The following is a 115,343-nucleotide window of genomic DNA, read 5'->3' on the forward strand; positions in this document are numbered from 1 at the left end:
TTGCCACATGGCTGGTTCAATCATAATTGTAGATCAAAGAATATTGTTGAAGTGACAGTGCAATGGAATAAAGATCTATTTAGCGATCAATTTTTAAATAAAAATCAACTGAATTTTATTAAAAGAATGTTGCAAATAAGCAGCTTTGGTATAAAATTCTCGAAAAGCACTATTCAATCAATCGCACCCGAGATATTGAATTTGCATAAAACGGTGGGGTTTGATTCAGTGATAAAATTAATGCTAATTTTGAGGGATTTATCGGTAAGCAAAGACACTGAACTACTGGTTGAGGGAGATATGCTTTTGGACAAATCACTGAATTTTCGAAGCCGTCGTTTAGATGTCGCATTTGATTATATGAATAAAAACTTCAGCAAATTGATCTCCCTTAATGACATCGCCGAACTGGTCAATATGTCCGAAGTTTCTTTCTCCCGGTTTATAAAAAAACGTACAGGAAAAACATTTATTGACAATCTCAATGAAATAAGACTTGGCCACGCTACCAGAATGTTAATAGAGACGAGCAATACAGTCGCTGAGATTTGTTACCTATGTGGTTTTAATAATATTTCCAACTTTAACCGGGCATTCAAACGTAAAAAAAACTGTACCCCATCTGCCTATAGACTCAACTTCAGTGGCAGCCGTGTTTTCATTTAAGAGTTAAAATAATATATATAGTATTTTGTGGTTTTGATTGTAAGATGGGGTATATTCTAATTTGAGTATAACATTTGGTTAAAATAGTATTGATCTTTAAGTGGGGTATTAGAATATATTTGTCTAATACTTGAGGCTAACCAATTAAGAAAGGGATATACAGTACGTATGCTTAATAGAAGTTACCCATAGTAAGCAATTTATAAATCTAAATGTTATATATTATGAGAAGAAGTTTATTGACGACTTATACTCTTTTTTGCAGTGCGCTATTTGCCGTTCAATTAAGTGTTGCTCAGAGTCGATTAGTTTCCGGAACCGTTCGGGACAATCAGGGTCAGCCTTTAGCTGGAGTAACAGTAAAGTTTGGAAATCAGGTAGTCACCACAAATGAAAAAGGGAATTATCAGATTTCTGTGCCAGGCGGAACAGGAGTTTTGACCTTCACTTCGCTCGGACTCAAGACCGAGAACGTCCAATTAAATAATCAAACAGTTGTAAATGCAGTTTTGGCAACCGCCACAGTCGATCTCGAGGATGTGGTTGTTATCGGTTACGGCGGAGTCAAAAAGAGTGATCTTACAGGCGCTGTGGCCACACTCAAAGGTGGGGACCTTAACAAGACTCCGGCTTCATCAGTGGATCAATTATTGCAAGGAAAGATCCCTGGAGTCCAAGTAGCAATTTCAAGCGGTAAGCCTGGAGCTGGTGCTACAGTACGTATCCGTGGTAATAGCTCTCTCAATGGATCCAATGCGCCACTTGTTGTTGTTGATGGATTTCCCTGGGGGGATGCAGGAGATCTAAAACAGATAAATCCTGAAGATATTGAATCCATCGAAGTACTTAAGGACGCCTCATCAGCAGCAATATATGGTTCGCGTGGAGCCAATGGGGTTATTATGGTTACCACCAAAAAAGCAAGAGCCGGTAAACCAAGAATATCTTTAAACACTTTAAATTCTATTTCGACACTAGCTGTCAAACCTGATCTTTGGCGTGATGGCATCGAAGAAGCTGTTTATGCAAATGAGGCGGCATTAAATGGGGGGACTCCTTTAAGTCAGTTACCTTATTTAGGCGAAGTTAGGAGTGGGGTTTACTTTCCGTCTATAGCTGAATTGCGCGGATTGGACCCCAATAAACCACAGTGGACCACCAATACCGACTGGGCAGATTTAGTCTATCGAAACCCTTTTTCCCAAAACTATACGCTTGGTGTAGATGGAGGTTCAGATAATACAAAATACTCCATGTCGGGTAATTATTATAAGGAAGAGGGACTCGCGATAAAAAATGCGTATGACAAATATACCGGCAGATTAAATTTAGACCAGAAATTAACTGAGGCTATCTCCGCTGGTACAAATGTGATATTGACACATACGAACAATCAAGGGCAAAATTTGAGTGCCGGCCGTACGCGTATATTCCCTGTTTATGACAAAAATGGAAACTATTTTCGTACATCGGCTACGGATTTTGGTAATCCGATAGCGATCGCTAATGAAGTGCTCAACAAGTCAAAGACTATAGACGTCTTGGCTACAGTATTTGCTAATATAAAATTTACTGATTGGCTTCAGTTTAGGACACAGTTAAGTACTAAGTTTGGTAATTCTGTTGGTGATATCTACGAGCCAGCCACGGTGACATTTCGAGGTTATGAAAATACAGGTTATGGCTCTATTAGCAACTATAACAATAATGAGCTAGTCAATGAAAACTATCTCACCATCAACAAGACATTTAACGATATACATCGCTTCAATATTGTAGGAGGTTTCTCTTTACAGACATCAACAACCAGAACGAGTAATTTGATAGGGATGAATTTTGTCAACGATAACCTTCAAAATGAAAATCTCAACAGTGCAAAGACAAAGACACTCAGTAATGGACTCTCTTCATCTACATTGAATTCTTGGTTTGGACGGGTAAATTATGCTTTAGCAGATAAGTATCTTTTTACCCTGACCGGTCGCGCAGATGGCTCTACTAAATTTGGGGACAATAATAAGTGGGCCTTTTTCCCGTCAGCAGCATTCGCCTGGAAATTAAGTGAAGAAGAATTCATTAAACACCTGGGCGCATTTTCCGAGCTGAAATTTAGAGCAAGTTATGGATTGACAGGTAATCAGGGGATATCTCCTTATCAAACCATGGACCGCTATGGCGCTGAGCGCTATTTTGTAGGATCACAAGGTGGTTTTATGACGGGCTTTGGTCCGGGTTTAGCCGGAGCCAATAATGAGCAGGGGCTTACCGTCGTTGGTGGCTTAGGAAACAAAAGCCTAAAGTGGGAGACGACAACATCTTTCGATATTGGTTTGGATATCGGGTTTATGAATCAGCGCTTTACCCTGACGGTAGATTATTACGACAAGCAGACAAAAGATTTACTTCGTACGCGTACGATTTCACCATCCTCAGGCTTTGATCAACAATGGGTAAACGATGGTGAAATAAGTAACCGTGGTTTCGAATTGGGACTCAATGCTAAAGTAATTCAAACCGACGGTTTACAGTGGTCTGTTGGTGGCAATTTCGCTCTCAACCGTAACAAAGTGGTTAGAATGGGCGAGAGTGACCGTGTTGTCACAGGATCATTGATTGAAATGGTACGTCAGAATGTCAACCATTTTATCGTTGGCCAACCAATGTATACGTTCTATGGTTATCGTGCAAATGGAATAATTCAAACATTGGAGGAAGGGATAGGTGCCGGACTTACCGGGCGGGAGGCATTACCAGGTGAGATTAAATACGTCGATATCAGCGGCCCTAAGGGCGAGTCTGATGGAACCATAGATCCTACATATGACCGTACAGTAATTGGCGACCCTACACCTAAATTCATTTATAGCTTTAATACCAGCGCATCGTACAAGCGTTTCGACCTGAGCGCACAGTTTTACGGCGTATATGGCAATGATATTTTCGACCTTCAAAAGATGACACCGAGCAGGCAAGTGCAGCGCTGGACGCCTGATAACCCAAGTCAGTTATACCCTAGAGCCAATAATACGCGTGGTTATAAAGCTTCGGATTTTTTCGTTGAAGACGGTTCCTTTCTTAGACTGCAGAATGTTACTATTGGCTACAATTTTAAGCCGGGCCTGATTGCTGGCATCAGCACATTAAGGTTGTTTGCCTCCGGCAATAACTTACTGACTTTTACCAAATTTAACAGGGGCTTTGATCCCGAGATGGGATTGGATGGAATCAACTGGGGTAATTACCCACGACCTCGAACTTATTCCCTTGGATTATCCGTTGGATTTTAAATTAAACAGACATGAAAATCAATAAACTTTTTATACCTATTTGTCTTTCAGGACTAATCAGTAGCACTTTTATTTCCTGTTCTAAATTAACAGAAGAGCCTTATGGAATAGTCAACTCAAAGTCTTTTTACAAGACGGGACAAGATGCGCTTTCAGGCTTGATCTATGCCTACGCTATTTTACCCGAAGTCGGATACTATACTAGGGGGTTTTATATTATCACTGAATTGCCGACCGAAAACCTGACTGCAAAAGCAGATGCAGGGCAGTCAAATTTTGAACTGGATCAATTACGGACTACCTCGACAAATTCAGATCTCGATAATTTATGGACATATCTTTATCGTGGTATTTCACGGGCCAATGCTGTTATCGCCAATGTTCCTAACGTACCGAATATGGACGAAGCTGACCGCAATCAAATTATCGGCGAGGCCTATTTTTTGCGTGCGCTCCACAATTTTAACTTGGTACGTCTATTTGGTGAAGTTCCACTGCGCTTAGAACCTCTTGTTGAGGCTGAGCAGATCCCCGTAGCCAAGTCAAGTATCCAGCAGGTATATGATGTTATCATCGCTGATCTAAAAAAAGGCGAACAATTAATGTCAATTTCTAAAAATTTTGAGGGAAGGGCAAATCGGTGTGCTGCCCAGTCATTACTAGCAAAGGTATACCTCCATATGGCATCTTCAAAAGCTTCAGCCTCGCCAGGGTACGAATTCGTGGCAGATGCCACAAAGCTTTACCTCGAAGCGAGTACATATGCCGCAAAAGTGATCAACGATCAGCAAATTTTTAATTTTACAAGTGTTTTACCTGATATCTGGAATACCGAGATTTATAAAAAAGCGGCCGTCTCAGAGCATATCTTTGATGCCGCTGTAGACCGCTCGGGTGAACGCGAGGGTAATTATTCCAAATTACCGAACATGTTTTTGCCTGATCCCGGGTTTGCTATGCGTATTCCATATAATCCAAGCGATCCGGGGACTGCCATGATCAATATTGGTAAAGGATGGAACCACTTTCAGATGGAGGCTGCGCACTACAACAGCTACAATTCCAGTGATAAGAGAAAAACAGATCTTATTGTTTCAGAAGTTGTCAATCCCGACGGCAAAACCATTAAACTTGGTATCGCCGATTTCTCGAGGCCTTTTACCCGAAAGTATATTGATCCACTCCGGGATGCGGATAAAATGAGTACCAATTCGCCAGTGATACGTTATTCAGATATCCTCCTGGTTTATGCGGAGTCTGCAGGGCCTACAGCTGAGGGATATGCTGCGGTGAATAAAATCCGTAGCCGGGCAGGCCTAGGTCCGCTTACAGCCAATCTTTCGGTCGCTGCATTTCGTGAGGCGGTTGTTGAAGAACGTGCGCTTGAGCTTGCATTTGAGGGGAATAGGCTATTTGATTTACGGCGTAATCATCTGATGGAAAAAGTTTTGGTGGAAAAATATGGTAAATCCATCACTTCGGGAGCATATTTTTTTCCAATTCCACAGCGTGAAATTGATACAAACCCATTATTGAAACCATAACTATTTTATTATGAATCTGAAAACATATAAAGCTGGTTTTGCAGCATATTTAATATTGGTTTTTACAATCTTTGGTTGTAAAAAGGATCCCTATAAGGGAGTGGAGAGCAATGAGAAATCCATTGAAAACTTTTCCATGGGGACAGGCTTTACGCAGATAGGAGCAGCAGTTGTAGACAGGGCCGCTGGGACAGTGAAAGTAAAAGTATTGGTGGAGGACAATACTGACTTTTCCAAAGTGAAACCTGTGATCCAACAATCTTATCGCGCTACTGTTTCACCTGCCTCTGGTTCTGAAGTCAATTTTCTTGCCGGCAACTATAAGTATAATTATACCGTGACAGCAGAGACAGGTGAATCTCGTGAATGGGAGGTCATCGTCGAGCCCTTTACCGAAACGATCCTCGGTACCTACGATATTACCGGACTTGTACTTTATGGAGGTACGGGGCCTGAATATGGTGGTGGGGCGGTTTTATCCTTAACGAGTAAACCATGGATATGGCCTGTATCTGATGGTCCTCAAGTGGAATTAGATAATAGCATAACCTTTAAACTGACAGGAGTAACACCGACGGGTAAAACTACGGGTACATTTGTAAATGATGCCGGCGCTGACGGAAAATATGCCAATTTCATTTATACACCAGACCCCAAAACAGATGTCAATAAATTTTATCGTAAAATACCGAAGGGTGAAGGGAAATGGGAGCGAGACTACACAAACGATATCTTGACTCTAATTGCTGCAGATGGAAGCAGCGTAAATTGTAGTTTTCTTGGTCCTGGTACCGAGGATCTTGGCAATAAACAGACTAAAACAATTGTTAACAATGCTTTTGCTTTTTCATTGAACGGTAACGACGACTGGTCTGCAATCTATACAGACTATGATAAGTTTGTGAAAAAGCCCAGAAGATATTGGGTAGAAGTGAAAAAGCGTAATTGATCCAAATCATGAAGAAGTTATTTATGTATGCCGTGTCCATCTTAATAGGTGGAACGGCATGTACCAAGGCTGATCCGGCCACAGATCAAAAGCCCGGAGAGAAACCCTCACAAATCGAACTCCGATTATTTGACAAGCAGGCGACGGCAGAAACTAAAGCGCTCTACTCCCAATTATGGAAGATAAAAGACAAAGGCTTTATGTTTGGCCATCATGATGATCTGATCTACGGCAGAGAATGGAAGGAAGTTGCTGGTAGATCTGACGTTTACGAAATTGTAGGCGACTACCCCGCAGTTTTTAGTGTTGATTTTGCTGAATTGATGGATGACCGCCGTACTAGAGCGACTTTAAACGAGGCCCGTAAAAAGGCTATCCTTGAAGCGCGTTCCCGGGGTGAAGTTATTACCGCTATGTGCCACCTAAACAATCCCTTGACGGGCGGGGATTCATGGGACAATTCATCGAAAACAGTTGTTAAAGAAATTTTGACCGATGGAAGTGCAACAAATTTAAAATTTAAAAGTTGGTTGGATAATCTCGCCACGTTTGCACTTTCATTGAAGGATGGCAATGGCAAATTGATTCCTATTATCTTTAGACCTTTTCATGAACATACCCAAAGCTGGTCCTGGTGGGGAAGTTCTTGTACGACTAGTGAAGAGTTTATAGCGCTTTGGAAGTTTACGTTATCTTATTTGACAGGACCGAAAGGAGTACATAATTTTATTTTTGCGATATCGCCCCAACGGGACAATAATGGACGGAAAGAAGATCTGCTATTCCGCTGGCCGGGGGATGAATTCGTCGATTTTATAGGTATGGACTGTTATCATGGTACAAATACCCAAGCGTTTCTTTCCAATTTAAACGCGTTGCAAGAGCTTTCTTTAGAAAAGAAAAAGCCTGCTGGTGTTACCGAAACAGGAATTGAAGGGATCAGAAATGGTAATGTACCCTATGTCAGTTATTGGACCGAGCAGATCCTCACTCCACTCGTTGGTAAAAAAATCAGTATGGTCGTTATGTGGCGAAATGAATATGATCCATTAAAGCAAGGGATACATTTCTATGGACCATGGAAAGGGCATCCCTCAGCCGATGATTTCAAAACGCTATTTAGGAGCAGTATAAGTTTATTTTCAAAGGACCTCCCCAATATGTATGTATTGGCCGATGGTGTAACAGTTAATTAATCAGGTATGCGCTTTTTAATTGGAATAATCTTTTTTTTCATATTTCCAGTAACTACATTTTCCCAGATTATTTCTGTCGATTTTAAGGAGTCTGCAGCACTTCAAGGAAGACGGATGGATTTCGTTATAAAACTTAAATCGACCTGGACAAACCCTTATTTGCAGGAAGACATTAAGCTTGACATGGAGATATATACTGCATCAGCTGAGGTACTGCTTCAGCCGTGCTTTTATGTAAAGGGGCAATCTGGGGATATTTCAGAATGGAATGCCCGGTTCTCACCCAGACAGCATGGCGATTATCATTTTAAGTTCGTATTGCGCAAAAATGGAAAAATAGTCGCCACATCTAGGAAATTCGATGCGCGGGTGCGGGAAACGGCAGAAAAAGGATTTCTAAGTGTTAAAAATAACTGGTCCTTACAATTTGATAACGGTACATCCTTTCGTGGGATAGCCGAAAACATCTGTTGGGAATCAAGGCGTAAAGACGATTCAAAATATTATGCAGCACTGCACCAAAATGCTTCCGTTTATAATTATGACCGTATGCTTGCCGAATTTGCTGAAAATGGCGGCAATTTCTTTAGGACCTGGATCTGTTCGTGGAATTTGCCCATAGATTTTCATGACGGATTCAACAATGACCGCTACCAGTCGGATCCAGCTCATTTTAACCCCAGCGCAGTACGCCGGCTCGATCATCTCGTCGATCTTGCCGATTCACTCGATTTATATGTTATGCTTACCTTGGGAATGGGTAATTTCAGATCCGATAATATCGGAGGGGTAAAGACGACGGACGAGTTTTTTGCAGCCGAAGAGGCTAAAACGCTTTATAAAAATCGTTTGCGCTACATTGTGGCTCGCTGGGGGTATTCACCGCATATTGCTATGTGGGAGTTTCTGAATGAAGTAGATAATATTCAGTTTAATGGTCGGGAAAAGCCGATTTCTTCTAAAGCTATTGTAGAATGGCATACTGAAATGGCTACTTATTTAAAAGAGATAGATCCATATAAACACATTGTTACTACCAGCATATCCCATAGAGATATCCCGGGGCTCAATGATATCGAGGCAATAGATATCAATCAAAAACACATTTACAAACATACTGATTTGATACCCTCAGAAATCAATGCATACTCCACAAAACATAAAAAGCCTTATGTCATCGGCGAGTTTGGCTATGAATGGGATTGGCAGCAAAATTTTGATGATTTTGCATATGCGATGGAATTAGATTTCAAACGGGGTCTCTGGTATGGGCTTTTCTCATCAACACCGATCCTACCGATGAGCTGGTGGTGGGAATACTTTCAGAATAGGGATATGTTACCTTATTATCGTGGAGTACGGCAATTGAGCGACCGTATGTTGCTGAATGGAAAAGGAGAATTCAAGCCATTGGCATTAAAAGCCGGTAGGCTTGAAGCCTATGGCGTAAAATGTGGCGAGGAACTCTATATCTATCTTTACAATCCCACGAATGAGGTTTTTAGTAGTAGCGTGGAGATTTTGGACATCATCGGAAACAAAAAGGAGATCCAATCATTTGACCCGCTTACATTAAAATATCAGGCAGAAGAGCTGAAAGATCATCAGGACGGAAAAATAGTATTGAAAGATCTTTTTGTGGGATCTAAAAAAGAGAAGCTTTATATCATTAAGTAATGACAGTAACAAATCATCTATTATGGAAAAAAATATATTCAAGTCAGTAGCGCTACTATGTAGTTCATTAATCGTGATTACCGGGATCGGCTGCAAAACATTGAGTAGCCAATCGCTGGCGGCAAATACGCAGGTCAATGATTCTGTTTCGTGGTCGGCTAAAAAAGAAAAGCAAAAAATAATGGATTACCTATCCCAGATTAAGGGAAAGCGTATTATAGGTGGTATACACAATCGCGAACCCAATAGTGAGCCTGCCCGCTGGACCAATGCCATAAACAAATTAGTAGGTAGATATCCGAAGCTGTGGAGCGGTGATTTTTTATTTCAGCAGGAAAATATTGATCACAGGAGCACTATGATTGATGAGGCTATCAGCCAATTCCATCAGGGTGCAATTGTTAATATCATGTGGCACGCCTGCAACCCTGTCAATGGGCAACCTTGTAGCTGGGATGACGGACGTGGCGTTTTGAGTCATTTGACAGACAGTCAGTGGGAAAACCTTTTTATAGAAGGGACCTTAGAGCATGGTAAATTGGTCTCGATTATGGAAGAAATTGCAGTTTATCTAAAGCGATTGAAAGACAACAAGGTCATCGCTCTGTTCAGGCCCTTTCATGAGATGAATCAGGGGAAATTTTGGTGGGGGGGACGCCCGGGAGAAAAAGGCACCGCTAGACTCTACCGGTATGTACATGACTTTATGGTTAAGAAAAAAGAGCTCGATAATCTAATTTGGGTTTGGAATGTTCAAGATTTTCAAACCCTGGATACTGACGTCGAGCTGTATAATCCCGGAAGATCCTATTGGGATATTGTTTCGCTTGATGTGTACGATGATCACACGGGGTTTAGTAATGAAAAGTATGATGCGATCGTTCGTGTAGCAGCAGGAAGGCCAATGGCGATCGGAGAGTGCCAGGTATTACCGTCACTTGAGGTACTTAAAGACCAGCCCAATTGGGTGTTTTTTATGGGCTGGTCAGAATTGGTCTTTGAAAAGAACAGTGAGGCTAAGATCAAAGCATTATACGGCTCCGATCAGGTAATTATGCTGGGTGAGTAGAATAATTACACCCTTGTATAACTATTTGTTAATAAAGTATTAGTTAGCGATATCGTTAGCTTACTATCTTAGAATAACCAAAATAAACAATTATGAGATCTTTATGTAAATTATGGTGCATCTGCTTGATCATATTGTCATACAGCTGCCAAAAAAAAGCTTTTGATCAGGCTGCAGAATCTCTGCCCAAGCAGAAAAAGATGGCTTTGAACAGTAATGGTGTTGCTCCGGCTTCAATCACCGATGCCGTGACTATTTCGGGCAATAAATTTTATGTTGCCTCAAAGCAGATTTTTTTCAATGGTATCAACACGGCCTGGCAAAAGCAAAGCGATTATACTTTAGACTTTTTAGGTAGAAATTTTGATTACACCTGGTGGAGCAATGAGTTTCAGCGTTACAAGGATAACAAAATTAACCTTGCTAGAATCTGGGTGCATGGGTCTGGGAGCCATAGTCCGTCTTTAAACGGTGACGGTCTTGTCACAGGTGCCAGTAGTCAATTCTGGACAGATATGGATCAACTCGTTCAGATCGCTAAATCAAAGGGAGTGTATCTACTGGTGACATTTTGGTCATTTGATATGGTAAAAAATACCAGTAGCAAGTACAATCAATTTAGGCAGATCATCAATGACGTCAACAAAACCCAGTGGTATACCGAATATTTCCTTGTCCCCTTTCTGCAGCGTTATGAAAATGAACCCACCATTATGGGCTATGATATCTGCAATGAGCCAGAGCATATGTGGCGTGATGCAAACTGTGGCAATTTAAATAAGAACAATGTCGTGCGTTTCATTGCCTGGTGCGCGGCAAAGACAAACCAATTTTCTACCAAGCCGGTGACGGTAGGTTCAATGTGGATTATTTTTAACAGCGATAGGTACACATCATGGGATACCTATGGGGGCAATAATTATAGCAATGCAAAATTGCAGGCGCAATACAACAATTCCAACGCCTATTTAGATTTTTATTCACCCCATTGGTACCAGTGGCAATCCTCCGGGGCGCCATTTACCACCACCATCGGCTATTGGTTAGATAATGGTGATAAACCGGTCTTGATCGGAGAAACACCGGGTTATGATGTCAACAGTTCATCCTATAATAATTCCGGGAATTGGAATATTACCCTAGCCAATTATTACAAACAAAGCTATTGGAACGGGTATGCAGGCGTATGTGCATGGAAAAATCCATGGGAAAATGATAACTACGGGAATTTCAATGCCATTAAGGTGGCTACAAATGATTTTTATGTCAATTATCCGAATCTAGTTTATCCCTAACAGTGTTGTATTCTAGTGATTGATAATTGGTGTTAGAGGAGCAGTTTACTGCTCCTTTTTTACTAGTAGGCCAATTTGGAGATAAAATAGTATACCCCGTAAGTAATGTTTAAATGTTTTTTTTATGATTTTTAGTTCGAATTGAATTACCTACTGCTAAAATAGTATTAGTCGAGGTAAGCTTTACCAAGTAAATTTGCTGTAGAGATGTTAAAAGATAACCAATTGTAATATTCAGACTAGGCTCACAAATCATGATTATTCGACGACCAAATCCAAAATTATTATACGCCTCATTATTTGCGATCCTATCTGTTATTCAATTGAAGGCGCAAGAACACAAATTAAACCAGTGGGTGACCCAAGATCAGCCTCTTTCGCAGCTTTCCGCAGGGCCGTCGGCAGTATTTGAGCCGACATCACGGGGGCGTCAACTACTTATCGTTATTGACGAAAGACAGGCATTCCAGACTATTGATGGATTTGGGTTTGCGCTGACGGGAGGTAGTGCCCAACTGATACATCAGATGGTACCGGATAAAAGGTCTAAGCTTCTACACGAACTTTTCAGTGCCGGAGATGGAATCGCCATTAGTGCTATCCGTTTAAGTATTGGTGCATCCGATCTAAATAGCTTTGTTTATACCTATAATGATCTCAGTGGTAGTCAGGCAGATCCGGATCTTTTGAATTTCAGCCTGGGGCATGATTACGAACATGTCATTCCTGTACTCAAAGAAATTTTGGCCATCAACCCCAAAATTCAGATTATGGCTTCGCCCTGGACTGCTCCTGTGTGGATGAAAGTGGGACAGCAGTTTCAAGGCGGCTCATTAAAGACGGACTGCTATCCTGTATATGCCCGTTATCTTTTACGTTATGTACAGGAAATGGAAAAAAATGGGATCCCCATTCATATGATTACTGTTCAAAATGAACCACTCAATTCGAGGAATACTCCCAGTATGCCATTTTCTGTATCGCAGATGCGCAATTTTCTAAGAGACCATTTACTGCCCGTCTTTAACAAATTGAAGCCGGACACAAAAATTATTCTTTTTGATCATAATTGTGATAGACCAGATTATCCATTGACCCTGTTGAATGACCCTGCTATTGGTCCATATGTAGATGGATCCGGTTTCCACCACTATGGAGGTGACATTGGTACGATGTCATTGGTGCATCAAGCCAGACCTGACAAAAATATCTATTTTACAGAACAGATGGTCATTCAATCTAACCAGAGTAAAATCAGCAACCTTGCCTACCAGACCGAACGTCTTGTTATCGGAACCATGCGCAACTGGAGCCGGAATATGATATTGTGGAATTTGGCCGCAGATCCCGATAATGATCCCCATACAGATAATGGTGGATGTGCCATATGTCAGGGCGCACTTACCATTGATGGAGATCAGGTATCAAGAAATGTGGCCTATTACGTTGTTGCACATATTTCAAAATTCGTTCCGCCGGGATCGGTACGTGTTTCCTCCAATGCTCCTTATGATCAAGGTGTTGACATTACCACGGACGAGGAAAACGCGGATATCAAACGCGTTACTACAGTACAGAATAGTGGAGTATTGCCCAATGTTGCGTTTCTTACTCCCAAAAAAGATATTGTCCTGATTGTTGCAAACAGTTCATTCTATGATCGGGAGGTAAAAGTTCAGTATAAGGGTAAATTCAGCATGATAAAGTTAGCTGCTGGAGCAGTAGGCACCTATTGCTGGAAATCAGAATAAAAAATTATGAAACCACCATGAATATTCAAACCACACAGTGGGAAGAATAAATCTGGCGGCCTCATTACCATTGAAAACAAATGATAAACAGATGAAAAAACTAATTTTATTGGGCACAGCGTTGTTAGGTCTCTATTTGCCTGTTAAAGCACAGCGGGACGGATCCTCATTTAGCACAGCCGGTTGGTGGCAGGCATCGACAGGCAAATTTTCACCTGCGATTGATTCCAGTGGACGGGTTACCTTCCGTGTGAAGGCACCCCAAGCCAGCAAAGTGCAGGTCGAGATTGGCGACTGGGACATTATGAGATTGGCGATGGAACAGGATACAAGTGGTGTTTGGACGGCGTCTACGACCTCCCTATTGCCAGGTATTTATCAGTATGTATTTGTGGTAGATGGAAAACGTTCTATAGATTTAGCCAATCCTAAAGTCAATACGGTACAGAAGTGTATGGTAGTGTATTGGAAATTATAGCACGTCAGCCTGCCGTTGATCAGTTAAGAGCCGTCAACCACGGAGAACTCCGCATCTTGACTTATACCGCCAGCAAATTAAACAAGCAGCGCAACCTTTATGTCTATGTGCCACCCCAAGCTGTCCAGTCAGCTAAACCGCTGCCAGTTTTATATCTCAGACATGGTGGGGGAGATGATGAGGGGAGTTGGTTTCGTGATGGCGTGTTGCGTATATCATGGATAATTTGATTGCCGAAAAAAAAATAAAACCCATGTTGGTGGTTATGACCAATGGTCTAACGGATGGATCTTGGGCCGGGGGTAGTTCAGTTGAAGGGATGGATCTTCTTGAGGATGAGTTGCTAAACGACGTTAAGCCGCTTATCGAGCAACGATTTAATGTCGGTAAGGATAAGTCATACCGGGCCATAGCTGGTTTATCTATGGGAGGAGGCCAGGCTTTCGTGATCGGTATGCGAAATAAAGATACTTTCCAATATATAGGTCAATTTAGCTCGGGACTTTTGAGTGATCCAGCATTTGATTTTGATCGCTATATCCCCAATATGTCAGCTTTAAAATCTTCTTCTAATGGTCAAGCTGTCAATATTTGGTCAACTGTGGTACCAAAGATCCTCGATACAACGGACATTTAGCTTTTCTCCAGAAGTTGAAAAGCTATGGGGTTGATTATGTCTATGACCAGGCAGATGCTGGCCACGAATGGTCATTCTGGAGGGGACAATTGGAAAAATTTGTCCAACAGATCTTTAAAGAGCACAAGAAATAGAAAATATACAAGAGAAACAAAACTATACTTATAGAAGATGAATTTAATATTTGAAAATCGTAGACAAGCTATTGAACAAGCACATCAGGAACTAATTTCTCGAAAAAATACGCCATTATTGCCAGGAAATGGGATATACGAGCGGTATACCTATCCAGTTCTGACTGCTGATCATACACCACTTCATTGGCGTTATGATTTTGATGAGCAGAGAAATCCCTTTCTGATGGAGCGTTTCGGCATCAATGGGACATTCAATGCTGGGGCAATCAAGTGGCAGGACAAATATATTATGGTTGTGCGTGTAGAGGGAAACGATCGCAAGTCATTTTTTGCTATTGCCGAAAGTGAAAATGGTATAGACGGTTTCCATTTTTGGGATTATCCGATAGATATTCCCGAGACCGAAATTCCAGATACCAATATCTATGATATGCGTCTCACGCTACACGAGGACGGATGGATCTATGGTATTTTCTGTACCGAACGCAAAGATCCCGCAGCTCCTGCTGGTGATCTATCTTCGGCAGTCGCTGCTGCCGGCATTGTACGTACCCGCGACTTGGTCACATGGGAACGCTTGCCAGATTTACAATCCAGCAGTCAGCAGCGCAATGTGGTCCTCCACCCCGAGTTTGTCGATGGTAAGTATGCACTTTACACACGTCCACAGGATAGTTTTATTGATGCAGGGAAAGGTGGTGGAATAGGTTGGGCTCTGGTAGACAGTATGGAAAATGCGGTTGTTTCCGAAGAGAAAATTATAAATCACCGGCACTATCATACCATTAAAGAGCTTAAGAATGGGCAAGGGCCAGCACCCATTAAAACCGTGCGTGGCTGGCTACACCTGGCACATGGCGTACGGATGTGTGCTGCAGGCCTCAGGTATGTACTCTATCTTTTTGTAACAGATCTGGCACATCCCGACCAAATAATTGCTGAACCCGCGGGACATTTTATGGCACCCAAGGGTATAGAAAGAGTAGGAGATGTCTCCAACGTACTCTTTTCAAATGGCTGGATCGCAGACCCCGATGGTACCGTTTATATCTATTATGCTTCGAGCGATACACGGATGCATGTCGCCTTATCATCGATAGACAGATTGCTTGATTATTGTTTTAATACAGCCCAGGATGGATTTCGGTCAGCAGCATCAGTCAAGGTCGTACATACGATCGCTTCAAAAAATCTAAATAGTTAGATTTGCATCCAGAATACCTACTTATGAGAATTGAAAATGAAAAAATCTCGTTGAGAGAGAAAATCGGATATGGTCTGGGAGATGCAGCGTCGTCCATGTTCTGGAAGCTGTTTGGTATGTACTTGATGTTTTTTTATACCGATATTTTTGGTATGGAGGCGAAAGCTGTTGGTACCATGTTTTTGATCACCAGAGTTTGGGACTCGCTGTTCGATCCCATTATAGGTGTACTTGCAGACCGTACACGGAGCCGTTGGGGTAAGTTCAGACCATTTATCCTTTACGTTGCCATACCCTTTGGTTTAATCGGTGCAGCAACATTTTATACGCCTGATTTTTCGCATACCGGAAAAATTATCTATGCCTACCTGACTTATTCTTTGATGATGATGGTGTATTCGGCGATCAACGTACCATACGCATCATTATTGGGTGTAATGAGTCCCTTTCCCAAAGTGCGTAATGTACTGGCTACCTTTCGGATGACATTCGCCTATATCGGGAGTTTTGTTACCCTGCTTTTATTCAACCCATTAATAGATTTTTTCAGTAAGGCGGGAGCAGATCTTACGTCACTTCAGCATGGTTGGTTTATGGCTGCACTAGTTATTGCTGCATTTTCAACGATACTTTTTTTGCTATGTTTTTATTGGACAAAGGAAAGGGTCGTAGAGGTGACGGCGCATCACTCGACATTAAAGCAAGATATCGGAGACTTGCTAAAAAATGGTCCTTGGTGGATACTGCTGGGAGCCGGGGTGGCGGCGCTTGTTTTTAATTCCATTCGGGATGGAGCAACGCTGTACTACTTCAAGTATTATGTTGAGGAGCATCAAATCGACCGCATCATGATTTTTGAGGTACCATTTGTATTAAGTGGACTTTATTTGGCCCTTGGGCAAGCTGCTAATATATTAGGTGTTGTATTAGCAGCTCCAGTAAGTAATCGTATCGGAAAAAAAAGCACCTATATGATTGCCATGCTTATTGCTACGGTGGGAAGTATTGCCTTTTACTGGTTGGGCAAAGAAGATCTAATTCTTATATTTTCTCTTCAGGTACTCATCAGTATTTGCGCTGGGAGCGTATTTCCCTTGCTTTGGTCGATGTATGCCGACTGTGCAGATTATTCCGAACTACGTACAGGCAATAGGGCAACAGGTTTGATCTTTAGTTCTTCATCGATGAGTCAGAAGCTCGGCTGGGCATTTGGGACGGCTCTGACAGGTTGGCTATTGGCTTATTATGGTTTTCAGGCCAATCAGCAGCAGAGTGACGAAGCACTTCATGGTATTCGGATGTTCTTGAGTTTTTTCCCTGCAATCGGTACTGTATTATCCGTGTTGTTCATAAGTTTTTACCCTTTGAGCGAAAAACGGATGGATCTGATCCTTAATGATCTAAAGAATAAAAGAGAGGCTGATCTTGAAAAAAAATAAGATGAAGCAACACATTTAGCTTGAATTAAATGAATCGTTTTAGAGAAACACTTGAAAACAACATACTTCCATTTTGGAGTGAAAAAATGGTCGATCTGGAATTTGGCGGGTTTTACGGAAAGATGGATGGGCATAATCATTTGGTGCCCTATGCTAGCAAAGGAGCTGTTATGCATGCCAGGATCCTTTGGACGTTCTCTGCTGCCTATCGCCAATTTAACGATATATCCTATTTACGAATGGCCGAACGGGCTTACCACTACTTACGCGATAATTTTATCGATAAAGAATATGGCGGGGTTTATTGGGAGCTTGATTATCAGGGCAAGCCCCTCAATACAAAAAAACAGACCTATGCACAGGGCTTTGCACTGTACGGCTTCTCGGAGTTTTACAGGGCTACAGGAACATCCGAAGCTTTGGAGTTATCAATAGATCTTTTTAAGTTGATCGAGCATACTTATGATGATAAGTATGGCGGATACTTGGAAGCTTTTTCGCGCGACTGGTCACCGATAGCCGATATGCGGCTGAGTGAAAAAGACGAGAATGTGGTTAAAACCATGAATACCCATTTGCATATTCTTGAGCCCTATACCAATCTGCTACAGGTGTGGCCAGATGATCAATTAATTTCAGCCCAAAAGGGTCTGGTCGATCTTTTCGTCAGCAAAATCTATGATTCGCGTACAGGGCATCTCAATCTTTTTTTTGATCGTGAGTGGAACTCAACAACTGATACCATATCATATGGTCATGATATTGAAGCAGCATGGCTTTTGTGGGAAGCTACTATTGTATTGAATATTCCCGCATTCTCCCAATCCATCAAAGATATTGTGACCAGCATTGGTCTCGCCGCCGTGGAGGGCATCCTTCCTGACGGAAGTATGGCTTACGAATTTAAAAATGGTCATTTAGATGAGGAAAGACATTGGTGGGTACAGGCCGAGGCAGTAGTTGGTTATAGCTATCTGTCCAAAATTGTACCTGACTCCAAGTTTTTAGATTTAGCAGAAAATGCCTGGAACTTTATTCAGACAAAACTTATTGATGTTCAATTTGGAGAATGGCACTGGAGTGTATTGCCCGATGGACAAATAAATCGTAACGATGATAAGGCAGGTTTCTGGAAATGCCCTTATCACAACGGCCGGATGTGTTTAGAAATGCTTCGGTTTAATGACTACGTCTGCTAAAATTATGAAATAAATTTTTAGGTACCGGATATTTATTTTAAATTAACCTTTGCACTTGCGGCTAAAATGTATGTCAATTCAGCGATTGGGAAAAAGTAGCTTTATAACTTATTTATAGAAAGATAAATGAAAGGAGGCTTCGATTTCCTAGGGGATTCAGAGTATTTCTCATTTTAGCTGAGATTACCTTGGAAATTCTCGCTATTTATAGAGGTACTTTTATTCTCATTTTCTTTCTAAACTGTATTGTTCTCGATTCTATTACCAACTATCTATATCAAAGGGCGATTACAAAAGAGAATATAATAGCATCATAGTTACTCTAAAAGAATGTTACTGACGTAGCGTTTAAATATAAGTTTGATGATCAATATTAAATATTGTAATTTAAATTCAAGTATTTTGGATGACAAATCCTTAAGGGGAAATCGAACTCCTGAAAAGAGAGGTCAGAGATGTCGTAAACCTCGTTTTTTACGTCAACGGTAACCAAAGACTAAATAATTCTGTTAAAATTTTCGAACTCTATGTGTAGGTGTTTTAACAGGTTGATTCATAGTTTTTTAGGGGTATAAAAAAAAGGAGACACTTTCTATGAAGTGTCTCCTTAAGTGGAGCTGGAGAGATTCGAACTCTCGTCCAGTCATGGTACTGTATACGCTTTCTACATGTTTAGCTTCTCTTTAATTGTCGGGCGAGGGAAGGTGAGTCGCTTACCTATACCGTACGCCGTAGTTGCTGTTTCTCACAAGTGCTTAGCAACATCACACTTGCCAGTTCTATTGTTCGATGCCCCGAATGTTAAACCAAAGAACAGGATCTAACGGGACAAATAGCTATGTTAAGTCTAACTTAAGCAGCTAAGGCGTAGTTTTCTTCGCCAGTTATAATTCTGAAAGTTCAGATTAAAGTGCTCTACTAACAACGCACTACATGCTTACATAACCGTCTCCATCCTGTCAATTCCGGTCAACCCCAATTATGTCCTACAAAGGTACTATTTTTTTGCTAAATGGGCAAGATATACGCGATTCTTGTTTAATGTCCTGGTTTTGAATGGAAAACAAATGACGCTTTTATAAAATTACTTAGGATCAGGTATGGCCAGTATAAAACCTATGGAATTCGTGCAATATTAATGTTGCTTGCAATTATACAGTGCGAAATAAAAGTTATTTGATCGGCTGAATGCTCGGTATTTTCACAGGGACTTTGATAGGCAAGGAAGTTCTTGGTATACCTATGTTTCCACTAAAAAAGCTGGATTTTACATCCAGCTTTTTTATAATTTAATCAATCCAGTTATTTGATCAATCCAGCTCTTTTCAATAGGGGTTCTACCGAAGGCTCCTGTCCGCGGAAGCGTTTGTATAGCACCATTGGATGTTCGGTTCCACCTTTTGAAAGGATATTATCCTTGAATTTAGTCGCGATTTCCTTATTGAAAATACCGTTTTGTTTAAAGTAGTCAAATGCATCGGCATCCAGGACTTCGGCCCATTTATAGCTGTAATAGCCTGAAGAATAACCGCCATTGAAAATATGGGAGAAGGCCGTACTCATGGCATTTTCCTTGACATCGGGATAGAGTTTTGTTGAGGCAAACTGTTCGTCTTCGAATGCTTTCAGATCCGAGATCGAAGTTGGATCCTGTCCATGCCAGCCCATATCCAATAGCCCAAAGCTCAATTGGCGCATAGTCGCCATCCCCTCAAGAAAGGACGCGCTTTCGCGGATCTTTTCGACAAGTTCCATCGGGATCACTTCGCCAGTTTCATAGTGTTTGGCAAATAGCTCAAGGGCTTCTTTTTCATAGCACCAGTTTTCCATCACCTGACTCGGTAACTCGACAAAATCCCAATACACAGATGTTCCGGATAGTGTAGGATAAGTGCTGTCAGCGAGCATACCATGTAGGGCGTGTCCGAATTCGTGAAATAATGTTGTCACTTCCTGAAAGGTCAACAGCGAAGGTTTTGACGCTGTAGGACGCGTAAAATTGCAGACAATAGAGACATGAGGACGTTCTTGTTTACCATCTTGAATGTACTGTGGTTTGAAAGAGGTCATCCATGCCCCATTTCTCTTGCCCTTACGCGGGAAGAAATCGGCATAGAAGATAGCCACTAATTCACCATTGTCTTTACTGACTTCAAATGTTTGTACTTCTTCGTGGTAGGTATCTATTGTATCGACTTCTTTGAAGTTGATGCCAAACAAACGATGCGCTACTTCAAAAGCGCCTTGTAAGACATTTTCGAGTTTGAAATAAGGTTTGAGCTTTTCATCGTCCAGATTAAAGCGTTCTTGTTTCAGCTTTTCGGCATAATAGGCGCCATCCCATTTTTCCAGTTGGTCTATGCCATGTAAGTTTTTTGCAAATTGGGATAATTCTGCAAATTCTTTTACTGCTGCTGGTTTCGCTTTTCCCAGTAGGTCGTTTAGAAATTCCTTGACTTTGCCTGGGTCTTGTGCCATACGTTCGGCAAGGACAAAGTCGGCATGGGTAGCGTAGCCTAATAATTTGGCCCGTTCGAAGCGAAGTTTTACAATTTTAAGGACATTGTCCACGTTGTTGTGCTCGTTATCTTGAAATCCTTTGCGGCCTGCCGCGAGGGTAATTTCTTTGCGAAGTTCCCGATTGTCGGCATACGTGACAAAAGGAAGGTAGCTTGGAAAATCCAGGGTAAAAATCCAGCCCTCTTGTTCGTTGGTTTTAGCCAAAGCATGTGCAGCTTCTATGGCACCCTCTGGAAGTCCGGCAAGATCTTTTTCGTCTGTTACCAACAGCTGGTAGGCATTGGTTTCGGCGAGGACGTTCTCGCCGAATTTCAATTTTAAAAGCGATAGCTCGGCATCTATTTCGCGGAGTTTTCCTTTTTGTTCATCATTCAAAAGAGCTCCGTTGCGTACAAAATCCTTATAGGATTTTTCCAATAGAGTCGTTTGTTCTGCCGTCAATGTCAGTTGATCTTTCTGATCGTATACAGCCTTAACTCGTTTGAAAAGATCGAAATTTAAGGTGATATCATTTCCTAAAGCAGATAATTTTGGGGCTACATCCTGTGCGATTTTTTCAAGATCGGCGTTGGTTTCAGCGGAATGAAGATTGAAAAAGATATTGGACAAGCGGTCTAGTGTTTGTCCTGAGTAAGACATCGCAGCGATCGTATTGTCGAACGTTGCCGTTTCGGGATTGTTGACGATTGCATCGACTTCATCTTTTGTCTGCTGAATAGCTTCATCAAATGCGGGAATATAATCTTCGTTTTTTATCTGTGAAAACGGAGCCGTGTCGTGCTGCGTTTTAAATTTCTCTGTTAAAATACTCATAGGAGTAAATGTAATAAATATTTATTTCAAGCGATAGCATCTACTTAAATTATGGAGCTGAGATGATATTTGACCGAATCGGCGTTTAAGCTGTGTCGAAAACGTATGGGGAATTGGCACTGCATAAAAAAAGAGCTCCTATGAGCTCTTTTTTTATATTGGGATAAGCGACTAGGCTAGTTTTCCTAATGCTTCCTTGATTCTTTTTAAAGCTTCGATCAAACTTTCATCTGAAGCTGCATAGGACAAACGGATGTAGTTGTCGTTACCGAATGAATCTCCACCCACAGTGGCTACGTGACCAACATTCAATAAGTACAATGCCAAATCAGATGAGTTTTTAATGACATTACCATCTTGGTCTTTTTTACCAAAGAACGAAGAGATTTCAGGGAAGAAATAGAATGCACCCTCTGGTAGATTTGTTCTTACACCTGGGATTTCACTCAATAGATCGTATACCAATTGGCGACGACGAGCGAAAGCTTCTTTCATTTTGTTGACAGATTCTAATCCTTGTTCATAAGCGACGATACCCGCACGTTGAGAAATTGAACAGGTACCTGAGGTTGTCTGTCCTTGTAATTTATCATTTGCGGCGGCAATGGTTTTGTTAGCAGCGATATAACCTAAACGCCATCCCGTCATTGCAAATGCTTTTGAAAAACCATTGATGATGATCACTCTATCTTTGATGCTTTCAAATTGTGCGATGGATTCGTGTTTGTCTACAAAGTTGATATGTTCGTAGATCTCATCGGATAGGATAAATACCTGTGGATGTTTTTCGAAAACTTCAGCTAATGCAGCCAATTCATCTTTGCTGTAAACTGTTCCAGTAGGGTTGTTTGGCGAAGAGAACATGAACAATTTGGTTTTTGGTGTAATTGCCGCTTCCAATTGTGCTGGTGTAATCTTAAAGTTATTGTCGATCTCTGTATTGATAAATACCGATTTTCCTTCTGCTAAAACGACCATTTCGGAGTATGATACCCAATAAGGTGTTGGGATAATTACCTCATCACCGGGGTTGATCAAAGTCAAAATTACATTAGACAGGGATTGTTTTGCACCTGTAGAAACAACAATTTGAGAGATATCATAATCTAAATTGTTTTCTGTCTTCAACTTGTTTACAATTGCCTGGCGCAATTCAGGGTATCCCGGTACCGGCGAATAACGCGTCCAGTTTTCATCTAGGGCTTTCTTCGCTGCATCCTTTACATGCTCAGGGGTGTTGAAATCAGGTTCACCTACGCTAAGACTAATTACATTAACGCCTTTTGCTGCTAATTCGCGGCCCAACTTGGTCATTTTAAGTGTAGCCGATTCGGACAAATTATTTATCCTGTCTGATAAGTATGATGATGTGCTCATGGTAAGACAAAGATATTACATACGTTGCAAATAATCTTCTTTATTTTTGAGAATTTACAAAGAAAAGTAGCTCTTTTATTGGGCTTTTTTAACAAAAGGGCTATTGAAGCGATTTAGCACAGTTATTTAATTGATCCCCGACGTTGGATGTTCAAAACTAATCGTTCTGATTTGTCGTTATATCTTTACCTTTGCGCTCACAAAAATGTTGGCTAGTCCTCATTTCATCATTTGCTCATAAACGGTTCATATAAAAGATAAGCATCATGTCAAGACAAAGAAGATTGGTTTTATTATCGCTTTTTACGGGAATAGGTCTGATGATTGTGAAGTTTTTTGCCTACTTCTTAACGGACTCCAGTGCAATCTTTACAGATGCGGCAGAGAGTATTGTTAATGTGATTGCTTCGGGTTTTGCATTTTATAGTATTTATCTTTCGGCACAGCCTAAGGATGAGAATCATCCTTACGGGCATGGTAAAGTGGAGTTCTTTTCGGTGTTTTTGGAAGGTGGACTTATTTTCATCGCTGGAGCCATTATCTTAGCCAAGGCTTGTTACAATCTTTTCTTTCCTGCAGCGTTAACACACCTCGAACAAGGGATTTATCTGATTGGTTTTACATCTGTGCTAAATTTTGCTGTCGGATTTTATATCATGAAGCGCGGACGTGCATTGGGCTCCATTACCTTGGTGGCAGATGGAAAACATCTGCAGGTCGATGCCTATAGTACGGTCGGATTGATACTGGGGTTATTGTTGATGAAACTGACCGGTTTCCTGTGGATCGATGTAGTCATCTCCATTGTATTGGGGCTTTTTATTCTCTTCAATGGTTATAAGCTACTTCGCCAATCGATCGGTGGATTGATGGATGAATCGGATACAGCACTTGTGCAGGATGTTGTTGAAATCTTGGAGCGCAATCGGAAAGATGAATGGATTGATGTCCATAATCTTCGTGTACAGCGCTATGGGAACGAACTCCATGTAGATTGCCATCTTACACTTCCCCGTTACCTTGACCTTACCCAGGTGCACGATGAAATTTCTGCTGTGGATAAGATTGTCAATAAGGAGATGTCGGTACGAACCGAATTTTTTGTTCATGCGGATCCTTGTCTTCCACAGTGCTGCCAGTATTGCCAGGTCGACAATTGCCCAATTCGTACGGAGCAATTTCGGGTAAGAATTTCTTGGGATACGGAAAATGTTACGCGGAATCAAAAACATTTTTTATATGCTATTGCCGAATAGGGAATACTGTTTCTTTCTCCTAATTAACAGGCATACGGTATCGTCTGATTTCTTCATGTATAGTAAACTAAAAAAAAGCTAGGTTATATAAATATATATAAAAAAAGGTATCTTTGCCTTTTAGCAAAAGAGTTTAAAAATCCTATATGAAGCACATTCGTAATTTCTGTATTATTGCGCATATTGACCATGGCAAAAGTACTTTGGCAGACCGCCTTTTAGAGTATACCAATACCATCAGTCAGCGTGAGGCACAGGCACAATTACTTGATAATATGGATTTGGAACGTGAACGTGGTATTACGATCAAGAGTCACGCCATCCAAATGAATTATAAAAGAGATGGTCAGGAATATATCTTGAACCTAATCGATACCCCAGGACACGTGGATTTTTCTTATGAGGTGTCGCGTTCAATTGCTGCCTGCGAGGGCGCTTTATTGATCGTTGATGCATCTCAAGGTATTCAGGCCCAAACGATTTCAAATTTATATCTGGCGTTGGAACATGATTTGGAAATTATCCCGATTCTCAACAAAATGGATCTTCCAGGTGCTATGCCAGAAGAAGTCAAAGATCAGATTGTGGATTTGATCGGTGGTGACCGTGATGCGATTATTCCTGCATCCGGTAAAACAGGTCTTGGGGTTCCGGATATTTTGGAAGCTATTGTAGACTGTATTCCACATCCTGTGGGTGATCCTGACGGACCTTTGCAAGCCTTGATTTTTGACTCTGTTTTCAACTCATTCCGTGGTATCATGGCTTATTTTAAAGTTGAAAATGGTGAAATCCGTAAAGGCGACCGCGTGAAATTTGTTGCCACTGGGAAAGAATATTTTGCCGATGAAATTGGGACGCTGAAGTTGAATCAAGTACCCAAAGAAGTCATTAAGACCGGTGATGTTGGTTATATTATCTCTGGAATTAAGGAGGCACGTGAAGTGAAAGTGGGGGATACCATTACGCATAAAGATCGTCCTTGTTCTGAGGCTATCCAAGGGTTTGAAGAGGTGAAACCGATGGTCTTTGCGGGTATTTATCCTGTAGATACGGAAGATTACGAGGAGTTGCGTGAATCTATGCACCGTTTGCAGCTTAACGATGCTTCTTTGGTGTTTGAACCAGAGTCGTCAGCAGCCCTGGGTTTCGGCTTCCGTTGTGGGTTCTTGGGTATGCTTCACATGGAGATTATTCAGGAGCGCCTCGAGCGCGAGTTTGATATGACGGTTATCACGACAGTTCCCAACGTATCTTATAAGGCCTATATGACTAAAGATAAAGAGGAAGTGATCGTACATAATCCTTCAGATCTACCGGATCCAAGTAAATTGGATTCAATCGAAGAGCCCTATATCAAAGCTAATATTATTACGAAATCGGATTTCGTAGGACCAATTATGTCTCTTTGTATCCAGAAACGTGGTACGATCATGAATCAGCATTATTTGACGTCAGATCGTGTTGAATTGGTTTTTGAAATGCCAATGGGAGAAATTGTATTTGACTTTTATGATAAGTTGAAAACAATCTCTAAAGGTTATGCTTCATTTGATTACCACCAGATTGGTTATCGCAAGTCAGACTTGGTCAAATTGGATATCCGATTGAACGATGAACCTGTAGATGCCCTGTCGTCGTTAATTCACAGAAGTAACGCCTATGATTTTGGTAAAAAGATCTGTGAAAAACTAAAAGAACTGTTACCACGTCAACAATTTGAAATTCGTATTCAAGCGTCAATCGGCGCAAAGATCATCGCACGTGAGACGATCTCCGCTTTACGTAAAGATGTTACAGCAAAATGTTATGGTGGTGACATCTCCCGGAAGCGTAAGCTTTTGGAGAAACAGAAGAAAGGTAAGAAACGCATGCGTCAGGTTGGGAACGTAGAGATTCCGCAATCTGCATTTATGGCGGTATTGAAATTAGATTAATCAAAATAACACTATAATAAAGGAGCTCTTGGGCTCCTTTTAAATACAATAAAATCTCCTAAACATGAATCTATTAGATGGTAAACTAGTTTCCGAAAAAATTAAAGAGCAAATTGCGTTAGATGCGGCTGAATTTACGACACAGACTGGCCGCAAACCTCATCTGGTTGCTATCCTTGTGGGGAATGATGGTGGTAGCGAAACCTATGTGGCCAGCAAAATGCGCAACTGTCAACTGGTCGGTTTTGAATCAACAAACATTCGTTATGATGAAAACATTACCGAGGATGAATTGATCGCTAAGGTCAAAGAAATCAATCAGGATGAGTCTATTGACGGTTTGATTGTTCAGCTGCCTTTACCAAAACATATTGATCCGGATAAAGTTACCGAAGCAATTGATTACCGCAAAGATGTGGATGGTTTCCACCCAATCAACCTCGGGCGCATGCAACGTAATCTTCCTTGTTTTATTCCAGCTACGCCATATGGTATTATGCTGATGTTGGAATATTATAAGATCGATACTGCAGGCAAACACGCTGTAGTGGTTGGAAGAAGCAATATCGTAGGATCGCCAATGAGTATCTTGCTGGCACGTAATTCCAATCCAGGTAATTGTACAGTGACATTAACACATAGTCGTACAAAAGATCTTAAAACGGAGGTTCTGAGAGGCGACATTGTTGTTGCAGCAATTGGTAAGAAAAATTTTGTTACGGCCGACATGGTTAAAGATGGTGCAGTAGTGATCGATGTGGGTATCAATAGAGAAACTTCTACAGCAACGAAATCTGGTTTTAAGTTATACGGGGATGTTGATTTTGAAAATGTTGCTCCTAAGGCCTCGTGGATTACACCTGTTCCAGGAGGCGTAGGTTTGATGACGATTGTTGGTTTATTGAAAAATACGCTCGAAGCTGCGAAAGGAACGATCTATCCAAAGCAATAATTTTGTCTATTTGGCATAGAAGTTGTAAATTGATGTAAGCGCGCTCTGATGAGCCGTTGAAAACTACACTCATAAATCAATTTATAATGAAAAAAATTGCACTTTTAGCAGTCGTAGCAGGAGCATTGGTGATGTCTTCTTGCAACAATTCGGAGAAAAAAGACACTACAGCGACAGATTCGGCACAAACCGTCGGTGAGCATGTAGATGCGGCGATCGCAGATTTAAAAAATGCGGAAGAAAATGCGCGTTTGAAAGCGGAACAGGCGAAAAAGGATTTGGATGAAGCTATCGCAAAAGGCGATAAAGCCGCCGAGGAGAAAGCGCGGGTTGCTTCTGAAGAAGCTAATACAGCTTGGGAAAAGACAAAAGATGCATTGCGTAACGCAGGTGAAGATGTAAAAGAAGGATTAAAAGACGCAAAAGATGCGACAGTAGATGCAACGAACACGGCTGTTGATAAAACAAAAGATGCTGCAAAAGATGTTGCTGACGGCACGAAAAAAGTTGCAAATGACGTTGCTTCTGGAACAAAAGAAGCTGCGAAAGATGTAAAAGATGCGTCCAAAAAAGTAGGTGACGATATCAGCAGAAAAGCTAAAAATGTAGGTGAAGCGTTGAAGAACTAGTTAACGTCTTTCATTTAAATATAGGAAAGGGGGCACTTCGATAAAGTGTCCCCTTTCTTTATACAGCAAACTTATCGCGAATCGATTTAAATAAGCTTATTGGTAATAATCCCATAATAATTTGGAGAGCTTGCGGGTAAGTACTTCCGCTTCATTCGTTTTGCCCCAGCTTTTGTCGGTATTGTTCTTGGTGAAAATACTGAAAACGTAATCTCCTTTTGGTGCATTGACTAAAATGACCTCATTGCGTACGTCATCTAAAGAGCCTGTTTTTGAAGCTGTTTTGATAGTGGAAGGGATTTGCGATAGCCCTCTCTCGTCATAGAACATGTTGCCCATAAAACGATACATCTGATCGGAAGATTTTGAGGAAACAACTTTGCCTTGTCGGATTAGTGTGACCAAGTCGGCCATTTCTTTTGGTGTAGTCTGGCCCCAACCATATTTTTCCCAATCCGGTTTCCGCCCTTCTGTCTGCGAGTTGACACGTGTATGAGGCAGTTGAAGGGCTACTCATTAATTGGGTTGGATTGCGATACCTCCTCCTGCTAGCTTTTGATTCCAAATGCTGGTTACATTATCACTATACGATAGCATAAGTGCGACCAAGGTTTTCAGGTCAACCTGTGTACTATCCTTAAAGAACTGCATCAGTCCTGAGCCACCATAGCGTTGACTCGAACGGTAGAGTAGTTGCTGATCAAGTTGTAGTTCACCTTTTTCAATTTTATCAAAGATACCGACTAAAATGGGGATTTTGACAATGCTTGCTGTAGGGAAAATGCTGTCGCCCTGAATGTTGACTTCTTTATTTTTTTTAAGATGGTGTACATAAATGCCAATATCGCCTTGAAAACCCTGAATGAGCTGTTTTATCTGTGATTCGAGTTTTTTATCGGTAGCGGCTTTTTGTCCAAAAGGACAGTAATGATAAGAATAGTAACGTAAATGATAGGAATATTTTGTGCATTGTGAAGTTATAATGTATGTTAAATGTGGTGGATAATAGTTATTTTTATTTTTATAGGGCTTAAGTTATGAAATATCCATGATTAGTACGCATAAACATCGCTGAAAAATAAACTGGATATTCTAGTATGGACATTGAAAGACTGGGTTTTTGACTATGAAGTTATTTATGATTTTGATCGGTTGTAAGCCGAAAAATAGACGGACAGAACAGCACGACATTTTCTTTGGCATTGGGAATGAGCTCAAGGATTTTGTTGATCCCATTAAAGATTTTTGGCCTGAGGCTGATGGTAAAATCCATATTGATGCCTACCGTATTGTCCATAAGATCGGGGAATATGAAATTAAGGTTACTGAAAGGGGGAATGGACAGGCTGTTGATTCGGAAGTGAAATTGTTTTTTTGTTAATTTAGGGGGATACAAACCGAATGAATTTGATGAGTTCCATTACAAAGAGCTTATTGTTGCATCGAGTTTGGCCAAGGCTACTGAAAAGGCAAAACGGACTGTTTTTTGGAAGCACCACAGTTCGGCACACATCGATGATAAGTATGGTTTGGATGTTGATGATATTTATGAGATCGAAGATTTGCTATTACCTCGTGATAAAGAGCAGTATAGTATTCAAATTACGCCAAAGACCGGTTTGGAAGAAGATACCATTGCGAATGGCTATTTTAAACTGAGCGCGTTATAGAGGGAATGCGCTATTCGATTTCTTAAACATAAAAAAGGCTTCTCTATAAAGAAGCCTTTTTTATGTTTAACCAACTTATTGTTGGTTCTGATGTTGTTTTCTAATGACACTATGTTTTTTGCCGTATACAAAATAAATCAATAAGCCTATACCAAGCCAGACCGCTAAACGCTCCCAGCTTTCTATTGGCAATGAAGCCATCATTAAAATACAGACCAAGATTCCCATGATCGGAACGAAAGGAACCAGTGGTGTTTTAAATGGGCGCTCCAAATTGGGGGTCTGTTTTACGTAGTACTAAAATACCTACACATACGAGGGTGAAGGCAAATAGGGTACCGATACTGACCATATGGCCAAGGTCTGAAACTGGAACGAAACCTGCGAATATACTGACGAATACCATGAAAATAGCGTTTGTTTTCCAAGGAGTCTGTCTTTTGGATAAGTCTGAGAATATCTTTGGAAGCAAACCATCCTTACTCATCGAATAAAATACGCGGCTCTGACCAAGTAACATCACGAGAATAACTGAAGTGTATCCTGCAATAATCGTAATAATCAACGCTGTATTTAAGAAATGGTAGCCTGTTCTGGCAAAAGCTGTCGCAACTGGCTTAGCGTCCCCCTTAAACATCGTGTAATGTTCGATTCCGGTCATTACGTAGGAGAATAAAACATACAAAAGTGTACAGATTATTAATGAACCGATGATACCTATAGGCATACCTTTTTTTGGATTTTTTGCTTCTTGGGCAGCTGTACTCACCGCGTCAAAACCGATGAATGCAAAAAATACAATGCCTGCAGCACGCAATACACCACTGATACCAAAGTGACCAAAGTCATCACTCTTTAAAAATGACCAGAAGCTTTGCTGTCCACTTTTTACAAGCTCTTCACCTGCATTTACAGGGATAAAAGGATCGTGGTTTGCAGGATTGATAAAGCTCCATCCCAAGGCGATAAAAATCAAGACAACACCGACTTTTAGGATAACCAATATATTGTTTACACGGGATGATTCCTGTGTGCCACGCATCAGCAATAGCGAGAGTAAACAAACAATAATGATCGCAGGTAAGTTAACCACGCCACCTTCCCAAGGGCCTTTGAGTAGGGTGTCGGGGAGCTGGATATGGAATATCATCAGGAGCTGGTTGAAATATTGGGACCAGCTGACGGCTACTGTAGCTCCTGCCCAGTGCATATTCGAGGACGAGATCCCAGCCGATAATCCAGGCGAACAAATTCACCCATTGTGGCGTAGGAATATGTGTAAGCACTTCCCGCAACAGGAATCATGGAGGCAAATTCGGCATAACAAAGTCCTGCGAACCCACAGCCTACTGCAGCGATAATGAAAGATAGGATAACAGCTGGCCCTGCATTTTCAGCAGCGGCAATTCCTGTTAGGGAGAAAAGTCCTGCTCCAATGATGGCCCCGACACCGAGGGCGATAAGGCCCGAGCTGGACAGTGTCCTCTTTAGCGTGTGTTCACCATTTTCATTTGCTTCAGCAATGAGTTGAGGAATCGATTTTTTAAATAGCATAGGATTAATTCTTTACGATTATTTAGCTTTTTAATTGTTTTAATTAATGTCAAATATAAAATGATCTCAATGAAAAAAGGGAAGATTGCTCCTCCCTTTTGTAATAAAATCTGAATCAAATGCTTGTTTGGGTACTAATATGCTGCTGTAAAGCGTTTATTGAGGAATTGTTTGTTCTCAATTTCGTCTGCTATTGCTACAGCAAGATCCTCTACTGATAACCTAGATCGACCTTCCTGGTCAAATACAGGAGCATCAAGGCCTGTACGGTATTTTCCTGTACGGGTTCCACCAGCATGGGAATTCATTTCTATAGCAGGACTAAACATGGTCCAGGTAAGTTGATCTTCTTTTTGGATGGTTTTCAGGTAATCTGCTGCAGCTAAAGCCCCAGGTTTAATTTCTTTGGGAAAATCCGGTGAATCGACAAGTCTATTTCCATCAATCAATAAACTTCCTGCACCACCAATAACAATGAAACGATTGATACCGGCATCCTTAACAGCCTGTTGGATTGCCAATGCACCTTTTGTAAAATCTTCATAAAGATTAGGGTTGGTCCATCCGGCATTGAAAGCCGAAACAACAACATCAACACCTTTTAGAGCAGAAACCAATTGATTATTATCATTGATATCTACTTGGAGTTTGGTTACTTTTTCAGTCGATGGAATATTTTCGGTGTGGCGGGCGATTGCAACGACGTCATAGTTGCGGTCTACCAATTCTTTTACGAGATGAGATCCTACGTATCCTGTGGATCCAATTACTGCTACTTTCATGTTTCCTTTAATTAAATGTTTTGCTAAAATCAGCTAGGGTTATCTTTTCCAAACGCTGTACAATATCAGTGTCGACTTCCTGATACAGATCCTGGAGTTTGGAGTTGATATTTTTGCCAACAACACAGGCCGGATTGGGATTGTTAAATTTCCCGCCGAAATCGCTTTGCTTGGTGCTGATATAAATATCAGCCAAGGTAATCGTTGGATTCTCGGGATTTATGCGAATACCGCCGCCCTTACCTTCTTTACTCGTGAGTAAAGATGCTGTTTTAAGAGATGCAATTTCTTTGCGAACCACACTTGCATTGACCTGAATGCTTGACGCAATATATTCAGAAGAAAGCCATTGATTTGCCTCCTCTAACTGCGCCAGAACCATAATGTGTAATGCTGTTGCGAACCTCAAGTTGTGTAACATCCTCTGCTGATTTTTCTAAATTATAACACAAAGTAACAGAAAAGGTTTTAAACTGAAATAAAAAATATTACAGTTTAAAACCTTCTGACAATCACGTGATAAAAGTGTTTGTTTTTTATTTTTTCTCGTTAAATTTTTTATAACTATCCATAATATAGACCTTCAAAGTTTCTTGGCTGCTGTTTTGGATAAATTTATAAGATGGTCTAAATCGTTCCTTAAACAGGGCTAGATCCGAACCATTGAGCGGAGTCAATTCTTTGATCAGGTTTTCTGTGAATTTTCGATCAACTGCTCTTTTTTCGAGTTCATCGACCAGAAGTTTATAGTTTGAACGGGCTTGTTTTCCCTCTTTGCTAAATATGCGGCTTGGAGAAATCCGTACTCCACCGCGATTTTGACTTGCGTCAGAATACTTTCCTAAAGTCTTCTCGCGCTGGATTTCAGCAGCAAGTCTGCTGTCTGTCATCCGTTCGACGAGAACTTCACTCAGTTCGATAACATTATTCATTCTGTTCAAATAGATTCTGCGTAAGCTTGTATCATAAATGAAGACTGTATCCTGTTCGTATCCGACGGCCTTGATCAACAAGAGGTCGTTTATATTGGCGTCAATAGCAAAGGAGCCATCTCTATTGGTCTGTACTTCAACCTTGGTTCTTAAATTTTGGATCTGTGCAGCCTCGATTTTCTCACCGCTGACAAGTTCCATAATAATCCCCTTGGTTTTTTCCTGTGCAACAAGATGTCCACTCATTAGCGTAATAAGTAAGCAGCTTAGAATCGTTTGTAAGATTTTCATGCGAATAAATATAGTATGTATTTTCAATCTATGAATGAACAGTATATTTGCTGTTTTGTTTACGCCGTACATTCATGATTGTTCTCTAGCCAAAAATAACGAATAGATTTTGAAAATTTGCTAATTTGCTTTCCACGAATTATTGTCTGGATTCTTGTCTGGCATAACCATGTCTGGATCTAACTGTACGGATTGCAATGATTCTGTGGTCGGTATTTTAAATTGCCATACATCGTTTCTTTCCCAGATTTCCACCGGTAGTTTTTTTCGGATCTTCTTGCCCGATACGGTTGTCGCTTCAATAATAACTGGCATCGGTAATTTTTCGAGATTTTCCACAGTGACAAGTGCGCCAAATTTTGGCTCGTTGTTGACATAGGATACTGATTTTATACCTTGGTCCATTTGCCAGTTGTTGACAAACCACCCGCGCCAGAACCAGTTTAGGTTTTCTCCAGCACCGTTTTCAATGGCTTTGAAGAAATCCTCTGGAGTAGGGTGTTTGTAAGCCCATTCTTGGATATATTTTTTAAAAGCGTAATCGAAGCGCTCGGGACCGATGATTTCGTTTCGCAATAATTTCAGTCCATAAGCTGGCTTATAGTAGACCAAAGCACCAATATTACGTTCTTTCATGTTTTGCGGAGTACTCATGATCGGTTCAAGATTACGGGCAGTAAAGATGTAGGATCTGCTCGCCTGATTACGGTAATATTCACCATTATTGAATTCCTTTGTAGCGAGTTCGTTAATAAATGTATTGAACCCTTCATCCATCCAGCCATGTTCACGTTCGTTGGATGCGACAATCATTGGGAACCAATTGTGACCAAACTCGTGGTTAGTAACCCCCCAAAGTGAACCTGCTTTGGCCCGATTGCCACAGAACGACAAGGCTGGGTATTCCATTCCACCAACATTGGAAGCTACATTCACAGCTACAGGGTAAGGATATTCAAACCAGCTTTTTGAATAGATTTCAATTGCGGCTTTTGTATATTCTGTCGAGCGTTCCCAGGCATTGTTACTGTTACTTTCAATTGGATAGGCTGACAAAGCAAGGGATTTTTTTCCGCTGGGCAGATTGATCTTCGCACCATCTACTATAAATGCCGTAGAGGAGGCCCAGGCAATGTCTTGCGCATTATTAAGTTGATATTTCCAGGTTAAGGTTTTCTTGTCAGGTCTGGAGTTTTTTGCGGTAACTTCTTCGGCGGAGCGGATGATTACGGTTTCATCGCTACGTTGTGCCTGTTGGTATCGTTTGAGTTGCTCAGCTGTAAATACTTCCTGTGGGTTTAACAATTCGCCACCCAAGACAACCATGTGGTTTGCTGGAGTAGTGATCTCAACCTGGTAATTTCCGAATTCACGATAGAACTCTCCTGGTCCTGTATAAGGAAGCGTATTCCAACCTCTAATGTCGTCATAGACACACAGTCTTGGGAACCATTGTGCAATGGCATAGATTTTTCCGTTTTTTGTATCAAGTATACCGGTACGATCAGCTCCATATTTAGGAACGGTGTATTGGTATTTAATCTTAAAAGTTATTTTTCCGCCCTTGCTCTTTAATGCCGTCGGAAGTCGAAGCTGCATGCGGGTATCGTCAATAATATGTTCGATCGTATTTCCGTTTACGTCCGTAACCGATTGTATCTGATATCCACCATCAAAAGTGGAGTTGCCATCACCGTAACGGCTGTCGGTCAAGGGGGAGATCAATTGACCACGGCCATGTTGTGAAAACATATTTTGATCTAACTGCAACCACAGATAGTTCATATTGTCCGGACTATTGTTACTATAAGTAATCTCAACGGCTCCTGTAATTTGATCATTTTGATCATTCAGGGAAGCCTGAATTTTATAATCGGCTGCATTTTGCCAGTAGGCAGGGCCCGGTTTTCCGGCTGCGGAACGATATTCGTTACCATTATTTTTAAAAAACAAGGGTGCAAAGGCCTCAGTATAGCTATAATTGGATGTTTTCTCCTGTGCAAAGGCCGGATAAGCATAGCTCAACGCAACAAGGCTTAAAGAAGCCAGTGCAATTCTTTTCATCATACGTTTACTTAAATTATGTTTATTTGCTCCAATATACAATGAAAAGTACATTGAGCCAAAAAAAACGAAAACGACGTCTTAAAAGTTAAGGGAAAAAGGGGGACTCTAAAGGTGTATTTGGTACAATTGGAGGCTTTTTAAGACCTCCATTCCAGGGAGCTTTCTGGAACTATTTTAAATTTGTTACGTACTCTGTTTCATTAAAACCAAGTAATATGCCTTTATTGTATTCAATAACGGGACGTTTAATCATACTCGTGTTTTCCTGAAGCACCTTATTGGCGCTATTACTGTCTACGACTTGTTCTTGAGTTTCCGGAGATAGTTTTTTCCATGTAGTTCCCTTTTTATTCACTAAGGCCTGCCAGTCTACCTGTGTTTCCCATTCTTTTAATTTATCCTCACTGACACCTTCTTTTTTGAAGTCATGAAATTGAAAGGGGATATTGTTGTCTTCCAACCATGTAAGTGCTTTTTTTACTGTGTTACAATTTTTGATACCGTATACCTGTAGCATAATAGTGACAATTTGGTGAATCCAAATTTAATCAATCTCGACACAATATTTAAAATAATTCGTATTTCTGAATACATTCAAGATGCCTTATCTGTGATCCAATGATAATTGCGGATATCCTGTTGTTCATGGTATTGGGAAAAATAGGGACAAGTGGACTATTCTATTCAAAGGAATAATCAGAGGTTTATGATTTGTTAAGATTCTATATTCCCTATGGATTGATAGTGTATTTAGTACACTATAAAAATTAGGAAGTAATAATAATTTTTAATAATTTAGTAGCTTCAAGTAAAATGAAAGATTAAAATAAATCAATAACAGAAATATGAGCCTAAAAGATTTTAAAGGTGTATTGACAGGAGATCAAGTACAAGAGTTGTTTGAGGTAGCGAAGAAACATAAGTTTGCTTTGCCTGCGGTAAACATTATCGGAACAAACTCTATCAATGCGGTTATGGAAACTGCGAAAGCAGTAAATTCTCCTGTAATTATTCAATTGTCAAATGGTGGAGCGCAATTCTACGCTGGTAAAACCTTGAACAACGATAATTTACAAGCTTGTGTATTGGGAGCGGTATCTGCAGCACAACATGTTCATTTATTAGCTGAGCATTATGGTGTAGCGGTTATTCTGCATACAGATCACGCAGCTAAGAAACTTTTACCTTGGATCGACGGTTTGTTGGACGCTGGCGAGAAATTCTTTGCGCAACACGGAAAACCATTGTTCTCTTCTCACATGTTGGATTTATCGGAAGAGCCAATTGAAGAAAATATTGAAATTTCAGCTAAATACTTAGCACGTATGAAACCACTTGGTATGACTGTAGAGATCGAGTTGGGTGTTACAGGTGGTGAAGAAGATGGTGTTGACAACTCGGATGTAGATAGTTCAAAACTGTATACTCAGCCGGAAGAGGTTGCCTATGCTTTTGAAGAACTGTCTAAAGTATCTGACAAATTTACAGTGGCAGCTGCATTTGGTAACGTTCATGGTGTTTACAAACCAGGTAATGTGAAGTTGCAACCAGTTATATTACACAATTCACAAGAATATATTCGTGAGAAATATAATCTTACTGCTGAAAAACCAGTAAACTTTGTATTCCACGGTGGTTCTGGTTCATCTCCTGAAGAAATTGCAGAAGCGATTTCATACGGTGCAATCAAAATGAACATTGATACCGATATGCAATGGGCGTTTTGGGATGGTGTGAGAGCCTATGAAGCGAAAAACCACGATTATTTGCAAGGTCAAATCGGTAATCCTGAAGGAGCTGATTCTCCGAATAAAAATATTACGATCCACGCGTTTGGTTACGTAAAGGTGAAGAAACTTTTGTTGCTCGTCTGAAAGAAGCGTTCGCTGATTTGAATGCAGTAGATGTCAATAGCAAACTATAAGTATAAGCTAAAAAATAGATTATAAAAACGTCTTTAGTGCCCCCAAAAAGTTAAACACTTTATGGGGGCATTTTTTTATGTCAAAATAGGTTAAAAATTTTGTTCTTAGTAGGAATTGGCTTATTTTTTGACGAGCAACAATAAAAAGTCAAATAAATATGAAATTTATAGGAGTCAGTGTAATTCTTTTATTAATTGCCCAAATGGGGTTGGGCAGGTGAAGCAAAATGTTGGCGATTTTTCTTCGGTTGTAGCGACAGACAAGATTCAGGTGGAGTTGATTAAGTCCGACGAGTCCTTGGTGACGTTTGAAGGACAGAATCACGAGAATGTTAAGGTGGTCAACACAAATGGATCCTTGGTTTTGAAAATGAATACGTTGAACATGCTGCAAGGGGGGAATATCTCTGTGAAGGTGTATTACAAGAGTTTGAACAATGTGGAAGCAAAAAAAGGGGCCAAGGTATTTGCGACCACAAATAATACAGTTGCTGCTGATCACTTAAAAGTATATGCTTCAGAAGGTGGTCTGGTCGATCTCTATACAGCGGTAAAAACAGCTGAAATAAAAGTGACCTCAGGTGCTACAATCGCTTTGTATGGAAAGGCAAACAAACAGGAGATCATTTCGAATTTTGGCGGTAAATATGAAGGAAAAGATTTTAAGACGAACACCACGGTGGTAACCGTCAATGGTGGTGGTAAAGCGGATGTTTATGTTACTGATTCCATCGAAACCAAAACACGTGGCGGTGGCGTCATTGATGTTTATGGAAAACCAGAACAACGTGTAGAAAAGAAAATGGCTGGTGGAACAGTCAATTTTAAATAAGTGAACTGTCTTGGATTTGTCAATTTTCTGATGCTTAGATTTTAGGTGATTGAAGCGAAAAGAGTGAAATTTAGGGGAGGAGATGGAATAAAAAGGGTTTAACTTAACCGGGGTAATGATCGTCGTTTAACCTTTTTATTAAAAAGGTCAGTTATTTTGTTTTTCTCATCAGAAACCTTCTTCATTTGTGCTTAAAATATCTATTTTTGTAAAGGAATAATAAAAATAGTATTATGGCAAAGCGTAATTATGTTTCAAATTCTACGGAATCTACGCGCATGTTCAAGAATGACTTTTTAGAGTCTTTGACGAAGGTGCATTGGAGTGTACCTTTGATTTTCTATGTACCCGTGGTTGTGTTCTTTTCGTATAAAGCGCTAGTTTGGGGAGAGGTTTCCTTCTTAACATACATGGGGTATTTTATTTTTGGTTTAGCTTTCTGGACTGCTTTTGAATATGCATTACATCGTTGGGTATTTCATTTTCACCCGACAACGGAATGGGGAAAGCGAATTGCTTTTATTTTCCATGGTGTGCATCATGATTACCCAAGAGACCGTATGCGTTTGGTGATGCCATTGTCAGCGAGTATTCCACTCGCTCTTTTGGTGTATCTTGGTTTTACATTGTTTTTCTCGAATGAGTTTATCCTGGCCTGCTTTTTCTCAGGTTTTATGGTGGGGTATTTGATCTATGACGAATGTCATTATGCGATGCACCATGCTAATTTTAAAAGCGGCATTTTCAAACGCATCAAGCAGCACCATATGTTGCATCATTATTCTGATCCCGAAAAAGGCTTTGGAGTAAGTTCTTCCTTATGGGATGAAATTTTACGCTCAGGTTTCGAAGAAAAGGAACCCAAAAAAGAATCTACTTCCTTAAAAGAAGAAAAAGCATAAATTGAATCACATCAACTAAAAAAGCCCTGGATAGTTTCCAAGGGCTTTTTTTATGGATTAATTTTTATTTATCAATGTGATCAAGTGGGCTTTGTAGGCCAACTTTAGATCAAGGGTTTCTTGTTGGGATTGGCCTGCAGGTATTCCAGTTTGAACTGAAACATTTGGGCCATTTTCTGCGCACGCCATTTGGCCTCTTCGGCCTTTTGTCCACTGTATAAGCAATCTACTGTTGCTTCGAATAAATTGAGCCATTGACCAAAGTGTTGTGCATCAATGGGTAAATTGATATGGGGTGGAAAAGGGCTGCCGAAATAACTATGTTCATCCAGCAGGATAGTCTGCCAGAAACTATACATCTTTTCAAGATGTATAGCCCAATTGTCTTGAATTCGTGCCTTAAAAATAGGTCCCAGCAAAGTATCTTTACGTATCGTCGTATAGAATTGATCTACTAATACTTTAATGTCATCGAGTGTTTGAATATCCTGTTTCATCGGCGTATGATCTATGCTCATGAATAAAGGCCTATAGCTGGATCAAAAACTTTTTCATGATGTTTATCTGGATTAAATGTAGTGACATTTATGGAGAATCGCATCACTTGGATGTAAAGATGTCTCGTTGAAATTTTGTAATTCTCTTTTATTGTCAGTAAATTGACTCAATACTAAGGGAAAAACATATGGGAAAATACGTTCTTTTAATCCTATTATCGATGGGATTTTATGCTGTTGAGGCACAGGTTACAACAATTTCGATCAATAAGGAAAATTTTCAGTCTTCTGGTTTTCCATTTAAGGGGAAGCGTGTGTTACAAGTGGAACGCCTTCAGACTCCAAAAGAAGATAATTATATTGTTTTTTCAAAAGAGGAACGGGGTGCTGATCCCGATAAACTTTATGTACAACAATTTCAGCAGATCGATGGAATGTGGCAGCTTGTGGCTGATGAATTGATATCCGAAGAAGGGATTGTTACGTCGGTTTGGGAATCTCGAAAGGCATTTTTTGATGCGGATAGGGATGGTAAATTGGATGCATTATTTATCTATTCAAGGCATCCAAAGGATGACCTGCAAAAGCAGCTAAGCTGTATTGGACTAGTTCTTTATAAGAATAAGTTTTACCGTCTCCGTGCAGAGGAAGCAGATGGTTATAGCCAAACAACGTTTTCGGACAATTATGCATCCCTACCGGTTGAGGTAAAAGAAAATGTGGAACGTTATTGGAATAATCTGGATAAAAGATAATATAGGCTACGCGTCTGGAATCTACCGAAAGATCGATGGAATCATACGATCTTTCGGTAAACTTGTTATTGTATATTTGATCAAATAGTAAGCATTTCCGCATTTTTTGATCACTAATTGATTTTACCTATGAAAGGCTCATTCAATAGGTTATCTCAAAGCATGGACAAGATATCGTTTAAATCAATGTTACTGGAGTGCAGCGAGCAATTGCTTTTCTTCTTCGATTTGCGTTTTACTGATTACGTAACGTGCGATATGCTGGTCCTTCAAATGGTCTATCGTTTGAATAACATCTTTCGTGCGCGCTTCTTTGCTAGGTTTAATCAATACAATCATGTCCTTTGTATTGGGCATGGTGCTAATCTTAGCTTTTAACTGTGCAATAACAGCCGAGAGCCCTTTGTCGATATCTACCGGTATTTGTGAAGAGCTGATCGGTTTTTTGAAATCCCCATGATACCACATGAATTTTCCTTCGCCCAGGATAAGAGTTGCCGTGCGGTTTTCATCAATAAGAACCGAACTTTCTATAGCTGATTTAGTTTTGTCTGGCATGGCGATATCCATTGCAGATGGTTTGTTTAATGTTGTGGTCAACATAAAAAATGTAATGAGAAGAAATGCGAGGTCTACCATCGCTGTTAAATCTACTTTAGGGGCCATTTTCCTGCTTCTTATTTTTTTCTTTCCCGTTTCTTGCGTTTTTTGATTTAATTCTGCCATGATCGTCATCTTTAGGTTAACACGTTGTTGTTACTCCTTATAATGATGGCAGAAAAGAATGGATTCCACAGTGTTTTTTAAAAAAAATTGAAGTTTTTTTTAGATACTTTCTGTGTTTTTTTTCTTAACTGTTGGTAATCAGTTTTTTTACCTGGTGTTTTTGTTTGTTCGTTGTTGATCAGATTTGTTTAATTCGCTTGTTATTTTTCCTTTCATCCAATTTAGGTCGGTTGCTAGGCTGTCGAAATTTATCGAGTTGGTTTGGTGACTTAATTTGAGTAACAAGGTTACTTTCGCTGTAATTTTTGCTTTTGTACAAATAGTTGTGTTTGCAAAAAAGCCCTTCAATGCTGAAAGGCTTTTCTTGTGGAGTGGTTGTTACGTTACTCAGCAAGCGCCTTGGTTAGGTATGCGTTTATAAATTATTTTGTTATCTCTTTGTACATAGTCGCCCGCTACTATTGGATACGAATACTTAGGCGCGTACATGACACCACGACCCCTTATCGTTATTTTGTCGTTTACTTTCAAGCTTCGCAATTGTTGAAATTCATTGGAATTTTCCAGGCCAAAACTGAGAATATAGTCTTCACGATTAATTCTAACCATCACACCGAAACCTAACTGTGCTCCTAGTGGAAGATAAAGCGAAGTTACAACTGCGGCTATGTCGGCAGAATTCTTTATCTGATTGTTTATTTTCGCCGCGTTGTCAAGTACTTTTATGCCTTCGGGAGATTCTTGCCATTTTTTGAACTTTATACCATTAGGACTCGCTTCCCATTTATTCCTTTCGGCGGTCATTTCAGAACGAGTGCGTGATTTCGCAGCCGATTTTTTAAAAGTTTCATTTTTGATTTCGCGATTGGCAAATGCCAAGCCGCTTCCTATGGCAAGCGGTAAGACCAATACATAGATAATTTTTTTCATATTTTTAAAAGTTTAATGAAGATTCGATTTATCACAGTAAATTAGATCCGTTCAAACTTTTTTCTCGTATCCTTTTTAGCGTGATGTAACAAAAATACGTTGATGATACTTTATATAGTGGGATTTAGACTGTAAATAGTGATGTAATCTTTGTAAATAAATTGTAAATCGTATGTCTGAAAGCCGAAATATTTTCTCAGGGAACCGGAAGTACTTGTATGGCGGGATAATGCTCTTGTTTATTGCAATGGCCTTTATCGCTTTTGATAAGACTGGTACAGACGATTTTGATAGCGCCAGGAGAGAAGTTTTGCTTCGGCGGATAGGGGATGAACTGCTTACACAGTCGGGTGACAGTAGATCAAGGGTGCTTCCGATTGAAAAGATTCAAGAAAATGAATATCAGATCAGGTTTGAGAATGAAATCACCTTTAAACCGGACTCGCTGGTGAGTGCTATTCAGCGCCTGTTGGTCAATGATCCTCTTGCCAGTGATTACGTTGTTAACGTCCTGAATTGTGGCAACTCAAGCGTAGCTTATGGATATGCTATTTCCAGTAATAAAAAAGATGATATTATTGCTTGCAGAGGAAGAGTGCAACCTAAAGGATGTTACATGGTTAACATTAAATTTAAACCTACCGGAATAAACACGGCAGCGAGTAGCCTTTTTTTGATTATTCTGTTGTTTTTAGTATTTGCTGGATTCATTTTTTTTGAAAACGGATCGGAGGCGAAGTGCTGTGTTGTACGATCGAAATAACTCTGTTTTAGCCTTTGGGTCAGTTTTGTTTAATCCGCAGGAGCGAGAAATGGTCATTCATGACAACACGATTGATCTCACCGGAACGGAAACTCGTCTGTTGCATATTTTCGCCGTGTCACCTAACCAGACGATAGCACGAACCCGGCTGCAAAAAGAGATTTGGAAGATGAGGGGATTATTGTCGGGCGCAGTCTAGATATGTTTATATCAAAACTTAGAAAAAAATTGGAGTTTGATCCGACTATCAAAATTACGGTTATACGTGGTAAAGGATATAAACTTGAGGTTAGTTCGGATCATACCGAAAGTTTGGGGGGTAAAGTTTTTAAGCATACAGTTTCATTACTCTATATAAGAAGAATGTGGTGTCTCTTACGCCACGAAAGACATTCCTGAAAGCTTTGAGCTTTGCATTGAAAGATTCTGCTGAAGCATTGGTGCTTCTGTTGTCGAAGTAGTGTAGGATATATTGATGATGTGCCGCAATGGATCTTGCTACGCTCTCAAAGAGGCGATGCCCGCATTCTCAACCTGATTATGCCAGAGTCCCAGCTTGGTAAATGCTATCTTTTTGTCTCTGCATTTATTGAATATGTCACCCAGAGCAATTCCAAGGTCATAAGCGAGCTTTAGTTTGGGAAACCGTATGAACAACTGTTCAGCTCGGTGTTTCTGGTTTTCGGACCATCGGCCTGGATGCTTGAACAAGAGGTGTCTGGATCTAGCCAGTAGCTGTTTGAGCGTGTCTCCATTAGGTAACAACTCGGGTTCATATGGGATTCCTCGCTTTCGAGATTCCATTATCTTCTTGCTTTCCGCATCCAATACTTCCCAACGATATCTGATACGGAGTTCCTGCACTGCATCGTAAGCTAACTTTTGGACATGGAACCGATCGACCACACGCCTGGCATTCCTGAAACATCTACGGATTGCCTTAGCCATGTTCGGTGCCATATCCATGGTCACCTCCTTTACCTTATTCCTTGAACGTAAAGGTATTCGCTCAAGAACAGTCATGATATCCTCAGCCTTTGTGCCCCTGATAGTTGCCAGAATCGTCCCTTTACGCCCTTTTGCCGATTTACTGCTAACAATGGTATATAATTCACCGTTGCTAAAACTGGTCTCATCGATGCTCAAGCGTTCGGAGATATTCCCGGGGAAAAGAGTCCATCGCTCTGCATGTGGCTTTTGGCCCCAATCATGGAAGTCACTGAGATGGTTCTTGTATTGATCCTGAAGTTGCTTGCCGTCCATCTGGAAGAATAATCCTACCAATTGGGCACTTACAGGATAGTTATCCAAATATCTTCTTTAAAAAAAGCCCGAATTCAGTTGTCATTCGGGTACCTTCACGGACCAGGTTCCAATCTCTTGTGATAATCTGTCCCGTATCTAAGACTGTCCAGCGACGACGGCGGATATGTAATGTAACTTTCTGACCTCTAATGGGAAAGTCGGAAATCTCTGTAGAAGGCATAAAGCCCTTTGACTCCAGCTTGCTGTTCTCATAGCCTGTTGGAGAAATATTAAGCTCGTCTAAATAAATGTGGAGTTGATTGTCAACCTGATCGACTTCTAAAATCTGAAAGTATTCTAAAAGCCCTTCGGGCATCAATAGCGATAGTAATTTACGTTCGGCGTCTTGCAAGGGATATCTGTATTAAAGATGCTAAACTAGGAAATTTTTGATATTCCCCCAAGAAGTCTGCTTGGTCCGTTAGTTCTTAAGAAGAGTAAGGGGACGGATTGGGCTAAAATGCAAAAAGCCTTTCATTTCTGAAAGGCTTTTTCTGCGGAGAGTGAGGGATTCGAACCCCCGAACCTGTGACAGTTAACGGTTTTCAAGACCGCCGCATTCGACCACTCTGCCAACTCTCCGCGACAAAAGTAGAAATTTTGGGTAGAATTACAAAACTTATTTTACATTTTTCTTTGTTTAAAAGCAGTTTTAGCACTCTTAAAATAGAAATGTAGTTGAATACCAGTTGGTTATTTTTAAGGGTTGCCCCTCTTTCCGATGTCATATTGGCGACAAAAAAAACTCCGCCTTGGTGGATATTTTCGCTTTAGATGTGATCATAACCTTGTTTTAAGGAAATTGCAATTAAAAATGGAGCTATGAAAGTATTTTTAAGGAGCAAACACGATCCGATTTTTCAATTCCCGAATTGTCGTTCTAGTTCTTGTAATTCAAAAATAACTTCGTTGATGGATCGATCAATTTTAGCGAGTTGTCTTTTGCCTAAATAAAAGTAGGAAAATAGCATCCAGCTGTAGGTTGGAAGGTAAGTGAGTAAATAATAGTTGAAACTGGCACCCACTAGGATTTCCCGAAGATAGATCGAGATTGCTATACAGAGAATTAAATGATAAATGGGCATATTCCAATGAATTCTTTTCTTTCTAAAGGAATCAAACTGTTGCCACTGTTGTAAATGCTCGGTAGGTAAAGCTACTTCATTGATCTTTTTGATTTTACCTACAGTGGTCATCATTAAGGATGCCTGTATAAAACAAAGGCAGGATACGATAAACATCGCTGTGTACAATGCCAGCGTTTTGTGTCTAAAATCAAGGAAATATACTAGCGCAAGAATAATTAATCCTGTTACAAGCAATAACACAGCGCCGGTTATTTCTTTCCTTATTAATTCCTGACGAAAGTCTTTGACCTTACTCAGGCGTTTTGGGCGCAAGATATGTTGTTTGCTATCCTGTTTCCAAAGATGTTGTAAATCGTTAAAGTCTTGCATATTTATGGAAAATTTCAGTTAATTCTTTTTTAATTCGATGGATTTTAACACGGAGATTATTCTCTGTAATTCCCGTAATTTCTGCTATTTGCTCATAAGGTTTTTCATCTAATACCAATGTGATCAGTACTCTATCCGCTTCTTTTAGTTTGCTGATACATTTATACAGCAGATCAATCTGTTGTACTTTTTCATTCGTTGAATCCTCGGGTATATCGATGTAGTTTGAGTCAGTTATTTTTTTTACATGTTGATTCTTTTTTCGCATGCTCGTCAAGCAATTATTGATCGCTATTCTGTAGATCCAGGTGCTTAATTTTGCATCATTGCGAAAACCGTCGAGTTTTTTCCATACAGTAATGAAGGTCTCTTGGACTAAATCATCTGCATTATCTGGGTCTCCAGTATAACTGAGGCATAACTTGCGGATGGCCGGCGCATATTCTTTATAAATAATCTCAAAGTTTTCTTTGTTGGTCATCGGGTTATTTTAAAAATGTGTCTAGTTCAAAAAACCATATCGGCTGGTCATACATATTAAAATGCTTACTGTTGGTAGTGTGTAAAGTTAGCTTTTTTACATACTTATATTGTTGGGAAAGAATTTGCTGTGATTTTTCCAGCGTTTCGTATTTACTGCCTAACACGAAAATCGGTTTCTGTCCATACGCTCCACTACAGCTATATCCTGTGATAAGATTCATCGGTGTTCCTTTTCCATTGATGTTGACCTGAAAATCATATTTTTTTTGTGTATATGCCGATCCGTATATCATAAGTAAAAGTATTGAAATACCGAGTTTGATGAAATAACATATATAGTTCCGTAAATCTTTATTGATACGAAGAACAATAGTTTTCATAAGAATTGAACATAAAACCAGTAATTAGGGTTGCCTAGAATATTCTGCGTATTAGATGTTATGAATTACAGATTATTACATAAAAGAGTGAAAAAAGTTAAAAATCGTGCATAGGGAAAGGTAGAGTTGCGTAAAATGTTGTTTTCTCGTAGTAACAATGTGGTAATTCGAATGGTGTAGTGCTGTAAGAAAATTGATTTTTTGATAGGGAGAATAGCTGGTAAACCAGATTGAATGGGGATGTGTTGGCAGCCCAGCCAGCTGGGGCTTTGAATCCAGCCATAAAGCAAAAAGCCCTTCATTTCTGAAAGGCTTTTTCTGCGGAGAGTGAGGGATTCGAACCCCCGAACCTGTGACAGTTAACGGTTTTCAAGACCGCCGCATTCGACCACTCTGCCAACTCTCCGCGACAAAAGTAGAAATTTCGAATAGATTTACAAAACTTATTTTCTATAGATAGTCTTAGGGTTTGAAAATGAGCTGGATTGTTTTTAAAAAAGGCTATACAGGGATAATCTCATGGCAGTGTTTCCTGATGTTGGCCGCAATTTTGTCGATCGGTAAATCGTCTTGGTCGATACCAAATGGCTCTTCAATGGACTCGCCAATTAATTCGAGAGATGCTAAAACATATAAAATAAATGGTACAGCAATCACAACAAAGTAACCGATGGAGAAAACGTAACCTACTGGAAGGGTCATGGTATAGAAGATAATGAACTTCTTGATAAATGCACTATATGCCAATGGTATTGGCGTATTTTTAATACGTTCACAAGCTCCACAAACATGTGTCATAGTAGTAATTTCCTCATTAAGGATAATAAGCTGATCGCCACTTATAGTTCCTTCTTTATATAGATCATTGATTTTGTGGAAGATCATGGTAGAAACTTGATTGGGGCCATGTTTTTTATTATCCAAAGCTTTTAACTCAGGGTGTTCGTTTTCGTCGAGCATAAACTTGGTGTAATCCGATCTTAAAAAATCGTATAGTGTCTCTGCGAATAGGGGGATTGCCTTTCTAAAAAAGCTACGGTTCACTTTGTCATCTACATCCAGCATGGCATTTAGTTTGTACGAAAAGGCTCTACTTATATTGGTCAATGTACCCCATTGCTTTCGGGCTTCCCACCAACGATCATAGGCTGTGTTTGTTCGGAATACCAGTAAAAGCGATATAACAAAACCGAGAAGATTGTGGACAATCGTTATGTTTTTGACCCAGCTCTTTTCATTTAATTTGAGGTATTCCAATTCAAGAAAGGCAATTATCCAGGAATAAAAAGCGATTAAAACAAGAAATGGCAGTAACTTTTTGAAGGTATCTGATTTATGCAACTTGAAAGTTGCCGAAAGCCAGTCTTTGGGGTTGTACACGATCATACACAAAAATATAAATTGTTGTGAAAATTTTGCGAGTTAATTGCTATTGCCGTAACTTCATCGTGCCATGGCACAACAGCGATTAAAAAGAAAGAAAACAAGCACAAAAGGAAGTCAAGCCCGAGGAACAAAGTGGATCTGGATGATAGCAGGAATGCTGGTGTTTTTCCTCTGTCTTGTAATGTGGCATTATCGAGCTGGAATTATATACTATTTTCGTGTGGCTACCTCCAAAGACAAGTCTCTGACGAAGGAGGCTAAATACGATATTCGAAATATTGAGATTATGAGCAAGCACGATGATAAGGTGTTTGGTATAGACGTGTCTACCTACCAGGAAGAAATAGATTGGCAAAAGGTAAGCACAATCAATGATCATTTTCCGATAGATTTTGTGTTTATCAGGGCGACAATGGGTGAGAAAGGAATGGATAATAAGTTTAGTCGAAATTGGAGCAAAACGGCAAATAGGGCGGTTTTGAGAGGGGCTTATCATTATTTTAGACCCAATGAAAACTCGGTAAAGCAAGCGAAGAATTTTATTCGAAAAGTTAAATTACAGCCTGGCGATCTTCCACCGGTCTTGGATATTGAGGAGCATCCAAAACAACAATCTATGGATAGCTTGAAAGTTGGGCTAAAACGTTGGCTTGAAGAAGTCGAAGCTCACTACAAAGTAAAGCCCATTCTTTACTCCGGAGATAAGTTTTATAGTGATTTTTTGGAAAAGGAGTTTGCCGCTTATACGCTATGGATTGCAAATTACAACTTTTGGGTTGAGAACCCCAAGGAGCATTGGGCTTTCTGGCAATTTTCTGAAAAAGGCTCTGTCAGAGGCATTCAGGGCAATGTGGACTTAAATATATACAATGGTAAAATTGAGGAATTGGAAAAGCTGCTTATTCCTTTTAAATAGTCAAATATATGCGTAGCGTTTTTATCACATTATGTGGGGTCTGTTTTGCACTGTTCAATGGTCAAGTGCAATTGCATGCAGCATCGAAGAACCATCAGGCCGAGATGTCGCAGCCCGCTTCAGATTTACCACGATTAACATTGAAGGAATTTAAAAAAATGCGCCGTGAAACAGCTATTCAAGTTCTTGATACGCGGCCTGGCGATATATTCCTGCAAGGATTTGTGCCGAAATCAATAAATATAGGCTTTAAAGGTCCTTTTGATCACTTTTTGGCACAAGTGTTTCCCGATAAAGCGCAAAAAATTTTATTGATTACAGAAATAGATAGTCAGGATACGGTTTACAACCATTTATTAAAATTGGGTTATACTCATGTTATTGGAGTTTTGGATGGTGGCATCGAAACTTGGAAAAGTAACGAAGATGTAGTCTCATTGAGCAATATTAGTGCAGGAGAATTTAGGAAAAGATCAGGTCAAGGTCATATTGTGGATGTAAGAACAAATAAAGAATTTGGTAATGGACATATTGACAATGCAATGAATATTCCATTAACAGATTTCGTTAATTTTGGTTCTACACTTAAAAAAGACAATAAACAACTGTATGTACACTGTCAATCAGGATATAGGAGTGCAGTGGCTGTATCTATTTTAAGTGCTAAAGGATTTAAACATATATGCAATATCCAAGGTGGGTATAAGGCATTGCAAGAAGAAGTAAAGGAGAATCAATAATGGCTACTTTTGACCAGATTATTCAATCAAATTCGCTGGTTTTGGTGGATTTTTTTGCGACGTGGTGCGGTCCATGCCAGACTATGGCGCCGATTTTACAGGATGTAAAGGAATTTTATCAGGAAGATCTATCCATCATTAAAATTGATGTAGATAAAAATCCCAAAATTGCTTCGATTTATAAGGTAAGTGGCGTGCCTACTTTTGTGCTGTTCAAAAATGGACAGCAAATATGGCGACAAAGCGGCATGATTCCCAAGATGGAATTACATAAATTGATCGATCAGGCAAAGTAAAAAATAAGGCGTCCAATTTGATTGAACGCCTTATTTTTTTAATGATACTCTGGTGTTTTAATAGGTAGTGTTATATCGCACTAAAATATTAAAATTCATCGTCATCATCGAAGTCATCCAATCCTCCAATCGAGTCGATTTCAGGTAAATCGAAATCATCATCGAAATCATCATCATCGTCATCAGGACCGTTGAAAGATGCGAATTTTACTTCTTCAAGATCTTCGTTAGCTAAAGTTGCCGTGTTCATAAAATAATACTTTATTGTTTCTTATTCAATGTTGTAAAATTAGAGAAGAAAACTATTTTTTAAAACTTTTTTTCAAAAAATTATTAAGCTTTATTTTTCTGTTAATCAATATGTTGAATTGTATTTTGAAAATAAAAATTTATTTTATTTTATTTATTCATTTGTTTCGCCAATTGCATTGTCCTCGGTAACGATATCTTTTAATTGTGGGAGATCTCTCACACCATTGATTCCGAAGTGATCCATGAACTGTTGGCTTGTTGCATAAAGTAATGGTTTTCCGATACTATCTGCTTTTCCCGCAATTTTGATTAACTTCTTTTCCAGTAAACGTTGAATAGCGTAATCACAGCTGACACCTCTAATCTGCTCCACTTCTAATTTTGTTATCGGTTGTCTGTAAGCAATGATGGCGAGTGTTTCTAGCGCTGATTGACTTAATTTTCGCTTGTTATTATGATTTTGGAGCTGTTGTATCGATTCATGATAAACAGCTTTTGTCAAAAATTGATAGGCGTTGTTGATGTAACGTAATTCGAGTACATAATCTTCATCCTGGTACTTCGTTTCAATTTTTTTAATCAAGTCACGTAGCTCGTCTCTGGATACTTCGATGGCTAATGCTTCCTGCAAAATCTGTTTGATGTCGGCAAGATCTATTCCTTCCGCAGAAGCAAATATAATTGCTTCAATATTTCTTATGACGTCTTTCAATGTATCGTATTAATAGTTAATGACCTGTTCGACCATATGGGCTGGTAGCTCACGGAACTCGTACTTTTGTGTTCGTAGTTGTGGACTGAATCCAGCTTCCAAAATAGCTTCCTGTATTGATTTAGATGTGAATCTATGGGGTGCCCCTGCCGCAGAGACGACATTTTCTTCGATCATGATAGAACCAAAGTCATTTGCTCCGGCATGCAGACACAATTGAGCAGTACGTTTTCCGACAGTGAGCCAGGATGCTTGTATGTTTTTGATATTAGGAAGCATAATGCGACTCAAAGCAATCATGCGGATATATTCTTCACTTGTTACGTTATTGGTAATACCGCGAAGTCTTTTCAATAAGGTGCCATCGTCCTGGAAAGGCCAAGGGATGAATGCTATAAAACCATGGGATTCCTGCGGTTTTTCATCCTGTACTTCGCGAATCCACACCAAATGTTCAAAACGCTCTTCTATTGTTTCGATATGACCAAACATCATGGTGGCAGAAGTTGGTAGATTAATTTTATGGGCTGCCCGCATAACATCTAGCCATTCTTTACCACCGCATTTTCCCTTTGATATAAGACGTCTTACGCGATCATTGAGAATTTCAGCTCCGGCTCCAGGTAGAGAGTCGAGTCCAGCTTCTTTCAATTGTCTCAAAACTTCAATATGACTCATGTTCTCCAACTTGGAAATATGCGCAATTTCAGGCGGGCCGAGTGAATGTAGTTTTAGCGTAGGGTAAAGCTCTTTTAATTGCTTATAAAGGTTTTTGTAAAACTCAATACCCAAATCCGGGTGATGGCCACCTTGCAGCAGCAGTTGATCACCACCGTACTTAAAAGTTTCCTCTATCTTTTGCTTGTAGCTTTCGATATCGGTGATGTAACTATCTTCATGACCGGGACGGCGGAAAAAGTTGCAAAATTTGCAATTTGCAATACACACATTGGTGGTATTGACATTTCTGTCGATCTGCCAGGTTACTTTACCATGTGGCACTTGTATTTTACGCAATTCATTGGCTACGAAAGTCAAATCAGCTGTAGGTGCGTTTTGATATAAAAAAACACCCTCTTCCTTGGATAGGAACTCAAATCGGAGCGCCCGTTCTAATAAATTACTTACATTCATCAACAACAAATATAAGGAGCTTTTAGCTTATTTGGACCTATTTGTAGAATATTTGACAAAGCACATTGAATTTTGGGAAAGGTTTTCTGTAGCGAAAACAAAAGGATGTGCTTGTGTAACAATAGTATTGCAATTCGGCTTAGTGTATAAAATACAATAACTTGATTTATAGCACTTTGTGAATTAATTGAGATTTTTCCTTTTTTTTTACATTTATTATTCTTTACATTTATTTAACAGATTTTAACATTTCTGGAAAATAACCAAATTAAGTGAAAAATGAATAACCAAGGGGAATGAACCTGTCAACGATATCGCATTGTTGTCGTCAGACCTAAAAAAAATGACCAAGAACTTAAATAAACCAATATCAGCTAAAACAACTAAAGAATAAACATAAATTTTTTAAACCACCTATTTAGTAAAATTATGATGAAAAAAACGGACAAAAATTGCTGTTTTGATCTCATATTGGGCCAAAAGTTCAATAAGAGGTTTCTGCTTATGAGTTCTCTTCTCATTGGGGGAGGAATGACCACTCATGGATTTGCCAGTGGATTAGTTAGCCATGGCAAAGTTGAAGTCGTTTCATTAATGAAAACAAAGCGTGTACAACAGACGCCTATCAAGGGGATTGTGAAGGATGCTGCTACAGGTCAAGGTATTACAGGCGTTTCTGTTAAAGTAAAGGGAAGTAGTACCGGGACGTCGACCGACGAGAATGGTGCATTTACTATTCAAAGTAAAGTAGGTGATGTGTTGATTATCAGTTACATTGGGTACAAAAGCACTGAGATTACTGTTTCTTCGAAAGCTGATCTTTCAATTTCGTTAAGCAGTTCAGAAGACGCCTTGGAAGAGGTCGTTGTGACAGGTTATTCGGCACAACGTAAGAAAGATTTAACTGGTGCTGTTGCCGTTGTCAATGTGAAGGAATTGAAGACTACCCCGGCTGCGAGTGCTGTTGAGGCATTGCAAGGGCGAGCAACAGGGGTTCAGATCGTCGTGGACGGAGCGCCTGGTTCTACACCACAGATTAAAATTCGTGGCTATAGTACGATCAACAACAACGAGCCGCTTTACATTATTGATGGAGTGCCTTATGAAGGAAAGTTAAGCTGGCTGAATCAAAATGATATTGAGACGATGCAGGTCTTAAAAGATGCATCAGCAGCATCAATTTACGGTTCACGTGCAAATAATGGTGTTGTCATCATTACCACAAAAATCGGTAAAAGTGGGAAACCTCAATTTAACCTTGACTCTTATTATGGTGTGCAGGTTCCAAACAGCGGGCGTTTCCCAAAAATGTTGTCTCCGCAACAGACGTTGGATATTGAAAACAGATTGGACGGCACAAACAATGTGATGCCTGATTACCTTATCGCTGGGCCTAAAGTGGGCGGAAAAGATGTGATTACAGCTGCAGATGTGGATATGTCAAAATATAAGTATGATGCAAGTAGCCGAAGCGATTTTTATCAAATCACCAAAGCCAATAAGGCAGGAACCAACTGGTTTGATGCTTTATCCCAAAATGCACCTACTCAGTCGCACCAACTTAGCGTTTTAGGAGGAGGTGAAGATGCTTCCTATGCGATTTCTGGAGGGTATCTGAAACAAAAAGGAACGATTATTAATACCGGTTTTGAAAAATATAATCTTCGTTCAAACACACGCTTCTCTGCATTTAATAATAAATTACGTTTTGGCGAAAATATGCAATACAGTTTTACGGAGGGATTTGGTATGGGGGTAAATACCAATACTGCTGGGGACTATATCGGTGAAGGTAGTGCTTTGGGTTTTGCGTATCGTATTCATAACATCATTCCTGTTTATGATGAAGGCGGAAATTTTGCAGGATCTGTTGGCGGACAGTATGGTAACGGAGAAAACCCTGTCGCTATCGCCTATCGTGCCAAGGATAATAAAAATAAGAGCAATATGTTTTTCGGGAATGTCTTTGGAGAATTTGATATTGTCTCAGGATTAACCTTCCGTAGCAGTTTTGGTATGAAGTATGAAAACTACAATGGTGTATCTTATACCTATCCAAACCCTGAGTTTACAGAAGGAAGTTTTAACAACGGAATTAATGAATTTTTTGGACTGAATAAAGAATGGACTTGGACAAATACTTTAAACTATAAAAAAACATTTAATGAGGCGCATACGTTGAGCATTCTCGCTGGTACGGAAGCTATTCAGAATAGAAATAGGCAAATAAGAGGAAAAGGAAATGGCTTTTTCACGATGTCATCACTTGATTACCTTTATTTAGATGCCGCTTCAACCGGTCGCGTCAGTGAAGGTAGCGGTTCTGTAGGCTCCTTATTTTCGGTGTTTGGAAAGGTCGATTATTCCTACAAAGATCGGTACATCTTAAGTGCAACAGTGCGTCGTGACGGTTCTTCGAATTTTGGGCCGAACAATAAATATGGAACGTTCCCTGGTGCGAGTGCTGCCTGGCGTTTGTCGGAGGAAGAATTCATGAAAGGTGTTTCATGGCTCTCGGACCTAAAAATCAGAGCGGGTTATGGTGTGACGGGTAATCAACGTATTCCAGCCAATCAATATCTGAATCGTTATCAGGTCGCTATTAATTCGTCTTCATATCCTATTGACGGAAGCTTGACTTCCGGTATGTGGCACAATGCCTACAGTAATCCAGACGTGAAATGGGAACAAGTCTCTGCATTAAACCTCGGGGTGGATTTTACCCTAGCGCAGGGTGATTTTGATGGATCTTTCGATTGGTACAATAAAAAGACGAAAGACATGCTGTACCTATTACCTTTACCTGCTGTTGCCGCAGGCCGTGCCGAATCGCCTTATGTAAATATTGGTGATATGCAAAATAAAGGTATCGAGTTTTCTTTGAATTATCATTATGGTCGGCGTCAGGAAAGTGCATTTAAGTTGGATCTGTCTGCTACTATTTCACGCAACGTGAATAAGATTGTTTCTTTGGCACCATCAGTAACCCAACAAGTGTACGGTAGTTTCAGAAGTATGGAGACCTCCATCCTAAAACCTGGAGAACCTCTTGGTGCTTTCTACGGCTATAAAGTAATTGGTATTTATTCGGAAGCGGATATGAACAATGCGAGTGTCGCTAAATATGAGGATGGTAAGTCCAGAGCTGGCGGACTTAAATTTGAGGATGTCAACGGGGACGGGAAAATTGATGCGAGTGACCGTACCGTTATAGGTAGTCCACATCCTGATTTTGTGTATTCATTCAATATCAATGCGGCTTATAAAAACTTTGATTTTATGGCCTACTTCTATGGCTCAAAGGGTAATCAAAACTATGAAGCAACGCGATACTTCACAGATTTTGGCGTGTTTAGAGGTCAAAAAAGTACGCGCGTATTGGATGAATGGAGTCCAACGAATAGCGGTAGCATGATCCCTTCTCAAGTGAGAAATGCTTCACCTTATGAATATGCTTCTTCGAGCTATTATGTACAGGATGCAAGTTTCTTGAAATTGAAAAACCTTCAAGTTGGCTATAACTTCGATACCAATCGGGTTTTTGGTAATAATACCGGTATCAAGAAACTCCGTGCTTATGTGGGGGTAACAAATCTGTTTACGATTACTAAATATGAAGGGCTTGACCCAGAGGTTACGGCTACTCCATCGACTTACCCAGCCTTGGGTGTAGACTTTGGTGTGTATCCACAGGCTCGTCAATATATGTTGGGTGTTAGTCTAGGATTTTAAGGGTTTAGTGATTTAAGTTAAAATTTGATTGAAATGAAAAAAAGAAATATAATTACAGTTTTAGGTATATCATTGACTTTATTAGCCTCTTGTGGAAAATCTTTTTTGGAGCGTGATCCACAAGCTGAATTGCCTGAGTCTCAGATTGTAAATTCAAAAGGTATTGAGGCCTCCCTTATCGGGGCGTATGGTATATTAAACGGCAACGTCAACGGTACCTGGGGAAATTATTCTTCGGCGCCTAGCCAATGGTTGTTTGGTGAAGTTGCTGGAGATAATGCACATAAAGGATCTGAGGCAACCGATCAACCGAACATGAATATGATCGAATTTCATACGCCAAATAGTTCGAACGATAACCTGAGTCAGATGTGGGAAGTTTATTATGAGGGCGTATTAAGGGCAAATAATACGTTGCGCATTCTGAAAGCCGACCAAGCAGGTGGAAAAACGGTAACGGCTGCACGTGCGAAGGAAATAGAAGGTGAGGCCAGAGTACTACGTGCGCACTATTATTTTTATTTATGGCGTGTTTTCAAAAATCTAGCGTATGTTGATGAGAATACAACGGATGATGAAGCTAAAACGAAACCGAATAAGGATGATGTACTTCCGAAGATTATTGACGATTTGGAAAGCCCGGAATAGCTAATTTGCCAGCAACAAAAATCAATAGCCAGGCCGGACGTATGGATCAGAATATCGCTAAGGCATATTTGGTAAAGTTTATCTCTACCAGAAAAAATATGCTGATGCATTGGCCTTGTTTAAAGACGTTATCGGTGCAAAGGATCTTCGTACGATGCCGTACCAAAATAACTTTGACGTACTTACAAAAGATGGCCCAGAGGCATTACTGGTATCTAAACATGTGATTAACCCAGATGGATCTGGCGACAATGCCAATGTTGGAGATATGTTGTCTGGATTAAACGGAAGTAATCCTGTAGGTTGTTGTGGTTTCTATCAACCGACCATTGATTTGGTCAATGCGTATAAAGTTGATGCAAATGGCTTACCATTGTTGGACGGTTCTTATCGCAATAATCCATATAAATCAGATTTCGGTTTGTCTGATGAGGCAAAGAAAACATACAAACTTGATGTGACGCTTCGTTTTGATCCACGGTTGGACTATACGGTTGGTCGTAGAGGTGTAAATTTCTATGATTATGGTGTCATGCCAGGCGATGCATGGATTCGTGAGGTGAGCTCGGAGGACCATTTGTTGGTATAAAAACAATGATTCCGAAGAGTCTGCATGCGACACATACGGCGTCAGGAGCGGCATATATTACTGACTTGGATGTTAATATTATTCGTTTAGCTGATGTTGTTTTAATGGCAGCGGAATGTCAAGTTGAATTGGGCGACTTAGGTGCAGCGATGAATCTCGTAAATGCAGTTCGTGAACGTGCGGCAAAATTACCTCCAAAAACGACTGGCGATAATGTTGCGGCGGCAGTATATGTTGTTAAACCCTATACTTCTTTCCCAGACCAAAATTATGCGCGCAAAGCTGTTCGTTTTGAACGTCGTTTAGAATTAGCGATGGAAGGACATCGTTTCTATGACCTCGTGCGTTGGGGTGAGGCGAAAACTGTATTGGAAAGCTACGCAACGTTTGAAGGTGGTTTTATGTCACGTTATAAAGGCTTAAACTATAAACCACAAAATGATTACTTCCCAATTCCACAATCGCAGATTGACAGAAGTGGTGGAGCTCTGACACAAAATCAAGGATATTAATTTTTGATAGTTTTAAAAAGGAAAGGGGGAGGCGTTGTCTTCCCCTTTCCTTTTTAAGGATTTGTATCTGAATTTTGGCAATAGACGAAAGGGAGTTCATGCAGTTTTTTGTATGTTTGAACTGATGAAAAAAATTTTAAGTGCATTATTGCTGCTTTGGTTTCTGCCCGCTGCTACTTTTGTAGCGAAGGCTCAGAGCTTTGAGGATGTTTATCAGCTATTTCAAGAATCTAAAATATTAAATGATCATTTTGTTGGTTTTTCTTTATACGACCTCAATGCCAATAAATATGTCATGGATATAAACGGCAATAAGCATTTTACGCCGGCTTCCAATACGAAAATGTATACCACCTATGCCGCACTGGCACTGTTGGGCGATTCAATACCTGGTTTGGAGTATGTGGAACGCGGAGACTCGTTGCTTATCTGGGGGACTGGTGATCCGACCTTTCTGCATAATCGTTTAGATACCCGGGTAGTATACAACTTTTTGAAAAATACGAATAAACGCATTTTTGTCGTGCCAGGAACAATGAAGAATAAGTTCTTTGCGCATGGTTGGGCTATGGAAGATTTTGAGGCTTACTATCAACCTGAAATCAGTACATTTCCTATTTATGGCAATGTGGTCACTTTTCGACAAAAAGGTTATAATTATCTATCGACCTCTCCAGCAAGTTTTCAAAATTCACTGGATTTTTTGCCGGAACCTAAGGTCGGTGATTTTGAACTTTCCCGCTCATTTCATGCAAATTCCTTTTGGATGTCCAAACGTCCCGTTCCGAGCGGTTATGTCAATGAAGTTCCATTTATCTATTCTGATAGCTTATTTATTAAATTATTGGCGGACAGTCTAGGTAAATCCGTCACCTTACTATCTTACCAAAAACCAAGCAATACCAAGATACTCTATTCCGGCAGTACCAAAAATTTAATCCGTGAAATGATGTTGCCAAGTGATAATTTTATTGCTGAACAGTTTTTGATGATGTGTTCGTGGAAACAATTCAGTCAATTTGATACTTACTTGGTACGGGACTGGATGAAGAATAACGTTTATAAATACTTTTCAGCTGAGGTCGCCTTATTTGATGGATCGGGTCTGTCGTCCTATAACAAGGTGACTCCGCAGAATAATGTAGATCTATTGGTCCTCTTGAAAAATAAGTTGCCGGATGAGCAAGAGCGTTTCCGTCTTTTTCCGGCTGGAGGTGTCGATGGCACCCTAAAACGTACCTATAGCAAAGATCTCGGTGAACCGTTTGTTTTTGCTAAAACGGGAACGATTACATCTGTCTATAATCAGAGCGGTTATCTGATTACGCGGACAGGAAGGCGCTTGGCATTTTCTTTTATGAACAATAATTATATAGATGATCGAGCAAGTGTAATTCGTAAAGAAATGGCTAAAATAATTACTTATATTCGTCAAACTTATTAAGCCAATTTAAATGGAAGCAATTGTAAAAAACAATAAAAAATTGATTCGTTCTTGGGCCATGTTCGATTGGGCCAATTCTGCTTACAACCTTGTTATTACTTCCACGATATTCCCTGTTTACTATACCGCAATTACGACGACAAAAGAGCATGGTGATGTTGTTCGTTTCTTTGGGATTGAAGTCGTCAATACCGCACTTTCCAATTTTTCTTTGGCCTTTGCCTATTTGCTGATGTCTTTTTCTTTGCCTTTTATTTCTTCCTACGCTGATGCAAAGGGGAAAAAGAAACAGATTATGAAATTCTTTACCTATGTTGGAGCGGTTGCATGTATGTGCTTATTTTTCTTCAAGCTTGAAACCTTGGAAATTGGTATCATATGTTTTGTTCTTGCGGCGATGGGCTATATTGGTGGTGTTTTGTTTAACAATTCTTATTTACCGCTTTTGGCAACTGTTGATCAACAAGATAAGGTGAGTGCGCAAGGTTTTGCTTATGGATATATTGGCTGTGTCACTTTACAGATTCTTTGTTTTATAGTGGTGCTTAAACCTGAATGGTTTGGTATTACAGATGCCTCACTGCCGGCTCGCATATCGTTTCTAATGGTCGGATTGTGGTGGCTTGGGTTTTCAATGATCCCTTTTAAATACCTGCCTAAAATTGATGCGACCGAGAATAACACCGGTAAGAGTTTTGTACAGAATGTACGGGATGAATTCGGCCATGTTATCCAAAAGATCAAAGGTATTCCAGAAATAAAACAGTTTTTGCCGGCTTTTTTCTTTTATGCAATTGGTGTTCAGACCTTGATGATTGTAGCCTCTTCTTTTGGAGAGAAAATTTTGCATTTAGGCGCAGAAAGGTTGATTGCAACAATTCTTCTCATCCAGCTCGTGGCTATCTTAGGTGCATTTTTAATGTCTTATTTATCTACGCTTTTTGGAAATATTAAGGTGTTGATCGTTGTGGTGATGATCTGGATCGGCATCTGTATTGCAGCATTTTATTTATCTACTCCACTTCAGTTTTATATAATTGCTGCACTGGTCGGTTTAGTTATGGGCGGGATTCAGTCCTTATCACGCTCAACCTATTCTAAGTTAATTCCGACGGATATTAAAGATACGACGGCTTTCTTCTCTTTTTATGACGTTACAGAAAAAGTTGCTATTGTCATTGGATTATTCTCATTCGGGTTTATAGAACAGGTAACACATAATATTCGATATTCGGCATTGGTTCTTTCTTTATTTTTTGTAATTGGATTGTTACTTTTGGTCCGGATATTAGTATCCAATAAATCTTAATTTTATTGATTGAATTGCATATGAAAGTAGAACTTTTTGTTCCTTGTTTTATAGATCAGCTTTACCCTGAAACCGCTTTTAATACGGTTCGTTTATTAGAAAAAGTCGGTTGCGAGGTCGTCTATAATCCTGAGCAGACATGCTGTGGCCAGCCGGCCTATAATGCTGGATTTTGGGATGATGCGAAACAGGTCGGACGGAAGTTTTTAGGTGACTTCTCGGGAGATCATGTGATTATTTCTCCTTCGGCGTCCTGTACTGGTATGGTACGACATGCTTATAATGATTTATTCGCAAATTCGGCAGATTCCCATCAATGTCATAAAATACAACAACAGGTGATGGAAATCTCTGATTTTTTAGTAAACGTGCTAAAAAAAGAGTATTTTGGAGCTGAATTGGAGGGTGTTGCGGTATACCATGATTCTTGCTCGGCTTTGCGAGAGTGCAAAATTAAAGAGGAACCACGGAAATTATTGAGTAAGGTCTTAGGTTTGGAGATGGTGGAGGTGAAAGATAGCGAGACATGTTGTGGGTTTGGGGGAAGTTTTGCCGTTAAATTCGAAGGAATATCCGCGGCAATGGCTGAGCAAAAAGTGCGCAATGCACTTGATCTGAATGCGGATTATATTATTTCCACTGATTCATCTTGTTTGCTACAGCTTCAATCTTATATCGATAAACATAAATTACCCATTCAGACGATGCACCTCGTTGATGTGTTGACCACTGGCTGGGGAAATATTTAAATAACACATTAAATCTAAACACATGAATTCAAGAAGAGATTTTCTTAAAAACCTTGCGCTAGCATCTGCTGGTATAGCATTAGCTCCCTCTTTGGAGAGTTTTGCGGCAGCAAAGAAAGATTGGTTTGACATTTCCTTGGCTGAATGGTCATTGCATAAATCCTTGTTTAAGGGAGATTTGAACAATTTGGATTTTCCAGTATTGGCTGCCAAAAAATACGGTATCTATGGGGTGGAATATGTGAATCAATTTTTTAAGGATAAGGCTAATGATAATAATTACCTTACTGAGCTAAATATGCGCGCGAAAGATAATGGTGTACGTAATGTACTCATTATGATTGATGGTGAAGGAAATCTCGGTGACGAAGATGAAACAAAGAGAAAACAAGCTGTGCAAAACCATTATAAGTGGATTTCTGCAGCTAATTTCTTAGGTTGTCATGCCATTCGTGTCAATGCGGCTGGAAAAGGAACGCCTGAGGAAGTGAGTAAGCGTGTTGTTGAAAGTTTAACAACACTATCTGATATCGGTAAAAAAGCGGGCATTAGCATAATTGTAGAAAACCATGGTGGTATCTCTTCGCATGGTGACTGGTTGGCCAATACATTAAAAGCAGTGGGTAGTAAATATTGTGGAAGTTTACCCGATCTTGGTAATTTCTATGAGTATGATCGTTACCAAGGTGTAACGGATTTAATGCCTTATGCGCATGGTGTGAGTGCCAAAACACATGATTTTGATGCCAATGGTAATGAAACGCAAATTGACTATGAGCGTATGTTGAAGATTGTTAAAAAAGCAAAATTCAAAGGTTATGTGGGGATTGAATATGAGGGAAGTAAGTTGAGTGAGGAAGAGGGTATTTTTGCTACTAAAAAATTATTGGAACGTTTGCGTCCTTTGATTTAAAATTTAACTATTCGAGTTCTTTTCTGTCAATGGAAAGAACTCGAATAGTTAAATAGGTTTTAATTGATGTGTTGCTCGGATGCAACAACTAAAAAAACTGAAGTCCATTTGTTAGAAACCTATTAAAATCTTCACTATCTTGCTTGAGTATATGAAGATGAGTGAATCACTACTTTCTTGGTGTAGAGGACCATCGGATTTTTCCATTTACTGATGGTATACTTATAAATGGAAATCGCACTACCTTATTTTGAAAAATAACGACTAAAAAAACATGAATTTTGAAAAAAATGCTGTTCTTGAAACCCACTTGCAAAAAGTAGGGGCGGAACATGTATTGGTACAAGGGCATCCAGCCGGCTTGTTCGTATTATTCTTCACAGAGATGTGGGAGCGTTTTAGCTACTATGGCATGCGGGCGCTGTTGGTGAATTTTCTAGTTTCTACCATCGCCCAACAAGGATGGGGCTGGACCAACTCCGAAGCGATGAAGCTTTACGGTTTGTACACCGGGATGGTGTTTTTAACGCCCTTGTTCGGCGGGATTATAGCCGACCGTCTTACAGGATATAAAAAATCCATTATGGTGGGGGCTGTAATTATGACTCTCGGGCATATCGCTATGGCTTTAGAGGGATTTAATAAAAGCTTTTTTTTGGCAGGGTTGGTGCTGATTGTTTTGGGAAATGGTCTGTTCAAACCCAATATTTCTTCGATGGTAGGAAAATTATATCCAGATAAAGGCGGTAAAAAGGATGCGGGGTATACCATTTTTTATATGGGTATCAATGGAGGGGCATTTTTGGGTATGATGCTATGCGGCTATATTGGTGAGAAGATCGGCTGGCATTATGGTTTTGGGCTTGCCGGAATATTTATGTTTTTGGGAATGTTGCAATTTTATTTTGCGCAGCGCATCTTTGGAAAGATTGGCAATACACCCGAGAAACAAGAAGAGCTAACCGATATTGCAGCGGGTCAAGAAGAAAATCCGCAACATATTGTGCGTGATCGTTTGCTTGTAATAGCCATTTTTATGTTGTCAAGTATTGTCTTCCATTTAGCTTTTGAACAAGCGGGTGGCTCGATGACGATCTTTGCAAAAAATTATACACAGCGGGTATTGAGTGGTGACGTGGCGGTTTTATTTAAATGGTTCGACGCTGCATTGACGGTTTTGCCGATTGTGGTAATTACTGGGGTATTGTTTGTTTTAGCGAAGAAAATCATACGCAAATACCCGATGATTATACTTTTTTCGAGCATTTCTTTTGTGATCATCTGGTCCTTGTGTCTTTGGAAGGTTTATCGGGAATATTATGGTATGAATTCGGAAGTTACTGTATCCTGGTTTCCGATGTTAAATTCTTTCTTTATCATTACGCTGGCTACATCATTTAGTAAGATCTGGGAGAAAGTATGGAATCCTTCTGGTCCAATTAAGTTTGCAATGGGACTGACACTGGTTGGAGTTGGCTTTGCGGCACTATCTATTGGAAGCTCCGAGATTCCTACCGGTGCAAGGACGGCCTCTGTTAGTATGATATGGCTGGTATTGGCATACTTTTTTCATACAGTGGGCGAATTGTGTATTGGTCCGGTTGGCCTTTCTTATGTCAGTAAACTATCGCCCAAAAAATTCCTGGGGTTATTGTTTGGTTTTTGGTTTTGTGCCAATGCCATAGCTAATTTTATAGGGGGCTTTATTGGGTCGTATATTGATAAGATTACTGAATCTCATTCGATGTCTTACTTCTTTGCTGTTTTTACAGTGATCCCTATGGTGGCTGCTGTATTTCTTATTCTAGGCAACAAAAAAATAAAAAAGATGATGCATGGAATTGATTAATTCATAGAAAAATAGTGTATCTTCAAGCGATTTTTATCAAAATAAAAACAAAACCTGAGTTATAAAACAATTATTGAAATTATATGAATCAAGAAAAAGATCAAGTTCTTGTAGCGCATCTTGCTAAGCAGGGGATCGATGACAAGATGGTAAATGGACATCCTGCCGGATTATTTGTGCTATTCTTTACAGAGATGTGGGAGCGGTTTAGCTACTACGGTATGCGGGCATTGTTGACCTTATTTTTAATAAGTTCCATTGCTGATGGAGGATGGGAATGGAGTAATGAACGGGCCATGAAACTTTACGGTTTGTATACTGGTTTCGTCTATTTGACACCATTAATCGGTGGAATGATAGCGGATAAGCTAACCGGTTTTAAAAAGGCAATTTTGATCGGTGCTTTGGTCATGACCTTGGGGCATTTGTCTATGGCATTTGAGGGCGTAAATTCAAATTTCTTTTATCTAGGTCTTGTCTTAATGATCCTAGGAAACGGGATGTTTAAACCTAATATTTCTTCCATGGTGGGAAATCTCTACCCAGATCAAAGTCCTAAAAAGGACGCTGGTTATACCATATTTTATATGGGAATCAATGCCGGATCATTTTTAGGAATGCTATTATGTGGTTACATTGGTGAGAAGATCGGTTGGCATTATGGATTCGGACTTGCTGGAGTGTTTATGTTCTTTGGTATGTTGCAATTCTATTTTGGACAAAAGATATTTGGTATCATCGGAGATTCTCCTAAAGCACTTCAGGCTTACCATGAAAAAAAGATCAAGAATCACGAAGAAGAGGAAGAGGTCATTCCAGCACATGTTGTCCGAGATAGATTGATCGTCGTCACCATATTTATGTTGGCTAGTGTAGTTTTCTTTCTGTCTTTTGAACAGGCAGGAGGATCGATGTCAATCTTTGCCAAGGACTATACGCAAAGGGTTCTGTCTGGAAGTTCGGCGGTGACATTTAAATGGATTGATACTATTTTGACCATTGTGCCTATTGTTATAGTCACAATTGTTTTAACAGCATTGGCTAGAAAGATATATAAACAATATCCATTAACGATTTTATTTACTGGTATTTCGTTTGGTATAATTTGGTGCTTAGGACTTTGGAAAGTCTTTAGAGAAATAGGAATAACTGGATCAGAAGTCGGCGCTTCATGGTTTCAGATTTTGAATGCATTTTTTATCATTTCACTGGCATCGTCATTTAGTAAATTCTGGGAAAAAATATGGAACCCGTCTGGTCCTGTTAAGTTTGCATTGGGCTTAATATTAGTAGGTATTGGATTTGCAGCATTGGCTTATGGGGCGAGTGAAATTCCCCAAGGTGCCAAGACAGCCTCGGTCAGTATGATTTGGCTTGTAATCGCCTATTTTTTCCATTCTGCAGGAGAGCTTTGTTTGTCACCTGTTGGTTTGTCTTATGTGAGTAAGCTTTCTCCAAAGAAATTTTTGGGACTTCTTTTCGGTTGTTGGTTCTGTGCTTCGGCTATTGCCAATTTTATCGGTGGATTTTTAGGGTCATACATTGATCGCATTACAGAAGAACATTCGATGTCTTACTTCTTTATGATATTTGCAATAGTTCCGGGAGTTACTGCATTGTTGTTGATCATCTTTAACCCCTTATTGAAAAAAATGATGCACGGCATCAACTAAATTGTTGTAGAACGTGAGCATATAAAAGCGGTTGGCTGATCAGTACATCGATCAACCAACCGCTTTTTATATTCTTTTATTCCTCCACTTTCAAAAGTAGTTTATCGATGCGGTGGCCATCCATATCAAGCACTTCGAAAACTAGATTTTTAAATCGGACACGTTCGCCTTCTTCGGGCACGTGATCTAATCTTAGGAACACTAGGCCTCCTACGGTAGTTACATTGTTGATCTCATCTTCGTCTTCCTCAGAAAGACCGATTTCAAATTCATCCAAAAGGTCCTCGATCTGATATTGTCCGTCGACAACATAATCGCCGTTTTCCAATTGACGTATTGTCGGTCGGGCACTTAGGTCGCTTTCTGTGATGTTACCTACCAAATCGCCAACGATATCCCGTAACGTAATAATTCCCTGTGGCGAACCATATTCATCAATGACAACCGCCTGATGTATACTGGAGGTGCGCAGGGTATTCATGATGCTATAAGATGAGCTAAATTCGTTCACAAATTTGATGGGTAACATGAGCGTTCTTAGATCAAATGGTTCGTTTTGGAGGCATTGTCGTAGTAAGGACTTTACATGAACAACACCTTTAATATTGTCGAGTCCACCTTCACAGACCGGGTAGATGGAATGATCGTTGTCCAGTATGATCTTTCTGTTTTCTTCAAAAGAATCTTCCAGATCCAAAAAAACAATGTTTTTGCGGTGAGTCATTAGGTTGACCGCCTTTTTGTCTCCTAAACTCAATAGACGGTCGACGATATCGTGCTCAATACCTTCGATGACACCACTGTCGACACCTTCGTCTACTAGCGCCTTAATTTCTTCTTCCGTGACACTATTGCCGCTACTCTTGATATTGAGTATTTTGACAATAAACTCTGTCGACATACTGAGTAGCCATACAAATGGTCGTACGATTTTGCTGAGCAGGTTCATCGGGTAAGCGATTAGCATGGCATACTTCTCCGGAATAGCCATACCGATACGTTTGGGGACTAATTCACCAAGCACCAACGAAAAGTAGGTGATGATAAAGACGACAATGATTACAGCGAGCTGTTCGCTATAGGGGGCTATAATACTACATTTATTAAATATGCCGACTAGATATGTGGAAATACTACCACCAGAAAAAAAAACCGGTTAGAATGCCGATAAGGGTAATGCCTATTTGTACAGTGGATAGAAAGTTGTTGGGCGATTCTTTTAGGTTTAGCGCTATTTTGGCTGCCGCATTGTTTTTATCGCTTTCAGCCTGTAGCCTTGCCTTTCTGCTGGATACGATGGATATTTCTGATGCCGATAGTATTCCGTTTAGAATAATCAGGACTAAAATAATAATTGCTTCGGTAAGCATAATGAGTTGAAAAAGTTTGTTTGCTAGTGCTAATTTACGGAAAAGACTAGCTAAAAAGTAGGATTATTATGATTATGTCAAGCATCCATAAAAAAAGCCGTATATCTTTCAATACGGCTTTTATAATAATAAGAATGTTTTTTCAATTACATTCCACTGTCATCTAACATAAAAGTATTTTTCTTGGTTTTCCATTTTCCTTTTGTGAAATCAGGGAATTCCAACGTTTTATTTCCTTTTGCAATAGACTCGGTAGATAATGGGAATACAGCACTCATGGTTACTGAATCATATACGTCAATTGGCGTCTGTACCTTTTGTTTTACTGCCTGAATGAACGCATTGAATACAAACCAGTCCATGCCACCATGACCAGAACCATTTGCTACCGCTTCATATTTTTGCCAGATTGGGTGATCGTATTTCTTTACCCATTCATCTGCAGAATCCCACGTGTGTGGTTTGGATTTACCCTCGATGTGAATACCTTTTGCAACATCCATCCAAATACCATCTGTTCCTTGTACGCGGAAGCCGATAGAGTAAGGTCTTGGCAAGTGTGTATCATGCGTTAATAACATGGTTTCTCCATTTGCACATTGTAACATCGTTTGTGTGATATCACCATTTTTGTAATTGATCTTACCGTTGGGGTGTCCTGAGGAAACTTTATTGACATAGGCTGCCAATCCACGGGCTTTACTTGAGTACGAAGTGATATGGGTGAATCTGTTGCCCTTGTTGATATCTGCAAATTGCATAATTGGACCTAAACCGTGGGTAGGATATAGATCACCATCTTGATCGATATTGAACTGTGTACGCCATTGTGCCTCAGAAATCGCTTTCGGGCCATATTCAACGCCATGGCCATAATACGCTTTTCCGTCATTGAATAATACTTCGCGTAAATCGTGTTGATAACCGCCTTCCAGGTGCAACAATTCACCAAATAGCCCTTGTCTGTGCATATTCAATACAGCAAGTACGTCACGACGGAATGCCACATTTTCTAGGGTCATGTAAGGCTTTCCGGTTTCTTCGGATACTTTCACAATATCCCAGTGATCTTGTAGCGTTAGACCTGCTATAACCTCGCAACCTACGTATAGTCCAGCTTTCATTGCGTCAATAGCTTGGTTTTTGTGGAATTGCCAAGGTGTTGCAATAATGACAGCATCTAATTTTTCATTGCTTAACATCTTTTTGTAAGCATCAACGCCACCAGTATATTCTTTTGGAAGTTTGGTGCCTTTTGCGTTGAATTGTTTACGGCATTGTGCTAGAGATTCTTCTTGGGTGTCACAGACAGCCACAATTTCTAAATCATCTCTGTTTAGGGCAATTTGAACGTGATTACGTCCTCTAAGACCCACACCAATAAAACCGATTTTTATCTTGCCATTTGTTTGGGCAAATAATTCTGTACTTGAAAGGACACCGATTCCAGCTGTAGTGATGGCAGTCGATTTTATGAAATTTCTTCTATCCATTGTTTTGAGATATAAGGAGTTTGTATATTAGTTATTTACTTGTTTGAAAACAGTCTTTGAGACTGGGTACTATTAACAAATATATTATTTCATTTGGGATAAATGAAAGTGCAAACGTTTGCTTAATTTTATTAAATTTCATGCAAACGTTTGATTGAAATAAAAATTATCATTTATTAATTCAATTTGTGATATTGCAAGCACATTGATGATTTAAAAAACATAGTTTAATGTCTGATTTTAACCAATTAGTAGTAGAGAGCGCAGCAAAACAATTCACATTAGAAGGAGATATCATTTCAGTGCAACCGTTTGGTTCTGGTCATATCAATGATACCTATCGTGTAGTTACTACTGTAGATAGCGGTATATCGCATTTATTGCAACGTATTAATCACCATGTTTTTCCGAACGTGGATGGATTAATGCATAATATTGAGATTGTCACCAAGCATCTTAGCAAAAAAGTTAAAGTCGCTGAAGGAAAAAGAATCAGCGATCATGTATTGACAATTGTTCCTACAAAAGGTGGGGAATTATATATAAAAGATAGTCAGGATAATTATTGGCGCATGTTTATTCTCATAGAGGATACGAAAAGCTATGATATTGTAGAGACTGAAGTCCAAGCAGCCGAAGGTGGCCGTGCTTTTGGGTTGTTTCAAAAACAGCTGTCGGATTTAGATGCTTCGTTGATCGTTGAAGTACTTCCCAACTTTCATAATATAGAGTTTAGACTTGAAAATCTTCGAAAAGCAATCGCTAAAGATGTGTGCCAACGTGTAGCGTCGGTAAAGGACAAATTGGATTTTATCTTTAGTCGTGAAGATCGAATGAAAACCATTCTTGAACTTGGTAACAAGGGGGAACTTCCACTGCGCATTACACATAATGATACCAAGTTTAATAATGTGCTCTTAGATCGCCACGATAAGATGCAATGTGTGATCGATTTGGATACAGTTATGCCAGGCTATGTGGCATACGATTTTGGAGATGCGATTCGGACGATTATTAACCCTGTTGCCGAAGATGAGATGGATGTTTCGAAAATTCTGCTAAATCTTGCCTTATATAAGGCCTATGCCGAAGGTTATTTGGAGGAAGCTAATGACTTCTTGACAACTTTAGAGAAAGAAACATTAGTCGATGGGGCCTTCTTATTGCCCTATATGCAAGGAGTACGTTTCTTAACGGACTATTTGGAAGGAGATCATTACTACAAGACTAAATATGATGACCATAATCTGGTGCGTACAAATACGCAATTGAAATTGGTTGAAGAGATGGAAAAGAATGAAGCATTTATGCGGAAGGTAGTTTTTGATTGCATTTAACAATTTTATACCTTTAATCATATTGAGAAGCTTCCATCGCGTAGATGAAGCTTCTTTTTTCTGTAAAAAAAATATTCGAATGAAAAAACTAACCATTTTGCCTATCGCAGCGGAGCTGGCCCATACACTTGATTATCATACTTTGTCGAAGCTCTTGAGCAATTTTGAATCGCATTCGCTGGAGTTTAATAACTGGAGCGAATCTTTCCCGTATAAACCTCAGGTACAATTTAAGATTGGCTATACCCAGGAGTATCTTGTGTTGCAATATGATGTCGTCGAAGAACAACTTCGGGGTAATTATTCCGAAACAAATCAAAATGTATGGGAAGATAGCTGTGTTGAGTTCTTTATTTCTTTTGATGGACGCGAACATTATTATAACCTGGAATTTAATCTAATTGGAACAGGCTTGATCGGTTATGGTCCGGCCGAAAAGGCAAATAGAAATCGATTGGATAGTACAACAATAGAACAGGTGCGTACTTACTCTTTAATTGAGCGTAATGGTTCCGATAAGCGATGGAGTATGATTGAGGTCATTCCACTTGCTGTATTTCAGTTTGACGATGTTGTAGACCTGAAAGGTAAACGGATACATGGGAATTTTTACAAATGTGGTGATCATCTCAAACAACCACATTTTATATCTTGGAATAAAATAGAAAACCCAACTCCTAATTTCCATCTCCCTGAGTTTTTTGGAGAAATGGTCTTTGGTTAGGAGTTGAGTGAAAAAAGGTGATGCTTATTGGTAAACAGATTCTTTTTTGAATTTCTTTGCCAATAAAGCATATACTAATACACGGTATTTATTTTTATTGGATTTGCCAATAGCGGTAATCACTTCCTCTAGTGCCTTGTCTAAATCAGGGCCATCTTTTAGGCCTAATTTTTTGATCAAAAAGTTTTGTTTGACACGGTTAAGTTCTTCGGGATCTGATGCAGCAATGGTTTCCGAGTCTGCATTGTAAATGGAAGGTCCTATTCCTTTTGTTACTTTTGCAATAAATGCTTCATCTAATGATAAGCCTAGCTTTTTTGATTCTGCAACATATGCAGCAATTTTTTCATCTAATTTGCTCATAATTATGTAAGTGATTTAATTGTAGTAAGTTAAGTTAGGTAAAAAAGTCGATAAACAAAATTATTCTTTGGTTAGGATAAAGATTGTTACATTTGTGCCCTTGATAAGTGCTGTTAACTAAAATGTGGAAAATTTCAACTAATTATTCTTCGTAATTGTTGTAAGTTACATTTTTATAAGTTATCTTTGCACCTCAATAATTGAATATACGTAATCATAATAATAATGAAAAAAGATTTGCATCCTTCAAATTACAGATTAGTTGTATTTAAAGATATGTCAAATGACTATGCTTTTATTACAAAATCTTGTGTTGATACAAAAGAGACTATTACATGGGAAGACGGAAATGAGTATCCAGTTGTAAAATTAGAGATTTCTCATACATCACACCCTTTCTATACAGGTAAAATGAAATTGGTTGATACTGCTGGTCGTATCGACAAATTCCGTAACCGTTACAACAAAAAATAATTGTAGCAGATCTGTATATTACAATATTAAGAACTCGATAAATATAATTTGTCGGGTTTTTTTTGTTATTTTTAATTTGTGAAAATCTTCTTTACAGATTGCTTTGATTCGATCCAATTGTTGGATAAGCTTAGCACCCCATTAACTACTTTTGATAGAAAGAGTCTTTATCCATTTACTTTCGTGAAATCTTGTTTGGACCTTCGGGTTGGTATACTGACTTTACGGGAGAAATGGGCAAAATTAGCTTTAAAATTTGATGTACACTATGTTGCCAACGATGCGGATAAGGAGGGGCTTATATGGGTGTCTGAGAACGTTATTCCGTCAGTAGCCTTATTACAGCTTCTACAGCGATTGCGTGTCGGAGAGGTCCTTGTACAGGACGGATACGTTTTAGCTTGTTGTTATACACATATAGACTCTTATCGTGTGCAAGAGGTTGATATATCCGTTGATCTATTAAAAGGGATAGAAGATCTATTTTTGCTCACAGGGACTGAAATAACACATGATTTCAATCATCTGGTACAAGGTGTTCAGTCGTTCAGTATATCTGGAACAAATCAATTGTTAGGTAATGATCTTTATGTGGCTGATCGTGTTAGCATGGAATGTGCTACGCTCAATACCCTACAAGGTCCCATATATATCGATGAAGATGTTACAATTATGGAGGGCGCGCATTTGCGTGGTCCATTATATCTTGGTAAAGGAGCCGTTGTAAAAATGGGCGCTACGATTTATGGGAATGTTTCGGTAGGGAAGCAGAGTGTTATTGGGGGAGAGATCGGGAATTCGGTCATTGGTGATTTTTCGGCCAAGGGGCATCATGGTTATCTAGGGTGCTCGGTAATAGGAGATTGGTGTAATTTAGGAGCTGGTACCTCTAATTCCAATTTGAAGAATAACTTAAAGACTGTTTCAATTTACGATTATGCATTAGATAGTGTTCGGGATACAGGTCTTTTAAAATGCGGTGCCTTTATTGGAGACTATACTCGCCTTGGCATCAATTCGGCTTTAAATACAGGAACAGTAATTGGAATTGCAAGCATGCTAGCAGATACAAGTTTTTATGCTAAATTTGTACCGTCATTTGCTTGGGTGTTTGACGGAGGTGCTCAGACTTATGAATTTGATAAGTTTATGGCATATCTGGAGACGCTGTATGCATCAAAAGGGGAAGAGCTCACGGAGCAGATTAAAGATAAATTGAATCAACTTAACAAAAAATATAATTAAATCGTAAAATCATGCGTAAAAAAATCGTAGCTGGTAATTGGAAAATGAATTTAGACTATCAATCAGGATTGAGCTTGTTTTCTGAAATTATCAATATGGCCAAAGATGAAGTGATTGGAAACCAGGAATTGGTTGTTTGTAGTCCATTTATTCATTTGTCAAGTCTTGGGCAACTGTCTAAAAATGTCGCGAATGTAAATATTGGTGCTCAGAATATTCACCAAGCGGAGTCGGGTGCTTATACAGGTGAGATTTCGGCTTCACAAGTAAAATCAGTAGGTGCTTCACATGTTATTTTAGGTCACTCTGAAAGACGTGCTTATTTTGGTGAAACTGATGCATTGTTGGCATCTAAAGTGGATATTGCATTAAAGCATGATTTAACCCCAATATTCTGTATTGGAGAAACAAGAGAGGAACGCGAATCTGGAGCTTTCTTTGATGTGATCAAAACACAATTGACAGATGGATTGTTCCACTTGTCTAAAGAAGCTTTTGCAGCTGTGGTGTTGGCATATGAACCAGTTTGGGCAATTGGTACTGGCTTGACAGCTAGCCCTGAGCAAGCACAGGAGGTTCATAAATTTATTCGTGAGGTGTTAGCTGATCAATATGGTCAGGAGATTGCTGATAATACAAGTATTCTATATGGAGGGTCTTGTAATCCAGGTAATGCAAAAGATTTGTTTGCTCAAGCCGACATCGATGGTGGTTTGATTGGAGGTGCTTCTTTAAAATCGAGAGATTTTATTGATATCGCTAAAGTATTTAACGGCTAATTTTTAGAAATGAAATACGTAGAGGTTATCTTTCAAATGCGATCAGGTGAAGAATGGCAGAAGGATTTGTTGATATCTGATTTGGCTGATATTGGCTTTGATACTTTTGAGGATACCGAATCTGGATTTGCAGCTTATATTTCAGCTGCAAATCTTGACTTGCAAGCATTAGAAACACTGATGCTTCAACCTTATGAAGGCCTGGAGGTCGATTATAAGATACAGGAAATAGAAAATCAGAATTGGAATAAATTGTGGGAAAGCAATTTCAACCCAATAGAGGTAGGAGGGCAATGCTATGTGCGTGCAACTTTTCATGAGGCCAAACCTGAGTTTCCCTATGAAATCATTATAGATCCGAAGATGTCTTTTGGCACCGGCCATCATCAAACAACTTCGATGATGCTTCAGTATATTTTGGAGAATGATTTTATGGGCAAGCAGGTTTTGGACATGGGCTGCGGTACAGGGATACTGGCCATTTTAGCATCAAAAAAAGGCGCGAAAGCTGTATTGGCTGTGGATTATGATGAGATATGTGTTGAAAGTGTAATCGAAAATAGGGCACTCAATCATGTTGAGCATATCGAAGCGCTCTGTGGATCTTACGAAGTTTTGGACGGTCGGGTCTTTGATGTGATTTTGGCAAATATTAACCGTAACATTCTTTTAGAACAATTACCTCAGTATGCCTTGAGCATTCGTACAGGGGGTGAGCTGTACCTAAGTGGTTTCTATGAGCAGGAAGATTTAGCAATCTTAAGCGATGCGGCGACCACATTGGGTTTTGAGTTTATCTCCAATAAAGTTTTAAATAATTGGTGTGCAGCCAAGTTTGTGAAGCGATAATTTAGCTATGCGGATTCATTTTATAGCAATAGGTGGTAGTGTGATGCATAACCTTGCTATTTCATTGGCAAAACAAGGGCATCAAGTGACCGGTTCTGACGATCAGATCGTAGAGCCCTCCCGTTCTCATTTGATTGAAGCAGGATTGCTTCCTAATCAATTGGGGTGGTTTGAAGAAAAAGTGACGGAGGATATTGATGCTGTGATCTTGGGCGCTCATGCCCAGGCAGATAATCCTGAATTAAAGCGGGCCCAGGAATTAGGTCTTAAAATTTATTCTTTTCCAGAATTTATACAAGAGCTTTCGCAGGATAAAATCCGGGTGGTTATCGCTGGAAGTTACGGTAAGACAACCATAACGAGCATGGTGATGCATGTTATGCGATTTCTAGGAAAAGAATTTGACTATTTGGTAGGAGCTCAATTAAGAGGCTTTGATAAGTTGGTCGATATTACTAAGCATAATAAGATTATTATTATCGAAGGAGATGAATATGTTTCATCTAAGATTGATCCGAAGTCCAAATTTTTGTATTATAAACCGAATATAGCGTTAATTTCGGGTATTGTATGGAATGAGTTTAACTCGAAAATATCTCAAGAGGAATATATTAAACAATTTGAAGATTTTATTGACTCAATTCCGCCTAAAGGTACCTTAATTTATAATAAGGAAGATGTTGTGTTACAGAAGGTTCTTCAAGATACAAAAGATTGTAAGATCAATAGACATGGCTATAAGATTCCTGATTATACAATTAATAAGGGGGTGACTTACATCAATACACCGGATGGCGACGTTCCATTGCAAGTGTTTGGTAAGCACAACCTATCTAATATTGCTGGGGCGTATACGATCTGCGAATGGTTGGGGATCAAAAAGAAAGAGTTCTTTGAGGCCATAAAAAGTTTTAATACTTCGATTCGTTATTTAGAGTTTGTTGCAAGCTCGGAAGGATCTGTGGTTTATCAGGATTATGCCTGTAATGCGGATAAAGTGAAGTCAAGTATTCACGCCGTGAAAGAGCAATTTCCTAATCAGAAATTGGTTACAATTATCGAATTAAACTCGTATGATAGTTTAGATTCATCGTTTTTGTTACAATATGCAAACTCAATGAAAGAGTCGGATGTCTCTGTGGTCTACGTGAATATAAATTCCTGTAAAGAACTTAATAAAGATATCGAAAGTGTCCCCAATAATATTAAGAATAATTTTAATAACCCTGATTTAGAGGTTGTTGTGAGTTTGGATGGGCTCTATTCATTTTTAGATGGTGTCAAATCAAAAGGTTACAATTTACTTCTTATGAGTTTAAATAATTATAATGGGGTTAATTTGTCTGTGCTCGCTGATCGGTTTTTTAGAGATTTTTAGAGAAAAAATTATAATTTAATGTAAATTAAATTGTAATTTATTATTTTTGTTTAAAATATCTACCAGATGAATGCATTAGGAAAAAAAATCAGATTACTTAGACACCAAAAGGGGTGGAGTCAAGAGGATGTTGCAAAACGATTGGATATCTCAATCCCAGCATTTTCTAAAATTGAAACAGGGATTACAGATGTGAATTTGTCTCGCCTGAATCAAATCTCAAAATTATTCAATTTGACAGTTGTTCAACTTTTATCTACTTCAGATTCTGAAGAAGATAAAGAATATGTAAACGAGGTGAATGCTTTGACGCAAAAATTACAACAACGCGATGGCGAAGTAATTGAATTGCAGAAAAAGGTTATTGATCTTTATGAGCAATTGCACAAAAGATAAGGCATATTAAAAATGTTACCGAAAAGGCAATCCAAATGGGTTGCCTTTTTTTGTTTATGCAACTTTATTTTGGTCAAAAGTGATTTTGTTTTTGTTTCTTTGTAAGTATTTTATCAAAAAATAAAGGTTGATTATTTATGGGGAGATTAAACGGGGATATAACGAATAGCCCGTCGACTGATTTTTTTAAGTCAAATGTATTGGGACAGCGTTCAGGACTCTTTGTCCTTTTCTTTACTGAAATGTGGGAACGTTTTTCGTTCTACGGGATGCGTGTACTCTTAATGCAGTTTTTAACTGCTGCAGTTATTCAAGGTAGTCCTTTCTCGGGATGGTCCTGGACTGCACAACAAGCGGGAGCACTTTATGGAACCTATGCCATGATGCTCTATTTAACTCCTATTCTAGGAGGGATTATAGCGGATAAATATATTGGATCACGGAAAGCTGTGATCATCGGTTCGGCGATTATGACGCTTGGACATGCTGCCATGGCCTTTGATACTTCCATTATGTTTTTTCTGGGTTTGATCTGTTTAGTTATTGGAACAGGTTTTTTCAAACCCAATATGCCTTCTATCTTAGGTGAAATGTATAAAGATCTACCAGAGAAAAAAGATGGAGCTTATACCATATTCTACATGGGGGTCAATGCTGGTGCTTTCTTTGGCATGATGCTATGTGGATATATAGCCGAAACGTATGGTTGGCATTGGGGATTCGGCTTGGCTGGTATCTTTATGCTTTTGGGAACACTGCAGTTTGTTTTCGCAAAACCGCTCATGGGAAATCTTGGTGTATTAACTAAATCTACCTCTGGGGAACATAAAGTTATCGCTGAGGATACCGATACCAGAAATCCATTTACCATACGGGATTATGTATTGATCGCGATAGTTTCTATTATCGGTTTCGTATATGCTTTCAATGACCCTTTGTCTAAGAATGGTATTGTTGATGTGTTTTCTGGTTTGGATACACCGTTTCTTAGAGGTCAATATATTATGGTTATTGTGGCGTTAATTCTCTTCATATATCTTATTGTGACACGGATTTTGCGTTATGATAAGGTTGTAAGGGATCGGATGTTTGCGGTCGTGTTGCTAGCGTTTTTCTTGGTCTTCTTTTTTATGAGCTTTGAGCAGGGGGCAACTTCGTTGGTTCTTGTGGCTAGAGATAATATTGATAGATCACTTACTGGTGCTGCATTGACGACCTTTAATGTGGTAAATGGTTTATTGACGATTGTACCGCTTTCGATTATCTCTTGGGTTCTGATTAAATTGGCAAAAGTAACCTGGAACAAAATTGCCATTTCAAATATCGTATTGTTTATCTGTTTTGGGTTGATCTGGGGAGCAGTAATCTGGATGTTGTACAATGAATTCAATAAAGAAGCATCAGAAATTAAAGTCTCCTGGTTTTCGATCCTAAACTCATTTTTTATCATTGCACTTGCCTCCTCGGTATCCAAAATTTGGGAGTCCAAATATAACCCATCGGCAGCCTTTAAATATGGCTTTGGTTTGATTTTGGTTGCGATAGGATTTTTTATTATCGGGTTGGGATCTATGGGGATAAGCCAAGGGGCTAAAATCTCGATGGTATTTTTGGTGCTGACCTATTTGTTCCATACATTGGGTGAATTATTTATTTCACCGGTAGGTCTTTCTTACGTATCCAAATTGGTGCCGGCTCGCATGCTCGCATTTATGTTTGGAATATGGTATTTGGCGATTGCTATTGCACAGAAGGTTGCAGCGGTATTAGGAGGACAAGTGGAAACAATTCAAGAGGAGCACTCCTTGAGTTATTTCTTCTTCTTATTTACAGCAATTCCTGCCTTAGCAGGCCTGTTAGTAATGCTGTTTAATCCATTGATTAAACGATTGATGCACGGAATTAAATAACAAATATATAAGCTTCTTTTGCGAAAGAAGCTTTTTTGATTAATATAAATTAGTATGGAGGTTAGTACAAGGGAATCGCTAGAAGAGATTCAAAATTTTGACGGGAAGTACCCAAAGCAAATCTGGAGTTTGTTTTTTTCCGAGATGTGGGAAAGATTCTGTTTCTATGGTATGCGCGGGATGTTGGTGTTCTTTATGATCACACAGCTAAACTTTGCTGAAAAGGATGCCAATTTACAGTATGGAGCGACACAAGCATTTGTATATGCGTTTACATTCATAGGAGGGCTGTTTGCAGACAAAATTCTTGGTTTCAGAAAGTCTTTATTCTGGGGTGGCTTATTGATGATCGTAGGAAGCTTATTTCTTGCAGCAGATCCACATAAATATTTCTTTTTTGGTTTATCATTTATCATTATAGGTACGGGTTTCTTTAAACCCAACATATCGACGATGGTAGGCGAGCTGTATAAAAAAGGTGATGTTCGTCGTGATGGCGGCTTTTCCTTGTTTTATGCGGGAATAAATTTAGGCGCATTCTTAGGCGGATATATCTGTGTTGCGATCGGTAAAGGATATATGCTGACGTCAATTATTTCTGAGGGACATCGCTGGAATGTTGCTTTTGGTTTGGCGGCGGTAGGCATGTTGGTTAGTTTAGTGAATTTTCACTTTACCAAAAGGCATTTAGGACCAATTGGACTTCAACCTGGGGATCCTGAGGCCATAGTAAAGACGAAAGCATTACCGAAATGGGTAGAATATGCCGTATATATTGCCACGTTGATTTTTATCCCTATTATTCAGATCATGGTGTCAAAAACGCAGTATACAGACTATTTTATGTACACGATCGGCCCATTGACGCTGTTATATCTTTTTTATGAAATGTCTAAAGTGACTGCTGAAGAGCGGAATAAATTAATTGCGGCGCTGGTGTTTATCCTTTTCTCGATTATTTTTTGGGGTATATATGAGCAAAGTGGCGGTTCCTTAAGCATCTTTGCTGCTAAGCATTTGAATGATTCCTTATTGGGCGTTATTACGCTCGATCCAAATGGCGTTAACAATTCAGGTGGAGCATTATTTATTATTGCATTAGCACCTCTTTTTGGTCTTTTTTGGATTTGGCTGGGCAAACGTAAACTTGAGCCAAATACCATTATTAAGTTTGGTCTTGGCTTTGTTTTCTTGGGATTAGGTTATTATGTCCTATTTGCTACGCGTTTATTTGCTCACGATGGTATGACCTCATTGGATGTCTTTACTCTTGCACTGCTTGTGATTACCGTTGGGGAGCTTTGTCTATCACCAATTGGTCTTTCCATTATGACGAAATTGTCTCCAGCAAGATTACAAGGTATCATGATGGGTATGTGGTTTTTGGCAAGTGCTTACGGTCAATACGTAGCAGGCTTGATTGGTGCTAGTATGGCTGAAGCTAAGGAAGGAAGTTCATTGGCGGATAAACTGGTGACTTATACGGAGAGTTATAAACAATTGGGCTTATATTCTTTGATTGCTGGTGTGGTGCTTATAGCCTTATCTCCTGTTGTACGTAAATTGATGGGGAATGTAAAGTAAAGTGCGCAACTTTGAAACATTAAAGTTATTAATATAAAAAAAGCTTGATTATTAAATCAAGCTTTTTTTATATTAATAAATCCATTTGAATTTATAATCTTTTTCTGGAACCTTCATCCGATCAGCCAGTCTAGCCAAACGATCTGGTAGTTTTAGTAGATAATCTCTCGCTTTCTCACCTTTATCATTCAGGCCAGTAACTTGATCTATTTTCCATTCACTGTTCAGCTCTTTCAAGATATCCACGTAGTCCAAAGCAGTATATACTCCCAATCGTTGGGCTGCGTCCGAGAAATGTGCAAATGCCTCTCCTTGGGGCTCACCGGCTTCTCTTAAGAACTGGGCCGGCATAACGATTTTTTTACGCATCATATCCTCAAATGCAATCATGACTTCACTCGGGTCTACGGTGATTGCTTTTGAAATAAAAGACATATAAGCTTTAGCATGACGTGCCTCATCAGATGCGATGACCCCACACATTTTTGCCAAAAGTTTATCGCCGCTTTTTTTGGAAAGCCCAGATACACGACGATGGGAAACGTTGGTCGCTAATTCCTGAAATGAAGTATAAATAAAATTCCGGTAAGGGTCTGCACCAGTACCAATATCAAAACCGTCTTGAATAAGATATTGTGTAGACATTTCAAATTGGCGCATGTCTATTCTACCCGACAAATAAAGGTATTTGTTCAATAGGTCACCGTGACGGTTTTCTTCAGCCGTCCAAGCGCGTACCCATTTCATCCATCCACCTTGCTCGTTTTTGTCAACGTCTTCTACCATGGTCAACCACGATTCGTACGTTGGAAGGGCCTCTTCGGTGATGGTGTCTCCAACCAATACTGCGACCAAATCATAAGAGAGCTCTTTTGCACTTTCCTGCAACTCTTTTACTTCCTCAAAAAAAGTGTCCCTAGAAGAATCTGGAAGAAAATCGGCAGGTTGCCACATCTCTTCAACAGGCTTCAGGTATTCGCTCATCTCATTGAGCATGAACGGTTCCAAATAGGTCATCACTTCTTTACGTGAGCCTTCCGGTAAATTTAGAGGTAATTCTTGCATATCATTACAAAGGTACTAAATAGCATCAATAAATTATAAAAGCTAATTATAATTGTTTAAAATGCCAAAAATTACTTTTTTGGCTGAGGATACCTTGGAAAACCGACATTGATAATGACATAAAAAACAGATTGACCGTCCTGTATTCGATAAAATACTATTAACTTTGTATAAATTATTTAGACGACGTTGGAAAAATTTAATATAGATAAAATACGAGCCGATTTTCCGATTCTGAAGAGAGAGGTAAATGGTAAACCATTGGTTTATTTGGATAATGGCGCGACAACACAGAAGCCGAGTTCTGTTATCAATTCGATTGTACATTATTATACAGATATGAATAGTAATGTGCATCGGGGCGTACATTATCTTAGTCAGATATCGACGGACGCTTTTGAGGTGACTCGAAAAAAAGTTCAGGCTTTCATCCATGCTGCTGAAGATAAGGAAATCATTATCACCAAAGGAACAACAGATGGAATTAATCTGATTGCCACTTGTTATGGCAGAGCTTTTATTCACGAAGGTGATGAGATTATTATTTCAGCGATGGAACACCATTCCAATATTGTGCCTTGGCAGATGCTCTGTGATGAAAAGGGCTGTAAAATTCGGGTCATTCCGATGAATGATAAAGGTGAGCTTGATATGGATGCCTACAGCAATTTGTTTAATGAGAAAACCAAATTAGTTGCTGTAACCTATGTTTCAAACTCCCTTGGGACAATCAATCCTGTGCGTGAGATGATTTCAATTGCTCATGGACATGGTGCTGTTGTTTTAGTCGATGCTGCGCAGGCTGTTCAACATATACAGATTGATGTTCAAAAGCTGGATGTAGATTTTCTGGTATTTTCCGGACATAAAATGTACGGTCCTACAGGTGTAGGAGTGTTATATGGCAAAGAGGAGCTATTGAACGCGATGCCACCTTATCAAGGTGGTGGAGATATGATTAAAGAGGTTACTTTTGAAAAAACGACCTATAATGAATTGCCTTTTAAATTTGAGGCGGGTACGCCTAATATTGAAGCCGGTATCTGTTTGAACGAGGCCATCGATTATATCAATTCAATAGGTCTGGAAAATATCGAGGCCTACGAACATGATTTGTTGCAATACGCTACGGAGAAGTTGGCTGAAATTCCGGGCATGCGGTTTATTGGAACGGCCGAGCAGAAATGTTCCGTTATTTCATTTGTAATTGATGGCACGCATCCTTACGACGTTGGTGTGATCTTGGATAAATTGGGGATCGCTGTACGTACAGGCCATCATTGTGCCCAACCTGTCATGGATAGGTTCGGTATTCCGGGAACTATTCGTGCTTCTTTAGCCGTATATAATACAAAAGAGGAAATAGATATTTTGGTCGCCGGTATCCAACGCGCGGTCAATATGTTGGTTTAATAAAAAATAGGTATGACCATTAATGAAATACAGGATGAATTAATTGAGGATTTTGCTTTCTTTACGGATTGGATGGAAAAATATGAGTACATCATCCAGCTGGGAAAAGAAGTGCCTCTAATTGATGAACAATACAAAACAGATGAATATATCATCAAAGGATGTCAGTCCAAAGTATGGCTTTTTCCGGAAATAAAGGATGGAAAAGTGTATTTTACGGCAGATAGCGATGCAATTATCACAAAAGGCTTGGTGAGTTTAATGGTCAAAGTACTATCTGGACATACCGCCAAGGAGATTGTTGATGCCGATTTATATTTTGTGGATAAAATAGGGCTGAAAGAACATTTGTCACCAACTCGGGCAAATGGCTTGCTATCCATGATTAAGCAAATTAAATTATACGCTCTGGCGTTGCAAGTGAAAGCATAAAAAGGGGATTATTCATCCCCTTTTTTCTTAATACTATTTTAAAAGCTGTTCCCCTCAGCTTGAGATTTATTTTGAAATTATCCAATGAGTTCCTGAATAATGATCTTTTTCATTCTCATGAGCGCTTCATTTGCCCCTGGTCGCTTTAGTAATGTTGCAATTTGTTCGGGTACGATCTGCCAGCTTACACCGAATTCGTCTTTGCACCAGCCACACATGCTCTCTTTGCCTTTCTTCGTGATCGTATTCCAGAAATAATCAATTTCCTGCTGATCTTTACATAGAATAGTGAGTGAAATGCCTTCGTTAAAAGTGAAATTTTGTGGAACTCCGCTATCCATTGCCATGAGTGTAAAATCCCGGACTAAAAATTGGGTATGTTGGATTGATCCGGTATATTCACCTTCTGTGTATTTCATGACCCCATTGCTTCGAAAATCATGAAATAATTCTGCATAAAATGCTAGTGCTTGTTCGCAATTTCCTTGTTGCTCTCCGCAATACATTAGCGTAGGTACAATTGCCTGTTGGTTGGTATCGCTCAGTTTACCGAGGTATAATTGCCAATTTACGCCAAACTTGTCGGCCAGCCAGCCGTAGTGCGGGCTCCAAGGGTAGGAGTTTAAAGGCATTAAGGTGTTGCCTTCCACAGCAAGTGAATTCCAGATACGATCAATTTCCTCTTTGCTTTCGCAAATGACCATAAATGATATGGATGGGTTGGGTTTGAATATAGGACCTCCATTTATTCCAATAAATTTCACACCGCTTAGGACAGCTTCAACAACGATGGGAGAGTTGTTGCTAATATGGCTTCCAGGGAAGGTACCAGCGTAAAGATCAAAGGCTTCCTGCGCGTTTTGATCGAACCAAATGGATGGGATAATTGAATTATTCATCTTTTTTTGTTTTAGCGTTCACCTATTTGTATTTGTCGTTCAGGCCTTTTTTAGCGAGGACCAACGGTTTAATTTTTTCAATACGGGATTGTTTCGTTTTTTCTTGCTTGGCCTCATCGATGTACTCGATGTATTCTTTCTGTTTTCCTGGTGTTAAAGCCTGGAAACTTTCTGCGAAGGTCGGATCCGTCTGCAGTGCTTCCAATAATAGACCAGCAGGGGCCTTCATTGGAGATTTAGTTGGCTTGAGCTCTTTTCCCTCGTTAATGGTTTGGATGGATTCTTGGATATATGCGGCTATTTTTTCGGCATTCATATCCTTAACGTCTTCAAAGCGCCATTGTCGTAATGCTTTCGTTTTTCCTTCGGAGGCACTGATGAGATGTTTATCCCGATCGGTTAAGAATACACCATTATAAAACCAGAGGGAGAAGAAATTTTTAAAGCCGCCCCAACCAATAACATTTTTCCCTTTATGCGTATAGATATAGCTCCCCCATTTGAATTCCTTTTTTAAGGAAGTTTGCTGGATGATCTCTTGCATGAGTTCTTCAGCCTCCTGCCAGTTCCCTCGGCTTTGGTACCAATTAGGGCCTTGTTTGTCTTTAAGTTTATCAATATTAAAATTGACAATATCGGTAATTAATTGTGTTGGAATCGGTTGATCCAAAGGAATTTGTATTGCCCCTTTTGTGGTTTTAAAATTTTTGAGTTCTGTAATGAAGTGCTCGATAGCAGCAGGTCCTGGATATAGGCCCAAATGGTTTTTGTTCATCGCAAAATGGATGATATTACCCTTGTATCTGAAAGTAGGCATTTGATAGGAGATCGTTTCTTCTGCATCGGGAGGGACTAGGCCAGCGATAAGCTGTCTCACCTTGATCAGATATTCTTTTTTCTCCCCGTCAAATTGATTGATATATTCGTCTATTGTTGCGATGCTCGTTGTCATAATTTGTGCTATTCTTTGATTCTCGTATACTTATTTTCAATAAACTGTATCGTTTCGGACATAAGCTGATGGAGTATTTCTATGTTGATGTCGCTTAATTTCTTGATGTATATGCAGGCTTTGCCTATTTTAAATTTCCCGAGCCGATCGACTAAATGTCGATGTTCATCGGCACCGGTAAATACATAAAGGGAGATTGCTGATTTTCGGGGGCTAAATGCGATCAAAGGAGCATAGCCTTCGTGCCCACTTACATAGGTATAATGATAGTTTCCAAATCCGATGATCGTTGGTCCGTACATTCTAGCCGGCTCACCCGTTGTGGTTTCCATTAATTGTATCAGTGTTGCACTATCGATTTGTTTTTGTGGGTCGTCAACTGTTTTTATAAAGTCTTGGACAGAAGCTTCGGTATATGCCGTTTTATTTTTTGCCATGTATAGTTGATGTCTTTTGACGGATATTCGGATAACCTCAATTGAATATAGTGTATTTGAAGTAATTCGATGAGCAGCTATTTTTAGAGAGAACTATTTTTGGAACATAAAATCGAAAGCCCCAGTTCTCAGATTGATATCATATTCTAGATAAGCTTTCATGCAAGCTAAAAAGTTGGCCCAACCTTCTGTTTGTCGCATCATCATTAAAATTCCATCTGCATCGTTGTTCATCTCGTGTTCTGTAATCTTTATGACGGTCGCGTTTTCTCCGAATGTGGACAGTGCGATTTCTACCGGTTGATTGGGAAGTCCGCCGCTCCAGTCAAAAGAGATATATGAATTGGGCCTGATGGTTTTTCCTGTCACGGGAAAACTGTCGGGAAACTCTGGAAATGTCCATTCTACCGTTTTATCTGTCTCTAGACGTCCAGTCGAAGATTTTATAAAATAATGATTCATTTTATTGGGATCTACAATAGCCTCAAAAACTTCGTTGATCGGTTTCTGAATTTGGATACTGGCTTTGGCGGTTAGTTTTTCCATATTAATTTAAAGTTTTAGACAAATATTCAATAAATACAGATAGCTTGTATCTGATTACATTAAAAATATTGAAAAAGATCTTTTCGTGACCATGGACCAATCTATTGTCCAAATCACCGTTTATTTATTTTAAGATGTATAGACTATATAAACACCTTATTGAAGAATAGGTTTTCATTTTGGGGACCTGGATCAATATTTCCCCTAAAAGGAACGAATTGTACACTTGTAAAATGTAGTTTTAGCGTATTTTTGACTATAGTTAAAATTGATCCTGCATTCCTTCCATTAGGTCGCAAGGAACGATAATCCAATAAATTTAGAAAAGGTATCCGTCTGAAATCTTTCAGGTGGTATTTGCCGTCTTCATAAAACCAACGTTATGTTTAAAATCAAGTGTTTTTTTCTTTTTATGGTTTCTTCGGGCGTTTTTTTTTCGAGCGCACAGACTAAAAATGTAAATGAAGGCAATGAGGCTTCAAATATGTTTAATGATGCGACAACACGTGATAAAAATGCGATTGTTGAAGCAGAAACCGGTTGGTGGAAACGTGCTGCATTAACTCGTGAACAACGTCTAGAAAAATGGAAGGCAGCCTCGTTTGGTATGTTTGTTCATTGGGGCGTTTATTCCCAATATGGAAATATTTGGAAAGGGAAGGCGGGCGGGGGCTATGCGGAGCATCTGATGCGTGTGATGAAAATCCCACGTAGTGAGTATCTTGATTCAGCACGTCGATTTAATCCGCTAAAGTTTAATGCGGAGGAATGGGTATTGTTGGCAAAAAATGCAGGGATGAAATATTTTATTATTACGGCTAAGCACCATGATGGCTTTGCGATGTATCCTTCTGCATTTTCAAGTGACTACTCATTGTCAAGCACTACATTTAAAAGGGACCCGTTGGCGGAATTAGCAGCTGCCTGCCATAGACATGGACTCTTGTTTGGCTTCTATTATTCGCATGCTTTTGACTGGGAGCATCCGGATGCTCCCGGTAATGACTGGGATTACCGTAATCCCGGCGGGGATAAATTGTTGGGTGGCACAAATTGGTTTGACAAACATCCTGAATGGTTGACAAAGGCTCGGCATTACGTAGATCAAAAGGCGATTCCTCAGATTGAGGAACTTATTCAGCGCTATTATCCGGATTTGTTATGGTTTGACACACCGCATAAGTTGCCGCTGTCTGAAAACCTGCGAATTTTAAAGGCTATTCGAACAGCTGATCCGAATATTATTGTCAATGGTCGATTGGCACGTACCGAGGAAAAGAATTACGGCGATTACCTGAATACGGCAGATCGACCTGAGGAATATTATCCAGTTGCTTCTGGCGCTAATTGGGAGGCCATACCAACTACCAATGAATCCTACGGTTATTCGTCGACTGATAAGAGCCATAAACCGACAGCGCATTTTATCAAACTCTTAGCCAAGGCTAAAGCCATGGGTGGGAATATTCTAATGAATATTGACCCCAAGGGCGACGGAAGCATCGACAGCGCTGATGTCGCTATTTTAAAGGGATTAGGTCGGTGGATGCGGGGGAATAGTGAAAGTGTCATTGATGTTGCACCATCTAGCTTACCTCGTCAGCCTTGGGGAGTCATTACTCAGCGTAAAAATACCCTGTATTTACACGTGTTTGAGCGCCCTCAACGGAATGATCTGATTGTCGGCGGATTGATTGCTCAGGTTAATTCGGTTTCGTTATTGTCGGGAGAAACTATCGGAAAATATAGGTCCGACAAAGATGGACTGCATATTCCTATAGATCAAATTGCTTCTGAGGATGATGACCTGGTCGTAGTGGTGCAATTGAAGGATAGCATAGCTAATCCAATAAATCCTACTTTAATGTATGTGGATCATCATGTCAATAAAAATCGGCTACTGACCTTTTATGCAAAACAGATCGGGAATCCGATGAAGTTTGGGGACGGTAAAAAGAATCGCTATTATGTGACGGGTTGGACTAGGTTAAGTCAAGGGTTAAGATGGGATACCCATGTGTTAAATGGCGGGCGCTTCAAAGTAGCTGTACGGTATGTGAAAGATGTTGTAGATACAGGAGGTAAGCTGGGCTTGAATTTAGGGGGGAAGAATATTGATTTTACGATAGATCCGTCTTCTTCCGTTGGTTTGCGTGAACATCAGCTTGAATTGGGTACGGTGACATTGCCAAAGGGCAAGCAAGCGATTGAATTACGTGCCCATACTATAGCGGGAGCAGAAATGGTGAAATTTTTGGAAGTCATATTGCTTCCGGAATAATTTGTATTGTTGAGCATTCGTCGATCCTTTGTTTAAATCCATCTGGGGTTAATAACAAAAAAAGCTAATCTTGCGATTAGCTTTTTTTGTGTCGACTAGTACGAAATTCGAAACTTTTAAAACACGATATAAATTCTCACTCGCTATGGACTAATGCTGCGTCTGATTTTAGGATTAAATACAACTTTCAAATACTGTGAAAAACAATACTTTTACTAATTCAAATACTGCCTTTGCTATTTTATGGTTTTAGTTTTGCTATCATTGTGACAAGTTTGATGAAAATTAAACGAGACAAAATGAAAAAGATCATCCTTGCATTTCTACACTTCGTTATTATGCTATCCGCAGCAAATGCACAAAATAGCATTAACTTTTATCACTCTTACCCTGCTGGTGGAAGATTAGCCATGTTTGTTGATAGTGGAGCCAGAAATGTTTATTATGAAAATATATTTCCAAATCAACCGCAGACCGCCTTTAATTATTTAAAAGGAATTAAAAACATAGGTATCCAAATCTATTTTAGAAAGACAGAACGTGTACAGGATTATCGGTATACAATCTTAGCGGATAACAAACCTATAGCGGTAAACAAGTTGATCGATACTGCACAGCTGAAAAATGTCGATCGGGGGGAGGAGGAAGTACGACGTTCCGCCACGTTGGGTACCTTCGCTATAAAAGATAAAACCATTACAATACTCACCTATGACATCCAAAGACCGCAAGAGGTTTACAAAAATGTGTTTTACGGGAGACCTATTCCGAAAGCGAAAATTAAAACTTTTGCGAAACGCTTCGCTACTAAAAATGGTGTTGATTACAGCTATGTAACTGACCCGAAAGATAGAACAAGCATTACTTTTACCAACAAAGACGATGAATTAACGATAGTAAAAGACAGATCGGATATCGATTATCTCTACTATACCTCCATAAAAGATAAACAAACAAATAAGATAATCTTCGAATCAACAGCTTGGCAATACGGGGGCTACCTTGATGAAGCATATAAACTGTCACCTTATGTAAAGATTGATAAAAGCATTTTCAAAAAATCGGGAGATTATGAAATTATCATTCAGCCATTGATCAAATGGGATAAATACGCTGATTCCAATATTTCATCGGGAGAAATAGAAAAAATATATGACCCGGCATACGCTTTCTATCACTATAGATGAAGAAAGCTACACCAAATTAGAGCTCTTTACTTATGCGGCTATTGTAACATTTTCCATTGGATCAGTGTTTCTTGTTATCCTTTATCTCACCAAAAAAAGAAACAAAAAAAAGCTGATAGAAAAAGACCAGGAAGGAAGTATGATAAAGCTACAACTTAACTCCATTCGTTCCCAATTAAATCCTCATTTTTTGTTTAATGCACTTTCTGGTATCCAAAATCTGATCAACAAGAATGAAATAGACAGTGCGAATAAATACCTTTCCAAATTTGCTCGCTTAACGCGTAGCGTGCTTAAGGATAACGAGCGGATTAGTTTATCGCAAGAAAAATCCCTATTGGATGATTACCTACAAATGGAGCAATTGCGATTTGGCTTTCAGTACACCATCAATCATTCTGGAAACTTAGATTTGACAAACATAGAAATACCAAGCATGTTACTGCAGCCCTTTGTAGAAAATGCGGTCAAACATGGGATGGCGCAAAGAACTACTGCTGGCAAAATTATGATTGAATTTATAAAGCAAGCAGATAACTTGGTCTTAACCGTTGCCGATAATGGAAATGGATTTGACAAGGGGAAGAAGCACAATGGTTTAGGTCTTCAGTTAAGTGACAGTAGACTCGCACTTTTAAATAAAGTTTATAAAGAAAATCGTTTTATCTTAGTTATAGAATCAACCACTAATGGTACTAAAATATGTTTAACATTAACGGATTGGCTATAATATGATAAGAGCAGTTTTAATAGACGACGAAATTTCCAATTTAGAAAACCTACAGGCTTTACTAGAAAAGCACTGTCCCCAGGTAACTGTAGTTGCGATAGCGCAAAGCGTGGGAGATGCTGTTGATGTTATTGGAAAGTATTTGCCTAATCTCGTGTTTTCTCGATATTCAAATGGGCGAGAAGACAGGTTTTGATGTGTTAAGGCAGCTTCCATGGCGTGATTTCGAAGTTGTTTTTGTTACCGCTTATGACCAATATGGAATACAAGCTGTAAAATTTGCGGGCATTAGATTATCTTTTAAAACCCATAGATATTGAGGAATTTAAAGGATTCGGTAAAAAAAGTGGAATATAAACTATCTACGCAGAAACAAAATTCACAGCTCGAATTTTTACTGCAGCAACTAAAAAAAGCAGAAACGAACATAGGCAAGATTGCCCTACAGATGCAAAGCGAAATAAGGTATGTTATTTTATCCGAAATTATACGTTGTGAAGCAGATAATACGTACACGCACTTTATTCTAGCGAATGGTGAAAAAATTTTGGTTTCTAAATCACTTAAAGAGTATGCGGATCTACTGCATCCCAGTGGATTTGTAAGAACACATCAAAGCCATCTGGTAAATCCAAAATACGTGAAAAGCTGGTTAAAAGAGGACGGTGGTATTTTACTCTTAATGTCTGGTGAAAAAATACCCATTTCTAAGCCCAATAGAGACATGGTGAAACAAGCCTTGCAGCAGCTCTAATCTAATTTATTGTGATCCATTGCCGCTTTAATCTGATAGCCTGCATGGTCTAAGCGAGCGCTATCTGATACGCAGATGGCTCTTAAGGTAAAATACTGTAGAAATATCTTTCATAATCCATTCGCATTTTATTAAATTACATTATTAAATATTAACCGTATCGAAGGATTGCCATGGATCAAACCACTAAAAGATCATCTCTTATTTTATACTTCCTTATCATTTTGTTTTCGCAATGTGCCATTGGCCCAACAGACGTTCTCTTATGGAAGTTTGGAAAGCTGAGTATGTACGCCCCGAAGGGTAAACCCAATGCCTTGGTGTTATTTGTTTCTGGAGATGGGGGGTGGCAGTTTGGGGTAATCAATATGGCCAAATTTCTAGCTGCACAGGGGGCGCTTCGTTGCGGGGATCGATGCCAAGCACTATGCTACTTCAATGGCACGTTCAAAAAAGGACTGTTATTATCCTGCCGCAGATTTCGAGCAGCTCAGTATGGCCCTTCAAAAGAAATATAAGTTTGAAAGCTATCAGAAACCCATATGGTAGGCTATTCCTATGGGGCAACGCTGGTTTATGGCTTGATTGCCCAGGCTCCTGCTGGGACTTTTCGTGGTGGGATTGCCTTAGGCTTCTGTCCAGATATCACTATTGCCAAACCACTCTGTAAGGGCAGTGGATTATCTTCCATGTCTTAAAACCTGGAAAAAGTTATTATCTGGATCGTAGCGAAAAATTGGCCGCTCCGTTTTGGGTACTTAATGGTGTAAAAGATCAGACCTGTCCCTTTAACGCTACGGCAGATTTCCTTAAAGGGATAGAAAATGTCCAATTAGTCAGCCTGCCCAGAGTAGGACATGGTTTCTCCATTGCCGATAATTGGCTGCCTCAGTTCCGGATGGCTTTTCAAAAGTTGCAGGTGGCCGGCCAACCTACCCAAAATGGGGGTATACTCAAAACTGATATGCCCATTGAGATACTGGAACCCAAGAAACCGACCAGGGAATTGATGTTTATGATTTCTGGCGATGGTGGTTGGACCAGTTTCGACAGGGAGTTGGCCAGTACTTTTGCGACAAAGGGGATCAAAGTGATTGGCTTGGATGCACAGAAATATTTTTGGAATGCAAAGACACCAGAACAGACGACAAAGGAAGTGTCCGAGATTTTGGCTTATTTTCAGGAAAGGGAGCCCAATACCACTTTTTCGATCATGGATTATTCTTTTGGGGCTTGTGTGATACCATTTATCGCTAACCGTCTGCCCGAGAAGTTGAGAAAAGCGACCACTGGATTGGTCTTGTTATCACCAGATGATCGAGCCGATTTTGAGATCCATGTGGCGGATATGCTAAGTTTAGGGTGATCGGAGCGAACCTTATGATGTAGTAGCTGAGCTGAAGAAGGTAAGTCTGCGCAAACTGTGCATTTTTGGTTTCGGGGAGGATAGCGAGATTGTAGCAAAGTTTAGAAATGTAGGAGCACCGGTAGAAATCTTGCCTGGAGGGCACCACTTTGATAACGATTATGAGGCCATTGTGGGAAAGGTGATCAACGGCATAGCGATCAAATAACCAAGTTTAATCATAGCACCTAGCTTATCGGGTTCAACTACTGCTAAAACAAAAAAAGCTAATCTTGCGATTAGCTTTTTTGTTGTGATCCCGCTGGGATTCGAACCCAGGACCCATACATTAAAAGTGTATTGCTCTACCAGCTGAGCTACGGAATCCTTTCTGTTTTTGAAAGTGATGCAAAGGTAGAAAAATAAGTTATTTGTGCAAAATGTTTTTGTCTTTTTATTGATAAAAATTGTAACTGTTTAAAAATTACTGAATTATTTTTTAGTTAAAAAGCCTTTTAAAACACTTGCGGGTTGGCTGGGTCAGTATTGAAGCTGTTTTCTGGAACAAGGAAGGGTATTTTTAGGTTAGAATGGTCATAAAAAAAGTCAGCTAATTGCTGACTTTTTTTATGCTATAGGGTTGTATGGATAACATTATTCAGTGACCACACCCATTTTGCTAAACTTATCAATTCTTTCAGTAACTAATGTATCGCTATCTTTAGCCGTCAATTCTGCAAGATCTTTCAATAACTGGCTTTTTAGATTAGCCGCAGCTGCTGCAGGATCTTGGTGAGCACCACCTAGCGGTTCAGGGATAATACCATCAATCAATCCGTTGCCCAACATGTCTTCTGAAGTCAATTTTAATGCCTCAGCGGCCTTTTCTTTGTGATCCCACTTCTCCATAGGATAGAAGAACAAGATTCAGGTGATATGACCGAATACCAGGTATGTTCCATCATGTAAACTCTGTTTCCAACACCGATACCCAAAGCTCCACCTGAAGCTCCTTCACCAATAACAACGCAAATGATCGGAACTTTCAAGACAGCCATTTCCATAAGGTTACGTGCAATCGCTTCACCCTGTCCGCGTTCCTCAGCTTCAAGTCCTGGATAAGCACCCATCGTATCAATTAAAGTGATCACAGGCTTATTGAACTTTTCCGCCATTTTCATTAAACGTAATGCCTTTCGGTAGCCTTCCGGATTGGCCATCCCAAAATTATGGTATTGACGCTCTTTGGTGTTTTTACCTTTTTGATGACCGATGATCATAACAGCATTACCATCAATAGAAGCCATACCACCGACGATCGCTTTATCATCCTTAACGGTTCTGTCACCATGCAGCTCGATAAATTCGTCGCAAATAGCTTCTATATAATCATAAGTCTGAGGGCGATCCGGATGGCGTGACATTTGAACGTTCTGCCAGCCTGTTAAATTGCCGTATATTTCTTTTTCAGTAGAAGCAAGCTTTTCTTCAAGCTCACGAACGGTTGCGCTCATGTCAACTTGAGTTTTTTCGGCAACTTGAGTTACCTTTTCAATTTGCAATTGCAAGTCTGCAATTGGCTTTTCAAAATCAAACGTGGTTTTCATATATCTATTTTATGAAAATATTCAGAGGGCTAATTTAGCGCATTTTTTCTGAAATTAAAATTAGGGAGGATAATATCATTGGAATTCCTTTGTTACATTTGGCGTTATAATCGTACTGGTGGCTTAGTTTTTGATTGTAGGCCTGTGAAAAATGTTGACTTATGCTGAAAAAATATTTTTTACTTTCTTTTGTTACTGATCTTACCCACACTTGTTCGATCAGAAAGTTATCCTGAGGTTTATTTGACAATAGTGTTATCAACGGGAGTTATGCGAAGAGTATCGCGCACTATACTGGTGAATCATGGATCCAAAATGTGAGCTATAGCCTTCCGGTTTCCGATAGTTTGTTTTTTACGCCAGGCAATTCGCTTTCTTTGCGGTACGTTTCTTTCTCCGAATGGTAAGTGGGAGGCAAGCATTTTAAACGACAAACAGAAATTTCCCTATTTAATTGCCAAGGATGATCATCTAACTTTTAAGCTTTTTATTCAAAGCAATACTGAAAAGGGACAATTGCCAAAAGTTACCTTACAGCAGCATGATACAAAGACGAACGCTGTGGATATCGCAAATTATATCGATGATTTTGCTTATGATACTTGGCTTAATGTGTCCATTCCAGTCAATAAATTTGGAGGAATTGCATTAGGGAAGTCTGTTTCGGCTTTAATTCTGGAACAGAATGGAACTGCGCTGCAGACAAATCAATTATTTATCGATCAAATTTGAGTTTTTGCCCAAAAACTATCCAAAGGTAAGACTTTCATCAGCAGCTATCTTATCTAAGATCAGTTCCGTAGATAAACAAGTCGAGCTAGTTTGGCAATTACCGTTGACACCAAGTATTCGCTATGTGAAAATCTACCGTTCGGAAGATAAACTCAATTTTCAGCCGATAGCAATTCTACCCATCTATGTACAGAAGTCGCTGGATAGGGTGAATGAATATAACAAATCTTATTATTACAAAATCGCCTGGGTAGACTATAATTATGTTGAATCTCCATTTTCTGAGGTTAGGGAGGTGCAGACAAAAAAGGGGACGGATAAGGAAATGTTAAATTTTATCCGGAATGCTCATGTGAATTATTTTATAGACAACTATGATGTGAATAGTGGTATGTTTCTGCCTGACCGAGGTAATAGACAAGCTATTGTATCTACAAATGAAACTGGCTATGCGATCTTGGGTTTGCTTGTGGCAGGAGAGAACAACTTGATCTCGCGGCAAGCTCTTTTAGTCAGGTTAACACGGATTGTGAAATTTTTGAGCAGTGCACAACAACATCAAGGGGTCTTTACAGCGCTTTACGATGGACGTCAGGGGTACCTTATTATCGCGATTCAGTTCCAACGTACGATTTGCGCGGTACCTCCCATATTATGGAATCGCTTTTGATCGCCCGACAATATTTTTCTAAAGAGGATCCTGAGGAACAGGCCTTGAGGAATACTATTACGAAGCTCTGGGAGCGCATAAACTGGAACTATTTTACGGATGCACAGCATCCTGATGTACTTTGGAATAAGTGGTCTCCAGTAGACAGTACAGCTAGATCGAGGCCTTTGGGGGGATTTAACGAGAGTCTGGGGACCTACTTGCTGGCGATGTCTTCACCTACCCATCCTTTAGCGATTTCAGCTTATATCAATGGATTTGCAACCAAACATAAAGGTCACGAATTGTATTTTGGGGATGACACCAATGATTTGGCTCCTGAACTCAAAATGAAATTAGATGATTCTTTAGCGCGTTCAATAAGTGCAAACCCTTTAATTGGCGATGCTGGAAATGCTGGTGTTTCGATCTACTCCGACGATAAAGTTATTTTTGCCAAGAATATTGCCGGCGGTAGTTTAAATGAATCGTTGATGTCCGTTTATCGTCCCTTTTTGATTATGGATCCGAAAGGAAAAGTGGATGACTTTGTCGATTACAAGAAATATTTGTCGAATTATATTTTGGCCTATAAACGTAGAGATAATGAAATGAGCATAGGGACAAGATTTACAGATATTTGGGGCGTGGAAAATGTGGAAGACACGTATCAGGGATATTTGGTGAATCCTGCGGTAGCTATTGCAGCGTACCCATTTGAAAAGGAGATCGGTCTAAAAGCATTACGTAAGTTTTACGAAGAATACGCTGATGTGTTATTTACGCAATATGGTTTCAGAAGCTGGATTGATATTAAAAACAACGATGTTTCTGAAAGCTATCGTGCGAGGAATCAGGCAACGATTGCCGTAATGATCGAGAATGCAAATTCAGGCATGATCTGGAAATTGTATGAGAATATTCCTGAGGTAAAAAAGACTTTAGAAAAAGTATATACCAAGAAATAGATTTGTTACGTTAGTTATGGCGTAGAAGGGATGTCATATTGGACTTTTTTCGCTATATTTACTTGCTTAAATCGATATTAAATACGTTAGAAACGACATGCTTAGAAAAATTAATTTGGGGATTTTAACCTTATGTGCAAGTTTATCGTTATTTTCCTGTAAACAACAAGCTATTGTAGTCAATCCGGGTGCTGTTGTAACAAAAGATGGAACTGATGATGGTTTGAAAAATGTGAAGAAGGATTTTAATGATGCGAAAAGAACTGATGAAGGGATTAAGTTTAGTATATCGTCTGATTTATTGTTTCCAACAAACTCTTCTTATCTATCTGAGAAGGCAAAAACTGAAGTTAGTAAATTGGCGTTGATCTTGAAAGAAAGTAATAATAAGATCAAAGTTGATGGGTATACTGATGCTACGGGTACTGTTGAGTATAATCAGTGGCTTTCCGATAAAAGAGCAGCGTCTGTTAAGAAGTTCTTAGTAGATTCAGGTGTTGCTGAATCACGCATCACGGCAAAAGGTTTCGGTCAGTCAAATCCAGTTGGCGATAATAAAACTCCGGAAGGACGCCAAAAAAATAGAAGAGTGGAAGTTACTATTTTAGATAAAAAATAGTTTATCAGACCAATTCTTAATATAAAAAAGCGTGGTATTTAAGATATCCCGCTTTTTTTATGCAGTTATATCGCGGTTTTAAATCGTTGTATACCGTCTCCCCAAACGAGATATTTTAAATAGGAGATATCGGTAGGAGGCTCGCGCTGTGGAGATTGTTTTCGATAAGGTACGAGTCTAGGGGAAATAGCGTTGAAAAAGATGAATTTAGAAGAAGAAGATCATAAACAAAAGCCAATTTTTCGGGAAGCCATGTGGTTTTGGTTTGTGTTAGGTTGGATAAGTTTTGGTGGAACAACTGGTCATGTGACCATTATGCACGATTTTTTGGTCGAAAAGAAAAGATGGGTAAGCAACAGGAAGTTTTTTCAGGCACTCAATGCCTGTATGTTATTGCCAGGACCTGAGGCGCACCAATTGACGATCTATTTAGGATGGAAGTTGCACGGCTTAAAAGGAGGTGTGTTGGCCGGACTATTTTTTATTGTTCCTTCACTTCTCATTATATTTGGACTCAGTGCACTATATGCGCACTATGGTAACTCCGCATTGCTTATTGCTTTATTTTCGGTTTTAAAACCTGCCGTTCTAGCGATCATTATATTTGCAACCTTTCGAGTGGGGCAGAAATCTCTTGTCAGCATATGGCATTATTTGGTCGCATTGGCTGCCTTTCTGCTATCGTATTTTGCTGGGGTTCCAATGCCCTGGATTATTGTGGGCGTGATCGCTTTCGGTGTACTATGCTATGCAATCTTGTCAAAAACTTCCAAAATAAATGCCCATCATGAAAAGGAAGATAAGCAGCTCGAATCAGTTTATTATATCAATACGCTCGAAAAACTACCCCCTATATCTTACCGTCGTATTTCTCTTCAGGTTCTGCTGTTTTTCTTACTATGGTTGATTCCGCTGTCCATTTTACTGTTTTTTACTATCGATACGGAATTTTGGAAGACACTTTCCTTTTTGTTTACAAAGTCTGCTTATTTGACGATTGGAGGTTCTTATACAGTCATTCCCTATGTTGCGGCCCTTGTGACAGAGAAATTGTTTTGGCTTTCCAAGAGCCAGATGATAGATGGATTTGCGCTTGCAGAGACAACCCCGGGGCCTTTAGTGGTCGTTTTGGCCTATGTTGGTTTCATGGCCGGCTTCAATCATTTCCATCAGTCCTATTCTATGGCAGCACTAGGTTTAATCGCTACAGCATATTTTACCTTTTTGCCAAACTTTGCCCTGATTTTTGTTGGGGCACCACTGATCGAACGGACCCAAAAAAATGCATGTATACAATTTATTCTGTCTTTAGTAACAGCATCGGTCGTTGGTGTAATCGTTAATTTAGCCTGTTATTTAGGGCTAGGAATTCTATTTCCAGGTGGGGTTAGTTCTTGGTATGCCATTGAGCCGATGGCTTTGGTATGGGTGTTATTTTCACTTTTTCTTTTATTCAACTATAAAATAGGCATGTTGAAACTTATACTGTTAAGTTTGGCCTATGGCTTTCTCTTATTTTTATGGCGATAAAATAAAAATGTCCATCGACTGATGAGCTTCGCGAGCAAATTTATAAAAGATTGAAGGGGGGAGTGAATTTGATAGGGTTATTCTAGGTTACAGACGCATATAAACAAGAAAAGCCCATCGTTAGATGAGCTTTCTTGTACCTAGGGCGGGAATCGAACCCGCACTCCCTTAACGGGAACAGGATTTTAAGTCCTGCGTGTCTACCAGTTCCACCACCTAGGCAGGTGAGCGAAAAACGAGATTCGAACTCGCGACCCCAACCTTGGCAAGGTTGTGCTCTACCAGCTGAGCTATTTTCGCATTGGAATTTTATTTCAATTTTCAAAAGAACCTTGCGTTCCTTTTTGGTGATGCAAATATAGAGCGAAAATTCAATATTGCAAAATATTTATTTACTTTCTTTCTGTGTTTTTTATAACTCCTTTGAATTCAGTATAGAAAAAATTAAATCACTCTCAAATCCGCGGGATAGTGCAAACTGATAAACTTTGTTTTTAACTGCATAGCGGTCCTTGCCACTAATTTCACGGAGTTTTTTGTCAATGATGTGATTTAAGATTTGTTCATATTCATCGAGATCGATTTGCTTAAATGCAATTTTTATCAATTGCTCGGATACCCGTTTTGCCTTGAGTGCCTGCTTGATTTTTACTTTGCCCCAGCCTTTCATGCGGAGCTTTCCGTTACAGTAGGCAATAGCAAAGCGTTCTTCATTTAAAAAATTATCGGCGATCAAATTGGCCAAAATATTTTCGACTTCTACTTCGTGTAGTCCCCAGCTGTAGATCTTATCGCGTACTTCTTGCTGTGCGCGTTCTTGATAGACGCAATAGCTTTCCGCTTTCAACTGTGCCTGATGCTGCGTTAATATCTTCTTATTTCTTTTTTCCTCGTCAAACATATTGTCAAAATTTCAAAAATAATATGAAATAACTAAAAAAATGTTCAGTTTTGACACAATCAAAAATATCAGGAGAATGTACAAAATATCGGAAATCGCCCAGATTTTACATCCCAATCGCACATTTATCACGGATCCCAATTCTTTTGTCCAGCATTTATTTTACGACAGCCGTAAAATTGTCCAAGCGGACAACGGGATTTTTTTTGCACTTCAGAAGAATAGAGATGGCCACCGTTATATTAGAGAAGCTTATGATAAGGGAGTTCGTAATTTTGTGCTTCAAATCGATAGTGCACAGGAAATGGAGTTTTTGGAGGCTAACATTCTTTGGGTAGCGGATAGCTTGGTCGCTATGCAGGAACTGGCAACTTTTCATCGGCAGAAATTCGATTACCCGGTCATTGGAATCACTGGTAGCAATGGTAAAACGATAGTGAAAGAATGGCTTTTTCAGCTGATGTCTCCTGAATATAAGATCTATAGAAGTCCCAAGAGTTATAACTCTCAACTCGGTGTCGCACTTTCGTTATGGGGACTATCCGATCAGTATAATCTTGCGCTGATCGAAGCGGGGATTTCAGAGAAAGGAGAAATGCAGCGCCTTGAGCAGATGATAAAACCAACCATAGGACTATTGACCAACATTGGTGTGGCCCATAAAGCCGGTTTTAAATCGAAGGAGGAAAAGACTTATGAAAAGCTCGAGTTGTTTAAACATGTTGAAACCATGATTTTTCCGAATACTTACCTTGAAAATGTTCAATTGCCTTATCGGCCACGAAAATTTTCCTGGGGGCTTGATGAGGGGCTTTCTTTGGAGGTGTATTCCATCAAACAGGTCAACGACCGATTTACTATGGTAACCTTCTATTATACCGGGCGCACCTTTGCTGTTGAAGTACCGTTTGTGGATAAAGGAAATGTTGAGAATGCCATAAATTGTGTAGCGGTGATGCTACGTTTTGGTTATGAAAATGAAGTGATCGCATCGAGGATTAAAGAGTTGCAGCCTGTGGCGATGCGTCTTGAGTTAAAAAAAGGAAAAAAGAATAGCTCCATTATCGATGACTCGTATAGTAATGATCTGGATGCACTACAAATAGCCCTGGAGTTTTTAAATCAACAGGGCCAGCATCCGTTCAAGATGTTGATATTATCGGATATTCCCGGTGTTACTATCGAAGATGAAAAAAGCTTGTCCAAGCTGAGACGTTTGCTTAGTGAGTATCGTTTGGATAAATTGATATTGATAGGTGAAGTGTTGCCTAAATTGGCTGCACAATTTGATGTGCCTTCCATTTCATATAGCGATACTGCTGCTTTTTTGGCCGATATAAGGTCGCTTTCTTTTGAAAATGCGACGGTATTACTGAAAGGAGGACGGGAGTTTCATTTTGAACGTATCAGTCAGCTTTTGGTTGCAAAATCGCATGATACAGTGCTTGAAATCAATTTGAATGCACTGGAAAACAATCTAAATGTATACCGCCAGTTGTTACCGAAGCATGTTAAGCTGATGACGATGGTCAAAGCTTTCTCTTACGGTAGTGGAAGTTTCGAGATAGCAAATCTTTTGCAATTTAATCGGGTGGATTATCTGACGGTCGCTTTTGCGGATGAGGGGGTGGATTTGCGCGGTGCGGGAATCACATTGCCTATTGTGGTAATGAGTCCGGATGAAAGTTCTTTTGAGTCTATCGTTCAGTACAACCTTGAACCGGAGATTTATAGCTTTAGAATATTGTTTTCCTTCTTGAATTTTCTGAAAACGAAACAGATAACTTCCTTTCCGATTCATATTAAGATAGATACTGGCATGCATCGGTTGGGTTTTATGCCTGACGAGGTCAATCGTTTAATAGCTGTGTTGCGTACGGAAGCGGTTTTGGTGGTTAAATCTGCCTTTTCCCATTTAGCGTCTGCAGGCAATGAAAAGGACCGGGAATTTACACAGCGACAAATTGATCTGCTGGATGACTTTACGAAACGTCTAGAAAGTGGTCTAGGATATTCCTTTCTACGTCATATTGCAGCAACCTCGGGTATTGAACTGTGGCCGAATGCGTATTTTGATATGGTACGATTGGGGATCGGTCTCTATGGTATCGATATTGAGCGGCATGATTTACCCATTAGGGAGGCGAGTACCTTGAAAACTAATGTGACGCAAATTAAATACCTCCCGGCAAGTGAGACCGTAGGTTATAATAGGCACGGTGTTCTGTATAGAGATAGTAAGATCGCCACGATTAAAATTGGTTATGCGGACGGTTACGATAGGCGTTTTGGTAATGGTGTCGGTAAAATGTTGGTTAACGGTTTTTTAGTCCCTACTATAGGTGATATCTGTATGGATATGTGTATGCTGGATGTAACGGATGTGGAAGTTGGAGAGGAAGATGAAGTTATCGTGTACCCTGATATAAAGTCAGCAGCGAAGGCTATCGGAACGATCCCTTATGAACTGCTGACCAGTATTTCCCAACGCGTAAAAAGAGTATATTTTTATGAATAATAAAGGATATTCTGCATTTTTGAATAATATTTGATTTTCAATTCATGTTTAGCAAATTAATTAGAGGCTTTATTAATTATTTGATAAGAGGTATCCTGGTGGTGGTTCCTCTAGCTGGTGCTATTTTTTTAATAGTTTGGATTGTTGCATCAGTTGATTCGGCATTGAATCTAACTGAACATTTTTTGGAAGATGATAGAGGGCATCCCTTGTATATTCCGGGAATAGGTATTCTGACCGTTATTTTGGTGTTGGTTTTGGCAGGGCTTATTTTTACAAATTTTGTTACAGATCCAATTAAAGTGTGGATTAATCATCAGATCCAGCGGATTCCACTTTTAAATACATTATATTCTTCGATTAAAGATTTTACAGAGGCCTTTGTTGGTGATGCAAAGAAATTTAATGAACCTGTCTTGGTAACGGTGAATGAGTTTGGTCTGAAGAAGATAGGTTTCTTAACGCAACATGATTTAAAAAGCATTGGGCTTGAAGAAGAGGTTATGGTGTATTTTCCATATTCATATTCTTTTGCGGGACAGGTTGTCATTATCAGTGCAGACAAGGTGAAAAAATTAGATATGTCGCCAACAGATGCCATGAAATTGGTTGTGTCCGGTGGTGTGAGCGGGATAGCCCATTAGTACTTCTTTGCAACAGTTGACTTTAAGATTTATTCAATAAAAAGGCTGGAAATTGTCCACAATTTCCAGCCTTTTTGTTTTCGTCTGTTTTGTCCTTCCAATTGTAATCCCGTACGGCAGATACGTTTGCGATTGCCAAGTTTAAATGAAGAAATAGTGCTGCTAAGCTTTTTTTCTGCCCTAAAGTTGGATTTACTGGCGGGATTGGAATATAGCCGTCATCTCCAGGAACCTTTGGAAATTCATGTTTTTCCCATTTTTCGCGCGCTATTTTTAATGTTTCAATGTCCGAAGCGACGAAGTTCCAGTCGATATAGCGTTGTTCAGGAAAAGGTTCGCCACCAAAAATGTAGACCGAGGTTCCAGCCTCCATTTTGAATTCACATAGTTTCGCATCTTTGGCAACTAAAATCTGCTTTGGACCGAATTCCTGACCTTCCGCATGAACAGTCCCATGCAGAATATATAATCCACTTTCGCCATATAGATGATCACCTAGTTTAATAGTTGCATCTTTTTCCGCTTTGATTTCAATAAGGTATAATGGGCTGTATACGGGGACCTCGGAACGGTGATCTTTAATTTCTCCTGCAATTAAGCGATAGGATACGCCATCTTCGGTCCAATGTGGAAGTTGCGGTTCTTCTATGTGAACAAAATTAGGCTCCATTTTTTCGAGTTCTTTTGGTAGGGCCACCCAAATCTGCAGTCCATGGAGGTCGTGCGGCGTCGATCGCAGTTGTTCCGGGGTTCTTTCGGAGTGTGTGACACCCTTACCTGCCGTCATCCAATTGACTGCTCCAGGTTTGATCTCAACGGCATTTCCTAAGCTGTCCCGGTGCATAATGCTACCTTCGAATAGATAAGTCAATGTGGATAACCCGATATGCGGATGTGGTGCAATATCCATAAAGTGCGGTTCGGCAATGTTATCAGGTCCCATGTGGTCGATGAAGATAAAAGGGCCGACCATACGTTTCTGCCTGAAAGGAAGAAGTCGCCCAACTAAGAAATTCCCTATGTCAGCGGCTCTTTCTTCAATAACTATTGCAATATTTGACATAATGTTTCCTTATTTTTGTGTTTCTAATCTACAGCAATTTAAGAAATGTCAAGTATAATCAATCGTTTTTTGGGTAAAAAGAGTGTAAGAAATGAAGCGCTTTTGGCACTGGCAGATAGGTTGTCTTTTAGGAACAGTCAGCTGGACAGTTTTTTGATCGATCACCTAATACAAAGTAACAAAATAGATCCAGCCGACTTTTTTGCTTTCCAAGAGCAGTTGCTTAAGCTTCATGTTGACCGATTGGAGTCGATGCAGGTGGAGCTTAGCTTGTTGAACCAATATTTGCAATTGGCTGAACGTTTTCTTCCAGCAGGTTTTACAGTCAAATGGGAAAATAAGCTTCAGGCTCAGGAGGAGATGATGTTGCCGCCGCTCATTCTTTTTCCTTTGGTACAGCATGCTGTTGAGAATGGTTATAATACGATGTCTTCTCATCCTGTACGGATCCGATTATCGGGCTCATCCAAGTTGATTATGCTTGAAGTTAGCTATCGTGTGAACCATTATCTGGAAAGTCAATTTAGCAGTACACTGATACGTGATTTTAGACAGCGCTTGGACTATCTTTTTCCGGAAAAACATAATTTGCTGATGAATAGCAACAGCAATACTTCTCGAATAACTTTAACTATCCAACTTTAGATGATATTGAAGTGTTTTAATGCATTCCAGATACCATTTTCATCAACACTGTCTGTTATATAATCTGCAATTTCCTTTACCTCGGGATTTGCATTACCCATAGCAATTCCAATATGGGTGTGCGCTAGCATGGTAATATCATTTCCGCCATCGCCAAATGACATAGTTTCTTCCAAGGTAAAGTTGAAATGATCTAAAAAAACATCTATACCAATTTTTTTGCTTTGCCCCATCGGATTGACATCCGCAAAAATGGGCGTCCATCTCGAAGCAACTGAATTTGGCATCACATTTTCCATGAATTCAGCTTCTTCTTCAGGATTGATGAAAACATTGACCTGCATAACGGAGTCCAGATCAAAATCCTTTTCGTAATCCCGAATAGGTGGTGTCGGCACATTGACCTGTTCGTACATTCGTTGTACCTCAGGTGTAACCTGGTTTAAGGAAATTTCTTTTTCGGACATAAATGAAAAAGTCAGGTCCTCACGCTTTTTAGCATAATCCAATAAGGAGCGAATGTCTTTTTGAGGGATGTTATTTTTATAAATGACTTCCTGTTCCTTTGTGACGCAATACCCGCCATTGAAGGTGATATATCCATCAAAATCGAGGTAACGAATATGTCCCAACTGATTGTAGGATCGTCCTGTTGAAACAAATACCTTGATGTTTTTTTCTTTTAATAATTGAAATGCCTGTTGAGTAGATTCGGGAACCTGATGTGTTTTGAAACTTAGCAAAGTTCCATCGATGTCAAAAAAGATCGCTTTAATCATGGATTTTTGGGTCAAAACCAAATATACTAAATACTTAGGATAGTGTAACTATTACAATATTAAATCTGAGGCGTTTTATCTCCTACAGACCATGGGAATTTTACCACACTGGTGAAGAAAGGTGAATGTCAAATTTGTAATTAAAAGGAAATAAAACCTAAAATAAAAGGGACTTAATAGGTAGATTATAGGGCTTCATCCGAATGAGGTCCCTATGAGGTCCCTATAAAGTCCCTATTAGATACGTATTAAATGAGTTGTTAATTTGAATTTAATATAAACTTAGCTCCTTCAATATATACGGAAAAAAAGAGGCCGGGGGCTTTACGATTTGGTTTGATATTTACTCATGGGATACACATAAAAAAAGGAAGATTGAGGAGTTTATGATGTTATTTCTTGTTGAAGCGGAACCGGTAGGCGGTATCGTGTGGCGCTAGATTTTCTTTAGTGGATTTTCGCAAAAATCTGACATAATCTTCTCTAATAATTTCGTAAATTTCAAGTTCAAAAAAATGTAAATTGTCTTGCATTTAATGTGTTGTATTAAAGAGGGTTAGAATTTTATGTATATTATTTTCGATACGGAAACGACGGGTTTGCCTAAGCGTTGGGACGCACCAATTACCGATACGGACAATTGGCCTCGCTGTATTCAATTGGCTTGGCAGATTCATGATGAGATGGGAAATTTGGTCGAACATCACGATTTCTTGATTAAGCCAGATGGATTTGATATACCCTATGACTCTGAAAAAATACACGGCATATCGACTGCATTGGCAGAAGAGCAGGGATTGCCGCTCCAGGAGGTCTTAGAGAAATTCAATGTGGCATTGAATAAAGCCAAGTTTGTTGTTGGACAAAATATTGGTTTTGATTTGAATATCATGGGCTGTGAATTTTACCGTTATGGTGTTACGTCCAATATGGCTAATATGCCTGTATTGGATACCTGTACGGAAGTAACAGCTGAACTTCTGAAAATTCCAGGCGGTCGTGGTGGACGCTTTAAACTACCCAATTTGACTGAGTTGCATTCTTATTTATTTGGAGTGCCATTTGCTGAGGCACATAATGCAACAGCCGACGTTGAAGCGACAACACGTTGTTTTCTGGAGCTTGTAAGAAGAGAGGTATTCACTGCCGAAGAACTTCAGGTCGATACGGGCTACTTTGTCGATTTTAAAACCAACAATCCGGGGCCTATACCCACTGTTGGACTGAAACATATCAACCTAAAAGCAGCTTCTGATGAAATTAGAAAACGGTCTCAGCCAGATGAAGTCAAGGTTGTTGTTGATGCGGACGCGTTAGCAGCTTTAAAGGATGCCAAATTTGCCCATTTACATAACCACTCTCAGTTTTCGATCCTGCAGTCGACGATGTCGTACGATAAGTTAGTTTCGGCAGCGGTGAAGGATAATATGCCTGCTGTTGCATTAACGGACCACGGAAATATGATGGGGGCTTTTGAGTTTGTCTCTCGTGTTATAAGTCATAATAAAGAAGTTGAAGCGCAAAATGCGGAGGCAGTTGAGAATGGAGAGGAGCCTACTGGTCAGCTTTTAAAGCCAATTGTTGGTTGTGAATTTTTTGTTTGTGAAAACCACAAAGATAAGTCGAGGAAGGATAATGGTTATCAGATTGTGTTATTGGCGAAAAATAAACGGGGGTACCATAATTTGGCTAAACTGGCTTCTTTTGCTTATACCGCGGGCTTCTATTATGTGCCGCGGATTGATAAAGATCTTATTCTTCAATACAAGGAAGATGTTATCGCTTTGTCAGGTAACCTACAAGGCGAGGTGCCGAATAAAATACTGAATATAGGTGAGAGTCAGGCCGAAGAGGCTTTGCTGTGGTGGAAAGAACAATTTGGGGATGATTTTTACCTGGAATTAATGCGTCATGGTCAGGAAGATGAGGATCGTGTGAATCAAACCTTGCTTAAATTTTCCCGCAAATATCAGGTCAAAGTTGTTGCGACCAATAATACGTATTACGAGAAGAAAGGCGATGCACATGCGCATGATATTTTGCTCTGTGTGAAAGATGGTGAAAAGCTATCGACTCCAAAAGGTAGGGGACGTGGATTCCGTTTTGGTTTACCCAATCAGGAATATTATTTCAAATCTTCAGATGAAATGAAGGCCCTTTTTAAAGATTTGCCCGAAGCGATTCTAAATATTCAGGAGATTGTCGATAAGGTAGAGATATTTAAGTTAAACCGCGATGTCCTCTTACCTAAATTTGATATTCCTGAGGAATTTCAAGTGGAAGCCGATCTGGAAGATGGGGGAAAACGTGGTGAAAATAAATACCTGGCGCATCTTTGTTATGTGGGGGCTGAGAAGCGTTATGAGGAAATAACAGATGATATTCGCGAACGTCTTGACTTTGAGTTGGCTACCATTGAGAAAACGGGGTATCCAGGTTACTTTTTGATTGTTCAGGATTTTATTGCGGCGGCCCGGGATATGGGAGTTTCCGTGGGGCCGGGACGGGGATCTGCTGCTGGTTCGGCAGTAGCTTATTGTTTGGGAATTACCAATATCGATCCGATTAAATATGACTTGCTTTTTGAGCGTTTCTTAAATCCAGACCGTGTATCCATGCCCGATATTGATATCGATTTTGATGACGAGGGACGTGGACGTGTCATGCAATATGTAATCAATAAATATGGTGCTAGTCAGGTTGCCCAGATTATTACCTATGGTACAATGGCAGCGAAGTCATCCATCAAAGATACAGCGCGTGTATTGGACTTACCTTTGGGTGATGCCAATGAAATTGCCAAGCTGATTCCGAACCTTAAATTATCCAAGATTTTTACTTTAGATGATGCCGGTTTAAAGGAAAAGCTAAGGACTGAGGAAATTGAAGCCGTCAATAGATTGAAATCTATTGCGGATGGTGCTGGATTGGAAGCGGAAACGATCAGACAGGCCCGGGTTTTGGAGGGTTCTGTACGAAATACAGGTATCCATGCCTGTGGTGTTATTATTACACCAGACGATATTACTAATTTCGTTCCTGTTTCTTTGGCAAAAGACTCTGATCTTTATGTGACGCAGTTCGATAACCACGTTGTTGAAAGTGCCGGTTTGCTGAAAATGGACTTTTTGGGTTTAAAGACACTGACACTGATTAAAGATACGGTTGAAAATGTCAAATTAAGTCATGGTATTGTGCTGGATCCGGATCAGTTTCCGATCGACGATGAGCTTACGTATGAGCTCTTTCAGCGTGGAGAAACCATAGGGGTGTTCCAATATGAATCTCCTGGAATGCAGAAATACATGCGCGACCTTAAACCGACAGTATTTGCCGATTTGATTGCGATGAATGCACTCTATCGTCCGGGACCAATCGAATATATTCCAAGTTTTATTAAGCGTAAGCACGGTATAGACCCCATTGTTTACGATTTGGATGCTTGTGAGGAATACCTCAAGGAAACCTACGGTATTACAGTCTACCAGGAGCAGGTTATGCTCTTGTCCCAGAAGCTTGCGGGATTTTCAAAAGGTGATGCCGATGTCTTGCGTAAGGCTATGGGTAAGAAGCAAAAGGCTGTACTCGATAAGATGAAGCCGAAGTTTGTTTCGCAGGCAGAGGAGAAAGGGCATAATGCAAAAGTTCTGGAGAGATTTGGACCGACTGGGAAGCTTTTGCGAGTTATGCATTTAATAAATCCCACTCGACCTGTTATGCTTGGGTTGCTTATCAGACCGCTTATTTAAAAGCGCATTTTCCTGCGGAATACATGGCTGCGGTACTTTCCAATAACATGAATGATATCAAGCAGGTGACATTCTTTATGGAGGAATGTAAACGAATGGGCTTGCAGGTATTGGGGCCAGATGTGAATGAATCCTATTATAAGTTTACGGTAAATGAATCTGAGCTATTCGTTTTGGAATAGGTGCGGTGAAAGGCGTTGGGGCAGGAGCGGTAGACGCTATCGTGCAAACACGGCAATCAGGATTGTATAAATCTGTTTTTGATATGGCTAAACGAATCGATCTTCGTGCGGTAAACAAGAAAGCTTTTGAGAGTCTGGCTTATGCTGGAGGCTTTGATAGTTTTGAGAATACGCACCGTGCACAATATTTTCATTCGGATGAAAATTCAACAGGAATGGAAAAGGCGATCCGATTTGGCCAGCGCTTTAAAGAAAATGAAAGTTCGGCCCAGGCGAGCTTGTTTGGTGTAGGAGGGGCTGCAGAATTGCCTGAGCCGGTTTTGGCGCCATGTCCGCAATGGGGATTGATTGAAAAGCTTAAATATGAAAAAGATGTTATCGGTATTTATCTGACCAGCCACCCCTTGGATACCTACCGGTTTGAAATTGAACATTTTTGTCAGAATTCCGTTTCAGATTTGGCATTAATCAATAAGGTAAAGGCAGCAGAGGTCGATGAAGAGACTTTGCTGGAGTTTAATCGGATCAAGAACAAAGAATTGGTGATTGGTGGTATTATCGCATCGGCAAACCATCGATTGACGAAGACGGGTAAGCCTTTTGCGTCATTTATCATCGAGGATTATAGTGATTCTTATGATATGGCAGTTTTCGGCGAAGAATACGTTAAGTTGAAGGGATATTTGCAAGAGGGATATTTTGTGCAATTGCGGGGTTTGGTACAGGAGCGTTTCAGACAGGTTGGAAATTGGGGCTTTGAGCTGCGCAGTGTTCAGTTGCTTTCGGATCTTCGTGAGAAGATGGCGAAGAGTTTTACGATCAATATTCCTTTACCTAAGTTGAACGAAGCATTTCTTTGATGGTATCAAGGATATACTGGCGCAAAATGAGATCGAGGGAGTTGTGCCAAATTGTCAATTAAAGTTTAAAATCTGGGATCCCCAAGATGAAATATCTGTCGAAATGCCAGCTAAAAGTCTGAAAATAAACCTAACAAATGAATTTTTGGACTGTATAGATAAGTTTGAAGGGATAAATTACCGATTGAATTAGTTTGGATTAGAATTTGTGTAATTAAGATTACAAATACATTGGTAGTAGTTACTATCTTTGTTTATTGATTTTAGCAATTAAATAGTATTATAGATATAACTTCGGTTTATAAAATTAAAAGATTATGGCATTAGAAATTACAGATAGCAACTTTGAAGAAGTTGTCTTAAAAGCAGACAAACCAGTATTAATCGATTTTTGGGCAGAGTGGTGTGGTCCTTGCCGTATGGTAGGTCCTGTGGTTGAAGAATTGGCTAAGGATTATGAAGGTAAAGCTGTTGTAGGAAAAGTGAATGTAGATGAAAATCCAGAGATTTCTGTTCGTTATGGCATTCGTAATATTCCAGCTTTATTGTTCTTTAAAAATGGAGAAATCGTTGATAAACAAATTGGAGCTGTTCCAAAATCAGTATTGAACGAGAAATTGGAAAAACAATTAGCATAATTTAGCTGAAAAATAAAAAAAAGCCTGAAATATTATATTTCAGGCTTTTTTTTGCTGTTAAATTTTATCTATTTGAATTTTATTTATTGTTTTTTCTGATTTTATCTTGATTTTTATTCTTTTATGTTCTTTTTATGTTTTCGTTTATGTTTTTACGTTTTTTTTTCTGTGTTTGTTTAAACATTTGTGGTTTTATTGTAGTTTTTAGTGACTTATTGTCCTGTTTTTATGTTTATATTTTTGGAAGTTTAAAATTATTTATGATTTTTTGATAAAAAATTCAATTTAATTTGTAAAAATGAATATTTTTTCCTTCTTTTGAGTATTGAAATTGAGTTTCGAAAAGGATTTGTTTCGGTTTAACTGGTTTCGATGTTATTTTTTTGACTCGGTGGTTTTGGAGTTGTTTTTTTAAAAAAAATAGAGATTGATAAAGATTTTCCCTTTCAAATACCCTAGATTATGCCTCGCGTTGCTCTCCGTAACGCGAGTTTTTTTTTGGGGGTAAAGTAGGGTGACTAGTCCTGAAAAATCGATACAGGTTTTCAGTGATTAAAAATAAATAATTTAAACAGTAGTAGCCGATAGGTTGCTACTGTTTTTTGTTTTATAAGTTCTGAAGTTCATGTTTGATTTCATGTGCATCTGATTTGGAGTTAACATATGATTAGACCAATGTGGTCTGTCATTATTATAGATATCGATTGCTTCAGCTACGATCTGCTTCATCAAATGTAGATCTAAATGATAGGTATCAATCATGAACTCTTGTTTGAGTATACCATTGATTCGTTCAGCGATGGCATTTTCATAAGGATCAGAGTTTTCTGTCATACTGCACCTGAGCTGATATTTGTTTAGGTAATATTGGTATTCTTCTGCACAATATTGTACCCCTCTGTCGGAATGATGGATTAACGGCTCGTTTGTTTTTCTTTGTTTTTGTGCCATTTTTAGTGCTTTTACAACATGCGGTGTGCACATGGTCCGCGAGACCTCAAAGCCAACAATTTTTTTCGAATAGGCATCTGTAACCAAACTCAGGTAACAGGGGCTTTCTCGCTTCCCTATGTAAGTGATATCACTTACCCAAACCTGATTGGGACGGCAAACAGTCACTTCTTTAATAATATTCGGATATTTTCTAAATCTATGATGTGACATAGTGGTCGTATGATAGCTTCTTTTAGGTGTAATTAACAAATGGTTGGCGCGTAAAATATCAAAGAATTGTCTCTGCCCACTTTTAATGCCTGTAGCTCCCTTGCCAATATATGGTAAAGTTTCCGTGTGCCTATTCTTGGCTGGGTACTGCGTATTTCATGAACTAAGTCCACAATTTTCCCGGCTATACCCTGGCTCCTCACTATACGTTTGATCCTTCGATAATACACCTGCCTGTCTAACCCGAACAATCCACAAGTAAAACTTAGGCTTTCTTGTTTTTCTTGCCGGAAACGATTGATTGCGCGGGTTTCAAGTTTTTTCTTACGTCGATTTTATATTCTTTTTCTGCAATATCGATCATCATGTCAAAGATGATCGCTTTGGAATCAGCGATGTGATTCTGATGCTCAAGTTGAGCCTTTTGCTTCTCCAGCAGTCTGACTTTGGCTTCCAGTTCTAAAATGCGCTGTTCTGGTGACTTTGCCATATTGGATGGTATTTGATTCTCCCAATCAAAGTTACCATATCTTTTTAACCAATTGCGAATAGTGCTATCTCCCTGGATGCCATACTGTTTTTGTGCTTGGGAGAGTGTCAATTTCCCCGATTCAATCTCTTTAACGACATTCAGCTTCAATGTTAAAGTGTAATCACGCTGAGTCCGCTTTACATAATTTGTTCCTTTTTCCATAACGATTCTTTTTGTGTATCGATATTTCAGGACGAGACAGGGGTAAAACAAAAGCGGCTATCCGAAAGGATAGCCGCTTTATATTATTGACTAAATAAACTGAATTATTCAGCAATTACTTCGAAAGGAACTTGAACTTTCACTTCTTTGTGTAAGTTTAAGTTAGCGATGTATTCACCTAATTCTTTAGGTTCAACTTCGAAAGTGATACGACGACGATCTACATCAAAACCTTTTGCTTTCAACGCATCAGCAATTTGGATGCTGTTTACTTTACCAAAGATTTTACCAGATTCACCTGCTTTAGCACCAATTGAAAGTTTGATAGCTTCCAATTTACCTGCTAATTCAGTAGCGTCTTTTTTGATTTTTTCTTGTTTGAACTGAGCTTGTTTGATGTTCTCAGCTAAAACTTTCTTTGCAGATTCAGTCGCTTGGATAGCAAATCCTTGCGGGATTAAGTAGTTACGACCGAAACCTGGTTTTACATTAACGATATCGTTTTGCTCACCTAAGCCTTTGATATCTTGTTTTAAAATTACTTCCATTCTCTATCGTCCTCCTTATTTAATTGCATCAGCTAAGTAAGGTAATAAGCCGATGTGACGAGCACGTTTAACAGCTTGAGCTACTTTACGTTGAAATTTCAAAGATGTACCAGTTAAACGACGAGGTAAGATTTTACCTTGATCATTTACAAATTTCATCAAGAAGTTAGCATCTTTATAATCGATATATTTGATACCATTCTTTTTGAAACGACAGTATTTTTTACGGTTGTCCTCTACTTTAGGAGCAGTTACGTATTGGATATTTTCGTTAGCCATTAGTTTGCGCCCTCCTCAGTTTTAGTTTCAGCTTTTTTGTTGAATGCACCGCTACGTTTTTTCTCGTTGTATGCTTTAGCATGTTTGTCTAAGCTTACAGTCAAGAAACGCATAATGCGCTCATCACGTTTGTATTCAACCTCTAATTTATTGATTAATTCACCTGGAGCCTTGAATTCAGTTAAGTGATAAAATCCAGTAGTTTTTTTCTGGATTGGATACGCTAATTTTTTCAAACCCCAATTGTCTTCAGCGACAATCTCGGCTCCGCCTTCTGTTAAGATGTTTTTGAATTTTGCGATTACTTCTTTCGCAGCATCATCAGAAAGCAACGGGGTAAGAACGATTACAGATTCGTACTGTTGCATTTTGTTAATTAATTTTGTTATTTAAAATTCCACTTTTGTGGAAGTGCAAAGGTAGTTATTATATTGTTATGTTGCAATGCTTTGAAATAAAAAAGTTTAGACCCTTTCCTGTAATCTAAACTTTTTCTCAAACGAGTTCGACTATATCTTAGTTCAATTTCTTTAATTCTTCTTTGATAGCTGCCTGGATTTTTTCGCTAACAGGCACTAAAGGAAGCCTTAATTGATCTTTTCCAATCCCCAATTCCTGCAGAATGTATTTTACACCAGCTGGGTTTCCTTCAATAAAACATAGATCTGTGATGTTAAGAAGTTCATTGTGGATTGATCTAGCTTCGGCATAATTGCCTTCAGCACATAACTTCGCTAATGTGGCTACCTTTTTCGGTAACGCATTTCCGATCACTGAAATGATACCAGCAGCGCCAAGCGACATCATCGGCAAGGTAACCGGATCGTCTCCGGAAATCAATAGAAATTCTGCTGGTTTATCCCGTAGAATTTCGCTGAATTGTGCAAAATTGCCGGAAGCTTCTTTGATGGCTACGATATTCGAAAAATCATTGGCCAGTCGTAATGTTGTCTGTGCTGTTATATTGCTACCCGTACGTCCAGGTACATTGTATAAAATAACCGGAAGTGGAGAGGCGCTTGCAACAGCCTTATAATGCTGGTAAATGCCTTCTTGTGTTGGTTTGTTGTAGTAAGGAGATACCGATAGAATTGCGCAAAAACCTGTTGGATCAAAGTTTTTAATTTGCTCCACAATTTCGGCTGTATTATTTCCACCAATTCCAGCAACCAAGGGTAGTCTACCGTTCACGCGCTTGACAGTAAAATCCCAGATGCGCTTTCGTTCATCATTGGTTAAAGTGGCAACTTCTCCAGTTGTACCTAAAGAAACCAAATAATCCATACCTTCGTTGATTTGCAAGTCAATTAGCTGACCTAATGCTTCGAAATCAACAGATTCATCTGAGTTAAAAGGAGTGACTAATGCTACTCCTGCGCCGTGAAGCTCGTTCATCTTGTTTTTGTATTTATATAAATTTAATTAAAAAAACTTACTTGGGATTAATGAGTTCAAATAGTTCTTGATCATTAATCATCGGGATACCCAATTTTTCAGCCTTCGCTAGTTTGGACGGTCCCATTTTATCTCCTGCCACGAGATAGCTTAGTTTGGCAGAAATGGAAGATAACATCTTTCCGCCATTGCTTTCAATTACAGCTGCCAGCTCTTCACGTGAATGTTCTGCAAATACACCGGAAATCAGAAAAGTTTTCCCTTCAAGTGAATTGCTCGCCAGGATAATCTCCTTTTCCTCAATTTCGAAATTTAAGCCATAATTCCGCAGTGCAACAATCTGTTGTTGATGAATTGGATTGTCTAAGTATTCTTTGACGCTCTCCGCGATACGGCGTCCAATATCTTGTACTCCTTCGATTTCTTCTGTTGAGGCTTGGGCTAGCGCATCAATATTTTTGAAATGCTGCGCCAATTTTTTTGCAATTGTCTCGCCGACATGACGTATTCCAAGCGAAAACAAAACTTTTTCAAAGGGTTTTTCTTTGGATTTTTCAATGCCATTGAGCATGTTATCGATTGATTTTTGACCGAAACGTTCCAGTTGTTGTAGGTCATCTTGATGGTCTTTCAGGCCATAGATGTCAACGATGTTGTGTAGCAAACCTTTCTTGAAGAAAGTATCCACGGTCTCATCTCCCATTCCTTCGATATCCATCATTTTTCGTCCGATAAAATGTTGCATTTTGCCAACAATTTGCGGCGGACATCCAGTTTCATTCGGGCAGTAGTGTACTGCTTCCCCTTCTTGCCGTATAAGTACTGTGCCACATTCCGGACAGGAAGTCGGGTAGACAAAACTTGTCGATCCCGATAACCTTTTGTCGAGGTTTACCCCAATTATTTTAGGGATAATTTCGCCCCCTTTTTCCACAAAAACAGTGTCATCTTCGTGTAGGTCGAGACGTGCGATTTCATTTGCATTGTGTAAGGAAGCGCGTTTTACGGTTGTGCCTGCCAGCTGTACAGGTTGAAGATTGGCAACAGGTGTAACAGCGCCGGTACGTCCAACTTGATAACTAATCGAGTTAAGAATGGTTTCTACACGCTCGGCTTTGAATTTATAGGATATTGCCCAACGTGGATTTTTGGCCGTAAAGCCAAGCTCTTCCTGTTGTGCGTAATCATTTACTTTAATAACGATTCCATCAATTTCATATCCTAGGTTGTGACGTTCGACATCCCAATAGTCAATAAATGCAAAAACATCGGTTAATGTGCTGCATTTTCTGCTATGCTCGCTGACGTGGAATCCCCAGTCTTTGACATGGTTTAAGCTATTCCAATGATCGTGAAATAGATTTGTTCTGTTGTCGCAGTACAAAAAGTAAAGGAAACTGTCCAATGGGCGCTTGGCAACTTCAGCAGAATCTTGGAGTTTGATGGTTCCAGAAGCGAAATTTCTTGGGTTGGCATAGGTTTGCTCCTCATTATCGGCTCGTTCCTTATTCAGGCGGAGAAAAGCTGATTTATGCATAAATATTTCACCTCGTATTTCGAATTGATCTGGATAATCTCCTTCTTTGAGTTTGATCGGGATAGAACGAATCGTTTTAACGTTGTTGGTGACAACATCGCCTTGTGTACCATCCCCGCGTGTAACGGCTTTACTTAGTAAGCCATTTTCATAAGTCAAGCTGATGGATAAACCGTCAAATTTTAATTCACAAACATACTCGAACTGATCGCCGATGATTTTGCGGATCCGCTGGTCGAAGTCAAGTAATTCCTCCTGATTGTATGTGTTGCCCAATGAAAGCATTGGCCAGCGGTGTTTTTCCGTTTGAAATCGGGAGGTAATGTCTCCACCAATACGCTGTGTAGGGGAGTTGGGGTCGGCAAAGTTGGGATATTGAGCTTCCAGCGCTTCGAGTTCCTTTAATTTGAGGTCGAAGTCGTAGTCCGAAATAACACTGTTCGCCAATACATAGTATTGATAGTTATAATGGTTGAGCTCTGCCGTTAAGTCTTTTATCTTTTTTTCAATATCCATCACCAACATTTTGCAAAATTACAAATAAAAAGTACGTTTAAATAAAATAAATAAAGAATCTTGTTGT

102 protein-coding genes, 5 tRNA genes, 1 other RNA gene and 7 pseudogenes (1 of these 115 running past the window's edge) are annotated in these 115,343 nt (G+C 39.5%); 68 read left to right on the forward strand and 47 right to left on the reverse strand.

The features are described 5' to 3' along the window. The 14 genes from DTA23_RS17935 to DTA23_RS18000 form a co-directional block, all read left to right on the forward strand. Nucleotides 1-666: the 3' portion of an AraC family transcriptional regulator gene (locus DTA23_RS17935; RefSeq protein WP_256604227.1), read on the forward strand. The gene continues 264 nt to the left of window position 1, outside the view; 666 of the gene's 930 nt are visible here — the last part of the coding sequence; the start codon falls outside the window, past its left edge; it ends in the stop codon at nt 664-666. 224 nt (nt 667-890) lie between these two features. Next, the gene (locus tag DTA23_RS17940) at nt 891-3,953 is read left to right on the forward strand and encodes a SusC/RagA family TonB-linked outer membrane protein (protein ID WP_172462451.1); all 3,063 of its coding nucleotides are present in this window, start codon (nt 891-893) and stop codon (nt 3,951-3,953) included. Nucleotides 3,954-3,964: 11 nt separating this feature from the next. Next, the gene (locus DTA23_RS17945; protein WP_112375564.1) at nt 3,965-5,497 is read left to right on the forward strand and encodes a RagB/SusD family nutrient uptake outer membrane protein; all 1,533 of its coding nucleotides are present in this window, start codon (nt 3,965-3,967) and stop codon (nt 5,495-5,497) included. A 10-nt stretch (nt 5,498-5,507) separates the two neighbouring features. Further along, nucleotides 5,508-6,446: an SGBP N-terminal domain-containing protein gene (locus tag DTA23_RS17950; RefSeq protein WP_204990840.1), complete on the forward strand. Its 939-nt coding sequence runs from the start codon at nt 5,508-5,510 to the stop codon at nt 6,444-6,446. A gap of 8 nt (nt 6,447-6,454) precedes the next feature. Next, a complete protein-coding gene (locus DTA23_RS17955; protein ID WP_112375565.1) occupies nt 6,455-7,642 on the forward strand; it encodes a glycoside hydrolase family 26 protein in 1,188 nt (395 codons plus the stop codon). A gap of 6 nt (nt 7,643-7,648) precedes the next feature. Next, on the forward strand, nt 7,649-9,319 hold the full coding sequence (locus DTA23_RS17960; protein ID WP_112375566.1) for a cellulase family glycosylhydrolase: 1,671 nt from the start codon (nt 7,649-7,651) through the stop codon (nt 9,317-9,319). A gap of 22 nt (nt 9,320-9,341) precedes the next feature. Next, entirely contained in the window at nt 9,342-10,388 is a 1,047-nt protein-coding gene (locus DTA23_RS17965) for a glycosyl hydrolase (protein WP_112375567.1), read from the forward strand. Nucleotides 10,389-10,588: 200 nt separating this feature from the next. Next, nucleotides 10,589-11,683 (forward strand): glycoside hydrolase 5 family protein, encoded by a 1,095-nt coding sequence (locus DTA23_RS17970; RefSeq protein WP_146753112.1) that lies wholly within the window; start codon nt 10,589-10,591, stop codon nt 11,681-11,683. Nucleotides 11,684-11,937: 254 nt separating this feature from the next. Next, nucleotides 11,938-13,434: a glycoside hydrolase family 30 protein gene (locus DTA23_RS17975; protein ID WP_112375569.1), complete on the forward strand. Its 1,497-nt coding sequence runs from the start codon at nt 11,938-11,940 to the stop codon at nt 13,432-13,434. A 91-nt stretch (nt 13,435-13,525) separates the two neighbouring features. Beyond that, nucleotides 13,526-13,912 carry an early set domain-containing protein gene (locus tag DTA23_RS17980; RefSeq protein WP_146753113.1) on the forward strand — a complete coding sequence of 129 codons (387 nt, stop codon included), beginning with the start codon at nt 13,526-13,528 and terminating at the stop codon, nt 13,910-13,912. A gap of 217 nt (nt 13,913-14,129) precedes the next feature. Beyond that, nucleotides 14,130-14,549, forward strand: a complete 420-nt coding sequence (locus tag DTA23_RS17985; RefSeq protein WP_112375571.1) for an alpha/beta hydrolase — start codon at nt 14,130-14,132, stop codon at nt 14,547-14,549. A gap of 171 nt (nt 14,550-14,720) precedes the next feature. Continuing rightward, nucleotides 14,721-15,890, forward strand: coding sequence for a glycoside hydrolase family 130 protein (locus DTA23_RS17990; RefSeq protein ID WP_112375572.1), 1,170 nt, complete (start codon nt 14,721-14,723; stop codon nt 15,888-15,890). A 23-nt stretch (nt 15,891-15,913) separates the two neighbouring features. Continuing rightward, nucleotides 15,914-17,329, forward strand: a complete 1,416-nt coding sequence (locus DTA23_RS17995) for an MFS transporter (RefSeq protein ID WP_112375573.1) — start codon at nt 15,914-15,916, stop codon at nt 17,327-17,329. A 29-nt stretch (nt 17,330-17,358) separates the two neighbouring features. After that, a complete protein-coding gene (locus DTA23_RS18000) occupies nt 17,359-18,528 on the forward strand; it encodes an AGE family epimerase/isomerase (protein WP_112375574.1) in 1,170 nt (389 codons plus the stop codon). A gap of 609 nt (nt 18,529-19,137) precedes the next feature. Here DTA23_RS18000 and ssrA read toward each other — a convergent pair. The 3 genes from ssrA to DTA23_RS18015 all read right to left on the reverse strand — a co-directional run bounded on the left by ssrA (nt 19,138) and on the right by DTA23_RS18015 (nt 23,238). After that, nucleotides 19,138-19,505, reverse strand: a transfer-messenger RNA (tmRNA) gene (ssrA, locus tag DTA23_RS18005). Nucleotides 19,506-19,830: 325 nt separating this feature from the next. Beyond that, entirely contained in the window at nt 19,831-21,861 is a 2,031-nt protein-coding gene (locus DTA23_RS18010) for a M3 family metallopeptidase (RefSeq protein WP_112375575.1), read from the reverse strand. Nucleotides 21,862-22,032: 171 nt separating this feature from the next. Next, a complete protein-coding gene (locus tag DTA23_RS18015; RefSeq protein WP_236560274.1) occupies nt 22,033-23,238 on the reverse strand; it encodes a pyridoxal phosphate-dependent aminotransferase in 1,206 nt (401 codons plus the stop codon). A gap of 266 nt (nt 23,239-23,504) precedes the next feature. Between DTA23_RS18015 and DTA23_RS18020 the strand changes: the two genes are divergently transcribed. The 4 genes from DTA23_RS18020 (at nt 23,505) to DTA23_RS18035 (ending at nt 28,012) form a co-directional block, all read left to right on the forward strand. Continuing rightward, entirely contained in the window at nt 23,505-24,494 is a 990-nt protein-coding gene (locus tag DTA23_RS18020) for a cation diffusion facilitator family transporter (protein ID WP_112375577.1), read from the forward strand. Between the two features lie 146 nt (nt 24,495-24,640). Then, entirely contained in the window at nt 24,641-26,431 is a 1,791-nt protein-coding gene (gene lepA / locus DTA23_RS18025) for a translation elongation factor 4 (protein WP_112375578.1), read from the forward strand. Between the two features lie 64 nt (nt 26,432-26,495). Further along, on the forward strand, nt 26,496-27,383 hold the full coding sequence (locus DTA23_RS18030; RefSeq protein ID WP_046672391.1) for a bifunctional 5,10-methylenetetrahydrofolate dehydrogenase/5,10-methenyltetrahydrofolate cyclohydrolase: 888 nt from the start codon (nt 26,496-26,498) through the stop codon (nt 27,381-27,383). Between the two features lie 86 nt (nt 27,384-27,469). Then, nucleotides 27,470-28,012, forward strand: coding sequence for a hypothetical protein (locus tag DTA23_RS18035; protein ID WP_112375579.1), 543 nt, complete (start codon nt 27,470-27,472; stop codon nt 28,010-28,012). 96 nt (nt 28,013-28,108) lie between these two features. Here the strand turns inward: DTA23_RS18035 and DTA23_RS18040 are convergent. Beyond that, a pseudogene (locus tag DTA23_RS18040) lies at nt 28,109-28,996 on the reverse strand (serine hydrolase). A gap of 142 nt (nt 28,997-29,138) precedes the next feature. On the opposite strand from DTA23_RS18040, the gene DTA23_RS29370 reads away from it, so the two are divergent. Both DTA23_RS29370 and DTA23_RS29375 read left to right on the forward strand, forming a co-directional pair. Further along, complete coding sequence (locus DTA23_RS29370) at nt 29,139-29,393, forward strand: DUF1543 domain-containing protein (protein WP_256604238.1); 255 nt, start codon at nt 29,139-29,141, stop codon at nt 29,391-29,393. 67 nt (nt 29,394-29,460) lie between these two features. Beyond that, nucleotides 29,461-29,682 carry a hypothetical protein gene (locus DTA23_RS29375; protein ID WP_256604240.1) on the forward strand — a complete coding sequence of 74 codons (222 nt, stop codon included), beginning with the start codon at nt 29,461-29,463 and terminating at the stop codon, nt 29,680-29,682. 75 nt (nt 29,683-29,757) lie between these two features. On the opposite strand, the pseudogene DTA23_RS18050 reads toward DTA23_RS29375, so the two are convergent. From DTA23_RS18050 to DTA23_RS18075, 6 genes and pseudogenes are all read right to left on the reverse strand, one after another. Next, nucleotides 29,758-31,236, reverse strand: a pseudogene (locus DTA23_RS18050) (amino acid permease). A 134-nt stretch (nt 31,237-31,370) separates the two neighbouring features. Further along, a complete protein-coding gene (locus DTA23_RS18055) occupies nt 31,371-32,018 on the reverse strand; it encodes an NAD(P)-dependent oxidoreductase (RefSeq protein WP_070566149.1) in 648 nt (215 codons plus the stop codon). A 7-nt stretch (nt 32,019-32,025) separates the two neighbouring features. After that, complete coding sequence (locus DTA23_RS18060) at nt 32,026-32,439, reverse strand: RrF2 family transcriptional regulator (RefSeq protein ID WP_112375580.1); 414 nt, start codon at nt 32,437-32,439, stop codon at nt 32,026-32,028. A gap of 115 nt (nt 32,440-32,554) precedes the next feature. After that, complete coding sequence (locus tag DTA23_RS18065; RefSeq protein WP_218565406.1) at nt 32,555-33,196, reverse strand: peptidase associated/transthyretin-like domain-containing protein; 642 nt, start codon at nt 33,194-33,196, stop codon at nt 32,555-32,557. A 165-nt stretch (nt 33,197-33,361) separates the two neighbouring features. Further along, nucleotides 33,362-35,308 (reverse strand): M1 family metallopeptidase, encoded by a 1,947-nt coding sequence (locus tag DTA23_RS18070; RefSeq protein ID WP_239468752.1) that lies wholly within the window; start codon nt 35,306-35,308, stop codon nt 33,362-33,364. Between the two features lie 169 nt (nt 35,309-35,477). Then, the gene (locus tag DTA23_RS18075; RefSeq protein ID WP_070566141.1) at nt 35,478-35,825 is read right to left on the reverse strand and encodes an ArsC family reductase; all 348 of its coding nucleotides are present in this window, start codon (nt 35,823-35,825) and stop codon (nt 35,478-35,480) included. A 328-nt stretch (nt 35,826-36,153) separates the two neighbouring features. On the opposite strand from DTA23_RS18075, the pseudogene fbaA reads away from it, so the two are divergent. The 3 genes and pseudogenes from fbaA to DTA23_RS18090 all read left to right on the forward strand — a co-directional run bounded on the left by fbaA (nt 36,154) and on the right by DTA23_RS18090 (nt 38,966). Then, nucleotides 36,154-37,232: pseudogene (gene fbaA / locus DTA23_RS18080) on the forward strand (class II fructose-bisphosphate aldolase). Between the two features lie 217 nt (nt 37,233-37,449). Next, entirely contained in the window at nt 37,450-38,064 is a 615-nt protein-coding gene (locus DTA23_RS18085; protein ID WP_172462452.1) for a head GIN domain-containing protein, read from the forward strand. Nucleotides 38,065-38,297: 233 nt separating this feature from the next. Continuing rightward, nucleotides 38,298-38,966, forward strand: coding sequence for a sterol desaturase family protein (locus DTA23_RS18090; protein ID WP_236585996.1), 669 nt, complete (start codon nt 38,298-38,300; stop codon nt 38,964-38,966). 104 nt (nt 38,967-39,070) lie between these two features. Here DTA23_RS18090 and DTA23_RS18095 read toward each other — a convergent pair whose 3' ends face one another. Then, nucleotides 39,071-39,484, reverse strand: coding sequence for a group III truncated hemoglobin (locus DTA23_RS18095; protein WP_236585997.1), 414 nt, complete (start codon nt 39,482-39,484; stop codon nt 39,071-39,073). A gap of 167 nt (nt 39,485-39,651) precedes the next feature. On the opposite strand from DTA23_RS18095, the gene DTA23_RS18100 reads away from it, so the two are divergent. After that, the gene (locus tag DTA23_RS18100) at nt 39,652-40,218 is read left to right on the forward strand and encodes a hypothetical protein (protein ID WP_070566135.1); all 567 of its coding nucleotides are present in this window, start codon (nt 39,652-39,654) and stop codon (nt 40,216-40,218) included. 189 nt (nt 40,219-40,407) lie between these two features. Here DTA23_RS18100 and DTA23_RS18105 read toward each other — a convergent pair whose 3' ends face one another. Beyond that, entirely contained in the window at nt 40,408-40,944 is a 537-nt protein-coding gene (locus tag DTA23_RS18105) for an ExbD/TolR family protein (protein WP_070566193.1), read from the reverse strand. A gap of 387 nt (nt 40,945-41,331) precedes the next feature. Next, nucleotides 41,332-41,874, reverse strand: coding sequence for a hypothetical protein (locus DTA23_RS18110; protein ID WP_112375583.1), 543 nt, complete (start codon nt 41,872-41,874; stop codon nt 41,332-41,334). Between the two features lie 172 nt (nt 41,875-42,046). Here DTA23_RS18110 and DTA23_RS29380 point away from each other — a divergent pair, with 172 nt between their 5' ends. Further along, a complete protein-coding gene (locus DTA23_RS29380) occupies nt 42,047-42,637 on the forward strand; it encodes a hypothetical protein (RefSeq protein ID WP_256604246.1) in 591 nt (196 codons plus the stop codon). A gap of 328 nt (nt 42,638-42,965) precedes the next feature. Here the strand turns inward: DTA23_RS29380 and DTA23_RS18120 are convergent. The 8 genes and pseudogenes from DTA23_RS18120 to DTA23_RS18155 all read right to left on the reverse strand — a co-directional run bounded on the left by DTA23_RS18120 (nt 42,966) and on the right by DTA23_RS18155 (nt 47,648). Then, nucleotides 42,966-43,900 (reverse strand): annotated as a pseudogene (locus DTA23_RS18120) (ISAon1 family transposase). A 40-nt stretch (nt 43,901-43,940) separates the two neighbouring features. Further along, nucleotides 43,941-44,294, reverse strand: a complete 354-nt coding sequence (locus tag DTA23_RS18125) for an ISAon1 family transposase N-terminal region protein (protein ID WP_070569066.1) — start codon at nt 44,292-44,294, stop codon at nt 43,941-43,943. Nucleotides 44,295-44,439: 145 nt separating this feature from the next. Beyond that, nucleotides 44,440-44,524 (reverse strand) — tRNA-Ser (locus tag DTA23_RS18130). Nucleotides 44,525-44,802: 278 nt separating this feature from the next. Further along, nucleotides 44,803-45,399, reverse strand: a complete 597-nt coding sequence (locus DTA23_RS18135; RefSeq protein WP_112375584.1) for a hypothetical protein — start codon at nt 45,397-45,399, stop codon at nt 44,803-44,805. Further along, a complete protein-coding gene (locus tag DTA23_RS18140) occupies nt 45,386-45,880 on the reverse strand; it encodes an RNA polymerase sigma factor (RefSeq protein WP_112375585.1) in 495 nt (164 codons plus the stop codon). The genes DTA23_RS18135 and DTA23_RS18140 overlap by 14 nt, the downstream gene beginning before the upstream one ends. Nucleotides 45,881-45,884: 4 nt before the next feature. Then, entirely contained in the window at nt 45,885-46,262 is a 378-nt protein-coding gene (locus tag DTA23_RS18145) for a hypothetical protein (protein ID WP_112375586.1), read from the reverse strand. Between the two features lie 321 nt (nt 46,263-46,583). Continuing rightward, nucleotides 46,584-46,668: transfer RNA gene (locus DTA23_RS18150), tRNA-Ser, on the reverse strand. 95 nt (nt 46,669-46,763) lie between these two features. Continuing rightward, on the reverse strand, nt 46,764-47,648 hold the full coding sequence (locus DTA23_RS18155) for a bestrophin family protein (protein WP_112375587.1): 885 nt from the start codon (nt 47,646-47,648) through the stop codon (nt 46,764-46,766). Between the two features lie 67 nt (nt 47,649-47,715). Here DTA23_RS18155 and DTA23_RS18160 point away from each other — a divergent pair, with 67 nt between their 5' ends. Genes DTA23_RS18160 through trxA (DTA23_RS18170) form a run of 3 tightly spaced genes read left to right on the forward strand, consistent with a single transcriptional unit; the run spans nt 47,716 to nt 49,600 of the window. Continuing rightward, nucleotides 47,716-48,564 carry a glycoside hydrolase family 25 protein gene (locus DTA23_RS18160; protein WP_070566122.1) on the forward strand — a complete coding sequence of 283 codons (849 nt, stop codon included), beginning with the start codon at nt 47,716-47,718 and terminating at the stop codon, nt 48,562-48,564. Between the two features lie 8 nt (nt 48,565-48,572). Further along, nucleotides 48,573-49,304 (forward strand): rhodanese-like domain-containing protein, encoded by a 732-nt coding sequence (locus DTA23_RS18165; RefSeq protein WP_112375588.1) that lies wholly within the window; start codon nt 48,573-48,575, stop codon nt 49,302-49,304. Then, a complete protein-coding gene (gene trxA, locus DTA23_RS18170) occupies nt 49,304-49,600 on the forward strand; it encodes a thioredoxin (RefSeq protein ID WP_046672371.1) in 297 nt (98 codons plus the stop codon). The genes DTA23_RS18165 and trxA (DTA23_RS18170) overlap by 1 nt, the downstream gene beginning before the upstream one ends. Before the next feature lie 88 nt (nt 49,601-49,688). Here the strand turns inward: trxA (DTA23_RS18170) and DTA23_RS27200 are convergent, their stop codons facing one another. From DTA23_RS27200 to mqnC, 3 genes are all read right to left on the reverse strand, one after another. After that, the gene (locus tag DTA23_RS27200; RefSeq protein WP_167450446.1) at nt 49,689-49,850 is read right to left on the reverse strand and encodes a hypothetical protein; all 162 of its coding nucleotides are present in this window, start codon (nt 49,848-49,850) and stop codon (nt 49,689-49,691) included. A gap of 153 nt (nt 49,851-50,003) precedes the next feature. Next, on the reverse strand, nt 50,004-50,564 hold the full coding sequence (gene scpB / locus DTA23_RS18175) for an SMC-Scp complex subunit ScpB (RefSeq protein ID WP_046672370.1): 561 nt from the start codon (nt 50,562-50,564) through the stop codon (nt 50,004-50,006). Between the two features lie 9 nt (nt 50,565-50,573). Beyond that, nucleotides 50,574-51,698 carry a cyclic dehypoxanthinyl futalosine synthase gene (gene mqnC, locus DTA23_RS18180; protein ID WP_070566118.1) on the reverse strand — a complete coding sequence of 375 codons (1,125 nt, stop codon included), beginning with the start codon at nt 51,696-51,698 and terminating at the stop codon, nt 50,574-50,576. 429 nt (nt 51,699-52,127) lie between these two features. On the opposite strand from mqnC, the gene DTA23_RS18185 reads away from it, so the two are divergent. The 10 genes from DTA23_RS18185 (at nt 52,128) to DTA23_RS18220 (ending at nt 65,116) form a co-directional block, all read left to right on the forward strand. Beyond that, nucleotides 52,128-55,430 (forward strand): SusC/RagA family TonB-linked outer membrane protein, encoded by a 3,303-nt coding sequence (locus tag DTA23_RS18185; RefSeq protein ID WP_239468750.1) that lies wholly within the window; start codon nt 52,128-52,130, stop codon nt 55,428-55,430. 33 nt (nt 55,431-55,463) lie between these two features. Beyond that, a complete protein-coding gene (locus tag DTA23_RS29395; protein WP_256604257.1) occupies nt 55,464-56,078 on the forward strand; it encodes a RagB/SusD family nutrient uptake outer membrane protein in 615 nt (204 codons plus the stop codon). Between the two features lie 109 nt (nt 56,079-56,187). Beyond that, on the forward strand, nt 56,188-56,667 hold the full coding sequence (locus tag DTA23_RS29400) for a hypothetical protein (RefSeq protein ID WP_256604259.1): 480 nt from the start codon (nt 56,188-56,190) through the stop codon (nt 56,665-56,667). Between the two features lie 5 nt (nt 56,668-56,672). Continuing rightward, complete coding sequence (locus DTA23_RS29405; protein WP_256604261.1) at nt 56,673-57,179, forward strand: RagB/SusD family nutrient uptake outer membrane protein; 507 nt, start codon at nt 56,673-56,675, stop codon at nt 57,177-57,179. A 124-nt stretch (nt 57,180-57,303) separates the two neighbouring features. After that, nucleotides 57,304-58,623 (forward strand): D-alanyl-D-alanine carboxypeptidase, encoded by a 1,320-nt coding sequence (locus DTA23_RS18195; RefSeq protein ID WP_239468749.1) that lies wholly within the window; start codon nt 57,304-57,306, stop codon nt 58,621-58,623. 10 nt (nt 58,624-58,633) lie between these two features. Beyond that, a complete protein-coding gene (locus DTA23_RS18200; RefSeq protein WP_046672366.1) occupies nt 58,634-59,932 on the forward strand; it encodes an MFS transporter in 1,299 nt (432 codons plus the stop codon). A 20-nt stretch (nt 59,933-59,952) separates the two neighbouring features. Next, nucleotides 59,953-60,681, forward strand: coding sequence for a (Fe-S)-binding protein (locus DTA23_RS18205; protein ID WP_070566110.1), 729 nt, complete (start codon nt 59,953-59,955; stop codon nt 60,679-60,681). Nucleotides 60,682-60,703: 22 nt separating this feature from the next. After that, entirely contained in the window at nt 60,704-61,594 is an 891-nt protein-coding gene (locus tag DTA23_RS18210; protein WP_046672364.1) for a TIM barrel protein, read from the forward strand. Nucleotides 61,595-61,868: 274 nt separating this feature from the next. Then, nucleotides 61,869-63,443 (forward strand): peptide MFS transporter, encoded by a 1,575-nt coding sequence (locus DTA23_RS18215; RefSeq protein WP_112375590.1) that lies wholly within the window; start codon nt 61,869-61,871, stop codon nt 63,441-63,443. Between the two features lie 83 nt (nt 63,444-63,526). Beyond that, entirely contained in the window at nt 63,527-65,116 is a 1,590-nt protein-coding gene (locus DTA23_RS18220; protein ID WP_046671780.1) for a peptide MFS transporter, read from the forward strand. A 76-nt stretch (nt 65,117-65,192) separates the two neighbouring features. Here the strand turns inward: DTA23_RS18220 and DTA23_RS18225 are convergent, their stop codons facing one another. The 3 genes from DTA23_RS18225 to DTA23_RS18230 form a co-directional block, all read right to left on the reverse strand. Beyond that, nucleotides 65,193-66,248, reverse strand: coding sequence for a hemolysin family protein (locus DTA23_RS18225; RefSeq protein ID WP_370445159.1), 1,056 nt, complete (start codon nt 66,246-66,248; stop codon nt 65,193-65,195). A 1-nt stretch (nt 66,249) separates the two neighbouring features. Beyond that, a complete protein-coding gene (locus DTA23_RS29410; RefSeq protein ID WP_256604266.1) occupies nt 66,250-66,486 on the reverse strand; it encodes a CNNM domain-containing protein in 237 nt (78 codons plus the stop codon). A gap of 146 nt (nt 66,487-66,632) precedes the next feature. Then, entirely contained in the window at nt 66,633-67,979 is a 1,347-nt protein-coding gene (locus tag DTA23_RS18230) for a Gfo/Idh/MocA family protein (protein WP_112375591.1), read from the reverse strand. Between the two features lie 230 nt (nt 67,980-68,209). Between DTA23_RS18230 and DTA23_RS18235 the strand changes: the two genes are divergently transcribed. Beyond that, nucleotides 68,210-69,316, forward strand: a complete 1,107-nt coding sequence (locus tag DTA23_RS18235; RefSeq protein ID WP_046671777.1) for a phosphotransferase enzyme family protein — start codon at nt 68,210-68,212, stop codon at nt 69,314-69,316. A gap of 79 nt (nt 69,317-69,395) precedes the next feature. Then, the gene (locus DTA23_RS18240) at nt 69,396-70,040 is read left to right on the forward strand and encodes a carbohydrate-binding family 9-like protein (protein ID WP_146753115.1); all 645 of its coding nucleotides are present in this window, start codon (nt 69,396-69,398) and stop codon (nt 70,038-70,040) included. Between the two features lie 24 nt (nt 70,041-70,064). On the opposite strand, the gene DTA23_RS18245 is transcribed toward DTA23_RS18240, so the two are convergent. Beyond that, nucleotides 70,065-70,403, reverse strand: coding sequence for a DUF2853 family protein (locus DTA23_RS18245; protein WP_046671775.1), 339 nt, complete (start codon nt 70,401-70,403; stop codon nt 70,065-70,067). Nucleotides 70,404-70,628: 225 nt separating this feature from the next. On the opposite strand from DTA23_RS18245, the gene DTA23_RS18250 reads away from it, so the two are divergent. The 8 genes from DTA23_RS18250 (at nt 70,629) to DTA23_RS18285 (ending at nt 79,018) form a co-directional block, all read left to right on the forward strand. Beyond that, the gene (locus tag DTA23_RS18250) at nt 70,629-70,877 is read left to right on the forward strand and encodes a type B 50S ribosomal protein L31 (RefSeq protein ID WP_046671774.1); all 249 of its coding nucleotides are present in this window, start codon (nt 70,629-70,631) and stop codon (nt 70,875-70,877) included. A 78-nt stretch (nt 70,878-70,955) separates the two neighbouring features. Beyond that, nucleotides 70,956-72,122 (forward strand): putative sugar nucleotidyl transferase, encoded by a 1,167-nt coding sequence (locus DTA23_RS18255; RefSeq protein WP_112375593.1) that lies wholly within the window; start codon nt 70,956-70,958, stop codon nt 72,120-72,122. Between the two features lie 11 nt (nt 72,123-72,133). Next, nucleotides 72,134-72,901, forward strand: coding sequence for a triose-phosphate isomerase (gene tpiA, locus DTA23_RS18260; protein ID WP_070566100.1), 768 nt, complete (start codon nt 72,134-72,136; stop codon nt 72,899-72,901). A gap of 9 nt (nt 72,902-72,910) precedes the next feature. Further along, entirely contained in the window at nt 72,911-73,750 is an 840-nt protein-coding gene (gene prmA, locus DTA23_RS18265; protein ID WP_112375594.1) for a 50S ribosomal protein L11 methyltransferase, read from the forward strand. A gap of 7 nt (nt 73,751-73,757) precedes the next feature. Next, nucleotides 73,758-75,128 (forward strand): Mur ligase domain-containing protein, encoded by a 1,371-nt coding sequence (locus DTA23_RS18270; RefSeq protein WP_070566097.1) that lies wholly within the window; start codon nt 73,758-73,760, stop codon nt 75,126-75,128. 66 nt (nt 75,129-75,194) lie between these two features. After that, complete coding sequence (locus DTA23_RS18275) at nt 75,195-75,524, forward strand: helix-turn-helix domain-containing protein (protein WP_070566095.1); 330 nt, start codon at nt 75,195-75,197, stop codon at nt 75,522-75,524. Between the two features lie 137 nt (nt 75,525-75,661). Next, on the forward strand, nt 75,662-77,434 hold the full coding sequence (locus DTA23_RS18280; RefSeq protein ID WP_112375595.1) for a peptide MFS transporter: 1,773 nt from the start codon (nt 75,662-75,664) through the stop codon (nt 77,432-77,434). Between the two features lie 54 nt (nt 77,435-77,488). Next, nucleotides 77,489-79,018, forward strand: coding sequence for a peptide MFS transporter (locus tag DTA23_RS18285; RefSeq protein ID WP_112375596.1), 1,530 nt, complete (start codon nt 77,489-77,491; stop codon nt 79,016-79,018). A gap of 72 nt (nt 79,019-79,090) precedes the next feature. Here the strand turns inward: DTA23_RS18285 and DTA23_RS18290 are convergent, their stop codons facing one another. Continuing rightward, nucleotides 79,091-80,083, reverse strand: coding sequence for an acyl-ACP desaturase (locus DTA23_RS18290; RefSeq protein ID WP_112375597.1), 993 nt, complete (start codon nt 80,081-80,083; stop codon nt 79,091-79,093). 189 nt (nt 80,084-80,272) lie between these two features. Between DTA23_RS18290 and DTA23_RS18295 the strand changes: the two genes are divergently transcribed. Together DTA23_RS18295 and DTA23_RS18300 are read left to right on the forward strand one after the other, a co-directional pair. Further along, the gene (locus tag DTA23_RS18295; protein ID WP_070566087.1) at nt 80,273-81,496 is read left to right on the forward strand and encodes a cysteine desulfurase; all 1,224 of its coding nucleotides are present in this window, start codon (nt 80,273-80,275) and stop codon (nt 81,494-81,496) included. Nucleotides 81,497-81,508: 12 nt separating this feature from the next. Then, nucleotides 81,509-81,928 (forward strand): SufE family protein, encoded by a 420-nt coding sequence (locus tag DTA23_RS18300; protein WP_112375598.1) that lies wholly within the window; start codon nt 81,509-81,511, stop codon nt 81,926-81,928. Between the two features lie 77 nt (nt 81,929-82,005). On the opposite strand, the gene DTA23_RS18305 is transcribed toward DTA23_RS18300, so the two are convergent. The 4 genes from DTA23_RS18305 to DTA23_RS18325 form a co-directional block, all read right to left on the reverse strand. After that, on the reverse strand, nt 82,006-82,827 hold the full coding sequence (locus DTA23_RS18305; RefSeq protein WP_112375599.1) for a VOC family protein: 822 nt from the start codon (nt 82,825-82,827) through the stop codon (nt 82,006-82,008). A gap of 22 nt (nt 82,828-82,849) precedes the next feature. Then, nucleotides 82,850-83,779 (reverse strand): DUF1801 domain-containing protein, encoded by a 930-nt coding sequence (locus DTA23_RS27840; RefSeq protein ID WP_204990832.1) that lies wholly within the window; start codon nt 83,777-83,779, stop codon nt 82,850-82,852. A gap of 8 nt (nt 83,780-83,787) precedes the next feature. After that, nucleotides 83,788-84,216, reverse strand: a complete 429-nt coding sequence (locus DTA23_RS18320) for a DUF1801 domain-containing protein (protein ID WP_112375600.1) — start codon at nt 84,214-84,216, stop codon at nt 83,788-83,790. A 93-nt stretch (nt 84,217-84,309) separates the two neighbouring features. Continuing rightward, on the reverse strand, nt 84,310-84,762 hold the full coding sequence (locus DTA23_RS18325) for an SRPBCC domain-containing protein (RefSeq protein ID WP_112375601.1): 453 nt from the start codon (nt 84,760-84,762) through the stop codon (nt 84,310-84,312). A gap of 382 nt (nt 84,763-85,144) precedes the next feature. On the opposite strand from DTA23_RS18325, the gene DTA23_RS18330 reads away from it, so the two are divergent. The 8 genes and pseudogenes from DTA23_RS18330 to DTA23_RS30515 form a co-directional block, all read left to right on the forward strand. Beyond that, nucleotides 85,145-87,043: an alpha-L-fucosidase gene (locus DTA23_RS18330; RefSeq protein ID WP_112375602.1), complete on the forward strand. Its 1,899-nt coding sequence runs from the start codon at nt 85,145-85,147 to the stop codon at nt 87,041-87,043. Between the two features lie 299 nt (nt 87,044-87,342). Further along, nucleotides 87,343-88,230, forward strand: coding sequence for a hypothetical protein (locus DTA23_RS27845; RefSeq protein ID WP_218565407.1), 888 nt, complete (start codon nt 87,343-87,345; stop codon nt 88,228-88,230). Next, nucleotides 88,196-88,960 (forward strand): sensor histidine kinase, encoded by a 765-nt coding sequence (locus DTA23_RS27850; protein WP_218565408.1) that lies wholly within the window; start codon nt 88,196-88,198, stop codon nt 88,958-88,960. Before DTA23_RS27845 ends, DTA23_RS27850 begins: the two co-directional genes overlap by 35 nt. A 316-nt stretch (nt 88,961-89,276) precedes the next feature. After that, nucleotides 89,277-89,714: a LytR/AlgR family response regulator transcription factor gene (locus DTA23_RS29415; RefSeq protein WP_256604276.1), complete on the forward strand. Its 438-nt coding sequence runs from the start codon at nt 89,277-89,279 to the stop codon at nt 89,712-89,714. A 287-nt stretch (nt 89,715-90,001) separates the two neighbouring features. Next, complete coding sequence (locus DTA23_RS18345) at nt 90,002-90,232, forward strand: hypothetical protein (RefSeq protein WP_172462453.1); 231 nt, start codon at nt 90,002-90,004, stop codon at nt 90,230-90,232. Nucleotides 90,233-90,256: 24 nt separating this feature from the next. Next, the gene (locus DTA23_RS27205) at nt 90,257-90,412 is read left to right on the forward strand and encodes a hypothetical protein (RefSeq protein ID WP_172462454.1); all 156 of its coding nucleotides are present in this window, start codon (nt 90,257-90,259) and stop codon (nt 90,410-90,412) included. A gap of 38 nt (nt 90,413-90,450) precedes the next feature. Continuing rightward, nucleotides 90,451-91,080 carry an AcvB/VirJ family lysyl-phosphatidylglycerol hydrolase gene (locus DTA23_RS18350; protein WP_112375604.1) on the forward strand — a complete coding sequence of 210 codons (630 nt, stop codon included), beginning with the start codon at nt 90,451-90,453 and terminating at the stop codon, nt 91,078-91,080. Nucleotides 91,081-91,105: 25 nt separating this feature from the next. Beyond that, nucleotides 91,106-91,288: pseudogene (locus tag DTA23_RS30515) on the forward strand (AcvB/VirJ family lysyl-phosphatidylglycerol hydrolase); the annotation flags it as partial. Nucleotides 91,289-91,373: 85 nt separating this feature from the next. Here the strand turns inward: DTA23_RS30515 and DTA23_RS18360 are convergent. Then, nucleotides 91,374-91,446: transfer RNA gene (locus DTA23_RS18360), tRNA-Lys, on the reverse strand. 267 nt (nt 91,447-91,713) lie between these two features. Continuing rightward, nucleotides 91,714-92,666, reverse strand: a pseudogene (locus DTA23_RS18365) (acetyl-CoA carboxylase carboxyltransferase subunit alpha). Nucleotides 92,667-93,182: 516 nt separating this feature from the next. On the opposite strand from DTA23_RS18365, the gene DTA23_RS29420 reads away from it, so the two are divergent. From DTA23_RS29420 to chrA, 5 genes are all read left to right on the forward strand, one after another. After that, on the forward strand, nt 93,183-93,398 hold the full coding sequence (locus tag DTA23_RS29420; protein ID WP_256604278.1) for a hypothetical protein: 216 nt from the start codon (nt 93,183-93,185) through the stop codon (nt 93,396-93,398). Between the two features lie 4 nt (nt 93,399-93,402). Further along, the gene (locus tag DTA23_RS29425) at nt 93,403-94,068 is read left to right on the forward strand and encodes a hypothetical protein (RefSeq protein WP_256604280.1); all 666 of its coding nucleotides are present in this window, start codon (nt 93,403-93,405) and stop codon (nt 94,066-94,068) included. Beyond that, nucleotides 94,053-95,015 carry a glucoamylase family protein gene (locus DTA23_RS29430; RefSeq protein ID WP_256604282.1) on the forward strand — a complete coding sequence of 321 codons (963 nt, stop codon included), beginning with the start codon at nt 94,053-94,055 and terminating at the stop codon, nt 95,013-95,015. Before DTA23_RS29425 ends, DTA23_RS29430 begins: the two co-directional genes overlap by 16 nt. 97 nt (nt 95,016-95,112) lie before the next feature. Then, nucleotides 95,113-95,634 carry an OmpA family protein gene (locus DTA23_RS18375; RefSeq protein ID WP_046671760.1) on the forward strand — a complete coding sequence of 174 codons (522 nt, stop codon included), beginning with the start codon at nt 95,113-95,115 and terminating at the stop codon, nt 95,632-95,634. Between the two features lie 201 nt (nt 95,635-95,835). Further along, nucleotides 95,836-97,164 carry a chromate efflux transporter gene (chrA, locus tag DTA23_RS18380; RefSeq protein ID WP_112375605.1) on the forward strand — a complete coding sequence of 443 codons (1,329 nt, stop codon included), beginning with the start codon at nt 95,836-95,838 and terminating at the stop codon, nt 97,162-97,164. A 137-nt stretch (nt 97,165-97,301) separates the two neighbouring features. Here the strand turns inward: chrA and DTA23_RS18385 are convergent. From DTA23_RS18385 to DTA23_RS18395, 3 genes are all read right to left on the reverse strand, one after another. Further along, nucleotides 97,302-97,386: transfer RNA gene (locus tag DTA23_RS18385), tRNA-Leu, on the reverse strand. A 5-nt stretch (nt 97,387-97,391) separates the two neighbouring features. Continuing rightward, a tRNA-Gly gene (locus DTA23_RS18390) sits at nt 97,392-97,464 on the reverse strand. Between the two features lie 112 nt (nt 97,465-97,576). Beyond that, nucleotides 97,577-98,065: a regulatory protein RecX gene (locus DTA23_RS18395; RefSeq protein WP_112375606.1), complete on the reverse strand. Its 489-nt coding sequence runs from the start codon at nt 98,063-98,065 to the stop codon at nt 97,577-97,579. A 76-nt stretch (nt 98,066-98,141) separates the two neighbouring features. On the opposite strand from DTA23_RS18395, the gene DTA23_RS18400 reads away from it, so the two are divergent. Next, nucleotides 98,142-100,583: a bifunctional UDP-N-acetylmuramoyl-tripeptide:D-alanyl-D-alanine ligase/alanine racemase gene (locus tag DTA23_RS18400; RefSeq protein WP_112375607.1), complete on the forward strand. Its 2,442-nt coding sequence runs from the start codon at nt 98,142-98,144 to the stop codon at nt 100,581-100,583. Between the two features lie 44 nt (nt 100,584-100,627). After that, entirely contained in the window at nt 100,628-101,227 is a 600-nt protein-coding gene (locus DTA23_RS18405; RefSeq protein ID WP_046671757.1) for a DUF502 domain-containing protein, read from the forward strand. A gap of 22 nt (nt 101,228-101,249) precedes the next feature. Here DTA23_RS18405 and DTA23_RS18410 read toward each other — a convergent pair whose 3' ends face one another. Then, the gene (locus DTA23_RS18410; RefSeq protein WP_112375608.1) at nt 101,250-102,290 is read right to left on the reverse strand and encodes a pirin family protein; all 1,041 of its coding nucleotides are present in this window, start codon (nt 102,288-102,290) and stop codon (nt 101,250-101,252) included. A 45-nt stretch (nt 102,291-102,335) separates the two neighbouring features. Here DTA23_RS18410 and DTA23_RS18415 point away from each other — a divergent pair, with 45 nt between their 5' ends. Continuing rightward, nucleotides 102,336-102,935 (forward strand): LytS family sensor histidine kinase, encoded by a 600-nt coding sequence (locus DTA23_RS18415; RefSeq protein ID WP_112375609.1) that lies wholly within the window; start codon nt 102,336-102,338, stop codon nt 102,933-102,935. On the opposite strand, the gene DTA23_RS18420 is transcribed toward DTA23_RS18415, so the two are convergent. After that, the gene (locus DTA23_RS18420) at nt 102,932-103,714 is read right to left on the reverse strand and encodes a Cof-type HAD-IIB family hydrolase (RefSeq protein WP_046671754.1); all 783 of its coding nucleotides are present in this window, start codon (nt 103,712-103,714) and stop codon (nt 102,932-102,934) included. The genes DTA23_RS18415 and DTA23_RS18420 overlap by 4 nt on opposite strands. Nucleotides 103,715-104,280: 566 nt before the next feature. On the opposite strand from DTA23_RS18420, the pseudogene dnaE reads away from it, so the two are divergent. After that, a pseudogene (dnaE, locus tag DTA23_RS18425) lies at nt 104,281-108,698 on the forward strand (DNA polymerase III subunit alpha). Between the two features lie 124 nt (nt 108,699-108,822). Next, a complete protein-coding gene (trxA, locus tag DTA23_RS18430; protein ID WP_046671752.1) occupies nt 108,823-109,143 on the forward strand; it encodes a thioredoxin in 321 nt (106 codons plus the stop codon). Between the two features lie 567 nt (nt 109,144-109,710). Here the strand turns inward: trxA (DTA23_RS18430) and DTA23_RS29435 are convergent. The 7 genes from DTA23_RS29435 to ligA form a co-directional block, all read right to left on the reverse strand. Then, nucleotides 109,711-110,346, reverse strand: coding sequence for an IS3 family transposase (locus tag DTA23_RS29435; protein ID WP_239468745.1), 636 nt, complete (start codon nt 110,344-110,346; stop codon nt 109,711-109,713). Between the two features lie 226 nt (nt 110,347-110,572). Then, nucleotides 110,573-111,001, reverse strand: coding sequence for a helix-turn-helix domain-containing protein (locus DTA23_RS29440; RefSeq protein ID WP_239468744.1), 429 nt, complete (start codon nt 110,999-111,001; stop codon nt 110,573-110,575). A 104-nt stretch (nt 111,002-111,105) separates the two neighbouring features. Continuing rightward, nucleotides 111,106-111,549: a 50S ribosomal protein L9 gene (rplI, locus tag DTA23_RS18440; protein ID WP_046671751.1), complete on the reverse strand. Its 444-nt coding sequence runs from the start codon at nt 111,547-111,549 to the stop codon at nt 111,106-111,108. Nucleotides 111,550-111,564: 15 nt separating this feature from the next. Beyond that, on the reverse strand, nt 111,565-111,828 hold the full coding sequence (gene rpsR / locus DTA23_RS18445; protein WP_028071347.1) for a 30S ribosomal protein S18: 264 nt from the start codon (nt 111,826-111,828) through the stop codon (nt 111,565-111,567). Beyond that, nucleotides 111,828-112,196 (reverse strand): 30S ribosomal protein S6, encoded by a 369-nt coding sequence (gene rpsF, locus DTA23_RS18450; protein ID WP_046671750.1) that lies wholly within the window; start codon nt 112,194-112,196, stop codon nt 111,828-111,830. Before rpsF ends, rpsR begins: the two co-directional genes overlap by 1 nt. Before the next feature lie 148 nt (nt 112,197-112,344). Then, nucleotides 112,345-113,223, reverse strand: coding sequence for a 4-hydroxy-tetrahydrodipicolinate synthase (gene dapA, locus DTA23_RS18455; protein WP_046671749.1), 879 nt, complete (start codon nt 113,221-113,223; stop codon nt 112,345-112,347). A 37-nt stretch (nt 113,224-113,260) separates the two neighbouring features. Next, on the reverse strand, nt 113,261-115,285 hold the full coding sequence (gene ligA, locus DTA23_RS18460) for an NAD-dependent DNA ligase LigA (RefSeq protein WP_112375610.1): 2,025 nt from the start codon (nt 115,283-115,285) through the stop codon (nt 113,261-113,263). Nucleotides 115,286-115,343: the final 58 nt, after the last annotated feature.

The sequence above is a fragment of the Sphingobacterium multivorum genome (assembly GCF_900457465.1).
In the GTDB taxonomy this organism is placed as follows: domain Bacteria; phylum Bacteroidota; class Bacteroidia; order Sphingobacteriales; family Sphingobacteriaceae; genus Sphingobacterium; species Sphingobacterium multivorum.

Excerpts from the sequence above, each read along its gene's own strand:
- DTA23_RS18220 (WP_046671780.1), top strand. The coding sequence starts at position 63,527 with ATGAATCAAGAAAAAGATCAAGTTCTTGTAGCGCATCTTGCTAAGCAG.
- DTA23_RS18330 (WP_112375602.1), top strand. The coding sequence starts at position 85,145 with ATGTTTAAAATCAAGTGTTTTTTTCTTTTTATGGTTTCTTCGGGCGTT.
- DTA23_RS18055 (WP_070566149.1), bottom strand. The coding sequence starts at position 32,018 with ATGAAAGTAGCAGTAATTGGATCCACAGGATACGTAGGATCTCATCTC.
- DTA23_RS18250 (WP_046671774.1), top strand. The coding sequence starts at position 70,629 with ATGAAAAAAGATTTGCATCCTTCAAATTACAGATTAGTTGTATTTAAA.
- DTA23_RS17955 (WP_112375565.1), top strand. The coding sequence starts at position 6,455 with ATGAAGAAGTTATTTATGTATGCCGTGTCCATCTTAATAGGTGGAACG.
- DTA23_RS18195 (WP_239468749.1), top strand. The coding sequence starts at position 57,304 with ATGAAAAAAATTTTAAGTGCATTATTGCTGCTTTGGTTTCTGCCCGCT.
- DTA23_RS17945 (WP_112375564.1), top strand. The coding sequence starts at position 3,965 with ATGAAAATCAATAAACTTTTTATACCTATTTGTCTTTCAGGACTAATC.
- DTA23_RS18015 (WP_236560274.1), bottom strand. The coding sequence starts at position 23,238 with ATGAGCACATCATCATACTTATCAGACAGGATAAATAATTTGTCCGAA.
- DTA23_RS29410 (WP_256604266.1), bottom strand. The coding sequence starts at position 66,486 with ATGCTTACCGAAGCAATTATTATTTTAGTCCTGATTATTCTAAACGGA.
- DTA23_RS18000 (WP_112375574.1), top strand. The coding sequence starts at position 17,359 with ATGAATCGTTTTAGAGAAACACTTGAAAACAACATACTTCCATTTTGG.
- mqnC (WP_070566118.1), bottom strand. The coding sequence starts at position 51,698 with ATGAATGTAAGTAATTTATTAGAACGGGCGCTCCGATTTGAGTTCCTA.
- DTA23_RS18210 (WP_046672364.1), top strand. The coding sequence starts at position 60,704 with ATGAATTCAAGAAGAGATTTTCTTAAAAACCTTGCGCTAGCATCTGCT.
- DTA23_RS18205 (WP_070566110.1), top strand. The coding sequence starts at position 59,953 with ATGAAAGTAGAACTTTTTGTTCCTTGTTTTATAGATCAGCTTTACCCT.
- DTA23_RS18320 (WP_112375600.1), bottom strand. The coding sequence starts at position 84,216 with ATGGCAAAAAATAAAACGGCATATACCGAAGCTTCTGTCCAAGACTTT.
- DTA23_RS18270 (WP_070566097.1), top strand. The coding sequence starts at position 73,758 with ATGCGGATTCATTTTATAGCAATAGGTGGTAGTGTGATGCATAACCTT.
- DTA23_RS18325 (WP_112375601.1), bottom strand. The coding sequence starts at position 84,762 with ATGGAAAAACTAACCGCCAAAGCCAGTATCCAAATTCAGAAACCGATC.
- DTA23_RS18140 (WP_112375585.1), bottom strand. The coding sequence starts at position 45,880 with ATGACCAACAAAGAAAACTTTGAGATTATTTATAAAGAATATGCGCCG.
- rpsF (WP_046671750.1), bottom strand. The coding sequence starts at position 112,196 with ATGCAACAGTACGAATCTGTAATCGTTCTTACCCCGTTGCTTTCTGAT.
- DTA23_RS18030 (WP_046672391.1), top strand. The coding sequence starts at position 26,496 with ATGAATCTATTAGATGGTAAACTAGTTTCCGAAAAAATTAAAGAGCAA.
- DTA23_RS18145 (WP_112375586.1), bottom strand. The coding sequence starts at position 46,262 with ATGAAAACTATTGTTCTTCGTATCAATAAAGATTTACGGAACTATATA.
- tpiA (WP_070566100.1), top strand. The coding sequence starts at position 72,134 with ATGCGTAAAAAAATCGTAGCTGGTAATTGGAAAATGAATTTAGACTAT.
- DTA23_RS27850 (WP_218565408.1), top strand. The coding sequence starts at position 88,196 with ATGACCCGGCATACGCTTTCTATCACTATAGATGAAGAAAGCTACACC.
- DTA23_RS18420 (WP_046671754.1), bottom strand. The coding sequence starts at position 103,714 with ATGATTAAAGCGATCTTTTTTGACATCGATGGAACTTTGCTAAGTTTC.
- DTA23_RS18235 (WP_046671777.1), top strand. The coding sequence starts at position 68,210 with ATGTCTGATTTTAACCAATTAGTAGTAGAGAGCGCAGCAAAACAATTC.
- trxA (WP_046671752.1), top strand. The coding sequence starts at position 108,823 with ATGGCATTAGAAATTACAGATAGCAACTTTGAAGAAGTTGTCTTAAAA.
- DTA23_RS27200 (WP_167450446.1), bottom strand. The coding sequence starts at position 49,850 with ATGAACACGGCAACTTTAGCTAACGAAGATCTTGAAGAAGTAAAATTC.
- DTA23_RS29440 (WP_239468744.1), bottom strand. The coding sequence starts at position 111,001 with ATGGAAAAAGGAACAAATTATGTAAAGCGGACTCAGCGTGATTACACT.
- DTA23_RS17960 (WP_112375566.1), top strand. The coding sequence starts at position 7,649 with ATGCGCTTTTTAATTGGAATAATCTTTTTTTTCATATTTCCAGTAACT.
- dapA (WP_046671749.1), bottom strand. The coding sequence starts at position 113,223 with ATGAACGAGCTTCACGGCGCAGGAGTAGCATTAGTCACTCCTTTTAAC.
- DTA23_RS18290 (WP_112375597.1), bottom strand. The coding sequence starts at position 80,083 with ATGCAAGAATTACCTCTAAATTTACCGGAAGGCTCACGTAAAGAAGTG.
- DTA23_RS18285 (WP_112375596.1), top strand. The coding sequence starts at position 77,489 with ATGGAGGTTAGTACAAGGGAATCGCTAGAAGAGATTCAAAATTTTGAC.
- DTA23_RS18010 (WP_112375575.1), bottom strand. The coding sequence starts at position 21,861 with ATGAGTATTTTAACAGAGAAATTTAAAACGCAGCACGACACGGCTCCG.
- DTA23_RS29380 (WP_256604246.1), top strand. The coding sequence starts at position 42,047 with ATGTCTGAAAGCCGAAATATTTTCTCAGGGAACCGGAAGTACTTGTAT.
- DTA23_RS18160 (WP_070566122.1), top strand. The coding sequence starts at position 47,716 with ATGGCACAACAGCGATTAAAAAGAAAGAAAACAAGCACAAAAGGAAGT.
- DTA23_RS18035 (WP_112375579.1), top strand. The coding sequence starts at position 27,470 with ATGAAAAAAATTGCACTTTTAGCAGTCGTAGCAGGAGCATTGGTGATG.
- DTA23_RS17990 (WP_112375572.1), top strand. The coding sequence starts at position 14,721 with ATGAATTTAATATTTGAAAATCGTAGACAAGCTATTGAACAAGCACAT.
- DTA23_RS18280 (WP_112375595.1), top strand. The coding sequence starts at position 75,662 with ATGGGGAGATTAAACGGGGATATAACGAATAGCCCGTCGACTGATTTT.
- DTA23_RS17980 (WP_146753113.1), top strand. The coding sequence starts at position 13,526 with ATGAAAAAACTAATTTTATTGGGCACAGCGTTGTTAGGTCTCTATTTG.
- DTA23_RS18230 (WP_112375591.1), bottom strand. The coding sequence starts at position 67,979 with ATGGATAGAAGAAATTTCATAAAATCGACTGCCATCACTACAGCTGGA.
- DTA23_RS29395 (WP_256604257.1), top strand. The coding sequence starts at position 55,464 with ATGAAAAAAAGAAATATAATTACAGTTTTAGGTATATCATTGACTTTA.
- DTA23_RS18405 (WP_046671757.1), top strand. The coding sequence starts at position 100,628 with ATGTTTAGCAAATTAATTAGAGGCTTTATTAATTATTTGATAAGAGGT.
- lepA (WP_112375578.1), top strand. The coding sequence starts at position 24,641 with ATGAAGCACATTCGTAATTTCTGTATTATTGCGCATATTGACCATGGC.
- DTA23_RS18240 (WP_146753115.1), top strand. The coding sequence starts at position 69,396 with ATGAAAAAACTAACCATTTTGCCTATCGCAGCGGAGCTGGCCCATACA.
- DTA23_RS17985 (WP_112375571.1), top strand. The coding sequence starts at position 14,130 with ATGGATAATTTGATTGCCGAAAAAAAAATAAAACCCATGTTGGTGGTT.
- DTA23_RS17995 (WP_112375573.1), top strand. The coding sequence starts at position 15,914 with ATGAGAATTGAAAATGAAAAAATCTCGTTGAGAGAGAAAATCGGATAT.
- DTA23_RS18105 (WP_070566193.1), bottom strand. The coding sequence starts at position 40,944 with ATGGCAGAATTAAATCAAAAAACGCAAGAAACGGGAAAGAAAAAAATA.
- rplI (WP_046671751.1), bottom strand. The coding sequence starts at position 111,549 with ATGGAAGTAATTTTAAAACAAGATATCAAAGGCTTAGGTGAGCAAAAC.
- DTA23_RS18065 (WP_218565406.1), bottom strand. The coding sequence starts at position 33,196 with ATGAGTGGACATCTTGTTGCACAGGAAAAAACCAAGGGGATTATTATG.
- DTA23_RS18100 (WP_070566135.1), top strand. The coding sequence starts at position 39,652 with ATGGGAAAATACGTTCTTTTAATCCTATTATCGATGGGATTTTATGCT.
- DTA23_RS18200 (WP_046672366.1), top strand. The coding sequence starts at position 58,634 with ATGGAAGCAATTGTAAAAAACAATAAAAAATTGATTCGTTCTTGGGCC.
- DTA23_RS29370 (WP_256604238.1), top strand. The coding sequence starts at position 29,139 with ATGAAGTTATTTATGATTTTGATCGGTTGTAAGCCGAAAAATAGACGG.
- DTA23_RS18155 (WP_112375587.1), bottom strand. The coding sequence starts at position 47,648 with ATGATCGTGTACAACCCCAAAGACTGGCTTTCGGCAACTTTCAAGTTG.
- DTA23_RS18410 (WP_112375608.1), bottom strand. The coding sequence starts at position 102,290 with ATGTCAAATATTGCAATAGTTATTGAAGAAAGAGCCGCTGACATAGGG.
- DTA23_RS17950 (WP_204990840.1), top strand. The coding sequence starts at position 5,508 with ATGAATCTGAAAACATATAAAGCTGGTTTTGCAGCATATTTAATATTG.
- DTA23_RS18245 (WP_046671775.1), bottom strand. The coding sequence starts at position 70,403 with ATGAGCAAATTAGATGAAAAAATTGCTGCATATGTTGCAGAATCAAAA.
- DTA23_RS27205 (WP_172462454.1), top strand. The coding sequence starts at position 90,257 with ATGGTAGGCTATTCCTATGGGGCAACGCTGGTTTATGGCTTGATTGCC.
- ligA (WP_112375610.1), bottom strand. The coding sequence starts at position 115,285 with ATGTTGGTGATGGATATTGAAAAAAAGATAAAAGACTTAACGGCAGAG.
- trxA (WP_046672371.1), top strand. The coding sequence starts at position 49,304 with ATGGCTACTTTTGACCAGATTATTCAATCAAATTCGCTGGTTTTGGTG.
- DTA23_RS18305 (WP_112375599.1), bottom strand. The coding sequence starts at position 82,827 with ATGAATAATTCAATTATCCCATCCATTTGGTTCGATCAAAACGCGCAG.
- DTA23_RS18020 (WP_112375577.1), top strand. The coding sequence starts at position 23,505 with ATGTCAAGACAAAGAAGATTGGTTTTATTATCGCTTTTTACGGGAATA.
- DTA23_RS18345 (WP_172462453.1), top strand. The coding sequence starts at position 90,002 with ATGTACGCCCCGAAGGGTAAACCCAATGCCTTGGTGTTATTTGTTTCT.
- DTA23_RS18275 (WP_070566095.1), top strand. The coding sequence starts at position 75,195 with ATGAATGCATTAGGAAAAAAAATCAGATTACTTAGACACCAAAAGGGG.
- DTA23_RS18300 (WP_112375598.1), top strand. The coding sequence starts at position 81,509 with ATGACCATTAATGAAATACAGGATGAATTAATTGAGGATTTTGCTTTC.
- DTA23_RS18060 (WP_112375580.1), bottom strand. The coding sequence starts at position 32,439 with ATGTTACACAACTTGAGGTTCGCAACAGCATTACACATTATGGTTCTG.
- chrA (WP_112375605.1), top strand. The coding sequence starts at position 95,836 with ATGAATTTAGAAGAAGAAGATCATAAACAAAAGCCAATTTTTCGGGAA.
- DTA23_RS18165 (WP_112375588.1), top strand. The coding sequence starts at position 48,573 with ATGCGTAGCGTTTTTATCACATTATGTGGGGTCTGTTTTGCACTGTTC.
- DTA23_RS29430 (WP_256604282.1), top strand. The coding sequence starts at position 94,053 with ATGGAATCGCTTTTGATCGCCCGACAATATTTTTCTAAAGAGGATCCT.
- DTA23_RS27845 (WP_218565407.1), top strand. The coding sequence starts at position 87,343 with ATGAAAAAGATCATCCTTGCATTTCTACACTTCGTTATTATGCTATCC.
- DTA23_RS27840 (WP_204990832.1), bottom strand. The coding sequence starts at position 83,779 with ATGACAACGAGCATCGCAACAATAGACGAATATATCAATCAATTTGAC.
- DTA23_RS18395 (WP_112375606.1), bottom strand. The coding sequence starts at position 98,065 with ATGTTTGACGAGGAAAAAAGAAATAAGAAGATATTAACGCAGCATCAG.
- DTA23_RS18415 (WP_112375609.1), top strand. The coding sequence starts at position 102,336 with ATGTCAAGTATAATCAATCGTTTTTTGGGTAAAAAGAGTGTAAGAAAT.
- DTA23_RS18375 (WP_046671760.1), top strand. The coding sequence starts at position 95,113 with ATGCTTAGAAAAATTAATTTGGGGATTTTAACCTTATGTGCAAGTTTA.
- DTA23_RS18075 (WP_070566141.1), bottom strand. The coding sequence starts at position 35,825 with ATGCTACAGGTATACGGTATCAAAAATTGTAACACAGTAAAAAAAGCA.
- DTA23_RS17975 (WP_112375569.1), top strand. The coding sequence starts at position 11,938 with ATGATTATTCGACGACCAAATCCAAAATTATTATACGCCTCATTATTT.
- prmA (WP_112375594.1), top strand. The coding sequence starts at position 72,911 with ATGAAATACGTAGAGGTTATCTTTCAAATGCGATCAGGTGAAGAATGG.
- DTA23_RS18070 (WP_239468752.1), bottom strand. The coding sequence starts at position 35,308 with ATGATGAAAAGAATTGCACTGGCTTCTTTAAGCCTTGTTGCGTTGAGC.
- DTA23_RS18215 (WP_112375590.1), top strand. The coding sequence starts at position 61,869 with ATGAATTTTGAAAAAAATGCTGTTCTTGAAACCCACTTGCAAAAAGTA.
- DTA23_RS18135 (WP_112375584.1), bottom strand. The coding sequence starts at position 45,399 with ATGCAAGACTTTAACGATTTACAACATCTTTGGAAACAGGATAGCAAA.
- DTA23_RS17940 (WP_172462451.1), top strand. The coding sequence starts at position 891 with ATGAGAAGAAGTTTATTGACGACTTATACTCTTTTTTGCAGTGCGCTA.
- DTA23_RS18185 (WP_239468750.1), top strand. The coding sequence starts at position 52,128 with ATGATGAAAAAAACGGACAAAAATTGCTGTTTTGATCTCATATTGGGC.
- DTA23_RS18095 (WP_236585997.1), bottom strand. The coding sequence starts at position 39,484 with ATGAGCATAGATCATACGCCGATGAAACAGGATATTCAAACACTCGAT.
- DTA23_RS29405 (WP_256604261.1), top strand. The coding sequence starts at position 56,673 with ATGATTCCGAAGAGTCTGCATGCGACACATACGGCGTCAGGAGCGGCA.
- DTA23_RS18090 (WP_236585996.1), top strand. The coding sequence starts at position 38,298 with ATGGCAAAGCGTAATTATGTTTCAAATTCTACGGAATCTACGCGCATG.
- rpsR (WP_028071347.1), bottom strand. The coding sequence starts at position 111,828 with ATGGCTAACGAAAATATCCAATACGTAACTGCTCCTAAAGTAGAGGAC.
- DTA23_RS18400 (WP_112375607.1), top strand. The coding sequence starts at position 98,142 with ATGTACAAAATATCGGAAATCGCCCAGATTTTACATCCCAATCGCACA.
- DTA23_RS17965 (WP_112375567.1), top strand. The coding sequence starts at position 9,342 with ATGGAAAAAAATATATTCAAGTCAGTAGCGCTACTATGTAGTTCATTA.
- DTA23_RS18110 (WP_112375583.1), bottom strand. The coding sequence starts at position 41,874 with ATGAAAAAAATTATCTATGTATTGGTCTTACCGCTTGCCATAGGAAGC.
- DTA23_RS17970 (WP_146753112.1), top strand. The coding sequence starts at position 10,589 with ATGGCTTTGAACAGTAATGGTGTTGCTCCGGCTTCAATCACCGATGCC.